At 42.5% G+C, this 115,343-nt stretch carries 83 protein-coding genes and 1 tRNA gene (2 of these 84 running past the window's edge); 39 read left to right on the forward strand and 45 right to left on the reverse strand.

Features of this window, described 5'->3' with window-relative positions:
* A protein-coding gene (locus R8P61_05225; protein ID MDW3646436.1) for an FG-GAP-like repeat-containing protein crosses the window boundary here: on the reverse strand, positions 1-2,204 show its beginning. Its footprint begins 10,039 nt before the window's first position; the window shows 2,204 of its 12,243 coding nt (coding positions 1-2,204); its start codon is at positions 2,202-2,204; its stop codon lies off the left edge, out of view.
* Between the two features lie 64 nt (positions 2,205-2,268).
* Positions 2,269-2,994 (reverse strand): hypothetical protein, encoded by a 726-nt coding sequence (locus R8P61_05230; GenBank protein ID MDW3646437.1) that lies wholly within the window; start codon positions 2,992-2,994, stop codon positions 2,269-2,271.
* Positions 2,995-3,531: 537 nt separating this feature from the next.
* Between R8P61_05230 and priA the strand changes: the two genes are divergently transcribed.
* On the forward strand, positions 3,532-5,988 hold the full coding sequence (priA, locus tag R8P61_05235) for a primosomal protein N' (GenBank protein MDW3646438.1): 2,457 nt from the start codon (positions 3,532-3,534) through the stop codon (positions 5,986-5,988).
* 2 nt (positions 5,989-5,990) lie between these two features.
* On the opposite strand, the gene R8P61_05240 is transcribed toward priA, so the two are convergent.
* On the reverse strand, positions 5,991-6,848 hold the full coding sequence (locus R8P61_05240) for an alpha/beta hydrolase (GenBank protein MDW3646439.1): 858 nt from the start codon (positions 6,846-6,848) through the stop codon (positions 5,991-5,993).
* 526 nt (positions 6,849-7,374) lie between these two features.
* On the opposite strand from R8P61_05240, the gene R8P61_05245 reads away from it, so the two are divergent.
* Both R8P61_05245 and R8P61_05250 read left to right on the forward strand, forming a co-directional pair.
* Positions 7,375-7,812 (forward strand): hypothetical protein, encoded by a 438-nt coding sequence (locus tag R8P61_05245; GenBank protein ID MDW3646440.1) that lies wholly within the window; start codon positions 7,375-7,377, stop codon positions 7,810-7,812.
* A gap of 196 nt (positions 7,813-8,008) precedes the next feature.
* Positions 8,009-11,056 carry a M4 family metallopeptidase gene (locus R8P61_05250; GenBank protein MDW3646441.1) on the forward strand — a complete coding sequence of 1,016 codons (3,048 nt, stop codon included), beginning with the start codon at positions 8,009-8,011 and terminating at the stop codon, positions 11,054-11,056.
* Between the two features lie 135 nt (positions 11,057-11,191).
* Here R8P61_05250 and R8P61_05255 read toward each other — a convergent pair whose 3' ends face one another.
* Entirely contained in the window at positions 11,192-11,947 is a 756-nt protein-coding gene (locus R8P61_05255; GenBank protein ID MDW3646442.1) for a hypothetical protein, read from the reverse strand.
* 11 nt (positions 11,948-11,958) lie between these two features.
* Complete coding sequence (locus R8P61_05260; GenBank protein MDW3646443.1) at positions 11,959-13,545, reverse strand: sodium:solute symporter family protein; 1,587 nt, start codon at positions 13,543-13,545, stop codon at positions 11,959-11,961.
* A gap of 48 nt (positions 13,546-13,593) precedes the next feature.
* On the opposite strand from R8P61_05260, the gene R8P61_05265 reads away from it, so the two are divergent.
* Positions 13,594-14,292 (forward strand): CDP-alcohol phosphatidyltransferase family protein, encoded by a 699-nt coding sequence (locus R8P61_05265; protein MDW3646444.1) that lies wholly within the window; start codon positions 13,594-13,596, stop codon positions 14,290-14,292.
* Here the strand turns inward: R8P61_05265 and R8P61_05270 are convergent.
* Complete coding sequence (locus R8P61_05270; GenBank protein MDW3646445.1) at positions 14,289-16,820, reverse strand: PBP1A family penicillin-binding protein; 2,532 nt, start codon at positions 16,818-16,820, stop codon at positions 14,289-14,291. The genes R8P61_05265 and R8P61_05270 overlap by 4 nt on opposite strands.
* A 501-nt stretch (positions 16,821-17,321) precedes the next feature.
* Between R8P61_05270 and R8P61_05275 the strand changes: the two genes are divergently transcribed.
* Positions 17,322-18,149, forward strand: coding sequence for a nuclear transport factor 2 family protein (locus tag R8P61_05275; protein ID MDW3646446.1), 828 nt, complete (start codon positions 17,322-17,324; stop codon positions 18,147-18,149).
* Between the two features lie 327 nt (positions 18,150-18,476).
* On the opposite strand, the gene R8P61_05280 is transcribed toward R8P61_05275, so the two are convergent.
* Entirely contained in the window at positions 18,477-19,397 is a 921-nt protein-coding gene (locus R8P61_05280) for an SDR family oxidoreductase (protein MDW3646447.1), read from the reverse strand.
* 27 nt (positions 19,398-19,424) lie between these two features.
* Positions 19,425-20,660, reverse strand: coding sequence for a hypothetical protein (locus R8P61_05285; GenBank protein MDW3646448.1), 1,236 nt, complete (start codon positions 20,658-20,660; stop codon positions 19,425-19,427).
* A gap of 445 nt (positions 20,661-21,105) precedes the next feature.
* Here R8P61_05285 and R8P61_05290 point away from each other — a divergent pair, with 445 nt between their 5' ends.
* Together R8P61_05290 and R8P61_05295 are read left to right on the forward strand one after the other, a co-directional pair.
* Positions 21,106-23,085 carry a carboxy terminal-processing peptidase gene (locus R8P61_05290; GenBank protein ID MDW3646449.1) on the forward strand — a complete coding sequence of 660 codons (1,980 nt, stop codon included), beginning with the start codon at positions 21,106-21,108 and terminating at the stop codon, positions 23,083-23,085.
* A 90-nt stretch (positions 23,086-23,175) separates the two neighbouring features.
* Positions 23,176-25,479: a hypothetical protein gene (locus tag R8P61_05295; protein MDW3646450.1), complete on the forward strand. Its 2,304-nt coding sequence runs from the start codon at positions 23,176-23,178 to the stop codon at positions 25,477-25,479.
* Positions 25,480-25,554: 75 nt separating this feature from the next.
* On the opposite strand, the gene R8P61_05300 is transcribed toward R8P61_05295, so the two are convergent.
* The gene (locus R8P61_05300) at positions 25,555-25,878 is read right to left on the reverse strand and encodes a MazG nucleotide pyrophosphohydrolase domain-containing protein (protein ID MDW3646451.1); all 324 of its coding nucleotides are present in this window, start codon (positions 25,876-25,878) and stop codon (positions 25,555-25,557) included.
* A gap of 70 nt (positions 25,879-25,948) precedes the next feature.
* On the opposite strand from R8P61_05300, the gene R8P61_05305 reads away from it, so the two are divergent.
* On the forward strand, positions 25,949-26,734 hold the full coding sequence (locus tag R8P61_05305; GenBank protein ID MDW3646452.1) for a TerC family protein: 786 nt from the start codon (positions 25,949-25,951) through the stop codon (positions 26,732-26,734).
* Between the two features lie 108 nt (positions 26,735-26,842).
* Here the strand turns inward: R8P61_05305 and R8P61_05310 are convergent, their stop codons facing one another.
* Positions 26,843-27,721 (reverse strand): LysR family transcriptional regulator, encoded by an 879-nt coding sequence (locus tag R8P61_05310; GenBank protein MDW3646453.1) that lies wholly within the window; start codon positions 27,719-27,721, stop codon positions 26,843-26,845.
* A gap of 91 nt (positions 27,722-27,812) precedes the next feature.
* Here R8P61_05310 and hutH point away from each other — a divergent pair, with 91 nt between their 5' ends.
* From hutH to hutF, 5 genes are read left to right on the forward strand one after another with little or no spacing between them, the layout of a single operon-like run.
* A complete protein-coding gene (hutH, locus tag R8P61_05315) occupies positions 27,813-29,369 on the forward strand; it encodes a histidine ammonia-lyase (GenBank protein ID MDW3646454.1) in 1,557 nt (518 codons plus the stop codon).
* On the forward strand, positions 29,347-31,017 hold the full coding sequence (gene hutU / locus R8P61_05320; protein ID MDW3646455.1) for a urocanate hydratase: 1,671 nt from the start codon (positions 29,347-29,349) through the stop codon (positions 31,015-31,017). The genes hutH and hutU overlap by 23 nt, the downstream gene beginning before the upstream one ends.
* Before the next feature lie 2 nt (positions 31,018-31,019).
* Positions 31,020-32,252, forward strand: coding sequence for an imidazolonepropionase (hutI, locus tag R8P61_05325; protein ID MDW3646456.1), 1,233 nt, complete (start codon positions 31,020-31,022; stop codon positions 32,250-32,252).
* A gap of 27 nt (positions 32,253-32,279) precedes the next feature.
* A complete protein-coding gene (locus R8P61_05330) occupies positions 32,280-33,089 on the forward strand; it encodes an N-formylglutamate amidohydrolase (GenBank protein ID MDW3646457.1) in 810 nt (269 codons plus the stop codon).
* A 6-nt stretch (positions 33,090-33,095) separates the two neighbouring features.
* Positions 33,096-34,469 carry a formimidoylglutamate deiminase gene (hutF, locus tag R8P61_05335; protein ID MDW3646458.1) on the forward strand — a complete coding sequence of 458 codons (1,374 nt, stop codon included), beginning with the start codon at positions 33,096-33,098 and terminating at the stop codon, positions 34,467-34,469.
* Here the strand turns inward: hutF and R8P61_05340 are convergent, their stop codons facing one another.
* The 12 genes from R8P61_05340 to R8P61_05395 form a co-directional block, all read right to left on the reverse strand.
* On the reverse strand, positions 34,470-35,561 hold the full coding sequence (locus R8P61_05340; GenBank protein MDW3646459.1) for a glycosyltransferase family 4 protein: 1,092 nt from the start codon (positions 35,559-35,561) through the stop codon (positions 34,470-34,472). It abuts the gene before it with no gap.
* A gap of 11 nt (positions 35,562-35,572) precedes the next feature.
* Positions 35,573-36,829: a glycosyltransferase family 4 protein gene (locus tag R8P61_05345; protein ID MDW3646460.1), complete on the reverse strand. Its 1,257-nt coding sequence runs from the start codon at positions 36,827-36,829 to the stop codon at positions 35,573-35,575.
* Positions 36,830-36,837: 8 nt separating this feature from the next.
* Positions 36,838-37,566, reverse strand: coding sequence for an acyltransferase (locus tag R8P61_05350; GenBank protein ID MDW3646461.1), 729 nt, complete (start codon positions 37,564-37,566; stop codon positions 36,838-36,840).
* Complete coding sequence (locus tag R8P61_05355; GenBank protein MDW3646462.1) at positions 37,559-38,881, reverse strand: hypothetical protein; 1,323 nt, start codon at positions 38,879-38,881, stop codon at positions 37,559-37,561. The genes R8P61_05350 and R8P61_05355 overlap by 8 nt, the downstream gene beginning before the upstream one ends.
* Before the next feature lie 16 nt (positions 38,882-38,897).
* The gene (locus tag R8P61_05360; protein ID MDW3646463.1) at positions 38,898-40,148 is read right to left on the reverse strand and encodes a hypothetical protein; all 1,251 of its coding nucleotides are present in this window, start codon (positions 40,146-40,148) and stop codon (positions 38,898-38,900) included.
* On the reverse strand, positions 40,123-41,394 hold the full coding sequence (locus R8P61_05365) for an O-antigen ligase family protein (protein ID MDW3646464.1): 1,272 nt from the start codon (positions 41,392-41,394) through the stop codon (positions 40,123-40,125). Before R8P61_05365 ends, R8P61_05360 begins: the two co-directional genes overlap by 26 nt.
* The gene (locus tag R8P61_05370) at positions 41,391-42,512 is read right to left on the reverse strand and encodes a glycosyltransferase (GenBank protein MDW3646465.1); all 1,122 of its coding nucleotides are present in this window, start codon (positions 42,510-42,512) and stop codon (positions 41,391-41,393) included. The genes R8P61_05365 and R8P61_05370 overlap by 4 nt, the downstream gene beginning before the upstream one ends.
* Before the next feature lie 174 nt (positions 42,513-42,686).
* On the reverse strand, positions 42,687-43,439 hold the full coding sequence (locus tag R8P61_05375) for an FkbM family methyltransferase (GenBank protein ID MDW3646466.1): 753 nt from the start codon (positions 43,437-43,439) through the stop codon (positions 42,687-42,689).
* Positions 43,440-43,754: 315 nt separating this feature from the next.
* Positions 43,755-45,035, reverse strand: coding sequence for a hypothetical protein (locus R8P61_05380; GenBank protein ID MDW3646467.1), 1,281 nt, complete (start codon positions 45,033-45,035; stop codon positions 43,755-43,757).
* A complete protein-coding gene (locus R8P61_05385; GenBank protein ID MDW3646468.1) occupies positions 45,022-47,232 on the reverse strand; it encodes a hypothetical protein in 2,211 nt (736 codons plus the stop codon). Before R8P61_05385 ends, R8P61_05380 begins: the two co-directional genes overlap by 14 nt.
* Before the next feature lie 19 nt (positions 47,233-47,251).
* Positions 47,252-48,019 (reverse strand): polysaccharide biosynthesis/export family protein, encoded by a 768-nt coding sequence (locus R8P61_05390; protein MDW3646469.1) that lies wholly within the window; start codon positions 48,017-48,019, stop codon positions 47,252-47,254.
* The gene (locus R8P61_05395; protein MDW3646470.1) at positions 48,016-50,424 is read right to left on the reverse strand and encodes a GNVR domain-containing protein; all 2,409 of its coding nucleotides are present in this window, start codon (positions 50,422-50,424) and stop codon (positions 48,016-48,018) included. Before R8P61_05395 ends, R8P61_05390 begins: the two co-directional genes overlap by 4 nt.
* 258 nt (positions 50,425-50,682) lie before the next feature.
* On the opposite strand from R8P61_05395, the gene R8P61_05400 reads away from it, so the two are divergent.
* From R8P61_05400 to R8P61_05410, 3 genes are all read left to right on the forward strand, one after another.
* Positions 50,683-51,234 (forward strand): RNA polymerase sigma factor, encoded by a 552-nt coding sequence (locus tag R8P61_05400; GenBank protein ID MDW3646471.1) that lies wholly within the window; start codon positions 50,683-50,685, stop codon positions 51,232-51,234.
* A 71-nt stretch (positions 51,235-51,305) separates the two neighbouring features.
* Positions 51,306-51,944: a hypothetical protein gene (locus R8P61_05405; protein MDW3646472.1), complete on the forward strand. Its 639-nt coding sequence runs from the start codon at positions 51,306-51,308 to the stop codon at positions 51,942-51,944.
* A gap of 112 nt (positions 51,945-52,056) precedes the next feature.
* Complete coding sequence (locus tag R8P61_05410; protein ID MDW3646473.1) at positions 52,057-52,536, forward strand: hypothetical protein; 480 nt, start codon at positions 52,057-52,059, stop codon at positions 52,534-52,536.
* A gap of 84 nt (positions 52,537-52,620) precedes the next feature.
* On the opposite strand, the gene R8P61_05415 is transcribed toward R8P61_05410, so the two are convergent.
* The 4 genes from R8P61_05415 to R8P61_05430 form a co-directional block, all read right to left on the reverse strand.
* Positions 52,621-55,155 carry a DUF349 domain-containing protein gene (locus R8P61_05415; GenBank protein ID MDW3646474.1) on the reverse strand — a complete coding sequence of 845 codons (2,535 nt, stop codon included), beginning with the start codon at positions 55,153-55,155 and terminating at the stop codon, positions 52,621-52,623.
* 165 nt (positions 55,156-55,320) lie between these two features.
* Complete coding sequence (lysS, locus tag R8P61_05420; GenBank protein ID MDW3646475.1) at positions 55,321-57,042, reverse strand: lysine--tRNA ligase; 1,722 nt, start codon at positions 57,040-57,042, stop codon at positions 55,321-55,323.
* Positions 57,043-57,301: 259 nt separating this feature from the next.
* Entirely contained in the window at positions 57,302-59,296 is a 1,995-nt protein-coding gene (locus R8P61_05425) for a DUF1501 domain-containing protein (GenBank protein MDW3646476.1), read from the reverse strand.
* Between the two features lie 17 nt (positions 59,297-59,313).
* Positions 59,314-61,020, reverse strand: a complete 1,707-nt coding sequence (locus tag R8P61_05430; GenBank protein MDW3646477.1) for a DUF1800 family protein — start codon at positions 61,018-61,020, stop codon at positions 59,314-59,316.
* Positions 61,021-62,088: 1,068 nt separating this feature from the next.
* Here R8P61_05430 and R8P61_05435 point away from each other — a divergent pair.
* From R8P61_05435 to R8P61_05450, 4 genes are all read left to right on the forward strand, one after another.
* Complete coding sequence (locus tag R8P61_05435; protein ID MDW3646478.1) at positions 62,089-62,520, forward strand: response regulator; 432 nt, start codon at positions 62,089-62,091, stop codon at positions 62,518-62,520.
* 32 nt (positions 62,521-62,552) lie between these two features.
* Entirely contained in the window at positions 62,553-63,488 is a 936-nt protein-coding gene (locus R8P61_05440; GenBank protein ID MDW3646479.1) for a nucleotidyltransferase domain-containing protein, read from the forward strand.
* Between the two features lie 129 nt (positions 63,489-63,617).
* Positions 63,618-66,500, forward strand: a complete 2,883-nt coding sequence (gene uvrA / locus R8P61_05445) for an excinuclease ABC subunit UvrA (protein ID MDW3646480.1) — start codon at positions 63,618-63,620, stop codon at positions 66,498-66,500.
* Positions 66,501-66,645: 145 nt separating this feature from the next.
* Positions 66,646-69,702 carry a DUF2339 domain-containing protein gene (locus R8P61_05450; protein MDW3646481.1) on the forward strand — a complete coding sequence of 1,019 codons (3,057 nt, stop codon included), beginning with the start codon at positions 66,646-66,648 and terminating at the stop codon, positions 69,700-69,702.
* 190 nt (positions 69,703-69,892) lie between these two features.
* On the opposite strand, the gene R8P61_05455 is transcribed toward R8P61_05450, so the two are convergent.
* Positions 69,893-70,636, reverse strand: coding sequence for a T9SS type A sorting domain-containing protein (locus R8P61_05455; GenBank protein ID MDW3646482.1), 744 nt, complete (start codon positions 70,634-70,636; stop codon positions 69,893-69,895).
* Between the two features lie 201 nt (positions 70,637-70,837).
* Here R8P61_05455 and R8P61_05460 point away from each other — a divergent pair, with 201 nt between their 5' ends.
* Positions 70,838-72,802, forward strand: coding sequence for an FG-GAP-like repeat-containing protein (locus R8P61_05460; protein ID MDW3646483.1), 1,965 nt, complete (start codon positions 70,838-70,840; stop codon positions 72,800-72,802).
* A 2-nt stretch (positions 72,803-72,804) separates the two neighbouring features.
* On the opposite strand, the gene R8P61_05465 is transcribed toward R8P61_05460, so the two are convergent.
* The 5 genes from R8P61_05465 to R8P61_05485 all read right to left on the reverse strand — a co-directional run bounded on the left by R8P61_05465 (position 72,805) and on the right by R8P61_05485 (position 80,299).
* Positions 72,805-73,212 carry a MaoC family dehydratase gene (locus tag R8P61_05465; protein MDW3646484.1) on the reverse strand — a complete coding sequence of 136 codons (408 nt, stop codon included), beginning with the start codon at positions 73,210-73,212 and terminating at the stop codon, positions 72,805-72,807.
* A 12-nt stretch (positions 73,213-73,224) separates the two neighbouring features.
* Positions 73,225-76,062, reverse strand: coding sequence for a hypothetical protein (locus R8P61_05470; protein ID MDW3646485.1), 2,838 nt, complete (start codon positions 76,060-76,062; stop codon positions 73,225-73,227).
* A gap of 52 nt (positions 76,063-76,114) precedes the next feature.
* Positions 76,115-78,004, reverse strand: coding sequence for a hypothetical protein (locus R8P61_05475; protein ID MDW3646486.1), 1,890 nt, complete (start codon positions 78,002-78,004; stop codon positions 76,115-76,117).
* 406 nt (positions 78,005-78,410) lie between these two features.
* A complete protein-coding gene (locus tag R8P61_05480; protein ID MDW3646487.1) occupies positions 78,411-79,493 on the reverse strand; it encodes a cytochrome c peroxidase in 1,083 nt (360 codons plus the stop codon).
* Between the two features lie 5 nt (positions 79,494-79,498).
* Positions 79,499-80,299, reverse strand: coding sequence for an MbnP family protein (locus R8P61_05485; protein ID MDW3646488.1), 801 nt, complete (start codon positions 80,297-80,299; stop codon positions 79,499-79,501).
* 159 nt (positions 80,300-80,458) lie between these two features.
* Between R8P61_05485 and mazG the strand changes: the two genes are divergently transcribed.
* Positions 80,459-81,244, forward strand: coding sequence for a nucleoside triphosphate pyrophosphohydrolase (gene mazG / locus R8P61_05490; protein MDW3646489.1), 786 nt, complete (start codon positions 80,459-80,461; stop codon positions 81,242-81,244).
* Here the strand turns inward: mazG and R8P61_05495 are convergent.
* The 4 genes from R8P61_05495 to R8P61_05510 all read right to left on the reverse strand — a co-directional run bounded on the left by R8P61_05495 (position 81,241) and on the right by R8P61_05510 (position 84,426).
* A complete protein-coding gene (locus R8P61_05495; protein MDW3646490.1) occupies positions 81,241-81,723 on the reverse strand; it encodes a hypothetical protein in 483 nt (160 codons plus the stop codon). The genes mazG and R8P61_05495 overlap by 4 nt on opposite strands.
* Positions 81,724-81,792: 69 nt before the next feature.
* Entirely contained in the window at positions 81,793-82,329 is a 537-nt protein-coding gene (locus tag R8P61_05500; GenBank protein ID MDW3646491.1) for a hypothetical protein, read from the reverse strand.
* 63 nt (positions 82,330-82,392) lie between these two features.
* Positions 82,393-82,704, reverse strand: coding sequence for a hypothetical protein (locus R8P61_05505; protein MDW3646492.1), 312 nt, complete (start codon positions 82,702-82,704; stop codon positions 82,393-82,395).
* Between the two features lie 210 nt (positions 82,705-82,914).
* A complete protein-coding gene (locus tag R8P61_05510; GenBank protein ID MDW3646493.1) occupies positions 82,915-84,426 on the reverse strand; it encodes a peptidase S10 in 1,512 nt (503 codons plus the stop codon).
* A gap of 394 nt (positions 84,427-84,820) precedes the next feature.
* On the opposite strand from R8P61_05510, the gene R8P61_05515 reads away from it, so the two are divergent.
* The 5 genes from R8P61_05515 (at position 84,821) to R8P61_05535 (ending at position 87,121) form a co-directional block, all read left to right on the forward strand.
* Positions 84,821-84,892, forward strand: a tRNA-Arg gene (locus R8P61_05515).
* A 257-nt stretch (positions 84,893-85,149) separates the two neighbouring features.
* Positions 85,150-85,728 carry a DUF1214 domain-containing protein gene (locus R8P61_05520; protein ID MDW3646494.1) on the forward strand — a complete coding sequence of 193 codons (579 nt, stop codon included), beginning with the start codon at positions 85,150-85,152 and terminating at the stop codon, positions 85,726-85,728.
* Positions 85,725-86,255 (forward strand): DUF1254 domain-containing protein, encoded by a 531-nt coding sequence (locus R8P61_05525; protein ID MDW3646495.1) that lies wholly within the window; start codon positions 85,725-85,727, stop codon positions 86,253-86,255. Before R8P61_05520 ends, R8P61_05525 begins: the two co-directional genes overlap by 4 nt.
* Positions 86,256-86,290: 35 nt before the next feature.
* Entirely contained in the window at positions 86,291-86,872 is a 582-nt protein-coding gene (locus R8P61_05530; GenBank protein ID MDW3646496.1) for a hypothetical protein, read from the forward strand.
* A 78-nt stretch (positions 86,873-86,950) separates the two neighbouring features.
* Positions 86,951-87,121 (forward strand): hypothetical protein, encoded by a 171-nt coding sequence (locus tag R8P61_05535; GenBank protein MDW3646497.1) that lies wholly within the window; start codon positions 86,951-86,953, stop codon positions 87,119-87,121.
* Between the two features lie 79 nt (positions 87,122-87,200).
* Here R8P61_05535 and R8P61_05540 read toward each other — a convergent pair whose 3' ends face one another.
* The gene (locus R8P61_05540; protein MDW3646498.1) at positions 87,201-88,388 is read right to left on the reverse strand and encodes a DUF3825 domain-containing protein; all 1,188 of its coding nucleotides are present in this window, start codon (positions 88,386-88,388) and stop codon (positions 87,201-87,203) included.
* Positions 88,389-89,103: 715 nt separating this feature from the next.
* Between R8P61_05540 and R8P61_05545 the strand changes: the two genes are divergently transcribed.
* Positions 89,104-90,027 carry a GNAT family N-acetyltransferase gene (locus tag R8P61_05545; GenBank protein MDW3646499.1) on the forward strand — a complete coding sequence of 308 codons (924 nt, stop codon included), beginning with the start codon at positions 89,104-89,106 and terminating at the stop codon, positions 90,025-90,027.
* 10 nt (positions 90,028-90,037) lie between these two features.
* On the opposite strand, the gene R8P61_05550 is transcribed toward R8P61_05545, so the two are convergent.
* The gene (locus R8P61_05550; protein MDW3646500.1) at positions 90,038-91,072 is read right to left on the reverse strand and encodes an XdhC family protein; all 1,035 of its coding nucleotides are present in this window, start codon (positions 91,070-91,072) and stop codon (positions 90,038-90,040) included.
* Positions 91,073-91,160: 88 nt separating this feature from the next.
* On the opposite strand from R8P61_05550, the gene R8P61_05555 reads away from it, so the two are divergent.
* Both R8P61_05555 and R8P61_05560 read left to right on the forward strand, forming a co-directional pair.
* A complete protein-coding gene (locus tag R8P61_05555; GenBank protein MDW3646501.1) occupies positions 91,161-91,433 on the forward strand; it encodes a MoaD/ThiS family protein in 273 nt (90 codons plus the stop codon).
* Between the two features lie 22 nt (positions 91,434-91,455).
* On the forward strand, positions 91,456-92,538 hold the full coding sequence (locus tag R8P61_05560; protein MDW3646502.1) for a YCF48-related protein: 1,083 nt from the start codon (positions 91,456-91,458) through the stop codon (positions 92,536-92,538).
* A gap of 52 nt (positions 92,539-92,590) precedes the next feature.
* Here the strand turns inward: R8P61_05560 and R8P61_05565 are convergent, their stop codons facing one another.
* From R8P61_05565 to R8P61_05595, 7 genes are all read right to left on the reverse strand, one after another.
* On the reverse strand, positions 92,591-94,696 hold the full coding sequence (locus tag R8P61_05565) for a PQQ-dependent dehydrogenase, methanol/ethanol family (GenBank protein MDW3646503.1): 2,106 nt from the start codon (positions 94,694-94,696) through the stop codon (positions 92,591-92,593).
* Between the two features lie 281 nt (positions 94,697-94,977).
* Positions 94,978-98,337, reverse strand: coding sequence for a VCBS repeat-containing protein (locus R8P61_05570; protein MDW3646504.1), 3,360 nt, complete (start codon positions 98,335-98,337; stop codon positions 94,978-94,980).
* Between the two features lie 196 nt (positions 98,338-98,533).
* Positions 98,534-100,072: a sulfatase gene (locus tag R8P61_05575; GenBank protein ID MDW3646505.1), complete on the reverse strand. Its 1,539-nt coding sequence runs from the start codon at positions 100,070-100,072 to the stop codon at positions 98,534-98,536.
* Positions 100,073-100,162: 90 nt separating this feature from the next.
* The gene (locus R8P61_05580) at positions 100,163-102,148 is read right to left on the reverse strand and encodes a caspase family protein (GenBank protein MDW3646506.1); all 1,986 of its coding nucleotides are present in this window, start codon (positions 102,146-102,148) and stop codon (positions 100,163-100,165) included.
* A 443-nt stretch (positions 102,149-102,591) separates the two neighbouring features.
* Positions 102,592-103,278 (reverse strand): response regulator transcription factor, encoded by a 687-nt coding sequence (locus R8P61_05585; protein MDW3646507.1) that lies wholly within the window; start codon positions 103,276-103,278, stop codon positions 102,592-102,594.
* Between the two features lie 15 nt (positions 103,279-103,293).
* Positions 103,294-105,294: a tetratricopeptide repeat protein gene (locus R8P61_05590; GenBank protein ID MDW3646508.1), complete on the reverse strand. Its 2,001-nt coding sequence runs from the start codon at positions 105,292-105,294 to the stop codon at positions 103,294-103,296.
* 3 nt (positions 105,295-105,297) lie between these two features.
* On the reverse strand, positions 105,298-105,726 hold the full coding sequence (locus tag R8P61_05595) for a hypothetical protein (GenBank protein MDW3646509.1): 429 nt from the start codon (positions 105,724-105,726) through the stop codon (positions 105,298-105,300).
* 356 nt (positions 105,727-106,082) lie between these two features.
* Here R8P61_05595 and R8P61_05600 point away from each other — a divergent pair, with 356 nt between their 5' ends.
* From R8P61_05600 to R8P61_05640, 9 genes are all read left to right on the forward strand, one after another.
* On the forward strand, positions 106,083-107,000 hold the full coding sequence (locus tag R8P61_05600; protein ID MDW3646510.1) for an SMP-30/gluconolactonase/LRE family protein: 918 nt from the start codon (positions 106,083-106,085) through the stop codon (positions 106,998-107,000).
* A gap of 56 nt (positions 107,001-107,056) precedes the next feature.
* Positions 107,057-108,298, forward strand: coding sequence for an amidohydrolase/deacetylase family metallohydrolase (locus R8P61_05605; protein MDW3646511.1), 1,242 nt, complete (start codon positions 107,057-107,059; stop codon positions 108,296-108,298).
* A 12-nt stretch (positions 108,299-108,310) separates the two neighbouring features.
* Positions 108,311-109,420, forward strand: a complete 1,110-nt coding sequence (locus R8P61_05610; GenBank protein MDW3646512.1) for a bile acid:sodium symporter family protein — start codon at positions 108,311-108,313, stop codon at positions 109,418-109,420.
* Positions 109,421-109,438: 18 nt separating this feature from the next.
* Positions 109,439-110,365 carry an RraA family protein gene (locus tag R8P61_05615; protein ID MDW3646513.1) on the forward strand — a complete coding sequence of 309 codons (927 nt, stop codon included), beginning with the start codon at positions 109,439-109,441 and terminating at the stop codon, positions 110,363-110,365.
* 27 nt (positions 110,366-110,392) lie between these two features.
* Entirely contained in the window at positions 110,393-110,869 is a 477-nt protein-coding gene (locus R8P61_05620) for a RidA family protein (protein MDW3646514.1), read from the forward strand.
* An 11-nt stretch (positions 110,870-110,880) separates the two neighbouring features.
* The gene (locus R8P61_05625; protein ID MDW3646515.1) at positions 110,881-112,086 is read left to right on the forward strand and encodes an aminotransferase class V-fold PLP-dependent enzyme; all 1,206 of its coding nucleotides are present in this window, start codon (positions 110,881-110,883) and stop codon (positions 112,084-112,086) included.
* A complete protein-coding gene (locus tag R8P61_05630; GenBank protein ID MDW3646516.1) occupies positions 112,083-113,294 on the forward strand; it encodes a DUF1080 domain-containing protein in 1,212 nt (403 codons plus the stop codon). The genes R8P61_05625 and R8P61_05630 overlap by 4 nt, the downstream gene beginning before the upstream one ends.
* 157 nt (positions 113,295-113,451) lie before the next feature.
* Positions 113,452-114,018 carry a RidA family protein gene (locus R8P61_05635; protein MDW3646517.1) on the forward strand — a complete coding sequence of 189 codons (567 nt, stop codon included), beginning with the start codon at positions 113,452-113,454 and terminating at the stop codon, positions 114,016-114,018.
* 50 nt (positions 114,019-114,068) lie between these two features.
* Positions 114,069-115,343 carry the 5' portion of a carboxypeptidase gene (locus R8P61_05640; protein MDW3646518.1) on the forward strand. 234 nt of this gene lie beyond the right edge of the window, so only the first 1,275 of its 1,509 coding nucleotides appear in the window; its start codon is at positions 114,069-114,071; its stop codon lies beyond the right edge, outside the window.

Genomic DNA, 115,343 nt, shown 5'->3' on the forward strand with positions numbered 1-115,343 from the left:
CCCACAAAGTTGCCGGAAGGAAGAATATCGGATGAGGCATTGGAGTCGTAAGTGAAGCTACGGATTCCACTTCCTACATTATAATCATTTCTGTATAGGCGGGTAATAGGTCCCAAAAAGGTTGCACCATTAAAGCCTCTGCCACTTAATAGAATGTCAATATCACCGTCATTATCATAATCTCCCCAGTCAACACTCCCTGAATATACTCCCGCAATTTGTCCGGAGAGCGTAACATTCTCTACCAGGGTTCCGCCGATATTTTCAAACAAGCGGCTAATTCCAAAAGAAGAAATTTGCCCACTGACGAGCAAGTCAAGGTCTCCATCATTATCATAATCTCCCCAGGCTGCATCCGAAAGATCCATATTGGCATTTAAACCAAGCTGAGACTGTGTGAAATTATTTCCACCTATATTCTGCCAAACCTGAACCACACCATTATTTTGCCCCGGTGCATTTCCTCCTACAATGAGCAGGTCAAGATCGCCATCCCCATCATAATCTCCCCATTCCAAATCACCATCTCTTACTCCTTCCTGGGTACTTGCTGGAAAGACAATGGCAGAACGGTCTTCAAAAACGGTAGGAGGGGAGCTTGGAGGAGTGTAATTAATGCTATTCGTGGCTGAGAATTGTCCTCCTTCAAAATCCTGATCAACTGCCTGGACACTCACAAAGTAAGTTCCTGCAGGTAGCCCACTTATCGTCCAGCTAGTTCCCTGAATGTTTCCCTGATGGAAATATCTCCTGATTCCTGTGCTTGGATCTGCATGAGCAGCCTCTATGTCATCATCATTGGCATTGGTGCCAATAAATATATTGTAACTGTATCCATCTATTTCATTCGCTGGTGCTCCGGGAGGAGCATTCCAACTAATATTGATGGAAGAGCCCGCGGGCGTCAAAACAGGTGGAGAACTAATCTGAAGAGGAGTAGTATTATTGGTAGGATTAATATTGTCGTAGAGTTTGTGGCTAAATACTGCCGGGAATGTTTTTCTTCCCAATACGGCCAAATCAGGCTTTTTATCAGTATCTATATAGCCCATTGCTATCGCTGCACCATCATCTACTCCTTCAAAATCGGGAACACTTATCTGGTTAAAGCTTCCTGTTTGGGTGTTAAAATAGAGTTCCAGGGTTCTGTCAGCATTGGTACTGCCACTTTTTCCTGCCAGCACTATATCCAACCATCCGTCTGTATTATAATCCATCCAAATCGCTTCCCCATCTCTAATTCCCGTAAAACTGGTAGAGATCGCCTCAAAAACACTATTGCCTTTATTTTGCAGAACCTGTGTCACAAGATTACTCCCGTCATCACCTGCGAGGAGAATATCCAAATCTCCATCATTGTCATAATCTCCCCAGGATACACTACCTGCACCGAGGTTTTGAAGATTGGCTACTGGAGTGAAAATCAGATTTCCGTTTCCTACATTCTGGAAGATCCGTGTAGAAGGAGTATTATTAGAAGGACCATTCATACCGGTCATGATGAGGTCCAAATCTCCATCAGCATCATAATCTCCCCAATCCAGTTCGCCATCTTTCATGGCTGTCAGGTTGACGCTAAGGTCCTGGATAAAAGAATTATTGTCGTTTTCATATACTCTGGCGATCAGACCTGAAGATTGGGTCTCTCCCATGATGGCGAGGTCCAAATCTCCATCATTGTCATAATCTCCCCATTTTATGCTGCCGCCATCAACCCCTGCTCCGCTCAGACTAATAGGGGCGGTACCTCCATATGTTCCGGTCGCTAGTCCATTTCCTCTATAAATAAGGGTATGACGGACATTACTTCCATCTACTCCACATATGGCCAAATCCAAATCACCATCTCTGTCATAATCCCCAAAGTCAGCACTCACATCGCGCAATTGAAGAATATTACTCCCATTGCTGATATAAGAGTTTCCGACTTTTCTAAAAATATCCGTGAAAGGAAGAGAGGTATTGGTTTTTCCGGCGGTCAGTATTTCCGGAATATTGCTGGCGTCATTATCTACATTGGCAAAAATAACTTCGGCTTCCGAAAGGTCTGGCGCTCCCCAGGTGCTTGTGGAGTTTTCAAAACCTTGAGCCCCTGCTTCTAAAGATGAAAAGCAGAGGATCGCTATAAAACCAAAACTAATAAGCTTTCCGGCAGATAGGCCGTTGCAGCAAGTATATGAGCGAAATGCATTTTTTATTTGCATAAGTAGTATAGCAGTGAATTAATTACTAACTATTAAAAAATCGTGTCTCGGTTGTGGCTTCTATTTATTCCTCTAGTCCTCCGTCATCCGGTGGAGGTAAAGGATTTCTACCCCAGATCAAATAGGAGACCGTTCCGACAACTACGGCGCCTATCGGAGCCAAAATGGCCCAAAGAGGTGTATTATTCTTTATAACAAAGTTATTACTGAATGCTTCTATTTCTGTAATGGGAGTACCGATGAATTTCATGCGATATCCCTCTCCCGGCTTGATTGATTTGTCCTTGGGGACTTGCCAGGTATATTGTGAGCTTTCTGATACCAGAGTTATGGTATCTATGGGGGTGTCATATTGATAAAGTTCCAGGGTAAGGGTATCCAGATAGCTGTTTCCTCCAAACCATTGAAAGGTAATAGGTCCCCCTAATTTTACTCTTTCTCCTTCTATGGGTGAGTCTACAAAAAAGCTGGGAACAGCAGTTATATAAAAACTGACGTCCGCCTGCAATCTTTGAAACTCGTTGAGGGCATCCCATTTAATCTCATAGGATCCGGGAGCGATCTGGTCTCCGAAACCTGTGCCACTTAGCTGCTTGAGTGCGATAGTATCTGATTCTAGTAGTAAAAAGAGTCTAACCGTGTAAGTTCTTTCGGCAGTTTCATCTAATAGATCATAACGCACAACAACACTATCCCCTCGGGGTTCCAGATCGGTAATTTTGATGTTTTGTGCAAGGCATGGGAATATGATTCCCATAAAGAGAAGACAATGAAGTATCCGTTTAGCCATAGATATGCATTCTGTCAAATAATACACCAAACTTAGCCATTGAAACATAATTTTTTACAATTTATACACGAAAGCGCATACTAAAGCTTCAATGGCTATTAAATAACCTCTATTTCACAGCTCTCTTACATGAACTGAAAAAATCTAACATTCCTTTTCAAACGAATAATGCAGGTTGATATTATGACGGACCTTTACCCCAAAGGTCTTGACATGTGTTCAGATCTGTGGACAATCTTTATCCACAAATTTATTTCCCCTGTAAAATTAATCAAACTATTTTAGAAGAGAGCGGTAATTCAAAGTATCTATTTGCAAGATAAGTTGAGTAGGCAAAAAGCCTTATTTTCTTAAAATGAATGGTAAAATACCCTGTTTAAACCGCTTGGATGTCTGTATGTTCCGTTCTGACGTAATTCCTTGGCTTTTGGCTATTTATCCTGCAAAAAAATGAAAAGCTTGGAATATTATCTGTAACTTGGATTCTCTTTGGTAGGAGCTGCCATTTCCCTGGAAATAACAAATGCGGGCCTAAAAGTGAACACGATCGTAGAAGTCATACTCCCCCTTCCGGTAAAATCCAATTTTCATTACAAAGTTCCTGAAATCTTACGCGATCAGGCGAGCCCTGGAAAGCGGGTTTTGGTCAGTTTTGGTAAAAGGAAAATCTATACCGGACTCATCAGAAAAGTAGAAGAACTCTCGGCAGAAGAAGAAGGGACAAAGCTCAAATATCTGGAAGAAATACTTGATCCGGAGCCTTCATTCAAAGAAGCTCAATTAGCGCTTTTTGACTGGATTGCCTATTACTATTCCTGCACAGCAGGCGAAGTTTTTAAAGCTGCCCTTCCCCTTGGACTCAAGCCTGAAAGTGCACTTAAAGTTGAAATGGCGCCCGGACTGAACTGGACGGATTTTCAGTTAAATGATAAGGAGTTTCTCCTGATGGAAGCCCTTGACATACAGCCTGTACTCAATTTTAAGGAAGTATCCGAAATCTGGTCTGTTGCCAATCCCAATCCTCGTTTGAAAACCATGGAAGCCCGTGGCCTGATCAAGGTTTTTCAGGAGGTAGAAGATACCTATAAACCCAAATACAAAAGCTATTTGCGTTTGGCGGATGCCTACACAGAAGAACATAAAATGCATGAAGCCCTGGATTCTATAACTCGATCAGAATCTCAGGAAAATCTGCTGATGCGCATTATTGCTGCTTATCACAAAGGAAATCTGGTTCCCAAAACGGATATCCAGAAAGAATTGGAGATCGGTTCTCATGTTGCCACTGCTTTGATAAAGAAAGGCTTTGTGTTGGAAGAAAAGGTGCTGGTCGATAGGCTGGAACTTTATGGATATTCTCCCAAACCTTCTGATATCGTCCTGAATCCGGATCAGAATCGTGCCCTGGGAGAAATCAAAGGCTATCTCGAGGAAACGCCCTTGAAACCCGTACTGCTGCATGGAGTTACCGGAAGTGGGAAAACGCATATTTATATTGAGTTGATCAAAGAAGCCCTGGAAGAGGGGAAACAGGTGCTTTACCTCTTGCCAGAGATTACCCTGACCAAGCAGATTATTGACCGATTGAAAAGTGAGTTTGGAGAAAATGTAGGGGTGTACCATAGCCGCTTCAATGATCATGAACGCGTAGAGATCTGGCAGAAAGTAAGGAAACGGGAATACCAATTGGTGATTGGGGTGAGATCTGCGATTTTTCTGCCTTTTCAGGATTTAGGACTGATAGTAGTGGATGAAGAACATGATACTTCTTTCAAACAATATGAACCGGCCCCCCGATATAATGCCCGGGATGTTTCTGTTTATTATGCCTTTGCGAATAAATGCCCGGTTATTCTGGGCTCGGCAACTCCTGCATTTGAAAGTTATCACAATGCGCTAGAGGGGAAATATCATTTGGTAGAATTGAAAAAACGCGCAGTCGCCCGTTTTATGCCCGAAATCGAAATTGTGGATATGCGGGTGCAAAGAAAAAAGAAACTTACCAATGGAATCTTTTCCTCTGTTTTAGAAAGAATGATTGGGGAAACCCTGGCCAGAGATGAGCAAGTGATCCTCTTTCAGAATCGTCGTGGGTATTCTCCTTATCTGGTCTGTGAAACCTGTGGGCATGTGCCCCAGTGCATCAATTGCGATATCAGCATGACCTTTCATAAGGAACGCAAGCATCTGCGTTGCCACTATTGTGGGCATACTGACCTCAATACCCAAAAATGTGAGAACTGCGGGAACTACACCCTCAAAAGAGCGGGGATCGGTACCGAAAAAATCAAGGAATCCGTGGAGGAGGTGTTTCCCAATCATGTAGTGGAACGCATGGACCTGGATACAACACGGACGAAGACGGGCTATCGCAACCTGATCAATAAATTTGAAAATCGGCAAATCGATATTCTGGTTGGAACACAGATGGTGTCGAAGGGGCTCGATTTTGACAATGTGACCCTGGTGGGAGTGATCCTTGCAGACAATCTATTGACCTTTCCGGACTTTCGGGCATATGAGCATGCCTACCAATTGTTGACACAAGTGAGTGGGCGAGCTGGAAGGAGTACTAAAAAAGGGCATGTGATCGTACAGAGTTTTATGCCAGATAATCTGGTCTTGGGAGCGATAGAAAATGAGTATGAGAAATTTTACAATCAGGAAATCATTGGTCGCCAACAAATGGGCTATCCGCCTTTCTCTCGCATTATACGGATAGAGATTCGCCACAAGGATATGCGATTTGTAGAAAGGGAAAGTTTGAGATTGCACGGATTGCTTAAACCCTTTTTTGGCGTGAATCTTCTTGGTCCTGACTTTGCCCTGGTACCCAGAGTCAGAAATACCTACCGTATGCAGTTCATGATCAAGGTGTCTAAAAAACTGGGGACTAAACAATTGAGAGATATCTTATTCAAGACCATAGATACCTATTACCAAATGGCGCCAGCCAAGAGTCTACGAATCATTGTGGATGTTGATCCAGCTTAACCTTATATACTTTTGAGAAATCCGATAAGCGCCTGGTTGAAGGCTGCAGGATCATCCAGACTGGGAATATGGCCTGTATTGGGAATTAGTTGGTGAGCGTTGGGATAATTATCTCCCATGAGTTCAAGCATATCTTGTATAGCTTTTTTCCCATTTCTGCCTTCTGTCATGAAATCAAATTCTCCCTCAATCAGGAGAATGGGAAGAGTTGATTCCCGAATGGCTTCCGTATAATCGACAGAATCTACCAGAGATTTAAAGTTCTTGAGCATTTTAAAATCACTACCGTAAAAGATTTCGTCCCTGACAAAAGAAATCGTTTGCTCATTAGCAGAAACAAATTTGGCAGCTATATTAGCCAACTGCTTTTGTTTCATCATCCGGGAAGTCAATCCATTTACTTTGGAGTTGATTTTGTTCAGTTCTTTAAGAGAACCATTGCTTACGGGCGCACTAATGCTGGTAAGACTCAGCAGGGTATCAGGATCTTGCTTGAGAATTTCATATCCCAGGATAGCACCTAGTCCATGCCCCACTAAATGAAAACGCTGAACTTCCAGGTTCCAGGTGATCTCAATTACATCCTGAACCAGGGAAGATAAGCTATATGCATCGGCATTGCCTGATTTGGGCTTGTCCGACAAACCATGACCGCGTAAAGAAATAGCTACAACCAGATAATCTTCTGCCAGTGCATCAATGTTGGGTAGGAATACCCGACAATCCATGCCCAAATTGTGAAGCATGACAATAGCATCTCCATCCTGATTACCTTTTATCCGGTATTCATAGTTTACTCCTTGTGATCCCAGGAAGTAATGACTTTTGGCATTGCTCAGTTGTCGTATCAGTGGCTTCATCTATAGCTTTATTTTTCCCACGCTAATATGTCAAAAACTTTTCAGTGGACAAATCCATTTCCTTGAGAAACATATACACCTCTTGCTCAGAAACAGTATATAAGTTTCTGCAAGCCTCTATTTCCATTCCATTTTTAGCCTGATTCTAAGGCTTGCAAATAATAATATGAAAAAATATCAAGGTAACTTTTAGAGTAGGTTTGGCCGCTATGGTAACGAAAAAAGCTAAAAAGAACATATAATAGTAGGAAAGGTGCTTTATCTGCTGCTTTTGCTACTTAAATGATCTTTTTGTTCACTTTTGAGGAATTTTTTAGGTGAAAAAAGCTGATTCTATAGGAATTGCTACAGTGTTTTGATCCCTTTGACCATAGAAAAGGAGTTTTTATAAAAAATAGGAAAATGACCGATGGAGTGTATATACGTCCCTATTATATGGCTGAAAGGCAAATAGTCCAAGGGAGCTTAGGGACACCTTTCTTCATATTTTGAACTATATTGCTGTACCTATCAAAATTAATAATCTATGAAACCCATTGTTCTACTTTTAGTCTGTATGTCCTTTTTTTCTTTCTTTTCCTGTAAATCTTCCTACCAACCTGATGTTTATAAAAAAGAGCAAATTCGCTTTGGCAGCGGGGGAGGTTTTACTGGTGCTGTAACAGAATACTGTCTGTTATCTTCCGGCCATCTTTTTTTGAAAGAACATGGAGATACAACTTTCACCCAAATCAATAAGATCTCGAAAGGCGATGCAAAAGCGCTCTTTACGGAAGCCATTGAAAAGGACATCCCTACTTATAAGATGAAGGAGCCTTACAATATGTACAAATTCATCCACTACATGAATGAAGAAGGAAGCAATGAATTGGTTTGGGGAGTGGACGATACGAGCAAAAACGGCGGTGGAGAAATCGCGGGTTTTCATATGAAGCTGATGCAGCTAATTAATCCTGCAGAATAAACAAGGAAATTTCCTTGTCTAATGATAGTCTGCACTGATTTCAGTCAGACGATTCCCTCCATGTTTATATAACAAACCTACATTTTACCAAACAAGCTCAAGACCTATGAGAAAATTCTATGTCTTATTTCTGTTGAGTGGATTTCTGTTTTTGAATCATCTGCTCACTGCACAAACACATCCTTTTTCAAAAAAAATGAAAAGCCAGCAGGCAGAGGCTCCGATTGTACGTAGCCCTCAACGTCTGAATGGACCCGCTATTCCGGTAAATATCGGTCGGTTTCCTCAACAATCTTATACCTATAAAAGTATTCCAGGTTCTCCGGGATTGAAAGTTGATAGAAGCTGGTTGAACAATCAAAGCAAAACTCAGGTTTTATCCTGGGGGGATCATGGATTGCCGATTCATATATATAGCAAGGTACAGGGAAGCCATGCCAAAGCGATTGCAGCTTCGGATCAGCTCTTGTTTCAACAAAGTATCGCTCACCTAAATAGTATTCAGGCGATTTTAGGTTTGAAGGATCCTTCCCGAGAACTACAATTAAAAGATATAGAAAGAGACAATCTGGGATTTGCTCATATAAAACTATCTCAGGTTTATCAGGGAATACCACTCTATGCCTCAGAAATGAGTCTGCATTATAGCCCCGATAATGAAATCATCATGACCGGGCGTTATCAACCTACTCCAAGCCTAACGGACATACATCCGAACCTGGATGTAGATGCTGCTATTCAGGTAGCGATGAATGAACTTGCCAATGAAGTTCATGTGAGAGAATTGACAGAAGCTGAGCAGGAACTCCTGAACTATGTGGCTCCTCAAACTCAATTGGTGATTTATGAAACTTCAGGATTTCTACGCCAACAAAAGCTTGCCTGGCATTTGGTGATCCGTCCCAATCTCCTACATCGCTGGGAATACATAATAGATGCCAAAACGGGGGAAATCCTCAATGAGTTCGATCATACCTGTACCATTGGCCCGGTTAGCGGATCAGGTCAGGATTTGAATGGTCAGAATCAGACGCTCAGGTTGTATGAATTTGGTACGAATCAATATACCATGATCAACAGCCAAACCTCTATGTATAAATTTCCCAATGATCCCAATCGTCAACCCAATGGAGGAGATGGAGTTATTGTTACACTTGACTGGCAAAACAATCGGGTCAATAACAATAATTTTGTGGAGGTTACTTCTAATAATATAAATAACTGGAGCAACGTAAGTGTATCTGCCCATAATAATGCCGCTGTCGTTTACGAATACTTTGAAAATACTTTTGGCCGTCAGTCTTATGATGGACAGGGAGGAGATTTGATTTCATTTATTAATGTAGCAGATGATGATGGAGGGGGTTTTGACAATGCTTTCTGGAATGGTGCTGCTATGTTTTATGGGAATGGACGTCAGGCCTTTTCTCCTTTGGCGGGCGCACTGGATGTTGCTGCACATGAGATTGCACATGGGGTAGTCCAGGAAACGGCCAACCTGGTTTATCAGGATGAACCCGGAGCTTTGAATGAATCTTTTGCAGATGTATTTGGGGTTTTGGTGGACAGGGATGATTTTGGATTGGGAGAAGATATTATTCCCAATACAAACATCTTCCCAACTGGTCTCCTGAGAGATGTAAGTAATCCTAATAATGGATTCCCCGCGGGCTCAAATCCTTTACAAACTAATGGCTATCAACCCGCCAATGTAAGTGAGCAATTCAGAGGTACGCAGGACAATGGAGGGGTACATATCAATAGTGGTATCCCTAATAAGGCCTTCCACAACTTTGCTACCTCAACCTCCAAAGCAATTGCGGAGCAGGTTTATTACCGGGCTTTGACTCAATACATGACACGTTCGTCCAAATTCATTGACTGTCGTATCGCTGTGATTCAGGCTGCTTCTGATTTACATGGAGCCAATTCTTCTCAGGTAACTGCCGCCAGAGCTGCCTTCGACGCAGTAGGTATAACAGATGGATCAGGGACCAATACCAATCCAACCGTTCCGGTCAATCCCGGTAATGAATCAATCGTCAGTTCTGATGTGAATGCGGGAGACCCCAATACTTTGTACGTATCAACTAGTACGGGTACCGATTTTATGCCTTTAAGCCAATCTACCCACAGAAAGAAAATCTCTGTAACGGATGATGGAAGCACAGGTTATTTTGCAGACAGTACGGGGAGCATCCACCAGATCAGCATGAATCCGAATAGTCCCAGCGACCAGATTTTATTTGCGAATCAGGGATGGCCGGCATTTGATAATGTGGCAGTATCTAAAGATGGGTCGAAATTGGCCATGTTGACAACCTTGGTAGATACGAGTATGTACATCGTTTCTTTTACCCGAAATGAATTCCTGATTTATAAACTCTTCAATCCTACCACTGCACAGGGAGTAAGTACGGGAGATGTTCTTTTTGCTGATGTGATTTCCTGGGATTTAAGTGGAGAAAATGTTCTATATGATGGATTCAATATCATTCGAAGCCCTAATAGCGCCGATATCGAATACTGGGATTTAGGCTTGATCAGGGTTTGGGACAACTCCACTGGAAATTTTGGAGACGGACAGGTATTTAAGCTCTTCTCAGGTTTACAGCCTGGAGAAAGTGTGGGGAATGCAGTTTTCTCTAAAAACTCTCCCAATGTGATAGCCTTCGATTTCTTTAATAATACTACAAATGAAAACCTGGTTATGGCCGCCAACATTGAGACAGGAGCTTTAGGGACTATTTTCCAAAATTCACAACTGGGCTATCCAACCTATTCTGTAAATGATGGACAATTGCTATTTGATACACCTGTTACTTCTCAAGGCCAAACTGTACCCGGTATAGCAGTGATTGACCTGGCAGCTGATAAAATCAATCCTGCAGGTAATGCCGCATCGGCTCTGATAGCTCAGGGACGTTGGGCTGAGTGGTATGCAGACGGACAACGTGATACCAATACAGGATTAGAAGAATATGTGGAGGAATCCAGCTTATCTTTATTCCCCAATCCGACTACAAACTTCCTGAGAGTGGAATATGAGCTGAAGGAAACTGCCGAAGTACAAATTGAGGTATTGGATATGCTTGGGAATAGAGTATCAAGTCAGAATGCAAATACCCGAGGAATAGGTATCAATACGGAAGAGATTTCTGTGGCTGATTTGCCTGCAGGAATTTATCTGCTTCAACTGCAGGTAGAGGACGGGAGCCAAACGCTGAAATTTGTGAAGCAGTAATGAAATGAAGAGCAAGGAAGAAGAAATTTCAAAGCCTAAGCTCTCATTATGGGAAACAGCAGTCTGAGTTAAATGGACTATTTCCTTCTTCCTTGTTTTTACTTCATAAAAAAGGCCCTGATTCCAGGGCCTTTTTTAATGATGGCTTTCTTTGCCGTATTTCTTTAAAGCAGTTTCTACCTCCAAAATGGGTACACGCATCTTTCCATTGCCCAGTTCTTCCTTTTCATACATATCCAGGTTGTAGATATCATATTGCTTCCCATTCAGATCCAGCATGATTACATCAAAGGTAAATGCCTGATCAGTATTTGCTACAAACCAGTGGACATTGTCCCGTTCATCTGATATAGTAGAGCAATCGCCTCTTTTAATGTGTTGATCTGAACTGGGAGAAATGATCATATGATTTTCCTCTTGTCCATGATTGTTATAATTCCTCAGTTGCATTTCTCCCTTTAGAATCAAATGAGCAGAACTCATATTGGCATGTCCGTGAGGAATGATGGCTCTCCCTTTTTTCATCCCAAAGATTTTTTTGGTAAAGGCCGTCCGGCTGGGAAGCCCTTCTAATTTGGGAAACTTGACATAGCGTGTCGCGACTCCAAGGTCGGGATATTCAAAACCCTTGATGAGTTCCTCAAATTTGATAAAACGCAATAATTCCTCCAGTTCAATCTTTTGGTAGAGGGCCTCTATCTTGTTCTGCCATTCTGAGGGACTAATTCCTGCTTTTCTCAGGTCCTTACAATAGCTTTCGAGGTCCAATGCCCAATGCTCGATAATGGGCTTTACCTGATAGCTAAAAGCCTCTGTAAGAAAGAGAGAATCGAATAGTGCATAGCTTGTTACACTTTTTATCAGATGTTGACTGAAGTCTCTCCGTTTCATGATCTATAAATTTAGAGTTTGACGAATTCGAGTTTTTTCGGAGGAAATCGATTTTGGGTAAATCTTGAAACAAGGAGGATCGATACCAGTCCACTCAACATGGCAAGGCTTCGGAAAGGAAATAGGACGGTCCCTTCTTCTACCATAGGATAGGGGATAAGAACGGGAATGCCGAGTATAGGCTCCCCTCCGCCAAAACGTAGAATAGCAGCTACAAAAAAGCCAGCTATAGCACCTGCTTTATTAGCTTTTGGGTCAAAGAGTGCGCAAACAAGAGCTGGGAAAAGCAAGCAGTACACAAAGTCGCTACAGAGGTACCAAAGGGCATATACACTTTCGACTTTTAAAGAAAGGAAAGTAGCAGTTATGCCAATGATGTAAACAAAGCGTTTGATCATTTTGCTCAATTCCTCATCTTTCAAATCGGGTTTGATAAGGGGACGATAAACGTTCCAGGCAGATAAGGAGGAGGCCGAAAGGATAGAAGAATCTATAGAGGACATCACTGCTGCTGCCAGACTTGCGAGGCCAAGTAAAGCGACCCAGGGATGGGTGAGATGTTTAAAAACATAAGGAAGGATATGAGCAGCTGTTTCTGGACCTTCCAATCCCATAGTTCCCCACTCTGTAACCCCGCCAACCATACCAATCATGGCGGCAGGAGTCGCAACGAGTATGCATATTACCCCTGCAGCTATAGATAACCACATGGCAGTCTTTTCATTTTTGGCGGCAAGTACTCGCTGGAAATACACCTGCCAGGGAATTCCGCCCAGCATGAGTAAAAGGGCAAAATCCCACCAGTTCCAAAAATAATCGCCCATGCTTTCATAGTCGGGTAGGAGGGAAGCGGCACTTCCATGCTTTTCTACATAAAGGGGCCATACTTCATTCATGCCTCCAACAGCACTCAGAACAATAGGCAATACCAGAAAAAGTCCCAGGATCAGCAATCCCAATTGTACGATATCTGTATAGGCTACAGATTTTAGTCCACCAATCCCTGTATAAACAATAGCTACCAAAGCGGATATAATAATGGCGCTATCTGTATTGATCCCCAGGATAATCGAAAAGGTCGTTCCCAAAGCAGTAAGGATGGCTGCAATCCAGAATATTTCGCCCATCACAGCTGGAATGAAAAAGAGACCTGTACTCTTGTCTCCAAATCTTTGTTCGAGGGGATCCAGCATAGTTCGGAACTGGTAGCGTCTCATTTTTCTTGCGAAAAACAGACCCCCTATGATAAGGCTTACTGCATATCCCCAGGGAGCCTGAACCCAGAGTAGACCACTGGATGCAGCAACTTCTGCAGTCCCGTTTATGAAACCACCACCAATCCAGGTAGCGGCCATCGTAAAGACCGAAATCCAAAGGGGAAGCTTTCGTCCAGCTAGCAGGAAGTTGTCGGTTTTGTTTTCCTCTGACTTATCTCCTGCCCAAATTCCTATAGCAAAAATGAGGTAATAAAAGAGTACGACTACGATCAATCCAGCCAGGTCCAGTTCAAAAACCCACCTTCCTATGACGATCAATATGGCAGCAATAAGCAAGCTTAAGGCTGCAAAAATTCGGGGCTTTTTGTCTGGCTTAATCAATTTGGATTCCTTTTAGTATTTTGCGCAAATTAATTGTGAAACAGGAGTTTGCCTAAACTATCAGATAAAATCGCCGCCTGGGGCGTCCACATCTTCACCTCGCTTGGACTTTTTACAGGTTTCCTTGCCATCATTGCTATTACTGAAAAGTCATGGCCTCTAGCTTTCTTTTGGCTATTTATCAGCTTTATCATAGATGGAGTTGATGGAAGCCTTGCACGGAAATTTAAGGTAAAAGAGGTACTTCCTTATATGGATGGCAAAAACATCGATTATGTGATTGATTTTGCCAATTATGCCATCATACCTGTCTTTTTCTTCTATGAGGCGCAGATGGTCCCGGAAATATGGATGTACCCTTGTTTGGCTGTTATGCTACTTTCCTCTGCCCTTTATTATGGAAAAGAAGGCATGGTAGCAGATAATGAATACTTCGTAGGATTTCCGGTTTTATGGAATTTGGTTGTTTTCTTCGGCTTCTTTGTTTTTCATAATATCCCTGAACTCAATATTTTCCTGACCTTCTTTTTCGGCATACTTCATTTCATTCCGATCAAATATGCCTACCCCAGCCATTCCAAGAAATACTTCTGGCTACATCTGGTAGCTACTATAGCCTTTTTCTTTCTGGCAGCTGCACTTCTCTACTATTATCCTCAGGAAATATTAGCCCTGGAAATCGCTTTGGTCCTTATTGTAGTTTACTTTGGTGCCGTAGCTGTTTTAGACACCTGGTTCAATAATTAATCGAAGGCATCCAGGTCATCTGAAGTAGGCGTATCATTTTTATTCTCTTCGAAGATGACGGCCTTACAATTGAAATTCAGATCACCCATGTTTTCAGGTCGCGCAAAATTGTCCGTTGGCAAGCCAATTCGGGCATCTGCATAAACCTGTTTCATATAGAGGGCAAAGATGGGAAGAGACATATTGGCTCCCTGGCCATATTTGATGGATCGGAAATGGATTCTTCGGTCAGAAGCGCCTACCCAAACACCTGTTACCAGATTAGGAGTTACACCCATGAACCAACCGTCAGACTGATTCTGAGTAGTACCGGTTTTCCCTCCGATCTCATTGGTAAATTTGTATTTGAAACGAAGTCTTTGACCCGTACCGCTATTGACAACCCCTTTCAGGAGTTCGAGAATCTTATAGGCATCTTCTGCATTCATGGTTTCAACCGGCTTCTGCGAAAATTCGGCCAGAACTTTGCCAGATTTATCTTCGATGCGGGTAATCAGAATGGGCTCATTTCTCACTCCGTAATTGGCGAAAGTAGAATAGGCTGAAGTCAGCTCCATTACGCTGAGGTCTGTAGTACCCAAAGCCAGAGAGTGAACCTCATCCAGTTTTGATTTGATTCCCATTCTGCGGGCGAAATCAGCTACAGCTGCAGGAGAAACTTCTGAAATCAGGCGAGCAGTTACTACATTGAGAGAGTTTGCCAAGGCATGTTTCAGGGTAACTTTCCCGCCAACTTCTCCTCCAGAGTTTTTTGGCTCCCAATAGCCCCCTTCAGGTAGGGGGATGGCCACGGGTTGGTTGAGGACTCTATCACAAGGACTAAATCCTGACTCAATGGCTTTTCCATATACAAAAGGTTTGAAGGTAGAACCCACCTGCCTTTTGCCTTCGGCTACGTGATCGTATTTGAAATGCTTGTAATCTATTCCTCCTACCCAGGCTTTCACATGGCCATTGCTGGGATCAATAGATACCATGCCTGTTTCCAGATAGCGAGCGTAATGACGAAGTGAATCCAGGGGACTCATCGTTGTGTCAATTTCTCCATCCCAGCTAAAAATTGTCATGGGCACTTTCACCCGAAATTCTTTATCTATTTCTGCATCTGATTTTTTAGCTCGTTTGGCAGCGATATATCGGTAAGACTGGCGTTTCAGGGCAATCAGAATTGAGGGATCCTCACTGAGTATCTTTTTCCCTTTTCTCTCCACCCGGTCAAAGTCCTTCTGAAGGCTTTTCATATGCGCCCTGACTGCTTCTTCTGCATGCGCCTGCATACGGCTGTCAAGGGTGGTATGAACCCTTAAACCATCCGTGTAGAGGTTGTATCCATTTTCTTTACACCAGGCATTAAGTTGCTTTCTTACTCTTTCACGGAAATAAGGAGCCAGTCCTTTCACATGGCTATATTCCTGAGATGTCAGAGAAGCATTGAGCGGAATCGCTTTGATGCTATCAACATTGACCTTCTCTGCATTGAGGACTCCATAGCGCACCATCTGTTCGATGATGGTATTTCGGCGATCCTTGGTTCTCTCCGGATGTCGAAAAGGATTGTAAACCCCCTGACCTTTTAGCATACCTACAATGAGGGCCGCTTCTTCTACAGTCAAGTCTTTTGCGCTTTTATCAAAAAGGCGATTAGCTGTTGTTTCTATACCGAAAGAAGTACCATAGATATTGACCGTATTGAGGTAGGCCTCCATGATCTCCTGTTTGGTGAATTTTCGTTCTATATATGCAGAAACCAGGTATTCTTTTACCTTACGGATGATAGTAGGTTCTTTTCCGACTTCATCATATAGGTTACGGGAAAGCTGCATGGTGATGGTACTTCCCCCACGTATTTCATCCCCTGTAATCAAACTCCAGAGTATAGAGAAAAAGGATTTGGGGTCTATACCTGAGTGTCCGTAAAAGCGAACATCTTCTGTAGATACCAGGGCATTGATAACATGCTCTGACATTTGGTTCAGTTTTACATTTACCCGATTTTCCCTCGAATAATATTTCATCAAAACTTCCCCATCTGCTGAAATCAACTGAGTCGAAAGATCCGAATCAGGATTTTCGATCAGGGTCATCGGAGGAAGATCTGTACTGATGTATAAAGTAAAGGCAAGACCACAGAGAACCAGCAGGCCAATAAATCCAAAAAACAGTTTCCGGGGAAGCTTAAAAGCCGGATCCAGTATTTTGAAACTTTTGGAAGTAGGAGCTTGACTCTCTTCTTTGGTAAATGGCATAAATTTTTCTTTTGCAGGGACCTCTTCTATTCTGTTATTATCCTCAAGTATCGGTCCACTCATTTGTTTCGCCGGGACTTCTCTTTCACGAGTATTATCCTCAATAATAGGGCCTTTCATCTCAGCGACTTCTTCCACTTTCGGAGTGGCTTCCTCACTTAAGGTGACTTCTTCAACAACTGGTGGAGTCTCTTCTGTCTTGGATTTTTCCTCAGCAAATTTCTGGAGCTCCTGGTCAATTATGTCCTCGAGATCAAAGGAGTCTTTATTTGGGTCTTGCATAATTCTTCTTTAAAACAGCTTCCAGCCGTTAAATTACATTATTTTGGCTCAAAATGCATTCCATTTTGACGTATGCAAAAAAAGAAAAAGGGGATGGGTTTTTAGCTCATCCTATTATTCGCAGGATTTGCTTGAGAGTTTGGCTTTATACAGCTTTTATTTGCCTTTTCGTCCCAAATTTTCCTTTTCGCTATTTTTTGAGCTTAAAATGAGCCCATAGCTCCCGGTTTTCTCAAATCTGAAATCAAAAATGGGGCATTTTTCTTCCCTCCTCTTAATTATTTACGAAACTATATTTCTTAATATTTTATCTATCCCCTTCATTATCAGTGATTTCTTGTTACCATTTGCCGAAATATCTGTATCGCCAACTTTTACAGAATATTTTTCAGAATGAGAGAAAAGATTAAATTAGCGACTGCGTGAAATACGAAGGGTCCCGGATGTTTCGTTTTTTCATACATTAGCGTCAATTAAATTTTTGCTCCAACCAATATGATTATGAAATTGATAAACAAAATTGCTCTGCAGGTATTGACCTTCGCTTTGCTTTTGAGTTCTGGCCAACTTATCGCACAGGACAATGCGGATGATCGCAAAGTGCTGGAAGATATGTTGTACGAATTTGCAGAAGCATATGGTAGCCTTCCCCAAACAAAAAATGTAGAAAGTGTATTACAGTTTTTCAGCAAAGACGCCACTTCCAACATATTTGTATTTAATATCTCCGGTAAGTCTCGAGTTCAAAACTATAAGACTACGGTAGGATTTGAAGCTTATATGAATAAGATCATCGCCTCTGAAGGCATCACATTCAAATATGATGTTACAGATGTTGTTGATGTGACTGTAGGAAATGGGATTGCAAGTGTAGTTTACAAAGTAGACTATGAAATCAAAGAAACTGACGGACTTTGGGTGAAAGGGAAAGAGACAGTTACTCTTGCACTTGAGAAGAAAAAAGGAGACTGGCTCATCGAACACTATACTTTCGTCCAAATGGAGGACGAGAAACTAAAAGGAACCTGTCTGGTTGAGATGTATGTAGGCGATACAAATGCCGAATCCATTGTTACCCGCACCGTTGTTCCTAATGGTCGTTCTTACGAATCCAAATTTGACAACTTTGAATTCCGCTCTATAGAAGGAGATTGGGTAATCAAAGTTCAGGACAATCTTTACAAGCGTCTGAAAACCGGACCTCTCTATCAGATTTCTGAGGACGGTGAAGAAGAAATTGGAGCACCTACAAGTAAAAAGGCTACGATCATGATGATCATCGAAGACTCGCTTTATGAGGACAGCTGCGCCAGACTAAAAGTAAAATAGAGATTCTATCTAAAGAAATTTAAAAGAGCCGCATAAGAATATGCGGCTCTTTTTTTTTATGATATTTTACCAAAACTAGTGTCATTGTGAGCCTGTAATACAGGTGAAACAATCTCCTTGACTTCGATAAATTATTTGGAAAGAAGGGGATTGCTTCGGTCCCCTCGCAATGACAGGATTGTTGAAAACGCTAAGAAAAAACGTGTTGGCGTATTGGTGTATTTGAGTTGCAGATAAGCTTGTTCCCCCCAACAAGAACACAGGCGCTCAAGAACACCAGAACACTCCCTTTCTCCCTTCTCCAATCCTTGTTCCTTGTTCTTACTTCTAAATACTCCCCGCCATTTCCTTCATCTGTCTGTCCACATGAGCCAGACCCTGAGCCAAACTATGGGGCTTGTAATCCAAATCCAGTTGGGCTTTGGTAATAATGAAACCTGTTACAGGAGGACGCTTGGCGGCCTGATTTAGAGAGAGACTATCCGTTTCCGCAATCAGGGATTTATCCAGTTTCCAAAAGTCAGCTACTTTGTAAGCAATGTCAATAATAGACATCATCTCTGCTCCTGAAATATGGTATATGCCACTAGCTTCTTTCATTACAGCAGCTACGGAAGCTACAGCCAGGTCTTCAACCAGGGTAGGGCAGCGAAACTGATCCGAAACGACCTTGATGTTTTTTCCTTTCTCCAATGAATCTTTGACCCATAACACAATATTGCTGCGAGACATGGCAGGCGTTATTCCATAAAGCAGCTGGGTTCTCAATATCGCATGATCACATCCGCTGGCTTCGACCACCTGCTCCGCCCTTAGCTTTGAATTCCCATAATAACTCAAAGGAGCTGGACTATCTGATTCTTTATAAGGACCTGAACTTCCGTCAAACACAAAATCTGTTGAGATATGGATCAGGCGAGCTCCCAGCTCTTTGCAAAGCTTGGCCAGATTGTCTACCGCATCTACATTGATATTGTCGCACATTTCATGTTCTGTTTCACATAGGTCCACCTGTGTGACAGCGGCTGTATGTATGACATGTGTGGGTTTGAATTCCTCAAAGGCTTTGGCTACTCTTGCATGATCACAGATATCAAGTTCTTTGTACTGATATCCTTCTCGGACAGGATGTCGGTTTACGCCTCGGGAAGTAGCAAGTAAGGAAGTGTTGACACGATCCTGGAGGATATGAATAATCTTTTGACCAAGAAGGCCATTACTTCCTGTGAGCAGAATTCTTTTTTGCATGGGTAGTTCCGTGTGTAAAAGAGAGAATCAAATTCCCAATTGGTAGAGATCACCATTTCGCACACTGCAATAGATCAAGCGTGCATCGGGAAATTCTTTTATAGCTTCAACAAAAGCCGAATTGGCTTTTTCTTCATCTTCATAGAATCGGTAAGTAACCGCATATTTATCCGTGCCATCTCCTCTGCGAATCTTCAAATGGTGAGGCACATCTTCACCAGCTCCCAAATGACTGCGAACCCTCATTTGAGCCATTTGTTTGTTCTCTGCCCATTCAATGACAACCACATAGATGTTTTCTGGTTTTTCTGTAATCTCAGAGGGACTTTCGAGAATACGAGCCAAAGCTTTTTTGTATTTGGAATCCTGATCACTGGCTACAAATTCCTTCGCTGTTTCCAACTCTGCCAGATAGGGATAAGGGTCAGTACTGGTACCATGCACCATCGCTACGCCCACTTGTCGAGTTCCGGGATTTGAGACAAAATGTACATCCGTAAAGGATTCTAAGGCAGACTGGAAATCTTCATCTATGCGCTTTTTATAAGCTTCATTATTCCCCTCCATGATGATTTCTCCATACAAAACCATGTCGCGAAAGGGTTTCATATTCTGGAAAGGATATTCACCATTTCTGGATTCGGTCCGGGCATTCATGAATTTCACATAAGCCTGAAATTCCTTTGAGCCCAGTTCTGCAATTTTATCTTCAAGGAAAGGTGCAGAACCTATGGAGGTAAACATGCCCTCTGCCGCTGTCATTGTCATGCCCAAGCGGTTCAATTCTTCCTGGAATTCTCCCCAATTTTTATCCAGACTCTCTGGATCCATATTTTCAAATAAGGGAGTGATAAAAGTGATCAGAGAAGAATCTCTTTGCTCCATCAAAGCTAAAATCTCTGCTTCAGAGCTTATGTTTTTCGATAAAACTTTTTCAGCATAAGCCTTCAATTCAGGCAATAGCTGATCAGGATCGTCTTTTACCAATCCATAAAGAAGAGGAAATTCTTCCTCAAATGATCCGTTGGCAACACGCGCATTTGCCATGTCAAGGCCTCGGCTTTGTTGAGCAGAGTTTTCTCCTGCATCACTTAAGCTTCCGGCTATGCCTTCCTGCTCTGTGCCGGCAAATCCTGAGTCACTTCTTTCTGTAGAAGCGTTTTTTCCGGATTCTGTGCCTTCACAGGAAAAAAACATAAATCCTGCAAGGATAAGTACAAGAAATTGTGGGGGAAACTTGGAGGACTTGGTGAAAAAAATCATGGGATTGTGTTAAACCTCTAAACAAATATACGCCTTTGGGAGTGATAAAGTATGATTATCCTGTAAAAGAATATGTCTGGTGATGATATTGACCCCTCTGGCATACATTTGGCTGCGTTAGATTAAACGGAAAAGAAAAGGAATGTTTCAAATAACATTCGTAAATTTTCATTCAGGGTATTAATTCTAAATCTGTTTGGGCTAAACGAATCTAATTATGTATTTTTCACGTTAGAGTGAGTAAGTCTCCCAAATTAGCACATCACAAATCTAAACCGGAGCCCGCAAGGGCTAAATATTGACTCAGATTTATAACAATCTTATGAAGTTTAAATTTCTTGGTTTTAGTTCCATCTTAGCGGCACTATTAGTTTTTAGTTCTTACACTATTTATGAAGGTGGCGAGGAAAAATCGAAAGCTCTCTTAAAAACTATCAAGCGAAGCATGAGTCGCTTCCATTATCAACCTCAGGATATCAATGATGAGTTCTCCGAAAAGGTATTTAATCACTACCTGGAGTCGCTTGATCCTTCCAAAAGATTCCTGATGGCTTCCGATGTAGAACAGTTGAGACAGTTTACATATAAAGTCGATGACGAACTGGAATCAGAAACTTTCCAGTTGTTTGATCTTTCTGTTTCTCTATTTGAAAAGAGAAGAGAAGAGACCAAAGCATTCTATCAAGAAATACTGGAAGAACCTTTCGACTTTAATATAGAAGAAAGTCTGGAAGGAGATCCGGAAAAGATGCCTTATGCTTCTTCGGGTGAAGAACTGAAAGAGCGCTGGCGCAAATCCCTTAAACTCCAAACCCTTTCCCGCCTGGTTACCGATATGAATAAGCAGGAAAAAAAGAAGCAAAAGGATAGTGGAGAAGAAGCCATGGAGATTAAACCCATGGAACTTTTGGAAGAAAATGCTCGTGCAAGAGTTTTGAAATCTCACAATGAGTGGTTCAAACGCATGGAGCAGGAAACCCTCAAAGATAAAAGAGCTGATTATATCAATGCGATCACGACTACCTATGATCCGCATACAGAATACCTTCCTCCCAAAGACAAGCAAGCCTTTGATATCCGTATTTCAGGTAAACTGGAAGGAATCGGAGCCCAGCTGAATGAAGAGGATGGGATGATAAAAGTTGTACGCATTGTACATGGTAGTCCTTCTTTCCTTCAGGGAGATTTGGAAGTAAATGACAAAATCCTAAAAGTTGGACAGGGAGAAGAAGAACCGATTGATGTAGTAAGCATGAATCTGGATGATGCCATCCAATTGATTCGTGGGAAAAAAGGAACAGAAGTTCGCCTGACCGTACAAAAGCTGGACGGAAATGTGATTACTATTCCTTTGATCAGAGACGTGATCATCATCGATGAGACCTACGCAAAATCAGCCATCCTTAAAGCAGATAACAATAAAAAGAGTGTAGGATACATTCATCTTCCCAAATTCTATTTCGATCTGAATGACCGCTATGGTCGTCGCGCTGCTACGGATGTTTCAGCCGAGATCGCAAAACTAAAAGAGCAAAAGGTAGATGGAATCATCCTCGATCTGAGAAATAATGGAGGTGGTTCTTTGGCTGATGTAGTCGAAATGGCTGGACTCTTTATCGAAGAAGGGCCTATCGTTCAGGTAAAATCTCGTGAAGGTAAGCCTTACATCCTGAGAGACCGCGACCCACAGGTACAATACGAAGGTAAATTGGTGGTTTTGGTAAATGAATTCAGTGCTTCAGCATCTGAAATCATGGCCGCTGCCATCCAGGACTATAAAAGAGGAATCGTTGTTGGAACCACCACTTATGGTAAAGGTACCGTTCAAAGATTTGTTGATTTGGATGACCTGATCAGAGGTTCGTATGAAATCAAACCTTTAGGTGATCTGAAAATGACAACTCAGAAATTTTACCGCATCAATGGTGGTGCTACCCAATTGAGAGGAGTTGTACCAGATATTCAGCTTCCGGATGAGTATAGCTTGCTGGATATTGGTGAAAGAGAAAATGAGCACTCTATGGCCTGGGATGAAATAGAAGCAGTTCCTTTTGCAATAGAAAGAAATGCTTTCGGCAATCTATCTCAGATCAAAAGCAAAAGCGAAGGAAGGATAGCTTCAAATCCTACTTTCCAATTGATTCAACAAAATGCAGAGCGCCTCAAGCGTCGCCAGGAATCTGAAGACTATCCCTTGAGCCTTGAAGCTTATCGTGCACAGCGCAAAAGACTCAATGAAGAATCAGAGAAATACAAAGATATTTCCAAAGATATCGATGGTTTCGATGTATCTCTTCTCCAGATTGATCTGGATGCTGCCTCAGAAGACGAAGGCCGTCTTGCCCGTATGGAAAAATGGCAAAAAGACCTGGGCAAAGATCCTTATGTATATGAAGCTGTTCAGATCATCAAAAGCATGAAATGATCAGTTAATTAGATAAAAGAAAAGAGCTGGCTTTAATGAGCCAGCTCTTTTTGCTATATTTTGGTATCAATCAATACAGCTGTTAACCCAATGCAACGCCTGCTACTTATATTCATACTAGCTTTTCTGTCTCAATCCTGTATGCTTCAGGGGACACCAAAAACCGGGGACCAAAAGCCGGGCAAGGCAGATATGTACGAAAGCTTCAACAAGCATCGAAGTTTACTGATCGTATATGGAAGCGGAGCAGAAAAGGAAACGGAAAAGTATCGTCAATTAGCCAACTCTCTAAAAGAAAGGATGGGAGGTGGTAGGAGGCCCCTTGAGATAATGATCCAATCCGATCAGGAATATGCCATGGAACAATGGAAAGAAATTCCTGGTTTTCTCATAGGAACTCCTGCATCAAATAGTCTCCTGGCAAGACTAAATCCCTTCTTGCCTTTTCAGCAAAGTGATAGCAGTTTCTATATTAACGGGCAAAACTTTGAAGAAAAGGAGCAAGCCTACCAACTTAGTTTTTTCCCAAATCCAGATAGTCAATGGACACCTATAACGGTTGTTTCCGGGAATTCTGAGCAAGCTGTATTGAATTTGCTGGATCGATTGACTTCAGGCCGAAGATTTAGAATTTGGGGCTCTTTACCTTATCAGGTTTATGAGGACGGAAAGCGAATTGCGATGGGGGATTTTGATGAAGATTGGAAAGTGGATACAGAACTGAGTTGGTATTTTGACCCTCAGCCTCACCCACGATTTGAATCCGCAGGTATCGAGATTTATGAACATTCAACAGGTCTTGAGCAAGAAGAGTTAGAGAGGATAGGAAAGAAGGTTCTGGACGAAATAGAAATAGTTAAGAGCTTTTGGGATACAGAGAAGGAGTTAGATAAAATCTCCCTCAATCTGTATGGAAGCCCTGAAATCATGGGAATGATGAAGGGAGAAATGAAAGCCTGTTATCAGGATTTGGATAAAAATGATGTTCACATTCTCGCCCATGAATATTTTCCCGGCTTAAGCAAAGAGTCTCAGTATCTTTGGATTCTGAGGGAAATTACTGGAGGGGAAGCCAATCCCGTTCTGCAAAGGGGCCTGGCTGTATATTTCTCTGAAGACTGGCAACGGAAAGGACATCGTTATTGGACTGCCAAACTCTTCCGTTCCGGCGACTGGCAGAATATCGATGAGCTTTTGGCGAACCATAGCAATGAATATGCATCCCTCATTACGCAGGGAGCACTTTCTGCCACCTTGGTTGAATTTCTTCTGGAAGAATGGGGCAAAGAGATTTTTCTGGAAAATTACACCAGTTGGAGCCCGGCAAAAAAGGAATTAAAAAACCTGAATAAAAAATGGATCAACTACCTCAGCGATCTTTCCAATAGCATCACCGATGAGCAAAGGGAAATAGAACTTCCGCCTTATCTGAAAGGGATGACTTTTGCCCATGAAGGCTATGCTGTTTACAACGGCTATGGATCAACTTTGGCAAGAAAATCTCTGGAAGAAATCAAAGCCCATAATGTGAATACCATTTCCATTGTACCATATTCAGGATTAAGAGAAACCAATAAACCCAATCCTGTTCGATTCAGCAGGGGATCAGGAGGAGAAAATGATATCTCAGTCGTTTATGCCAGTCGGGCCGCACAGAATTTGGGCATCAAGACCATGATGAAGCCTCAAATCTGGTTTGGGAGATCTTGGCCGGGGGATCTGGAAATGCAAAATCAGGAGGACTGGGATCAGTTCTTTAGTTACTATCGGACCTGGATTCTGCATTATGCACTTCTGGCAGAGATACATGAATTCGATCTGCTTTGTATTGGGGTCGAATTTGTCAAAGCTAGCACACAGCAACCCAAAGCCTGGGCACAATTGGCTAGAGATTTGAAAAAGATTTTCTCCGGAAAAATCACCTATGCCGCAAACTGGGGGGAAGAGATTGAAAAACTATCTCCAGAGCTATCAGCTGAACTCGATTTCCTGGGAGTCGATTGTTACTATCCCCTAAGCGATAAGACCTGGGCCAGTGATGAAGACCTGAAAGAAGGGTTTAAGAAAACCATGAAAAAGCTGTCAAAAATCAGCAAGAAACATGGCAAACCCCTCGTATTTACAGAAGTCGGTTTCCGAAGTATTCCCGAGGCATGGAAAGAACCTCATGCTGAAGCCAAAGATGATAAGGCCCTGGAAGAAGACCAGGCCCGATGTTATCAGGTAGTTCTTGAAGCCATGCGGGACGAGGATTGGCAGAGAGGCATGATCTGGTGGAAATGGCCCTCCTATATGAATTATGGCAATCGCTCGCCACAAAGCTTCTCTCCGGCCGGCAAAATGGCGGCTCAGGTGCTGAAAGAGTATTATGGGAAGAATGAGATTTGGGAGTAGGGAAGTGCGCAGGTGCTTTGTTGTTCATGTGTTTTCGTTTTTTTCCCCAGAACACCAGAACACCAGAACACATGTTCAGCCCCACTCCCTCCCTGCATTTAGCTCTTCTTTATCCCGATAGGCCTGCTCCAGGTCTATCTCAAAGCGATTGGCTAGTTCCAGCAGATAGCTCAGTACATCCGCCATTTCCCCTTCTATTCCATCCTTCTTATGGGATTTTCCCTCTTCCAAAAAGAGTTTTTTTCGTTTTCGGATGGCTTTCGCTAATTCTCCGATCTCTTCTGTGAAGAGAAGAAAGGTTTCCAGATCATTGCTGCTGTCCCATCCGCGTTCTTTACAAATTTCTGCCTGATACGCTTGCAATTGTGGGAGACTGGGAGATGTCGGAATTTGTGCCATAGGATTTCCTTTGGGAGTCTTGAAGGGAAATCGAAAATATTTACTTTTTTTGTGGAAATAAAAGAAACAAATGGAAACATCTATTTTTGGAGACCTGATGACCCTGGCAATGCTACTGCTGCTGCAAATGGTTTTGGGTTTCGACAATCTACTCTACATTTCACTCGAGTCTAAAAATGCACCACCTGAAAAACAGGCTTATGTTCGCAAAGTGGGAATCGGACTGGCAATTGTTCTGCGAATTGTTCTCCTGTTTATCCTGCTATCTGTTATTCAGTATTTCCAGGATCCCATCCTCGAATTTCATGATGGCTGGTTTGAAGGGAGCTTCAATATTCACAGCCTGATTGTTTTGCTGGGAGGAGGTTTCATCATTTATACAGCGATGAAAGAAATCTGGCATATGATCTCATTGGAGGATCATGCCGAACATGCGGCAAAGAAAAGCAAATCTGTGGGCCAGGTGATCTTTATGATCATTGTTATGAACCTGGTTTTTTCCTTTGATTCTATCCTGAGTGCCATGGCGCTTACTGATGTATTTTGGGTAATGGCCACAGCAATTGTTTTGGGTGGACTTATGATGATCTGGTTAGCGGATAGAATCTCTTCCTTTCTCCAAAAGAACAAAATGTACGAGGTATTGGGCCTCTTTATTCTCTTCCTCGTAGGCATTATGCTTACCTCTGAAGGCGGTCACCTGGCTCATATCAAAATCTTTGGAAACGAGATTACAGCTATGAGTAAGACAACTTTCTATTTCGTTCTGGTCATTCTGGTTATTACAGATGTGGTGCAGGGCCGATATCAAAGAAAACTTACCGCCCAACAGGCAGCAAAAAAGCCTTTGAGCTAAAATAGAGTGTTCAAGTGTTCTCGTGTTCTTGTATTCATGTTTCGGGCTAAATCATCCGGAACCCCAGAATACGAGAACAACAGAACACACTAAGACCTGCCCAACTATTTACAACATCCCCAAAAAACTCCTCAATACGGGATTGGGATTGTCCTTTTTCCAAATCACAGACAACTCAGCTTTCTGAGGGATATCGGGTATGCGCAAAAACTTCACCTTGAAGTCAAAACCGTGTTGAAGAGAAGTCGGGACAATGGCTATTCCCATTTTGCTTTCGACCAATTTGAAGATGGTATTGGCGTGGATGGATTTATGTGTGCTTTTAGGTGTAAAGCCCTGGTCTTCACAGATACTCAGGATTTTCTTGTAGTAATAATTGCTGTAATCGGTAGAAAAGAAAATGAAATTCTCGGATTGCAGCTGTTTCATATTGTGGAAGCCAGTCTCTTCCAGAGGATGAGTCTCCGGTAATACGACTGAAAAACTATCGACAAAGATCAACTTCTTTTCCAACTCTTCCGGGACCTTATCAATGCGGACAAATCCAATGTCCAGTTTTTCCCGCAGCACTTGCTCCAATTGAATATGTACAGACAATTCCTCCAGGACGCTACCTATTTTAGGGAAGGTATTATTTAGTTTTAGCAATAAGTCAGGGATTACATTCTGCATAGCCGAACCTACAAAGCCGATGCGCAATTCCCCTTCTTCTCCTATTTCGATACGCTTTAGCTGGGCCTCTATGCTCTCAAGTCTGTCAAAGATCAAATTAGCTTCCTGCTGGAAATACCGCCCCGCCGCAGTCAACTTAACCTTGCGTTGATTTCGTTCAAAAAGTTGTACCCCCAGGACTTCCTCCAATTGCCGTACCTGGCGACTTAATCCCGGCTGAGAAATGAAGAGACGCTCTGCTGCCTTTCTAAAATGTAATTCTTCTGCTACCGTCAAAAAGTACCTGAGATGTCTCAATTCATATTGATAACCCATGGTTATTAGTTGTTGACTTAAATGGTCTTGGTAAGTATCAATGATACGAATAATTTTATAAAATCGATCACCCGTTTATCTCAGATTCTAAATGGAAAAGAATGCTTTTCATTATGGTGAAGACCATTTAACTGTTGAACTTGGCCTGAGCCTCTTGAATGGACGTATCCGGGGACAGCTTTCTGAGCCTGTCCGGACCTCTATTCAGAATTGTAGTAAAATCGTGCATGATATCGCTGAAGGGGAAGACGCTGTCTATGGCATCAATACCGGTTTCGGCCCGCTTTGTACGGTTGCGGTTTCCTCAGAAGAAACCAGAGCGCTACAGGAAAAATTACTCAAAAGCCATGCAGTTGGGGTAGGAACGCCCATTTCTCCCGATATCTCCCGACTCATGCTGATTCTTAAAGTTCATGCATTGGCTAAAGGGCATTCAGGAATTCGGATGGAAACCATGAAGCGAATTCTGTGGATGATTGATGAAGAAATTTCTCCCTGGGTTCCAAGTCAGGGTTCAGTGGGAGCCTCAGGTGATTTGGCACCTTTGGCCCATCTGTTTTTGCCTTTGATTGGTTTGGGAAAGCTTTGGTGGAAAGGAGAGCTCTATAAGAGTTCGGACCTCTTGCAAAAATTTAAGCTAGAGAAAATCGAACTGGGTCCAAAGGAAGGCCTGGCCTTGATAAATGGAACTCAATTTATAGCTGCGCATGCAGTCATGGTGCATGAGAAATTCAGGAGCTGTTTGGAACATGCTGATCTCATTGGTGCCATGATGCTGGAAGGATTGCAGGGCTCTGGGAAACCTTTTTCTCCGGAGCTTCACGAACTTAGGCCCTATAAGGGAAGCCTCCATGTCGCTCAGAGAATTTCATTTTATCTCCAGGGCTCTGAAATTCTGGATTCGCATGCTGATTGTGATAGGGTCCAGGACCCTTATTCTCTTCGTTGCATGCCACAGGTTCACGGAGCCTCTCGCAATGCTTATATACACCTCAATGAGATGCTGGAGGTCGAAATGAATTCTGTAACAGACAATCCCCTCATCTTTGAGGATGGGCACAGCATCAGTGGAGGGAATTTCCACGGACAACCTTTGGCTTTGCCCTTGGACTATGCATGCCTCGCAGCAGCTGAACTAGGCAATATTTCCGACAGAAGAAGCTATCTTTCTTTGACAGGTGTATATCCTCCTGTTCCCAAACTATTGATGAAGAATACCGGCTCCAATTCCGGTTTTATGATTCACCAATATACTTCTGCTGCTTTGGTGAGCGAAAATAAATCTCTTTGCTTTCCAGCCAGTGCAGATAGTGTACCCACCTCTTTGGGACAGGAAGATCATGTCAGTATGGGATCGATCAGTGGACGTAAGACTTTGCAAGTCCTCGAAAATGTAGAGAAAATACTAGCTATAGAATTGCTCCTGGCAGCACAAGCAGTCGATTACCAGAGACCCAGAAAGTCCAGTCCGGTGCTAGAAGAGGTTCATTCTTTTGTGCGAGGCAAAATTGACCATAGCGAAGAAGATAAAGTCTATACAGGTGATATCGAAGCAGCTATACAACTCATCAAAGATCAATCTTTAATCAAAATATCCCATGAATATATCCACAGATCAGAAACGGATGACTTATTCCGAATTCATTGATACCTACGCCAATCACCCCAATTATAAATCACCACAAGGCCCTCAACTTCATGCCAAATCCTGGCAGACAGAAGCAGCCTTACGCATGTTCCTGAATAACCTGGACCATGAAGTAGCCGAGGACCCGAGTAAGTTGGTGGTTTATGGAGGAACCGGGCAAGCAGCCAGGAATCCTGAGGCCGCTCTTCAGATTATCAAATGCTTGCTAGAGCTGGACAATGATCACAGTTTGCTGGTACAATCTGGTAAGCCCGTGGGTATCGTAAGGACACATCCGGAAGCTCCCCGAGTATTGATTGCTAATAGTAATCTGGTTCCGGCCTGGGCAAACTGGGAGCATTTCGAAGACCTCAAGGAAAAGGGCCTGATGATGTACGGACAGATGACTGCGGGAAGCTGGATTTATATCGGTACGCAGGGGATCCTTCAGGGAACCTATGAAACCTTCGTTGCCTGTGGACAAAAGCATTTCAATGGAGACCTCAGGCATCGTTTGTTAGTGACGGGAGGACTAGGAGGAATGGGGGGCGCTCAACCTTTGGCTGCAACCCTGGCTGGTGCGACATTCCTGGGAGTAGATGTCGATCCAGAACGCATCCAGAAACGCATAGATACGCGCTATATCGATAAAATGACCCATGACTATGAAGAAGCTGTAAAATGGGTGCTGGAAGCGAAAGAAAAAGGAGAAAACCTGTCTGTAGGTTTGGTAGGAGATATTGGAGATGTCTTGGAAAAATTGATCGCTGACGGGATTACTCCCGATATTCTCACGGATCAAACCTCCGCCCATGATCCCTTGCATGGATATGTGCCTCATGGAATGAGCCTGAAAGAGGCAGAACGCCTGAGATCAGATGATCCGGAAACCTATCAGGAAAAAAGCCTCAAGAGCATGGCGCGTCATGTGAGTTTCATGTTGGAGATGAAGAAAAGAGGCAGCATTGTTTTCGATTATGGTAACAATCTACGCGAATTTGCTGTTCAGGGTGGAGAGAAAAATGCATTTGATTTCAAGGGCTTTGTCCCGGAGTATATTCGACCCTTATTTTGCGAAGGAAAAGGCCCTTTCCGATGGGCAGCCTTATCGGGGGATCCCGAAGATATTCGTGTTACGGATGATGCCTTGATCGCCGCTTTTCCCGAAAACCACCACATGATTAACTGGCTCAAGGAAGCTCGCGAAAAAGTAGCTTTTCAGGGTTTGCCTTGTCGGATTTGCTGGTTAGGGATGGGAGAAAGAGAAAAAGCTGGTTTGATCTTCAATGAACTTGTAAGAACGGGCAAAGTGAAAGCTCCGATTGTGATTGGTCGAGATCATTTGGATTGTGGTTCTGTTGCTTCTCCTAATCGGGAGACAGAAGCCATGAAAGATGGAAGTGATGCCGTATCAGACTGGCCTTTACTCAACCTCATGTCCAATGCATCGGGAGGAGCCACCTGGATTTCCTTTCACCATGGAGGAGGAGTTGGAATGGGATTCTCCCAGCATGCAGGTATGGTGATATTGGCTGATGGAACGGAAAGGGCTGAAAAATGTATCAAACGTGTCCTCCACAATGACCCAGCTCTGGGAATCTTTCGACATGCCGACGCTGGCTACGAAATCGCTCAGAATACCTCCGATCAATTTGATTTAGGCATTTAATTATGGAAATACTTATAGGTCCCTTCGCTGAATTGCTGAGCTTTGAAGGTCTCGGTCTCAAAGGTGCCATCAGCGATGAGGAACTCTTGATCCAAAAGGAGGCAGGGGTATGGGTTAAAGATGGAAGGGTTCTGAAGACAGGACCTTTCCATGACTTAAGAATAGAAGCCAATACCCAAAATGTAAGGATAAGTCATTTGGATAGCCCAATGGTAGCCTTGCCTGGCTTTGTGGATGCTCATACCCACATTTGTTTTGGGGGAAGTAGAGCCAGGGACTACGCTATGAGAAATGCGGGTAAATCCTATCTGGAAATCGCCAGAAGTGGAGGCGGAATCTGGGACAGTGTACAACAAACCCGTAATGCTTCAAAAGCAGACTTGATTAGCGGAATAAAAAACCGAGCTGCCCGACATCTGAAAGACGGAATCACCACGATAGAGGTGAAAAGTGGATACGGATTGAATCTGGAACAAGAACTTAAGATGCTGGAAGCCATTCGGGAGGCGAATTTGGAAACAGAAGCCGAGCTGATCCCCACTTGTCTGGCTGCTCATATCTGTCCCAAAGATTTTGATGGGGAAAAAGAAGCCTATCTTGCTTATATCCTATCGGATATTTTACCTGAATTGAAAAATCGCAAGCTCACAAATCGAGTAGATATATTTATTGAGGATACAGCCTTTGAGGTGGGGATGTCTAAAGATTTTTTGCTGAATGCAAAAGCTCAGGGTTTCGATTTAACAGTACACGCAGACCAATTTCATTCAGGAGGAAGCAAAATTGCTGTAGAGGTGGAAGCCAGGAGTGCAGATCACCTGGAAGCAAGCGGAGAAAAGGAGGTAGAAATACTGGCGAAAAGCAATACCGTTGCTGTAGTCCTGCCCGGAGCCTCGATGGGATTGGGAGAACCCTTTGGGCCAGCCAGAAAACTCCTGGATGGTGGAGCTTCTCTGGCAATTGCATCTGACTGGAATCCTGGTTCGGCGCCTATGGGAAACCTATTGACCCAGGCGGCTGTTTTAGGTACCTATGAGAAACTCAGTACAGCAGAAACCCTTTCTGCATTGACTTTCAGGGCAGCGGCAGCTTTGGGTCTGGAAGATAGAGGAAGATTGTTAGGGGGGATGCGGGCAGATATAGTCGCCTTCCCCGTGTCAGATCATCGGGAAATCCTCTACCATCAAGGCTCCCTAAAACCAAATATGGTTTGGAAAGCCGGTAAATTGTGCTGATCCTGTTCCCTTAAATGATTCATATCTATGTCAGAGGTTTTTCAGATTATTGAGCCGAAGTCTTCTTTTGTTCCCGTTTTGTTGAGCATCCCTCATCTGGGAACAGAATTTCCGGAGGAAGTCCGAAATCACTATGTGGAGGAACTGGCTGCAATTCCGGATGATACTGATTTCTACCTGGATCAACTGTATGATTTTGCCTCAGAAATAGGTATTACCATCATTCAGGCTCGCTACTCTCGTTGGTTGATTGACCTCAATCGTGATCCCCAAAATGTCTCATTATACAAAGACGGTCGAATGATCACAGGTCTTTGTCCAAGGGTAGATTTTAAGGGAAATGCGATATACAAAAGCACGGAGCTGGAGCCAGATGAGGAAGAGTTAAATAGACGAAAGGATGCCTATTATTTCCCCTATCACAAAAAAATCAGCGAAATTCTCCAAGGCTGGCGCAAAGAACATACTCATGTTTTACTCTGGGATGCACACTCTATCCGAGCCTATGTGAAGTCCATCCAGCAGGAAAAATTCCCCCAACTCATCCTGGGAAATAATGACAGGAAAAGTGCGGATGGAAAACTCATCGATCTGGCCTTACGGGAGTTGGGATCTCTTGGGCATGAATTGACGCATAATCATCCGTTCAAAGGAGGCTATATTACCCGGAGCAAAGGCGATCCTGAAAATGGGATTCATGCCTTACAACTGGAAATGATCAAAACCCTCTACATGGATGATGCAGAAATTTTGTATCATGAAGAAAGGGCAGGAAAACTAAAACCCCTGCTTAAAAACACCCTATTATCACTTTCTCAGTTACTCAAAAGCCTTTAATTCGAAATGAAGACTTATAAGTTTAAGGGATTACTGACGAAAAATGGCTGGTTGGAATCTGCCTATGTTCAGGTGGATGATCAGGGAATCATACAAGAGATTGGCCAGAAAAGAGTTTCTGATTTTGAATCGGTAGATGCCTATGCATTGCCGGGCTTCCAGAATGCCCATTCGCATGCCTTTCAGTATGCAATGGCAGGTTTGGCGGAAAGGCATAAAGCTTCAGCTATGGCAGATGATTTCTGGTCATGGAGGGAAGCCATGTATCAGCTGGCCCTGAGTATGAACCCGGATCAAATGGAAGCAATCGCTTCTATGTTATATGCTGAGATGTTGCGGCAGGGCTATACAGAAGTTGCAGAATTTCATTACCTCCATCATGACAAAGATGGGAAGCCCTATGGAAATCTGGCTGAAATGGGCGAAAGGCTACTGGCCGCAGCTCAAAAAACAGGAATAAAAATTAGCTTGATTCCCGTTTTCTACCGCTATGGAGGTTTTGGGAAAGCTGCCAATGAACGGCAAAGGCGATTTCTGAGTCAGGACCTTGAAGCTTATCTCAAATTATTTGATGAAAGCCGGTCTGCAAGCAGGAATTATCAACATGCCAGGGTTGGATACGCGGCGCATTCTATGAGGGCGGTTGCTACTTCAGACCTGAAAATGCTCTGTCAGGTACGCCAGCCTGAATTTCCCCTGCATATGCACATAGCAGAGCAGAAGCAAGAGATCAAGGAATGTATACAGACCCTAAAAGCTCGCCCGGTAGAATGGATACTCGATAACCTGAATCTTGGTCCCAATTTTCATTTGGTGCATTCGACGCATATGAGTCGTGATGAGTCTCGAGCCCTGGGAGAAAGTGGTGCCCATGTGGTTCTTTGTCCGAGTACCGAAGGCAATCTGGGAGATGGACTTTTTCCTTTACATAGCTTTCAGGAACATGGGGGGAAATGGAGTATTGGCACGGATAGTCATATTGGGCTAAATCCATTTGAAGAACTTCGCATCCTGGATTACGGACAAAGAATACATAGCCATAATCGCAATAGTTTTATTGGTACAGAAGCAGGGGACAATGGAGAAAAAGCCCTTGAGATGGCTTTCTTTGCCGGGAAAAAAGCTATGGGAAAGGAAGTGGAAGATTTCTTTGAAGTAGGGGAGGCCCTGGATGCATTGCTCATTGATCCTGATGCTCCCCTCATTGCTAGTAGTAGCCTCGAAAACCTGACCTCAAGCATTGTTTATACCTCTGATGCCTCTATGCATAAAGGTACGCTACTGAATGGCGAATGGAAGGTACGTGATGGGAAGCATATTGATCATTCCTCAATTACCAAAGATTTTGCTAAGGCGATAAAGGCACTGGGAAATCGCTGATCAGGCGATCGCTCTCAGAATTTGTTCCTGGAATACTTCGATGCTGAAATCTTTGGCTCTCTGACTGGCCATTTGAGATAGGCTTTGCATAATCTCCGGGCTATGTTTTAACTCCTGAATCTTGGCTTCTATCTTTTCTAATTCTCGCATATCGAGGTGAAATCCATCTTGTCCTTCCCGGATGATTTCTAAAGGCGCACCTACAGGAGGAACGATAGAAGGAATCCCATAACTCATGCCTTCCAGCAAGGTCATACCGAAAGTTTCCGGCCATTCAATTGGATGAGATAGGCTTAAGAGGAGATCGGTTTTAGCATAATACGGATGAACGTTTTCTTTAACCTCCTCCAGACTTAGATTTTGAGGGATAGAGGTTTCTCCCAAAAACTGCAGGATTTGTTGCTTTTTCTGGCTGATAATGAGCGTGAAATGAATTTCAGGGAGCTTTTTGGCTAATTCGATATACTCAAAAATTCCTTTTGCCTTTTTCAAGGAACACATCATCAATACCTCAAATGTATCTGTTGATCCTTGCTGCTTTTCCTGGGGCGCATATTCTTTAATCATTTCCATAAATTCCCTGGGTAAAGCATTATAAACTACCTCTTGGGGAATGTGTGGGAAATCATGGTATTCCTGTAAATATTTTGATACAAAGATCAGTTTGTTGGCACTCAATCGTATTACAGTCAGGAGTAGTTTCGTAAATAAAGGAGGCTGAAATTCAGTCTCATGCACATGATAAATCACTTTTTTCCCCATAAGCCATCCCGCCAAGCCTGCTCCAAAAGGCAAAATTGTATTGGCATAAATGCATACATCCTTTCGCCAGTATCTCAATAAACTGAAAAATAAAAATACTTGACTGAGGCTGAAATGGATGAGGCGAATGTATTTATTGGGATGCCATTTATACCAGGCATGAAAGCGATTGATACCTCTGAGGCCATCTAAAAATCCAGGGCCTTTGTTGGTAAAAAGATCCACTTCTATTCCTGCGGAACTCAGCGCGTTTACCACATCTGCCAGAACCTTCGGACTCCCGGTGAAATTATTGTACAAATGAGCAATAACGATCCGCTTCCTGTTCATGTGTTTCCTGATTAATGGGTATAATCAATAATCTTTTCCTGTTTGAGAATTTTTCTGTAAATCTCATTCACCATTTTCCCTTTAGCTTCCCAGGCAAACCAGCTCTCAAATCTGTTTCTTGCTCCTTTTGAGAGAACCTTTCGGTAAGCTGGATCCGCTGCCAGACGATGTATGGCATGTGCCAGTAAATCCAGGCTTTCTTCATAGTCGATAAAAGGAACCTTGATTCCTGAATTTTCATCTATGGATTCGCCGGGACCCGAATTGTCCAGACATATGACAGGGATGCTATGCACAAAGGCTTCTGGTACGACCATACCGGCACCTTCATGGGAAGGAAAAAGAAAAATATCGCTCTTCTTGTATATCTCCTCCAGTTTATGCTTCTCTATCCAATCAATGAATCGGATTTGTTCTGATACCTTCAATTCTTTCGCCAGGCGAATCAGGTAATTTTTATAGGGACCTTTGCCGACGATTGTAAGGCGGACCCCATCTTTGCGGAGAGGATTAAGTTCATGGTAAAATTTTGCAAAAGATCTGATTGTGAGATCAAAAGCCTTTAAAGGAACAAAGCGACCGATTGATAATAGTTCCAATACAGGATGTTCTTCTTTCTCATCTGCCTCTTGCCAGGGAGCACCTATTGCCGGCATATGGATGATGCGTTTGCTATTCCCTGGTATGCGGTTTTTTACATCATGGTTTACAGCCAAAATAACTTCTGATGCTTCGATTCCCTTCTTAAGATTAGGACTCAGCACCCAGAAGGCTAATTTGATCCACCATCTGATGCGATCTTTCAGGTATTCTACAACTCCATAGTGGGGAAGAATGTAGTCTTTGCGAATCTTGGTATGATGACCAATTGGCCCCCAAACCGTTGGCATGCCCAGTTTCCAAAGAAAGTTGGGAATCCAGTCATTATGGAAATTTAGGTTGTGGGCGATATCGAAATCAAGGTCCATTTCCCGGACGAAATTGGGAACTGTCCTTTGCCACAGGTAGAAATAGGGGAGGGCCCCAAATGAACCTCGTTTCCAAAACCTTTGATACTTGGGAAGGTCGTATCCAAAGAATCTCATATTGGATTCCTGACTCAATTCCTGCTCTTCCAGGTAACGCTCAATATGCGGCAGGTTATTCTCGCGGGTAATAACAATGACCTGGTTGTATTTGGCCAGTTCTTTTACCCAATTCCAGCCAGTTCCATCTTCGGAGCCTTTGTAGGGATTTATTGCATATGCTGTAATGAGGATCGTTCGCATAAATGCTATTAAGCAGGTTGAAGGTCCTTTAGTTCAACTTTGGGGAGATGAATCTGCTTGATAACTTTCGCAGGTACTCCCCCAATGATTGTATTGGCGGGGAATGATTTGGTAACTACTGCTCCGGCGGCTACAATACAATTATCTCCGATACTCACGCCATCTAGGACGGTAACTTTCGCCCCAATCCAGCAATTTCTTCCAATCTTTATCCCCTTTCTACTGACTCCCTGAAGTCGGATAGGTAACTCAGGGATATCATATTTATGGTTTTCGGGATGGCAACTCAGGTAAGCTCCTATGATACAATCCTGGCCAATCTCCAATCCGCCAGCTCCTCCTAAATGCGCAAAATCGCCCAGACCCACATTATCACCTATTCTTATAAAGGCTCCAAGCTCATGAAATGTTTGGGAAATAACCAGTCGGCTATATGCTCCAATGTTTACATTATTCCCCAGTTCCAGGGCTTCCTTGCCTAATGCACTTAGGTATGCTCCTTCATGTATCTGGACAAATTTACCGAATTTCATATTTCGGAGATTGAAAAACCGAACCCCTCTGCCTAAAAAAAGCAAAGAAGGAATTTTCCCCCTGAAAAGGAGTTTAAATGAGCGTATAAAACAGATGAGTCTTTGGAAAGCGAGGGAAAGAATGATATGATCTCTTACCCCATCATCCAGGACAAAATCCGGATTTTTCCTTCGAGCAAAGCTTATCAGTATTTTCTTAATCATGCTTTTCTGATTCTTCCCCAGCAATTTCCAGGTATGCATTTTCTATGCTTTCCAGGCTTTCTTCCAGCACTACATTATTGAGTAAGAGGTAGGTGGATGCTTTGTGTTTCCTATCAAATTCGCCAAATAAGGCTTTAAAATCAGTAGTTAATTTGCGGATATCTTCCGCACTCAATTCCTGCTTTCTGGCCAAAATAAGCTCAGGATCCGCATAAAGTAACACATTGAGATCTGGCTTGAAGACAAAGCGATAAAGGGCTTTGATAAAGGCCGGTGGCAGGACTATGTTTGCTCTTTTGCTATCTACGATATAATCGAAATAGTAGCGATCATAGAGAATGATATGCCCTTTGAGACTATGCTTGAGGTAAACATAAAATTGACCCAGCACATAATCGCAGTAATAGTACATGAAACGAACAAAAGAAGAAATCTTGCTCTTATTGGTCCCTGTTCTGGGTAAAGTATTGGCAGCCTTTTGCTCTGCCTCCTGTTTCCCATATTTATAGGAACTGAGAATTGGCAAAATAGAGGGCCTTTGCCTTAGCAACACAATTTCCTTGCGATATTTTTCTGCGAGGATTTTGCGGGTTTCTTCCAGAATGGTTGATTTACCGGCTCCATCAACTCCACTAAAGGTGATCACCATGCCGGGATCTTTTAGTCTATCTCTGAAACTGGAGGCCTTCAACAATAAACCGGTCCATCCCTGGTTGTCGGAAAAATTTTGAATTCTGGCAATGAGCTTTTTGCGATGGGGCAGCAAATCAAAGATATTATCTCCCAACTCCTCCAATTGGTATTTGGTCTGAATGTACTGCCTGACTTCTGCTTTTTTCTGTCCGTCCAATTGATGATAAAAGTCGATATACTTCTGCGGAATCTCAGAGGAATTGAGCGTATAAAAGAGGCTTAGATAGGCGAAAGAATGCTGCAAACTGGCAATTTTGATTCCTTCCAGGTTCAAATTGCTGAATTCCAGAATTTCCTCTGTTTGAAGAAAGACATTGAATTTCCATTTACAGGCATGAATCAAATCCATTTCCAGAAAACTCCCATCCTCAAAGAATATCTCTGCGTAGAGCGCAAATGATTTCTCCCGAAACCGCACCCGTTTCACATAATTTGAGTCCTGGATCAATCTTTTCCATTCCCGGATCTCCTTTTTGTCGATGATCAGGTCAATATCACTTTTTTCGGGTATGTGATACTGAGTAGGATAAAAATATTTGAGGTAAGCATATCTCAGCTTCCTGCTTCCTTTAAAAAGTTCCTGTATAAATTCCTGACGCTTTCCTAACTTGATTGTCTGCATAATTCTTTTGTTTTCCTCAATGGGTGTGTTGCAAGGCCTGATCCCAAATATCCATTAGCCAGTGTACCTGCATGTGAACAGATTCTTCATCCATATAAATGCGGAGGTAATAGCTAATGATGTATAAGAGGTAAAGCTTGTGGTAGTACTGGAGATCCAGGCCATATTGCTTGCAGAGTCGTTTGCTGTGGGGCAAGCGAAAGCTGCGACTGATTTCCCTTAAAATCTGATCATAATTCTGGCGAAGTAAGAGGACGCCTGACTGATACATATAGTGGTAGAGGTCGAAAAACAAAGGCAAGCCCTTCCGCGACAATTCCCAATCATAGAGGTGTACATAGTTGTCAGAGAGGTACATATTCCAGGGAGTGAAGTCGCCATGCGCGAGAGAGGTCTGGAAAAACTTCGCAGGACTCAGGCTTTTGGTGAGCTTGATCAAATTATCAATGATCCGATTCAGGACCGGATTGTTGATGGCAGGATCAAGCACTTCCCGGGTACAAATCCTGCTTAAGTTCTCATGTATCTCTCTGTAAAAGGTGGAAGAAGCCATAATCTCTTCCTTGGCGGTAAATTTGTAAATCTCACTGAGAACTTCGATGTGCATGTCTTCCAGTCGCGCTACTTCGCGTGCAGGAGTCGGTTTTATATTGCTGAGGATAAGGCAGCCCTCTTTGGAGTCCGGATGAACCCGGGGATGATCCAGCCTAAAGAAAGGAAGATCACTCAGGTATTTGAGCATTTTCTCCTCATTTGATAGAATTTCTTTCGCTTTATCAGAATGGGATAGCTTGACAAAATGGGAAACAGACTTATTTCGGTAAATGGCCGCTACACTCTTTCGGTTTTCTCCGACGGTGCCGGTAAAAACAGCATAGGTTTCTGCGTCCAGGGTTTTTAGCAAATCCTGAAAAGGAAGCTTGCTGGTTTTAATACTAAAACTCCCGCTAAACAACTTCTTTTGAAGATTCAGGGAAAAAGCGGCATGGGTACACAATTTATACACCCGAGCTTTCAGGTGTGCAGAATTGTAGAGAGAAAGATATGCGGGATATTGGGTATCTGATGGGAAAAACCATCGGATTGTTCCCGTAGGATTCAGAATATAACTGAAATTGTAGGCTTGCTGATCCCCTTCACTGCTTTTCCAGGAGTGTTCCCAATCTTCGACCAGTACAGAATGATTGGAGTCTAAAGGAGTATTAGAGCCATAACCCAGGATCTTGCGAACCAAAGCTGCTTCAGTTTCTAAGTGCTTGTTTTCCATAAATGGGGGTATATCTTTCTGGTTTGGGCGCTTCTGCCGAGATCACATAGACCATGATGATGAATAACCACCACATGATCCCATAATTCGCATCTCCAAAGATCCCGAACTCTGTGAGCGAATTGATGAAAATCCCGATAAAAATGCCTACACCTGTATGTTTTATAATGCTTTTCTTTTCTCTGAACCAGGCCTTGAATACAAAGACCATATTGAAAAAGGTTGCCAGAGCTCCTGCAATACCCAGATTGAGTAATACCTGCAAAAAGGTATTATGTGTCATGGAGCCTGGATAAGAATGGATGCTGGGGAAATTGTGGAAATGGTGAATCCGCATAAATCCAAAGCCGAATAGAGGCTTTTCCGTAAATCCATAGGTCAGCAAATCTCCCCAAAAAGGAATCCTGCCCGTCATACTCATTACTTCTCCTACATCACCTTCTTTTACAAATATTTTAAAGAATACAATGGGTGCTACCAATGCCCCGGTTACCAGGGTGGGTATGATCAATTTTGCCTTGCCCGAAGACATGACGAAGTACATCGTCGTCAGGAAGAAACTAATCATAGATGATCGTGATTGGGTCAGGACCAGAGCCAACACAATCATAAGCCATCCCAGAACTTTCCAAATGCTGATATTCGTGCGGACGATATTGGTATATAGCATGCCTGCCCCTACGGTCATCAACATGCCCATTTCATTGGGATTGATGATCCAACCCCCCAATCTTTGAACTTCCCCTCCATGCGTACCCCGAAAAAAGAGATCGGGATTGACGATGGCGCCAATCAAAAAACTGATGGCTACCCACACAATTGAAACCCACAGGATATAATCCAGGGTAATGGTATGTGTCCATCTAGGTTGTTCATTGAAAATCAGAAAGGCTTTCCAATACCATATCACAAATACTATGCACTCAATATCCATGGCGATCTGCAAAGCTGACCATGCCTGATCCGACGACCAGAGAATGGATGCAAATCCAATAAAAAGATACATGAGATAGAAAAAGAGGGCAAGGATATTTTTATAAACAAAGCGGGTCGGTCTTTTAGGGTCGTTCCAAAGCATGACCAGGAGGATAGATGTACCTGTCAGAAGGCATCTCAATCCTGTCTTAAAAACCCGTGTGATAGTTGCGTTTTCTGAGATCATGAAGTAGCTGTTGATCCGGAGGATCATCAGAACGATTAGCAATACTGCTATCGCTTGTCCCGTTTTAGCTACTTTTTGACTCATATTTTATAGGCCTTTTTCAAGACCTGGTTGGCTATATTTTCCCAGTTAAATTCATCTTCGATTATGGTTCTTGCAGTCTTTCCCATTTGCTTTAGGCGGGAAAGGCTCTTCAAATCCTCAGCTTCCTTGAGTGCAGCTGCAACAGCGTCTGCATCATTGACCTCTATATGGATCCCGGCTTTTCGATCTGCGAAAAATGCTCCCAGATTTGTAGGTGTACTCAGGATGACTGGCAATCCGATTCCAGCTGCTTCCAGCACGCTGGTTGGAAGACCTTCATAGCGGGAAGTATGGATAAATGCATCACTTTGATAAAGGAGTCTCAATTTTTCTTCTCCAAACCAGGGTCCCCAGAATTTGATGAGTTTTCTTACCCCCAACATCTGAGCCTGAGCCTTGAGTGAGTTCATATCTTTTCCATCACCTATCAGCCAAAGCTTACCTTTGCCTCCTCCCTCCCGGTAACGGGTAAATCCTTCAATCAGAATATCCAGACCCTTATGTCTTCGATCCAAACGTCCGCAGTAGCTGAAAATCGGATAAGCAAACTGTTTTCTTGCTTCCGCTTGAAAATCCAGTTCCTCTAGATTCTGTCCATTGGGGATTAGTACTTTATTGTCTAGCTTAATTAGTTTGTCGATATAGTCATACTGGGTTTGTCCCAGAAACTGCACGGCTTGAGCATTTTTGATAATGCGAGATTCAAAAAAGCGGAAATAGATGCGCTTTCTCCAGGCACTTTTCTGTAAAGCACCCGGACTGAGTGATCCATGAGGACAATAGGTATAGGGAATAGACTTCTTCAACAGAAGTCTTGAGAGCCAGTAAAACTCCGTGATAAAACTCCCATGAATGTGGAAGTGAGAGGAAGATGCCTCCATGGCTTCGAGATAGCGAACCAATTCCTCATCCAGCCTGAATTTATTTTTATTGGCTTGAAAGAGTCGGAGGATGTAAGGCCTGTCCGGAGGTCTCTCTCCCGGACTGGGGGTGATACCCCATATTTCTACATCATGTCCGCTTTTCAATTGCTGCAAGGCCAGATTATGAGCCACTTTATTGATCCCATTCATGCGATCAATACGGGCTTTCCCCAATATGACATGGATAATTTTCACATGGGAAATTTCTTAATATCAGCAGGTTTTTAAAAATCCATAAATATTAAATTCCAACATATAAAATATTGTAAAATTCCCTGTATTTCAGTTGTAAGTAAGCTCCCTTTAGCGGCATAAAAACAAAAAAGCCCTGACAATTTGCCAGAGCTTTTTTGCTATATTTTAAAGCTTCTATAGATAAGAAGCACGATTTCTCCCTTTCGGATGGGCAATGAAATAATAGTTGAGGTGATTGTTGAACTGATCGAGGAAATCAGATTCAGAAAAAGGAGCTTCAGCTGCCAACCAGCCTTTCATCGTATTTAATTCCAATCCACAACTTGTCAGGAAATCAAAAATCATCTCGGGAGTAGTCCCGTAGTGATTTGTTCCTCCAATTCCTGATTCAAATACAACGATTGGACTTGATCTCCGGATGAGGTTTTGCCCCCCATTAAAAACACCCATTTCCCCACCTTCTACATCGATCTTGAGGAAATCGACCGTATAATCTGGCCCGACGAGGGTATCCAGACGATAGGTAGGAACACGAATGGTTTCATCCTTTTCATTAGGTCTGTCGTAGCTTCGTTTCACTAGCCCACTATAGGCAGGATTGCTGATTACATAATTAAATTCAGCTTCTCCATCCTCTGCAGCCAGGGCACAGTGATGCACGGTTACATTTGAAATGTGGTTGAATTTTCTGTCTAGAGCATTGAATTTTGGAGGAATGGGTTCAAAGGCGTGGTGTTTTCCTCTTGGACAAAACTTGATCATCTGCTCAAGCATTTCTCCTTCAAAACACCCAACATCCAGACAATTTGAATCAGGACGTAAAACGGTCCTCATAATTCGGCTTGTTTGAATGTCGTACTTTTGATTTTGTGTTATACCCAGCCCAAACTTTTTCATTTGACGACTGATCAATTGTGTAGCTTTCATAAATAAAGATGTTAATGCAACAGCTTGTCGTGGAGACTTCTGGGCTCCCCTTCTGAGAAGTTAAATCAAAAAACCCCAATAATATTGCGCGAGTTACTTAGATAGATTTATAAAGATCGACTGCTTTAATTAAATTAGTGAAAATCAGCGCAATAGGTCTTTTCCCTTGTTTCAATGGTTAAAATTCGTGTTTGAATGAGTAAAAATTTACGTCTTCTCCTGAAATGTACGAACTAGCCTCCTAAATGCCCTTTAACTATTTGTTAATTTGCGTATTATCAGGGACTTGTAGCTTGAATAGCTATGAAAATCAGACTAGGCCTGCAATGTTCTTTTTTGAAATTTTCTCAAACTCAGAAGATATACACTTTGCATGAGGATTTGGGTGAGGATAAGTCCTGCCACGACGCCTGTCAATTCCCAACGTTTTACCATTGGAAAGGCAAGTAATAAACTGAAAGCAGTACTGAGGACATATGAGATAAAAATAGGGCGAGTGTGTTCTATACTTCTGAGTGCATACCTCAATGGATAGCCGGGAAACAGACTCAGGTAAAAAAGGCAATATCCCATAAGTAGGTAAGCATAGCTTTCATATTCTGCTCCATAAACCAGACCTAATACCATTTTTGCACTTAGGGCAAGAAGTAGTAAAATTCCCAAAACGACCATTCCAGATCGTAAGCTCAGTTTCATGAGGTATTTTTTCATGGCCGTAAATCCTTCTTTCGCATAGCTTTCTGCAGCCTTTACCGGTACTACATTTTCCATCGCCTGAAACAAAACATGGGTCAAACCCAAGAGATTCTGAGCAATACGGAGTGCTCCTAATGCCAGAGGGCCTAAAAGAGCAGCAGCAGCAAGCAGGAAGTAATTGCTAGAGAAAAATTGAAGGAGTGCGGTCCCTAATAGCCAGGAAGCATAATCCCAGTGTTCCTTGAGTATCGAGGAGAAGCCTGCGATCCCTTCTTTCAAAGAGAGCTTTGCCAGGAAAAATCCCAGAATCGCTGCAGTTCCAAAGCTGACTAAAATGACCAGATATATATGGATACTATTGAGTTGATCCTGAAAATATAAAATCAATATTCCCGCAAGCATCCCCAGATAAGAGATTCCATCTATGATAAGGGCATAAAGCGCTTGAGAGTTAATAAAGAAATAGCGTCTGTAATATTCCTGCATGAGATAAGCCAGGATCGCCAAAGGAAGAATAGGATATAGCTCACTAACTTTCCATTTGGGCAAAAGAAGATCAGCCTTGGCTATCAGGGGACTTATCAGAAGGAAAATTGCCGTGGAAAAACAGATTTGAAGAAATTGGCTATGCTGAAAATAGCTCTTCCGATCTTCAGGAGATTTCTTGGGACCCAGACTCATCATCGGTGCCTGAATAAAAGCTTGCTGCAAGCTACTCATCAATAAAAGCCCCATCCAGGCAAGTGCAAAGAAACCGTATTCCTCCAGGCCTGCCAATCGTGTGATGAGGATAGCTGTCAGGAAATTTGATCCACTCACCACGGCCTGATCCAAAAGGGTCAGCTGTGTAGCAGGATTCATTCGAGCTACCTTTTGTATAAGCTGACTAATCTTCTGCATGACGCGCAAATAGTTTTGAATTATCCATTACATCCTTCAAGCGGATCTTTATTTTTTGTCGAGTACTGATGTTTCCTTTTTCCAGGATGATAATTTCTGTTTTGCCGATCTCATTCTCATCCAGGTATTTCTGAACTTTTTTCAAATGACTAAGCTTACTCTTATATAGACTGGCAACATAGAGATTTAGGTCACTTTTTAGCATAAAGGGCAGGGTATCCCGCGAGTCTTTGAGGCTATTCACCAAAAATATTACAAAATCATATTGTTCCGTAAAACGCTGCAAGGTGTGCTCCCAATTTTTATGATGAATGATCTGGGCAGGAAAACTATTTTCTCCTTTTCCCACTTGCAAAACATCTAGCTTGGGATGCTTGATTTGGACCTGCTTATCCCAGATCGAATCTATCTCTGTTTGTAAAATCAGGGTTCGTTTATCCAGCTCTGCCAGTATAAATCCCAATTGCCAGGCACACTGAAGTTTGTCTGGATTATGTTTGTAATCCAAAAAGGTAAGTATGCTAACCTTATTATCCAGCACCAAATCTGTAGCCAGATTGATTATCCCTTGTGAAACCGGGCTATGGGGGAAATTGTGCAAAACAGCCTCAGCACGAATTGGTAAGTGGATATCATCTTCCAATTCTTCTGCATGGGTAATCAAGCCTTTGAGAGATTTAAATAGGAAAATGAGAAAGACGGCATAAAGGCTATACATAAGGCTGTTTACTCCCATTTTGATTCGTAGAAGAGGTTTTATGGGCTTTTCTGGAGGCAATTCATGCTCGAGTATGCGATGAAAGGTGAAATCGGACATCGAACTGATATAGGCATCTATCCGCTTGATATTGAGTGAATCCAGGCTACGTTGGCGAAATCCAACTTTTCTTTCCAGTAAACCCAGGTTTTGCTCAACAGCGGGAAGACGGAGAATCTGTCCTTTGGATTCTTCCAATTGGGCTTGAAGATTTTCATGGACCTGGCGATAGGTTAGGAGGGTTCTACTTACACGAGTTACCAGATCCTGAATAATGCTATTGAGTTCTCTTTTTCGGGTTTGTATCAAGGGATGTTCCGGAGTAAGATTCAGGCTTCTTTTTTCTATCTCTTTCTGTAAGGAAACAATTTGCTCCAGGGCATCCAAATACCCCTGGTCCCGGATACTTTCGTAATTGACTTCAGCATGCTGGTTTTTTTGCAATTGATCCAGGATCTGAACCAGATTTTCCAGATCCTTTATTTTGAGGCTGGCATTGAGTTTTCGGGTTTCTGCTTCGGTAAGTATATCCAAATGCAGCTTTCGGAAGCTACCGACTTCCCAGATTTTGACTTTGTCCCGATAATCAAAAAGTTGCGCTTCCGCTTCCTGTAATTTCAATTCAGCCATCGATATTTGGAGCTCCAGAGTACCTAAAGCTCTGCCTGCCAGTTCTTTTTTCCGTTCGATAAAGTCTTCAATGTAGGTGCTTGCCAAAGCATTTACAAAGTCTGTGGCTATCCCGGGGTGTTGATGCCAGTAATAGATGTTGATCAAAGCGACATGTTCATCCTGCAGCCTGACCAAAAGATTACTCAGGTCATAGAAAATCGCCATCAGACTTTCCTCACTTCTAATGACCACCTTATACCGATCTGGCTGGATATCTTTCTTTTTTTCGAAAGGGAGGAGTTCCAGTTTCAGGTCTTTATAGGTAAATATTTCTCCTTTTTTTAGTTGAATGGAGGCTTTCTCTCCCGATAAATCCTCAAAGCTTAGCTGCCAGTTTTCCTCTGCATCTACTTCAATCAAAAACTCCCGATCCAGCCAACTGCTATCTGTAAAACTATGTTTGAGTTCAAATGGGAGGACTTTATATAGTTGTTTCCAACCTTTAGGATGACTTTGAAAATAAGCGGTTTTTATGGATAACTTCTTTAAGGCTTTGCGAATGAGAAAACTGGAGCGAATCATCTCCATTTCCAGTAAGAACTCCCCAACTACAGAAAAGGCTTCGAAATTCTCTAGAAATTCAGATCCCGAACTATGTTTATCATTTACCTGTATGGTAGCCCTTGCCTCAAAAGAAGGATTTTCTGAACGAAAGCCCTGATAACCCAGATATGCTCCTAATCCTGCCATGAAGAGGATAAACCACCAGGCCCTTATCAAGGGTCTGAATGTTCGCCTGATTTCACCGGAATCATTGAGGAGTCGCATGGATAGCTAAAGGGGGCAATTAGTTATTATTGTTGTTTTTGGTAAGGGAATAAACGAGTGCAAGACTACCCAGAATTCCTACGATTGGAACTACTTTACCTGTTACTACTGATTCGATTTCCTTGGACCTTCTTTCTGGAACATAGATGATATCGCGACTTCTTAAAGCAAGATCCTGTCTATACAGGGTCTCTATTTCCGTAAGGTCGACTTTGATCTCTTCGAGCCTTCCTTCAGGATCTTTTCTCAGAATTTTTATGCGCTGTTTGTTGGCGTATTTAGAGAAACCTCCAGCATCCCCGATAAGCTCAAGCAGGGATTTTTGCTGTTTATCTATCAGATAATTTCCGGGGGCATTTACCTCTCCCAGGACTGTTACACTATGACTGAGCACCCGGAGATAAACAATGGGATTCTTTACATATTTAGAATAAAGTTGTCGGATGTATAGATCGGCTTCACGGGCGGTTAGTCCCTCCAACTTTACTTTACCAATAAGTGGCAGGGTTATTTCTCCGCTTTTATCTATGCTGATGAATTTTCCCTGCTCAAGGGTTGAGCTATACACACTAAAGGATGAACCTACTCCCAACTCATCATGTCCCCATACGCTGATGGTGATTTTGTCATCCATTTGAATGATGTGCTCATGATCTTCTGAAGCCATTATCTGCTTTTGGAGATCCACGCCGGTTTTCTGTTGGAATAACCATTGCGGGGTACAGGCATTTTGACTAAGAGCAAGGAAAAGCCCTGCGAAAAGTATGCTTATCCTTCTTTTCATCATCGTTTGAATATTTTTTTCAGTGCAGAGAAGAGGAATTCTCTTCTGACTCCTCTCCCGGCTTTAGGTATAGGGAGCAAAACTCCATTGGGGGACTGTTTGAATAAAACGACCCGTAAAATATCTCGAAGCAATTTTCTCCGGCCACCTTTACCCATAGGAGGTAAAGGGGTATCGATCAAGGTATAAACAGACTTGACTCCCTGTGTTTCTCCTTTTACCAGTATGGCATATAGGTCTTCTATCTGGAACCTTCTTAGGAGGGATTCCATTTTTTTGAGATGAAGGGTCCTCGTTTTATCAGCCATTGTGACAAGCAAAGAGAGATCACAATACCTCAAAATCGGAATACTATCTCTGACCTCATTGAGAAAAGGAGTTCTCAGAACAATGCGGTCGTATTTATTCTGAAGCTCTTCTAAGACTTCCTTTAGCCTTGGATTGAGTACAACAGATGTCGGTATAGATGCAATTTGTTCTCCGGCAGGCAATAAGTCCAGATTGGGAATAGGACTTTTCTGAATGCATGATTTCAGGCTGAGTTTATTCGAGACCAATTGATTTAGTCCTTTTTTGTGATTGATTTCAAATAGACCTTCGAGGACGGGATGGTACAGATCGATGTCAATAAAAAGGGTTTTGTACCCTATAGCGGCCAATGCTTGCGCCAGATAAAGGCTTACCCTGTTTTTCCCTTCCTTTGGACCATAAGCACTCAATCCAATCACAGAAGCATCCTTGATTAAATGCAGCTGAGTAGCCAGGTTGATAAAATCCTGGTTAGTGTCCTGCATACTTCTTGGGATATTGTGGATCATTCCAACTAAAGGAATGCTGGTTCCCATCTCAATATCTCCCGGATAGTAAACCGTAGCACGCATATAGGTATATAAGAATACCAGCAAAACCGCTATAATCAATCCCACAAAACCGGAAAGTCCCAGTACCAGACTCTTCTGAGGAGTGATGGATTGTTTGGGTATAGGCGCTCGTTCCAGGATTTTGTGGAAAGAGATCGTGGATGCTGCACCTATGGCTGCCTCGGCTCGTTTTTCCAATAAAAAGGCGTAAACCTGTTCCTGGGTCATAAATCTCCTTTTGAGCATCATCATGTCTTTCTCTATACCCGGAAGTTTTGAGAAATTACCATTAACCCGGTCGATGCTTCCATTGAGAGAAGCGATCTTGGCCTGATTGGTGGCCAGGGTATTTTGGACACTATTTACCAGAAAAGAACGAGTCCTTTCCAGCTCATCATTGACCTTTAAAATGTCTGGATGCTCAGAAGTATATAATTGGAGTAATTCTTTCTTACTGCTTTTGAAAGTATTGAGTTTTAAGATGGCATCAGTGAAAGCCGGATCCTCAATAGACTCATAATTGGGATTGAGGTCATAACTCAGAGAATCGGTATTGAGATAAGTGAGGAGGTCCTGGAGTTCTGTTTGTTCTAGTTCCAGCGTAAGTTTTCGGATCTCCAATTCTCCGATCCTCTTCAACTTGGCATCCGTTTCCATAGCCAAATCAACTACCCGCGTTTTAACTTTGTATTTGGCAAGGGTATCTTCCGCAAATCGCAATTTTGTTTCAACCACTTCTATTTGCTCATCGATAAAATTGAGGGCTTTCGAAGCGGTACCACTCTTGTTTTCTACAAAGTCTTCTATATAGGTTTCTGCCAGGGTATTGACGAAATCCGCCGCTAATTCAGGCACTTCACTCGTAAAATACAGCTTGACAATAGAAACATTTTCGTCGGGCAGAGATACTACCAGATCTTTATTGCTGTACATATCTACCAGACTTCTTTTGCTATGCACAGTAAAGCCATAATGATCTGGTCGAAATGCATCCTTATGGATTTTTAGAAATTCTTCATCTGGGAGGATCTTTATCTTAAAACCTTCACCTTCAATCCTTTCTCCAATCTTCCCTGCATGTTTGATTTCATTTTCCTGTACGTCATGATAGGAAAGTATGAAGTGATCATCCTTTTGTACATGAAATTCAAATTGCCGATTGTATAAAAGGCTGTCGCTAAAACTATATTCAACTTTGAAGGGAGATTTCTTATATAGATTCCTTTTCTTGGACCTCACATATCGATAATGCGAAGTCTGTATATCCATCTTCTCCAGGGTTTTGTGGATCAGATATTTGGATCGTAAAACCTCAACCTCAGTCAGCAGTTGCCCGATGACAGAAAAGGTCTCAAATTTCTTGAGGAAAGTAGAAGCGCCACTTTCTTTATCATTGATCTGGAGAATGGAAAAGGTTTGATAGGTAGGGACCGCATAATAGATGTGGACAAAACCCAGACTGATACCCCCGATCATAAATAAAATAATCAAAGGCCATGCCTTGAGGAAGGGCCGTATAATCCGCATGATATTACCTGAGTCGTTCATGATTCAATTTGGGTTCTCGCTATGTGTGCAGGATCAGGTTGTTTTGTTTTTGTGAATAATCAAAAGCATAAATACTCCAATAAATGTTTTATTCCTAAGCATAGTCGTCTCAAACCTATCAGGCTATTTTTGGGCAGGAGGGAATTGATTGCAGGAAAAAGGGCTGGGAATTGGGATAAAAAATGCTGAATTTTTCTATTGAATTTTTTTTTTACTTCCGATTAAACCTTTTTCTTTTTCTATAGTCCAATACTCACCATGCTAGCAGTAGACGAAAGGGAACTCCTGGTACAATTGAAAGATGTCGAAGGCAAAGAAATTGCTTTTGCAAAACTCATACGTCTGTACCAAAAGAGTCTGTACTTTCATATCCGGCGGATTGTGATTAGCCATGATGATGCGGATGATGTTTTGCAGAATACCTTGATGAAGGCCTGGAGGAATTTGGCGAAGTTCCGGGCGGAAGCCAGTATAAAAACCTGGCTATACCGGATAGCGACCAATGAGTCTCTGACTTTTCTCAAGCAAAAGCAGAAACGGGCATTCCAGGATATCGAGGACTTGCAAAATGATTTAAGGCATAGTTTGAGTAGTGGGCCTTATATCGATGGAGATGAAATACAGATGAAATTACAGGAAGCCATATTGACCTTGCCGGAAAGACAACGTTTGGTGTTTAATATGCGCTATTTTGAAGAATTGAAGTATGATGAGATTTCCCAGATACTGGAAGTCTCTGTAGGTTCTTTAAAAGCGAGTTATCACCATGCAGTAAAGAAGATTGAACAGAAACTAAAAGGAAATGCATAAAAGCTGATAAAGGAAAACAAACACGGAACACACATTAAACCTTTATCAACTTTCGTAGTCAAAAGATAAAGATGAAAGACCGTCGAGAACATAAAGAGGAATTGAACGATGCGCCGGAACTGCGCAAACTGAAAGGGGAAAATCCTTTTCAGGTACCTGATTCCTATTTTGAAAATATGGAATCCCGTTTTCAGGAAAAAGTGGAGGAAGAGGAAGAATCGGGCCCTTTACTCAGGACACTGGAGAAGAAAAATATTTTCCAGGTACCGGAAAATTATTTCAAGGGGGTCTTAGACAAATTCGAGACAGCCCGAGATGAGGCTAGGGATAAAAAAACTGTTTCTACTCCTATCATTTCCCTACGGGCCAGCTATGTCATGTTGGCTGTGGCGGCAGTTTTTGCGCTGCTTTTTCTCATTTTCCGACCACAAGAGGATAGCATTCAATTGCAGGATGAACTAGCCTTAAGTGAATTTCCCCTGGAAGACCTTTTGGCAGAGGTTGATCCTGCATCTCTAAGCGAGGAGATGTTGCTTTCGACTTTTGAGGGAGAAGAATTTACAGCATGGGTGGAAGAGGCAGAAATTGATGAGGCGGAAGAGGAAATTATGTTGATAGAAGATGAAAGCATAGATGAGCTTATTGAAGAAATGGATGTTTATTCATTAGAGGAAGAGTTGGATGCTTTGGATCTGGAAGGATTAGAATAAATATCTGATTCGACCCAGTCAGAAGCTATTTGTTCTTTAACATAGCTTAGAAAAGAGATCACACACATCAAGTATTGATTTATAGAAAGAAATGATTACCAAGAATTTGTATATGTATCAGCATATTATCATACAGGGCTTGCTATGCTTTGCCCTGCTTTTTGGCTCCTCCGATCTATTTGCACAAAACCCAGACAATCCGGAAATACAAGCTTTCCGAGTGGGTTTTTATACCAAAAGATTACAGTTGACGCCGGATGAGGCCAAAGGATTCTGGCCACTTCATGATGCTTATTCGTCAGAATTAAGAGCTGCCCAGAAGGCTTCCCGGCAGAAGTTAAATGAAATCACCCAAGGGGTTCAGGCTTTATCTGATGAGCAACTTTCAAAGAAAGGAGATGAATTTCTCGTTCTCAAACAGAAAGAACTGGATATCGTGAAAAAATACCATGAGGAGTTTAAAAAGGTCCTTCCGATACGGAAAGTAACTCTTCTATATGTAGTCGAGAGTAATTACAAAAAGAAATTACTGGAGGAGATCAGGAAGCGAAGGCAGGAACGTGTCCAAAACAGAAGGAACAATCGGAATTAGTAAATGAAATGACTTAGCATAGATAAAGCAAAAGCCACACATAAATCATGTGTGGCTTTTTTATAAACTCTGGTTTTTTTGCTTTTATTCTTTGTCTTCCGCCGGAGCATCTTCTGCTTTGGCTTCTTCAGCCGGAGCTTCTTCTTCTGCTTTTGGTGTCTCTTCTGAAGCTGCTTCTTCAGCGGGCGTTTCTTCCGCTTTAACTTCTTCAGTTGGAGCTTCCTCTTCAGCTTTCGGAGCCTCTTCTGAGCTTGCTTCTTCAGCAGGGGTTTCTTCTGCCTTAGCTTCTTCAGCGGGAGCTTCCGGACTTGCTTCTGCTTCCGTTGCACTTTCCGCAGGAACATCTGCCTGTTCAGCAGCTTCGGCCTCAGGAGCCTGGCTCTCTTCAGCAGCAGGAGTACTTTCCTCTACTTTTGCTTCAGCTGCTGGTGCTTCAGCTACAGGTTTAGGTTTCTTCATCGCCTCATTCAAAACCTTGATTTGGTTTTTCCATTCTGCGATCATCTTCTTCTCTTTTTCAATATCATCCTCGATACGCTTTCTGAGGGTATCTCCGGACTTGCCTTTGGCGATATATTGAACATTGATCGAATACTGATCTACCTTTTCCTGCGACTGTGCAATCTTTCTTCTTAATCGTGCAATCTTTCCTCTGCCACTTCTATTTCTGTCATCATCATTAGAGATGTTTTCGATAGAAGTTTTCAATTTCAGTTCACGCAGTTCTCCTCTTTTCAGAGACAGTCCATCAAAGAATGCATCGATGGCTCCTCTAAATTCTTCCCAGATCTTATCTTTTTCCTTATAAGGAACCTTTCCAATGGTTTTCCACTTGGCTTGAAGGGCTTTGATCTGATCGATAGAAGCATTGATGTTGTTTTCGTCAACTTCCAATTTGTTTACTTCTTCAACTAGGGCCTTCTTAGCCTCCAGGTTTCCTTTCTCATCGCTGCTTTGGCTCTGGTATTTTTCTCTTCTTTTCGCAAAGAATTCATCACAGGCCGAGCGAAAGCGATTCCAGATTTTATTAGAATGGCGCTCAGGTACCGGACCTATGCTCTTCCATTCACGCTGGAGTTTCTTTATTTCATTTGCGGTTTTCTCGATCTCGGTAGAATCTTTAATCGCTTCTACCTTTTCTACTAATTCCCGCTTTTTAGCCAGATTTTCTGCACGGATGCCATCCAGCTTTTTGAAGAATTCAGATTTCTTGGAGAAAAAGGAATTACAGATGTCCCGGTATTTGCTCCAAAGCTCACCATTGATACTTTGTGGAGCTTGTCCCAGACCATTCCAGGCTTCCTGATGTTCTCTCAGGGTACGAGTGGCATCATTCCAATCGCGAGGCTTTTCTGAATGGAAGGTTTTGAAGGCTTCCATTTGAGTCAGGATAGCCTGCTTCTTTTCTCCAAACTCAGATCTCAATTGATCCTGAATTTCCATAAAGCCTTGTCTCACCTCAAAGAATCGATCAACAACAGCTCTATACTCATTGTTGATGCGTTCCATGTCTTCGCGGGGTACATGACCAATCGCTTTCCACTGCTGCCTCAATTCGGCAAGCATATCCATTTTCTCTTTCCAGACGTCAAGTTTTTCTCTATCCTCTTCCGCTGGAATGAGGTTTTCTGCTTCTTTTATCAGCTTCTCTTTTTCCTGCAAATTGATTTTTCGATCATAATCGAGTAATTCAAAGTGCATTTCCCTCAACTTGTAAAATTTATCAAGTTGGTGGCGATAAGCTTTGTATAAAGGTTCGATATCCTCTCTCAGCACATGACCGATTCCTTTCCATTCTTCCTGGATATCACGAACTTCTTGTATGCGATTTGGATCCTCAGCGCTTACAACCTCCTGAAGTTTTTGGAGCAGTTCCTTTTTGCGTTTCGAGTTCCCTCTCTTTTCCCCTTCTGCTGATGCCTGATGAGCATTTCGCTTTTTATTGAATTGAGCCAGGGCGTAGTGGAAGCGATCCTGTATCTCTTTGGGAGGATTTTCCTGATATTTGCGTGCATCGTAGCTGCGCTTTATCAGACCTACCCGAGAAATAAAATTGGATACTTTTTCTTCCTTCGCATAGCCTTCCATGAGTTGGAGCAGGTCGCTGATGGTTGCGTCGACAAGGATTTGGCCTCTCTTCTCCCGATCTTTAACCAATTCTTCAATTTTGGGAAGAAGTTCCTGGTTTAAAGGGGGAAGTTCAATAGTAGCTATTGGGGCATTATCATCTTCATCAGATGCTTCTTCCTCTGTTTCCTCAGCAGGAGTTTCCTCAGTTCCTTCAGCAGGAGTTTCCGCAGCATTTTCTTCAGCTGAAGATACTTCAGGTTCAGGTACAGGGGTTTCTTCCTCTTTTGATTCGGGAGCTTCGCTTTCAGGAGTTGGAGTTTCAGCTACAGTTTCCTGTGCTTCTTGCTCTTCTGGCGCTGCTTCTTCAGAAGGGGTGGCAGATTCAGGAGTATTCTCTTCTTCTGCAGGGTTTTGCTCTTCTGTAACAGGGGTTTCAGTTTGTTCAGGTGTACTTTCCTGGTTTTCCGGTGTTGGGTTTTCCGTTTCTACCTGAGTTACTTCTTCTTCCTGCTTTTCCGGCAAATCCGGGTTCGCATTTTCTGGTAACATGTTGTTCCTTATCTAAAATTGCTAATCAGCTAAGTCTGATCAACGGGATCCATATCCATTGCAATTAAAACAAATATTTGCAAAAAACAGCAAATACGCGTGTATCCAAATCCTTAATTCAATTTAAGGATTTTGTTCATAAGTTCCTATTGGGGAAAATCGGCCCTAGTTGAGCCAGGAAGCTACTTCTTCTCTACTTGGATTTTTGAGGCCTAGCTTCATTTTTTTATTCAATCCACAAAGATCCTGATGGAGTTTGTTAGGATTGATTTCTTTTAAAGCTTCAATCGTCAAAATCCCTTTTTTGTAAAGCAGAGGTACGAAATCCACGGGTACTCCCAATTCCTGAAATTCTGCCTCAGATGCTACTTCCTGCTTTTTTTCAGGCTTCATTTGTGGGAAGAAGAGAACATCCTGGATGGAATCTGAATTGGTCATGATCATAGAAAGCCTGTCAATCCCAATTCCCAGTCCGGCTGTAGGAGGCATGCCGTATTCCAGGGCGCGAAGGTAATCTTCGTCCAGTACCATGGCTTCATCATCTCCTCTTTTACCCAGTTCTACCTGAGCTTCAAAACGCTCTCTTTGATCCAGGGGATCATTCAACTCAGAGAAAGCATTACAAATTTCTTTGCAATTACAGATGGCTTCAAATCTTTCTACTAGACCGGCTTTGCTTCTGTGCTTTTTGGCAAGAGGACTCATTTCGATAGGGTAGTCCGTGATGAAGGTCGGCTGAATAAGCAAGTGCTCCACTTTTTCACCGAAAATTTCATCAATAAGTTTCCCTTTACCCATAGTTTCATCTATAGGCACATTGAGTTCCGTGGCAGTTTTTCTCAAAGAATCCTCATCCATTTCTGAAATATCAACTCCAGTGTATTCCTGGATGGCTTCATACATGGAAAACCTTTTCCAGGGTCTTTTGAAGTCTATGAGGTTTTCGCCTACCTGAACTTTTGTATCTCCGTGCAGCGCAATGGCAATTGATTCTACCATTTCTTCTACCAGATTCATCATCCACTCATAATCTTTATAAGCTACATAGAGCTCCATTTGAGTGAATTCCGGATTGTGGTAGCGAGACATGCCTTCATTACGGAAGTCTTTGCTAAACTCATACACACCATCAAAGCCACCTACGATCAATCTTTTCAGATACAACTCATTAGCGATCCTCAAATAGAGGGTCATATCCAGGGTGTTGTGATGGGTTTTGAAGGGGCGGGCAGCCGCACCTCCATATATGGGTTGCAGAATAGGGGTTTCTACTTCCAGGTATCCTTTTTCATTGAGGAAATCCCGCATGGTTTGAACCAATAGGGTTCTTTTGCGGAAGGTTTCCCGAACTTCAGGATGTAGAATCATGTCGAGATAACGCATGCGGTAGCGTTGCTCGGTATCGGTCAGGGTGTCATAAAGTTTCTCATCCGTTTCTTTGGCGAAAGGAATGGGACGCAAAACCTTTGAAAGAATCTTGAATTCTGTGACTTTGACGGTTTTTTCTCCCGTTTGGGTAAGGAATGCTTCTCCTTTGATGCCAATGATATCTCCTAAGGAAGTCAATTTTTTGAAGACATCATTGTACATGCTTTTATCTTCACCCGGACAAATTTCATCCCGGTTGAAGTATAGCTGGATACTTCCACTTTCATCTTTCAATTCTGCGAAAGATGCTTTTCCCATGATCCGTTTATTGGACAGACGGCCGGCCATAGAAAGTTTGTCAAAACCTTCCTTGCCTTCTTCAAAATCATTTGTAATCTGAGCAGCGGTATGGCTGATCTCATAAAGATCCGCCGGATAAGGGTTGATACCCATATCGAGCAAGCGCTTCAATTCATCTCTTCTTTGAAGTTCCTGATCTGAAAGAAAAAGTCTGTCCATTGTTGGATTAAGCTAAAAATATGTGAAGACTTCTGTACGAATTTCCCCACATAGGGTTCTTGTGAATTTGAGGCTGCAAAATTAGGGAAAATAGGGTAGGGAAGCAATGTTTATGCATTAGAGGGGAAATCCTTCAATAAGAAAGGACTTCCGACCTGGATTTTAGCTTGTCAGAAATAAAAGAAAGCGCCGGAATCCAACCGGCGCTCAGACGAAGCTCGAAGCTTCATGTTCATAATGCAGACCTCACTAAGTTTCTTTATCTATTGACCAGGAGCTTGGTCCTGCCAAGCTTCACACCTTCCCCGAGAGTATTGGCTGAGCCGCTAACTTCGACTACATACACCCCGGGATGTAGATGGGTCAGAGAAATTTCTTTTTGATTTACGCCCGGACGAATCGGGAAGGAGGTCTCGATCACTTTTTGTCCATTCAAAGAATAAACGGTGATCAATCCACTGATTCGTTCAGATGCACTGAGCGTAACCGATACTTTATCTGTTGCAGGATTTGGATAGGCTTCCATACGGGTCTTGAAAGGATCGCTTTCTTCCAAATTTATCTGGATGATCCCATGATAGGTATAGGTGCCATCAAAATCGGTTTGTTTCAAACGGTAATAGGAAATTCCGGGCAAGGGCTGTTCGTCTAGTACATCGTATCGTAGTTCCTGCTCACTATTTCCCGCTCCTTCTACTCTTGCTATAGGTTGAAAAACAAAAGCATCCACAGAGCGCTCTATTTCAAAATGGGAATTGTTGATCTCATTTCCAGTAGCCCAATCCAGCAAGACGGTATTATCGTCCTGGGCATTGGCATGGAAATATAAAAGCCCAACCGGGAAGGTACTTGCCGCATCATAACAAGTGGGATCAACGACAAAGTCCAGGGTATTGCCCTGTCCATCATCATAATTGCTATTGACGAGATCCAGCTTTTGTCCAATGAAATCCTGGAACTCAACCGATTGCAAACCGGCATCACTCAGGCCTAACCAGTCCTGTAGGAGTGTGGTAAATACTTGCCTGTAGTCGTATTGAAAACTGGTGAAATTGTTCCGGTCTATATCGCTGAAATTAGGGCTGGTTCCGGTAATGCCGGGATTTACTCCTCTTCCAATGACAAACATAGGAGCCAGCGTTCCATGGTCTGTACCATGGTTCCCATTTTCGCCTACCTGCCTCCCAAATTCAGAAAAAGTAACTGTCATAACCCGCTCAGCGATCCCAAGAGCCGTCAGATCATCCTGAAAGGCTTTCATTGCGGAAGAGAGATTGTAGAGAAGTTCCGCATGATTACCTATGGTAGGATCAGAACTGTCCACTTGATCTGTATGGGTATCAAAGCCAGTAATTCTTACCAGGAATATTTTGGTACGACATCCCCCACTCAGGAGGCGAGCTACCGTACGCAACTGTCCAGCAAGCGTATTCCACTTTCCATCTGTGCCGTATCGCTCAGGATAGGTGACCATATTGGTGCCCAAATTGTAAACATCATTCAGGCGCTGGCCATATTTATCACTGCTTCTTTGTCTGTCGATCAGGTATTGCATTTCTGCCCCATATCGGGTGATCGGAATTTGGGCTGGATATGCCCCTCCGATGCCACTGATCATTTCATAAAAGGAAGTAGGATCATTGCTCAAGGCCAGACCCGCTGGAACTCCACTTTCCCGATGAAAACCCAGAGAAATAGTACGGCTTCCGAATTCAAGCCCAATGGGATCTTGCATGCGGGAATTGGGATATCCGATAGGGAAATTTGGATAGGTATGATCCAGATATCTTCCAAACCAACCGGAACTTTTGTCCTGGCCTTCAGTAGTTGAATCTCCCCCTGTGAGCCAGATGTTGCGGCCTTTGAAATGAGATTTATTGCTATTGTCATAATTTACTCCCTGCACAACATTGACCATGCCACTATCATATAGATCCCGCATGAGGTTCATTTGGGGATGCAGTGCCAATTGATCCGCAACATTTATGCTTTGGTCCAGGGAAGTAATATTGGGTATGCCTATGTTAGGCCTGAGGTTCATATATTCTGCATGCTGTTCAACCGGAATGGTCATATTGATTCCATCGTTTCCTCCATGCATCTGTATCAGTACAAGCGCCCGATCTGTAATCTCCTCACAGGAAAACATGGGAGAAAACATTGTATCAGCCATGGCTCGGACCGGCATTCCATTTACCATCAGAGGCGTCATGCCCATAGGGGCAAGGGTTTTGATAAAGTTTCTTCTTTTCATCTTCAGTGTTTCTTTGCTTAGGCGAGTTGAAATTCTGGTGATTGTAGAATGCCCTGAATAAATAGTTCCAGTTGTGGGCGAATATTGCTGTCATCTCCGGTGGCTTCGAATTCCATCCATTCGTTTCTCCAATTGATGAGCGAAAGGTTGCCCAACAAAAGATCGTTGAGGAAATAGTCGAATCTTTCCTGTGCCGGAGGATCAGGGAAGGCATAATCTGTGATGCATCTCACAATATGATCCGCAAATCTTCCTCCTGTATAAGTGCCCACAATTCCATCCAAGGGATCGGGACCTGTAAAGTCTGGGATGATACTTTGATCGGTTACCATTTGGATTACATCAATATTCATATGCAAATCGCCTCCCCGTGTCACCTTTTTTCCCTTGGTAAACATTTCCGCCATAGTGTATCGGAATGGCAGGGTGTTGGAACTGATCCAGAGTCTCGCATATTCAGGTTCCTCATGATAGGGCTGATAGCCTGCCACTGTAGGAGGTTGGAAGAGGAGCATGCCGGATTCGTTGAACATGAAGTTCATGACCGTATCTCTCATCCAAACCCGGTAGTAATCGTCTAAATCTCCATTTGGATCTGGTAATTGTGCCTTGAAAAAGCGGATGACTCCTAAAACAAGTTCTACAGGAGTTTTTATGATTGCCCCAATGTGATGCTCTTCGGGAATCGTGCCATCTTCATCAAAGAAATGTTCACTTTTCAGCAGCGTCTCTATGGTCATCCCTAGATTATAATCATTGCTTTTGAGGGTATTGGCCAGGGGGACAATGATGTCTGTTTCTACTTCTTCAGTAATATCGTAGTGAACAAAGAAACGGTACATTTTGCGGCAGATGTTGAGTGCTGTTGCATCCTGTTCAAAAATCATATGGATCAGGGTATCTAGTTCACGCAGCATATCAGCTTCCGTTTCTCCCCCCACTATAGTTACCGGAGAAGGAAAATCAGGACTAACAAAAGCATCTGAAAATACCTTGTCATCGGTGTCATGGGAATCAGGTTTTAATATGCCGGTAGGTAAGCCTGTATCCGGATCATGCAGATTCGTATCCCACCAATCGCTATTTTGACGAAAACCCGTGAGGACTCTTGCAGCAGCCCTAATATCATCTTCTGTATAGGTGGTATAGTTTTCAAATCCGATTTGAGGTCCTTTTCCTATGGTAAAAAGTTCGAGGAGCTCTCGGGGATAATTTTCATTGGGATTAAATTTATTGCTGGAACGGAGGTCCAGGTATTCCATCATTCCTCCATCAAGGCTTACTTTTCTTGCGAAGGTTTTATAACTCCCATAGGCATAATGCCTGAAAAGCCTAAGGAGATAATAATTATCTTCTGAATCCAGGTTATCGAAATTGGTTGAGAAACAGGTATGCAGGAAGAAAATCATTTTGGGGAGAAGGACCGTCTGATTGGGGTCCATCGCTTCTACCATCCACCAGCCTGCTACATAATCACTAAGGCGTGAATCTCCAGAATTTACTCCATCTTCTCTACCATTGATAACCCAGGTAGCACCCGTTTCCGGATCGATGGGAGGAGCTGGCAAGGGAGGAACTTGCATCAGGTTTGTGAGTGCCTGATCCACAGTCAAGTCAGAGAAAGTGTCTATTTCAGCTTTGGTTGGACCAAAGCCGGTTCTTCGGAGGAGATGGGCAGCGTTTCTTCTACCCAAAACCCCAGATTTAGGAGTTAAAGATGCCATCGGAAAAACGTTTGATTACGAATTATCCGGGCGATAGATCGAATGAGAAAGACTGGATGCAAAGGTCAAGTAAAGAATAAATTCTAATCTCGGGTAAACGGAGATTCAGGCAAAATAGATTAAGGTCCTATCTCATAGGCAATAGATACTTATTCCGAAAAAATTTAGAGGTGTTTGATTGAGAAAGCTCCTTGAAACCCCAAAATGCGGCTTTCTTCAAAGGGAGATGTGAATAATATAAAGCATTATGCTTTTTCCTTTCACATAACAAAGTAGGGCATTTTTTTTGGGATGAGCATTGATTTAATACGAATGATCGATGCAAAAAGCCTGCTTTCCTTACATTTCGCCAAAAATCTTACAGCTTAAACCCAAAATGTAAATCCAATAATTGTTTAGCTAATTCAGGCATTTTTATATCAGCCCCTTAGCTGAATATTGGCCAGACAAATTATTTCCAAAGCCCAATCGGGAAAATCGCAGTTTAAACAGTGATTTCGTGATGCATCAAAAACTTGTCAACTTGTAGATTAAAAATAGCACTTCTGCGTATTTCCTTACATTGCTGGAGCCGCATTAAGGAAAAGAAAGGAGGTTTCTAACAGGAGAACACCCCCAGGACCAGAGGTGAAAGTAATGTATCTGTCTTTTGAAAAAAGCACCGGAAAATTTTCCGAATTATGCGAATACTTGGATACCCATATATTATATCAAGTATGTTTAATATGATAGGAAATCGCATTTTATCTCCCCTTAGGTATTGGTAAATTTGATTAACAAAAAATGCAAACACAATCTACCTAAGTAATAACCTAATTGTATCTAAGTGAATGCTGTAATCAAATTTCCCTTGTAAATTTTAAGCAATCCAGTGATTAAGCCAATAGGCGAATAGCCGCATTCTTTTTTTAATCTGTTTTGAGGATCCGATATACTTCATAGCTTTTCCAAAACTGTTCCAGGTGTATCGGATAGGTGTAGAGGTGAATTTATGTAAGGTTTGACAATAAATCTGCATAAAAATAGCCTCAGAGGGTACTAAGTAAAATCACCATTAACCTAATGAAAATGGAAACTGGAAAAGTCGTCTTTATAGAAGATAACATTCATGATGCTGAACTGATCCGACTCTCATTTAAACAAACAAACTTCAAAGGGGAACTAATCAGGTTTGAGTCAGGACCAGAATTCTTTGCTTATTTAGAAAATGAAGAAAAAGAGGATATCCTGTTTTTAATGTTGGATATGGAAATGCCCAGAATGACGGGTATCCAGATATTAGAAAGACTAGTGCAAAAAGGGCTACAGGACTTTCCTGTCGTTTTCTTCAGTGCTTCCCGCAATGAACGTAATATTCAATACACCCAGGAATTAGGCGCCAATGCTTATATATATAAGCCTCTGGATTTTGATGCCTTTCAAAAAGCGGTTATGGATATTTGGAGATTCTTTGGGGAACTGAATGTCTATAGCAACCGAAAGGCTCGGATTTCAGCCTGATTTTTTAGCCTGAGCTTTCCTATCTTGTATATATGAAGAGCTCAGATAGTTTTGCCAGGACTCAAGAAAGATTTGAGGAGGCCCTAGGAATCCTGCTGGAAAAACTTCAGGAAGACAGGAATGTGCTTGCCGTGATAGTCGCCGGGAGTTTGTCCTATGATGTAGTTTGGGAAAAATCTGATATAGACTTAATGATCATCATTCGTGATGGTAAACTAAAAGGACAGGACAAAGATATTGCCCTGACGGAATATGATGTGAATATCCATGCCTGGGCGATGGAAAGAAGTCGTTTCCGAAAAATCATGGAAGGAAGTCTCAGAAACTCCTTTATCCATTCCTATTTCAGTAAATCCAGCCTTTTATTTACCCGGGATGAAAGCATTCGGGATATGTATGAAGGGGTAGAAAAATTGGGAAGTCGTGATAAACAGTCCCAACTCCTTTCTATTGCCAGCTCGTTTATGCCCCTGATCTCCAAGGTGGAGAAATTCCTTTATAGTAAAAATGATCCCCAATATGCCTTTATCTGGATCACCTATATGTATTCAGGTTTAGCGAGGATAGAATTGAATTTGGCAGGGGAAATTGCCAGCCGGGAAGTAGTACATCAGGCGATCAAACTCAATCCCGATTTTTTCAAAGCTATTTATACAGAGCTTATCGATGCTCCCAAAGATAAAGCAGCTATAGAAAACGCCCTCCAGCTTATCGATACTTTTCTGGTGGAAAGGTGTAAAGATATCTTCCAGCCCCTCCTGGATTTTCTTTCAGAAGAAGGCCGTATTAAAAGTGCGACCGAGATTGATACCTGGGCGCAACAATACATGAATATTCAAGGGCTAGTGGGAGCTTGTGAATGGCTGGCAGATAAAGAGATTATTCATCGCACTTCCCTCCCGCATAGATTGACTCAGACCAGCCTGGAAGAGGTGGAGGAGTTGGCATTTTATTATGGAGTATTGTAGTGTTATAGATTTGCAGGAGAAGGCGCTTAGCTACGTTTTATGAATGAATAACAATGAGTATCTTTAAGTACCAAATGCTCCAATTCTGAACGGCCGCACTACAACACAACAAAACCTCAATACTTCCTAATGAAAAGAAGCCACATTGAAGTGCAGGGAGCACGTGTACACAATTTGAAAAATGTATCTATCAAGATTCCACGAGAAAAATTGATCGTGGTTACCGGCCTTTCGGGTTCGGGGAAATCTTCTCTCGCCTTTGATACCATTTATGCTGAAGGCCAGAGGCGTTATATGGAATCTCTATCTACCTATGCCAAACGATTTATTTCGCAGATCAATAAACCGGATGTAGATTTTGTCTATGGCCTTTCTCCCGTTATTTCGATCGAACAGAAAACCATTCAGAGAAATCCTCGCTCTACGGTTGGGACCATGACGGATATCGCCAGCTATTTGAATCTGCTGTATGCGACTATATCCGAGGGCATGGATCCCTGGAAAGAAGAATTATTAGCGATTAAGTCTGCTCCTGTCATACTGGATGCATTGATGTCGCTGAAAGAAGGAACTCAAGTCGAATTACGTGCTCCGATCTATCCGGTTTATGGAGAGGATTTTGCTTTTTTATTCACGGAAATTCGTAAGAAAGGCTATCGAAAGCTATATATCGATGGAAAGCTTTATGACTTGCAGGAAGATTTTGATATAGATGAAAGCCGGGACTATCAGATGGAAGTACTCATCGATAGCTTTCCACTACGAAAAGAGGCAGATAAGGAAATTCTGACCAGTATCAATAATGCCATCCTCATAGGCGATCCTTACCTTCGAATTCGATTACCTAAAGATAAATCAGGGGAAGAGCGACTTTACAAAAAGCTACAAACATCCGAAAGTGGCATCCTGAGTGCTGCCTTGAATCCCAATTTTTTTATGTTCAATGAGCCAGGTTCTGCCTGTCGAACCTGTCTGGGTTTGGGAACTTATATGCGGGTTCATGTCGATTTATTGGTGCCGGATTCTTCAAGGAGTATAGCTGAGGGTTGTTTTATTGAGGAAGCTGCCAAATTTAATCCGGACAATTGGCATGGACGACATATGCATAGTATGTCTCAGCATTATGGATTCAGTTTGGACACTCCCTATAAAGAGCTTCCTGCCAATATCCAGGAGATGCTGTTGTATGGGACAAAAGGAGAAAAATATACCTTGATCTTGCCTCCGGGAGCCAAAGCCGAGAAAGACCCGAGAGCGCGAGGTGCCTGGTATCGGATGATAGGTGATCAGATTGGATATGGAGGAGTCGCGGGAAATATCGAAAGAAATTATAAATGGTACCGGCAACGGCAGGTAGCAAATTCGGGCATGGAGGAATGGCTAAAAAAAGTGATGGTCGAACATAAATGCCCGGATTGTGAGGGAGCCAGATTAAAAAATTCCCGGCAGCGATTTCGAATTGAGGGCAAAAATATCTTTGAATTAGGAGAACTGAGCTTTCAGGAAATGAAGTCTTTTCTGCTAAAGGTGAAGCCAGTCAGAGATAAGGAGGCAGGCCATCAAATCCTAAAAGAAATTGTGGGTCGATTGGATCTCTTATTGGGGATTGGTCTGGACTATCTCAATCTCAATCGAAGGTCTGGGACCCTTTCTGGAGGTGAGGCTCAAAGAATTCGCCTGTCAACCCAAATCGGTTCCGGTTTGATGGGTATGCTATATGTGCTTGACGAACCCAGTATTGGCTTACATCCCAAGGACAATGTCCGCATGATTGCTACCCTCAATCGCTTGCGAGATCTGGGAAATACAGTCATAGTTGTTGAGCATGATGAAGAAACGATTCGAGCGGCAGATTATATCGTGGAAATGGGCCCCGGTCCCGGAATTCATGGAGGAAAGGTTGTGGTAGAAGGGGAAATCGGAAAAGTCATCAAAAGCAAAGACTCTCCAACCGGGCAGTTTTTATCCGGAAAAAGGAAGATCGCCATACCTGAAGTGAGGAGAAATGGCAATGGGCATCATTTACTCATCAAAGGAGCTAAGGAGAATAATCTGAAGAATATTGATGTGGATATCCCGCTGGGGAAATTTGTCTGTGTCACGGGTGCATCTGGTTCTGGGAAAAGTAGTTTAATCCATGAGATTCTGTATAAAGCCCTTTCTAAAAAGATTTATGATAGCCGGATTATCACAGGCGATCACGACTCAATCGAAGGGATGGAGCATGTTCAAAAACTCACCCATATAGATCAATCTCCCATTGGAAGATCCTCGCGCTCCAATCCCGCTACTTATACAGGCTTTTACGATGATATCCGGAAGATTTTTGCATCCACTGAATTATCAAAGGAAAGAGACTACAAAGCCGGGAGATTTAGTTTTAATGTAAAAACAGGCCGCTGTCCTGAATGCATGGGAGAGGGTACGATCAAAACCCAATTGTATTTCATGCCAGACGTGGAGCGTATGTGTGAAACCTGTAAAGGGGCTCGTTTCAATCCGGAGACTCTGCAGGTTAGCTACAAAGGCAAAACCATTGCGGATGTGCTAAATATGTCCCTGGAAGAAGGAGAGGAATTTTTCAAAGAACATAAAAAGATTCACCTTCGAATCAAGCTACTCAATGAATTGGGCTTAGGTTATCTGACCCTGGGACAGTCGAGTACGACTCTTTCCGGAGGAGAAGCTCAAAGGGTGAAACTGGCTTCTGAATTGAGTAAGCTTAGGAGAGGAGCTCATGTTTTATATATTCTAGACGAACCCACTACCGGCTTACATTTAGCGGACATTTCCCGCCTGCTGGAAAGCTTGAATCGCTTAGTTGAAGCGGGACATAGCGTTATCGTTATTGAGCATCACCTGGACGTCATAAAAACAGCTGACTGGATCATTGATTTAGGGCCTGAAGGGGGGCAAGGAGGAGGAGAAGTTTTGGTTGCCGGAACTCCTGAAGAAGTCTCCCAGTTTGAGCGTAGCCATACAGGTCGCTTTCTGAAAGAAAGCCTCTCGTAAAGTCCTTTTTTAGTGATTGTATTGTAATATTTGCAGTCTTTTTGAGACTTTTCATGATCTCTTAAAGTCCTTTTTTGCTTTTCTGGACAGCTAATTCGTGCAACTGTGAGAGGGGAGGGGCGTAGGTGGAAACAAATTCCACATTATGAAAACGAATACTAGCTGCCCCAATTGCGGAAATGAAAATAGCCTACAGGCCTGCTCGCATTGTGGTACTCCTTTGCTCGCAGCCCTGGCAAAGCTTCAACCTCTTCGAGATGAAATTCTTCATGTAAAGTTTTCTACGAACCATAAAAGTCGGGAACTCCTTTCCCGTATCGAACGTTTGGAAAACGAACTTTTAGCCTATCAAAAACCCGAACTAGAAGAAGAATCCAGGCAAGAAGAAATTAGCCCTGAAATCAAAGCCCCTGAACCCAAAGCCCCCGAAGTCAAAGAATCACCCATTGAAAAAGAGAAAGTAATTCCTGCAGCATTAACTGCAGCCGTTTCCTACAGCACAAACCCAAAGAAAAGCAGTCCTAAAACTCAAGCTCCTCCCGTACGAAAACAAATTAAAAAAGAGCCAGTCGAACTTCCGATATGGCTACAGGTGATTCTGGCTCCCCTCTTACAAATGATCGCTTATGTAAAAGGAGTTCATAAGCATTACAAAGAAGAAGGTCGATTGCCTGTCTTCTTTTTGTCTTTGGGAGGCATCGTTGCCATTCTCTTTGGGGTAGCTTATCTCATGCAGCTTGGTCTGAGTTATTTTATGGATATCCTTTCGCCTAAATTGCTGGAAGGAATAAAGATAAGCTTCGCACTTTCCGGGGCAGCAAGTCTTTTGCTCCTTGGATATCGATTCAATAAAAAAGACAAGAAGTACAAAGACTTTGCTTCTGCCTTGTTAGGACTTGGCATCGCAACTTTTTACCTGATCTTCTACTTCTTACCCCAAAACGAATTCTTCCCGGTATTTCAAAATCCGTATTTGAGTCTTATCCTGGTGGCAGCTACTGCTGCTTTGGGGATCTATTCCTCTTTTCGATTCGAAGCCCGGGTTTTGAGTGTTGTCAGTTATCTCGGAGCTTCCCTTATCCCATTGGTGCTGGATGCTCAGGTTCTTGGAGAGCTTTATTTGGGCTTTCTCTTTGTTCTGACAGTTGCTCAAATATATTTGGGGCGAAAGATTGATTGGCAACCCTTAAAACTGATCAGTTTGATTATGGTGGTAGGCGTCATTGAATGGATGATGTTCCTGGGCCCGGATCAGTTGTCTCTATTTAGCCAATTGTTCTTTTTGCATGCTTTCTCCTACCTTTTTATCCTGAGTACGATATGGAAAAAGGAAGGCTGGGTAAAGAATTTTCACAGTGGAAATATCCTCTACCTTTCTTCCTCTCTGAGTATCCTCATTATCAATTCTCTTGGGCTTGCTGCTCAGTTTGAAAAAGCGACTTTGATAGGCTGGATATTTTTGGCCAATGCAGTTCTCTGGGGAGCCATAGTTGCGATCTCTTTTCAAAAAATCAGTGATTCCTTTAAATGGGTGTGTAGCCTCGTTTTGGGAGCCTTCCTGACTTTGTCCATCGTTCTTTTGCTCGATAAAAATTTACTGGCTATAGGATTAGGGGTTGAGGCCTTACTGTTGATGAGTTTTGGATTCCGATTTGCGCTGCCGAGGGTACGGATGGAAGCCTGGTTACTCTTGGGCATTGTAGCTATACGCTCCTTAGTCGGAATGGAGAATTTATTGTTGGAATGGGAAGCAGGAAGCTGGGGAATTGCATTCATGCACCTGATGGTTCTAGGCCTGGCATTCGGAGGAGTATTCGTATTATACAAATGGGCGGATGAGAATATTTCCAATTGGGAAAAATCGATAGGCTATGGCTTGCGTGAATTCCTGACAATCTGGTCGATGGGGAGTTTGATCTTTGTCCTTTCCAGTTACCTGGGAATTTATACCTACAATTTAGCCCTTCTTCCTATGCTTTTCATGATCTATTGGGGCATCAAGCAGCAGCTGCAGATTACGGAAATAGTAGGTTGGGGATTGAGTCTGTCATTCCTACTCGGATATTTCGCTTCGGTCAATGTAGTTGGAAGCATGCATTTTCATGAACAAACCCTGGCCGGAAAAGCCTCAATCCTGGAACTGGGAGCTTTGCTCTGGGGATTGAAATATTTCTACGAAAAGTGGGATCCGGATTCCATGTTTTTCCCCCTTACCGATAGCCTCCGGAAGTTATTCTTCATGATCCTACCCGTGGCCTTTTTGCCGGGGGTAGCACGAAGGTTTCCCGATTTTCTCCCACATGCTGTCTGGCTTTCTGTAGCCATTTCCTACGGCCTGGCCAAATTTAGAAATAGATGGGAGCTCAAGATTGAAACCCATGTACTCGTTCTCCTTGCTAGCATCATGATGTTTTTGCCATTGCAGGAAAGTGGGGTTGCTATGGGAGTAGGAATTTTGAGTCTGATCTTCTTTGGAGAAAAAGCGCATGAGCTCAAATCTTTTAAACTAAGTCCTTTCAAACTTATCCACCAGTATTCTTTTTGGTTCCTTTCTTTAGTCATGTTGCTGGCCATATTAAGGATTGAATGGGATTTAGTTCCGCTGGTGCCCGCCATTTTAAGTATCTATTTCCTATTCCTTTATGATAAAAGGAAGCTATTTGCTCCACTCAGAAATAAAGGCAGACTCCTCTACATTTCATATGCCATAGGCTTGCTTTTCTGTCTGATAAATTTGATCAATATCCTCAGTTATGAGATGTGGGATTCTTTTCACGCACTATCCTTGCTCTTAACAGTATTTCTGCTGGTAATTGATCTGGGAACCTGGCACAAGAAACATGAGCTACTGGGAGCCTGGAAGAAATATGCAAGCGAATTGCGCATCCATTTTTTCTTCATGCAACTCATGATTGTGTTTAGCTATTTGAGCATTTGGACCCTGGCTGCGAGCAATGCTTTCGGAATGGGATTGACCATAAGTCTCTTCATCCATGCGATCCTGCTTCTTTTTTATGCAAGCAAAAAAGAGAGAAGTTGGCTGCAAAGACTGGCATTTGCCATGTTAGCACTTGGGTTCGCAAAATTGATCCTCTTTGATTTCCGAAACTTTGACCTGATATATAAAGTGGGAGTAAGTATCCTCTCGGGTATTTTGATGTTGACGGGAGCAAGGATGTATCTGAAAAGGGGAAAGGTTTAGGAGATAAATAAAGGGAATAAGAATGAGGAAAGTCAGATATAGAAAGCCCGATACATGAAGCTGATGGAATCATCGTATTTAGCAATATCAAACATCCCCCTATACCAGAAGGCTATAGGGGGATGTACATATTTTGCTGTGTTTTATAGGTGATTTATATCCTATTGAACAGTTTTGCGATATCAATCTGCTAGCGCAATACGACTTTCTGTGTCACGCGCAATCCATTTTCGTTTTCCAAACTCAGGAAATAGATTCCAGCACTTAGATTTCCTCTTTCAATTTTCAATTCATTGGCTGTAGTGAAATTTTGATTCAATACTTTTTGGCCATTGATATGAATTAAGCTCAAATTGAGATTTTCCAGTCGAGGGTTTTCAAAACTGATTTGGAAGGAAGCAGAAGATGGATTTGGAAAGACTTTTAACTGTAGTGCATTACGGAAATTTTCATCAATACTTGTAATCATAGCTTCTGACATATCGCAGCTATTAAAAACAAATGCAATGACCGTGTCTATGTCCGATGGAGCGTTCGTGAGATCCAGAGAACGGTTGAAATTTCCGAAGCCGTCGTCTACCCCACAATCAGCACTAAGGCCTGAACCTTCATCATTGCCATTATCAAAACTGTTGTCATTGATAAATTTGTACTGATACATGTCTTTGGGAAGGCGAAGCCTGATTGACCAAATACCTGATTGATTCACGGTATCCGTTGATTCCGTTAAGGCTGTACATCCGGCATCCCATTCCGAACATGTAGTTCCTGCAAAATTATCCTGGAAATTTCCAGCAACGTGGACACCAGGAGCATTTATAGTTACAGCAGACATGTCTACTGCCAGAATTACATTGACACTATCCTGTGCATGCAGTTGTGGCAATAGGACAAGAAAAAAAAGACTAATAATGTAAAAGTTCTTCACATTCATAAAGCTGGTTTTATAGGTTAAGGTTATTGTTAGAATATTTTAATTTATCGGAAATTATATTTTTGTGTCGTAATAATTTCTTCCGAAATATTGTTGTGAGCCGAATTATGCTAATTTTGATGAGCAGTTCAAATCCTCAGAAAAACGTAAACGATTACGAAGTAAACGTAAACGTTTTCGTAAGAAAAGATAATTTGGCAGATGAGCTATTTTCTCAAATTTTCCAGCAAAATCTGTATTTGGAGTCTGGTATTTCTCCTATTCAAGCCGGCTGATATTTTCCCACAGCAATTAAAATTTCAGGAGCAAAGTTTAGCGGCTGGAATCGATCATCTCTACCAGGGGCTGGGATATATGGGATCGGGAGCTGTTTTCTTTGATGCAAATGGAGACAATTTTGAGGACCTGTTTTTGACAGGAGGATTTGCCCCCGACAGATTATTCATAAACAAGGGGGATGGAACATTTAGAGATGCCAATGCAGGATCAGGCATCGGCAAAAATCGAAGTGCGAATACCATTGGAGTAGTTGCAGGTGATCTGGATAATGATGGCTTTCGAGACTTAATCATAAGCACGCGAAATGAAGGCTGTTTGATCTTTCAAAACCTGGGCAATGAGACTTTTCGCGATATCACCCAAAGTTCTGGGATCAGAATATTGGCTGATGGATCACAAGAGAATAAGCAGGGCTTTTCTATTTCTTTGGGAGATGTAAATCTGGATGGCTATCTGGATATCTATGTAGTCAATTGGGTGGATAGTTTGGGCTATCTCTATGATTCTTCCGGGAAATTATCCGGTTTTGAGCATAGCGGGGGAAGAAATCGACTGTTTCTGAATCAGCAAGACCTGAGTTTTCGGGAAGTCGCTCAATCTTATGGCGTGGATGATGCAGGAAGTGGATTGGCATCTGTATTTAGCGATTTTGACCAGGACGGGGATTTAGATCTTTTGATCGCCAATGATTTCGGAGAATGGCTGATCCCTAATGCGCTCTACCGCAATCTTTATCCAGAACCTTCATTTGAAAACATCAGTCAGTCTTCCGCTTTTGATATACCCATGTATGGGATGGGACTTGCGGTAGGGGATTATGATCAGGACATGGATTTGGATTATTATATCACCAATATTGGCAGGAATTCCCTCCTGCAAAATCGAGGCAATGAGCGTTTTGAAGAGGTGAGTGAGACAGCAGAAGTAACAGATACCTATATCTATGATATAGCCCCTTATTTATCTATTGGCTGGGGAGCAGGATTTGTGGATCTCGATCTGGATACAGACCTGGATTTGCTTGTGGCTAATGGCAGGATTGGCTCCACTGAATTTTTCCCTTCTCTGGACTCCATGCCAGACAAAGTCTATCTAAATGAGGGGAATGGCAAGTTCAAAGATTTTAGCATAGAAAGCGATTTCATTCAGTACGGTTTGTCGAGAGGTTTGTCCTATGGGGATTATGACAATGATGGAGATATTGATGTCCTTCTGAGCTGTGTGCCGCATATATATCTGGGTTTGCAGGGAAAAGCAGTCTTATTTAAAAATGAGCAAACATCCGACAATCATTGGCTAAAAGTAAAATTGGAAGGAGTGCTGAATAATCGGGATGCCCTCGGAGCTCAATTGCTCATTTATTCAGGAGAAAAGAGCTGGATACATGAAATCAATAGTGGAGGACAGGGACATAATTCCATGCATTCTACGGTAGCTCATATTGGGTTAGGGGAAAGGAACTCTCTCGACTCCTTGATTGTACGCTGGCCTGGGAGATTGAGCCCCGATCAACATTTCTATAACATCCCGGCAGATCAATTTTTGCTGATTCGGGAAGGCGAAAACAAACTTCAGGAAATAGAAGCTCACATAAACAGCGGAAATGGTGAGCTTTTTCAACTCCATAAACTGCCCAATCCGGTAGAAAAAGAACTGGTGTTGAGCTATTCTTTAGGCTCCCCTATGCATATTCGAATAAGCCTTCTTGACCTTCTGGGGAAAGAAGTTTTAGTATTGCTAGATGAGATCCAGGAAGCCAATCGATTTACTATGGTAAAAAGACTCAACCCTCAATGGACCGAAGGTCTCTATCTAATGAGGATTGAATATGAAGAGCCTGAACAAGGGAAAGTCTTCGAAACGAAAAAACTCTGGCTAAGGCCTTAGGTCTATATCTTCTCAGCATTCATCACCTGAGCCTCTCCTGTCAGATAGGCTTTTCCATCTTCTACACCGACGATCCTGGTTTCAATCTGTGCAATATGCCGATTAGCGTTGGCCATGGTAACGGTGAGAATAGCTTTGTAGGAAACCTCTACATACATAGGCCTCCGGAAAGCCATACTTTGTTTGAGGTAAACCGTTCCTTCTCCGGGAAATTTGGTTCCAATCAATCGACTGAATACACTGCCTGCCAAAAATCCATGCATTATGGGCTTGTTAAAAGAAGTTGCGGCTGCATAGTCCTCATCAAGGTGGATGGGATTATCATCCCCACTTACTTTGGCAAATTGATTTACTTCTTCCTGACTGAAGGAAAATTCTTCTTCGTATACCTGACCTTCCTGTATTTTCATCTTAAATGAGCGTTATCTTCTGAATAAACTGAAAATGGGAATATCTACTGCCAGATTCAGCCCTATCCGAAAAGCATCAATTTCTCTGATGTCTGTTCCTGTACTTGTGATAGAGCGAAGCTTGGGTACATATTGTCCACCCAAAGAAAGGGAAATCGGTTTATTTTTCATACCCCATACAGCATAAAGACCAGGCGAGAGAATTTGTTGCCAACTGATTTCATCGGGAAATCCGACATCATTTCCATTGGTCCAACGATAACTAAAAGGAGCAGCTATGTCGATTACCGAAAAAAATAAAGAAAATGAATGTCCACTATAAGTCGAGCCGGTCAGTTTTGAGTTCTTAAAATTGCGATCGCTGGCAGCCGGATCAAAGGGATCTATGCTTTTCCTGATGGGCCAACTTACACTGATCCCGACAGGAGCTGATACTCCTGCAACCCAACCATCGCCCTGCTCTCCATTATCCTGAATCACCAGTTCCCGACCTACATACAGATTGGGATAGGCTCCCAGTTCCAGGCTGATTTTACTCTTCCGCTTGATTCTGTAAGAGCCGGCGGGTAAGGCATATTTGTACAGTAGGCCTTTGATCTCCGGAGCAGATTTAGCATAAAAAACGTCCAGCATAAATCCGCCATAGAAAGCCAAATACTTGCTGCTATTCTCTAATTGAGATTGGCGCTTGAGGCTTTGCTGAATTTGCTTTGTCAGGCTGGTTATTTCCGTGGTATCCAGCTTTTGGGTTCGCAAGCGATGATTCCAGGATTTGATTTGCTTATTTTCCCGATTGGCTGCGAGTTGAAAAAGTGGTTGCAAGGCTTGTAAACTATGAACAAATATCTTGCTGGGACTTCTGGATTCAACGGCAGGAAGGAGCTGACTGGCAGCATAAACCAACTGACTTTTTCCTTGGTATGATTTATCCATCAATATAGCTTCCGGATTGTCTGGATATTTCAGCTTATAAGCAATTCGCTGGATATTGTTGATCCCATCTGCTGCCAATCTGAGGCTGCTTTCTTTTTGATAAAGGTAGTCTGAGAAAGTGAGGAGTTGGGCTTCCCGATTCAGGCTATCCCCTTTAGGATTTTGAGGAATGTCAAGATCGCTTAGGGACTCATCCATTTGCCTGATCTCGGCAATGATCTCCTGTTCCATCTGGAAAATGCTATTTGGCATTTCTTTCATCTGATGTGCATAGCTTTTTCCATTCCCTACATAAAAAGCCTCATAATAAGCAGGCGATTTCTGGTACTGGAGAGCAATAAAGAGTTCTTCTCCCCGATTATTTAGTTCGTAGCCAAAATCTGGATTATACCAGCTTCTTGAATTGTTTATTGAGGTGCGAAAATCATGAAGATTATTCTTTACTACTGCCAGTGCCGAATCCATATAGGCGCCTTTGTTCAATTCTTCCATTTTCAGGAATTGGGAAAGAATGTAATTGCTAGGCCTTTCACTCTTTTCAAACCAATCCGTAAAATGCAGGGCCATAAGAAAGACCCGGTAATCACTCCGCTGTTTTAGAAACAGGAATTTTGGACTCTCATTGATCATACGTTCCATGCTCAGTGGCAAGTCTCGAATGTCTCTTACAAAAGCTGTTTTCCAGGATTTCCCCAAAGTCGGAATATGGAAAAATTCACGGTTTTGTAGCAAGGAATAGGTATTGGTGAATAGATAGCGCAGTTCGGGTACACTGTCGATTCTGCGTTGAAATTGATCAAAGAAACTTAAGATCAGCTCCTCCCGAGTTCTTTCTACTAAAAATTGAGCAGTCGCATCTATCAATTGGGTGCTTGGGAAGATTCCCGTTCCCTGACTTAGAGGCCCAAAGCCTTTAGCCGGAGGAATGACTGGAGGGGGAGGGGGCATTGAAGTAGCAGGGGCATTTGTTTCCGCTACTTCTTCCTCAATACTGTCATCTCCGAGTCCTCGGTCTTTATCATCTGAGGTTGCTTTCTTCCAGGCTGCTCCTACTTTTCTTCTTTCTTGAGAGGGAATCCGTCGAAGAAAACAATTGGCAGTCTCCTGATCTATAACAATACTATCTTCTGCCAGGAAAGCGCTGAAATCATTAGGATAGTCATTTCGACATCTCCGTAATTCCCTATAATACCTTTCAGATACATGAGACTTTAATTCCTGATTGATCGCAATTTCGTCTTTCAATTCCTGGAAACTATTCATAATGTTTTCATCAGGAATCTGCAGGCTATCTCTATCCCCTTGAAATGCCTGATGCAATTCTTGAAGTCGATCGAAGAGTTCCTGTGTAAATATTTTATTCTCTATAAAAATCTGGGGAATCCGTCTCTCAAATATTTCATTGACAGAATCCCGCAAAGATTCAAACCTCATACAAAGGAGCATTTCATCATTGAGCAGGATCAATTCATTGTCCAGAAAAAGCTCATAATCTTCGGGGAAGTCAGGCTCACAAATCAATAAAAAGGGATACTGGGAAGAAGGAACCTTCTGCTGCTTATCCATTCGATTTAGCTGAAACTGATACTGTAAGTCTGCAACAGCCTGAAGGTTTGGGATGAAATTGGTATCGAAAGGGGCTTGATAAAATCGATAGGTATTGAGGATCGATAGGGTATCCACTTCATATCCGGCTTGCAGGTAATCTTGAAAAAGTCCGCTTTCTACATAATCCTTAACCACAGCTTCATTCTTTTGTAAAGAATAAGCCCGGTCAAACAGGACCGTATCTTGAACAGGCTGAGCTTTGAGGTTTTTAAATTTTCTGGCTGCCTCGTTTTCTGAATGTTGAGCGAAAAGTGAATGAGAAAGTATAAACAGGTTAAGCAGGAGTAGGTTCTTTAAACTGCCTTTCATTGTGTGTATCTAATCTGAGACCAATATATGGGAATTTTTTCTTTCCCCCTCTCTACAACGTAATATTCATCTCCAATTGCATAAAGGGTCGAAAAAAAAGACTGGTCTTTCTGAGGTCTTCTTCTCTAAAATTCCTGCCCAGCGTAGAAAATTGTTCCAGTTCGAAAAACTTGAAATTCTGTACCTGGAACTGCCACCAGACATTGAGGTCAAGGCTGGCGGGTTTTCGATGAATAAATCTGATTCCCGTTTGGGGGCCTGTTTGGTGGTAGCGTATGTGAAGGTTTATGGGAGTAAGGATATTGCTGAAATTAGTCATCGAGGTATTCTGAAACCGGAATTGCGAGAAGTGTTTATAGCCTACGTTAAGGAAGAGTCGAGAATTTTCCCATTTGGTAGGTACAAGCAAGCGATTATTGTGATCTAAGAGATAGGTGGTAGTTGTATCCAGGGTAGTTTCAGTAAATGCCTCCCAATTCAGGTAGGAAACATGAATCTCTTTGCGATACAGTTTAGTCTGACTTTCCCATTTATTGTTTGGGCGATATCGAAAGTCGAGTCGGGACTCCAGATTTCGTGTAGATCTATCAGTCAAATTCCTGTCATTGAAGTCTTTTACATTATAGGTGACATAAACATATTGCTCTCCACTCAGGCTGAGTTTGTCGGTCATTTGCCAGCGATAATCAAACTCCATCCGGAGGGTTCTTTGGGTATAATTGTCCTGGCTTCTTTCGGCAAATAGGAAGGCATATTTCCTGACCAGTCCCAGAATCTTGTAGCGGGTTGAGAATTTCCGAGACCAGGTTCCTCGCCATTCAGCGGTAAGGGCATAATTGAGTTCGTCGTGGTCATCGAAGTTCTCCTCTGCCGGGGTATCATATTGAAGGTACCGATTAGAGCCAGTGAGGGAAAGGGTGTGTTTGGTATTTACCGGATATTTGAGGTAGAGTTCTATATTGGTGAGGCGGCGAAAATAATCTTTCTGGCGTTCCCGCAATACCAGTCGATCAAATTCTCTATCCACCAATTGTTGAGAATTCTCCAATTCATAGCTACGGGTGAGGTAGAGGTATTCGTATTTGAAGAAGCCGCTCAATTTTTGAGCAGCCAGGGAGATTTTTTGCTGGGAAAAGATATTGACTTGATTGAATCGAAGGTCATTAAATTCTGCTTCAGGAGCTGTGAATTTTTCATAATCAAACTCCCGGCGGGTAAGCGTCAAGGTATTATTAGATTCCCAGTAAACCCCATCCAATAACTTATAGCTCAGCCCTAATTGCCCACTAACAGTATCAGATTTGATCTTTTCGATGGATTGTAATTTGTAATCATCCAGTTCATTTCCTCCTACCCTCAATCCAAAAGAAAGGGCCGAAAATTCGTTGAAGTTGCGTGAGTAAAAACTGGAGAGCATGATATTTCTCTGGTGTCGGGGACGGATGTACTTGGCTCTTGCCATGCCCCTGATCTGGAGGAAGCTCCCATCTTCAAATCGTTTTTCTGATTCGATGAAAATTGCCGGACTGAGGCCTTTATCCAAAATACCCGAACGCTGATCCCAACTATAGCCGATCAAAGGTTTGATTTCCAGAAAGGGATAGGGTTTAAACTGGACTCCACCATATGCACTATATCTGAAGCTATTGCTATTGAAAAATTGATCACTTTCTATCCAGGAAGTCAACTCCCATTTGGGTTTTAGTTGATAGTATTGCCAGATGTGATTTCGGATGTACAGTTGGACTACGGGATCATCTAGTCTGCTATTGAGAAGATTGTCCAAATACAGTCGCCATTCCAGTCTGTATTTGCCCTTTTTGTAGCGGTGGAAAGACTCCAGGCGGGTGGAAAAAGTGAAATTATTTACTCTACTAAAATTCAGGCGCAAAGATGGCTCGCTCTCCAGAATCTGGGATTGAGAAAAGAGCTGATCTGTCATGCAGAAACAGATCAAGAAACAGTAGATATAAGCTATTCGCAGTGTCAATATGCTCAGGTTTCCTTTGCACCTGACAAAATACCAAGAAAGCCAGAATTTCTAAGGGTTATTTTTGGGTAGGGGAGTTGAATGTCAGCGCAAAGCAATTATTTACATAAACCGCCTGTCCTTGCGAAGGAAGTGAAGCAATCTCCTTCACTTCAAATAGGCTTTTTTGTAGTTAAGGGGATTGCTTTGCCCATTGTACAGGCTCGTAATGACAGGAATGTTTGAGTTAATTAAATTGTCATTCCGAACGAAGTGGAGGAAACTGATGTTTGTTTCTGACTTAAATGGTGGAAAGGCAGAGGGTAAGGTTTAGGCCCCTCAACGGGGCTCGGGGTGACATAGTTGGTTAGGGTTTATTTTACTCCGGACGGAAATCGGGATTGCTGAGGAAATTGGGATCGCTGAAGGTTTTGAGGAAGGCTATCAAATCCTTTTTTCCTTCTTCATCAATCAAAATATTGAGCATGAGGGGATCGCGATTTACATGCGGCTGTCCACCACTTGCGTAGTGGTCAACTACTTCTTCCAGTGTTTGGAATCTGCCGTCATGCATATAGGGAGCTGTATGTTCTATGTTCCGCAAAGTAGGAACTTTAAATTTGCCTACATCTCTGGGGTTCCGGGTGATTTCTCCCAGGCCACGGTCTTCGTAAAACTCATCCAGGGCATTATTTCTGAAGGAACCATTTGCCCTGTCGTCCAGATTAAAGCCTCCATGACAATGGAAGCATTCAGCATGACGAGCATTTGATCTTTCAGCAAAAAACAACTCAAAACCTCTCCGTTCCTGAGCGCTAAAGATCGAGGTATCCTGAGTTGCCAAAAACTGATCATATTTGCTCTCAGAGCTGATAAGGGTTCTTTCAAAAGAAGCCAGGGCTCTTCCTATATGAATAATCGTTGCTGTATCGCCAAAGGCTCTCTTAAAGAGCTTTTGGTACTTATCGCTGGCATTTAATCTCCTCAGGACTTCTTCCTCTGTATTATCCATTTCCAGGGCATCAAATATAGGCCGCGTAGCCTGATCTTCGAGGCTTGGGCTCCGACCATCCCAGAAAAAGCTATTGGCATAGTAGAGATTGACTAAGGCCATAGAATGCCTAAGCGTTTGATTCCCATCAATGCCGGTACTCAGAATCTTGGGATCGGCGAAACTAAGCTCTGGTGGATGACAAGTCGCACAGGAAACGCTTTGATCTCTTGAGAGCAAGGGATCGAAAAAGAGGGCTTTCCCCAAATCAATTTTTGCCTGCGTAAGCGGGTTAGTCGAAGGAATTTCAGGGCTCCGAAAATGATCCGGCACCTCAAGAATGACAGGAGTGGTGTCTACCTCATCCTCCGGAGGTGGTGGAGGCGGAGGATCGGGTTCGCAGGCAATAAGGGAAAAGGCCAATAATATGGCCCCCAGTTTAAAGAGGATATGTAGTTGGCCTTTTCTCAAGTAGTTTATTCTTTTTTACTGAGGGCATTGTTAATGAAATTCTCGGTAATCGCTTTGGCCACGGAGAAAAAATCACCGGTATGGGTGATATTGTCATTGATCATGTCGACAGACTCATTGGCATTGTAAAACATTTTGGTGGGATCAAGATCGAAACCATAGGTATATGTTGCACCATTCTTTACCTCAAATCCATCTGTTGCTCCTTTAAACTCCAGACTACTATAAAGCGTGTCCATTCCGCAGTGATACAAAAATCCCAGATCCATAGGGCCATCCTTGGTATCAGAATCGTCAATAAATCCATCAGCCATGATAAATCTGTATCCGGCATTCCAGGTCCAGTGTTTTCCTCTAAACTCACTTAAAGGATGCTCGGCAGGATAATTAGTGGGGTCAGAGTGGTTAGCAACTTCAGGAACACCAATTCCAAATGAAATCCCCGTATATGTTCCAGCAGGTACATTGAAATTTTGAAAGAGCCTATCACCTTCATTATCGGTTCTCACATCTACCCAGTCATAAAGAATAAACTCAGAGCTATCTGATTCCCGGATGAGTTTCATACTTTCTCCATTTTCCTTAAAAAGGGTTATTTCTGAAACGTAGAAGCTGAAATTTTCAAAATAAAACTTCCTTCCTTCATTATTTTCGAAAACCGGAAAGCCATCTACAGCTTCTCCTGTATCTCCATTTCTGGAAAATGAAAGGGAGAAAATACCGTCTTCTTCGGGTGGATTTTCTTCACAAGCAATAAATGAAAAGGAGAGGGCTAAAATGAGTATGACTATATGTTTTACTTTCATTGTGTTAGTTGAAGGTTAAAAGAATAACTATGTTTTCCCTGTATATGTTAGTGTATTGATTTTATTTTTTACCTAAGCCTTTCTAGCTTCGCGGAGGAGAATATGTAGGGTAAAAAAATATCCCCATCAAAACATCTACAATTTATCAAAATTACCACAATGACTGAAGAACAAAAGTCATTTCAAAGACTAAATGAAATCGTTTTTGAATTGCGGGAGAAATGTCCCTGGGACCGTAAACAGACCAAGGAAAGTCTACGACATTTAACTATAGAGGAGACCTATGAATTAGCTGATGCAATCATTCAGGGAGATTATGAGGAGATCAAAGTAGAATTGGGGGATTTGATGCTCCATTTGTTGTTCTATGCGAGTTTGGCTCAGGATAAAGGGAAGTTCAATATTCATGAAGTTCTGGAAAGTCAGATTGAAAAACTGATCCGACGCCATCCGCATGTCTATGGCGATATGGTAGGGGCATCGGAGGAGCAGATCAAGAAAAACTGGGAAGCGATAAAAGCACAGGAACGAGCCGAATCTGGAAAAGAACGTTTTCAATCGGTTCTGGATGGTGTTCCGGATAGCATGCCATCTTTAATCAAAGCCCATCGTATGCAAGAGAAAGCTGCACAAATGGGATTTGACTGGCCGGATATCGATCAGGTGATGGACAAAGTGCGGGAGGAATTGGAGGAGTTTGCCAGGGCCGAAAGTCCTGCAGAGCGTGCAGACGAGATGGGAGATATCCTCTTTTCCCTTGTGAATTATTGTCGTCATGCAGGAATCAATGCCGAAGATGCCCTGGCCGGTACCAATCAGAAATTTAAAGATCGCTTTCAATTCATGGAAAAGAAAGTGAAAGCGAGTGATCTGAAGTTGCCAGAATTGAGTTTAGAGGAAATGGACAAATATTGGGAAGAGGCAAAGAAAGCTTTAAAAGCCTAGACTATTTTAGCCTCTTCCAATTCAAGGGTCAATCTATTTCGAGTCTCCTCATAGGCTGTTTTTGCTTCTATATAGTCAGCAGCTTTTGAGTTATGTTCAGCAGCATGGGCCAAAAAGGCCAACGTGATGATAAAACCTCCAATAAAGACGATCATTTCTGACAAGTGGCTTGCCCACCCAATTGATGCACACAGGCTTATCAGACCTAAGATACTGTAGAGCTCAGCACTTCTCGAACTAGGTTCCTTGACCTTAGCATTGTTTTTAAGAATGACCAAGGGTTCTTTTGTGATCTCCCACTCTTTCTCCAATTTATATAGCTCATTTTGAAGTTTGTGGATAAGACTTTCCTGATCCAAAGGCTTGGGAGGAGCAACTTTTATAGAGGACGCACAATATGCGCAAGTTAGAAATTGCTTATGGCCTTCAAGTTTAACTGAAGCACCACAATTGTTGCAGGAAACGATAATGGTTTTCATGTGTTGAAACTTTTCTTAAAGACTCATTTTTAGAGAAAAGGTCCAAATTTCGCGCATGAGAGCCTTTACTTATTCTATAGATGCTCTCGCCTTTTCAAGTGCTTCGGTCAATTCCTTTTTTGCTCCCTCATAGTTCGATTTTGCATCTTCATATTTTTCTGCCTTGGAAGTATGATTGCTAGCAAGTGCAAAAAGGATCAGAGAGAAAAACAAGCCGAAGACAAAGAGCATTGCCATCTCAGCCTTGTATGCCCAGATTCCAAAACCCAATAAGACGACCAAACCCAAAAATCCTGTGATCTGTCCTGTTAGGGTAGAAGGTACTTCCAGGCGATTTTCACCGTCCTTGATCATTAGTTCTGCTTCTTGCTTCTCCCATTCTCTTTCCAGGATTTCCAGGTCATTTTGAATTCGAATAATCCGGGTGTCCTGAGCAATCTGGCTAGTTTTTTCATCTATCCCTTCCAAAACCTCCGTAAAGGTGCTTCCGCTGCTTCGAATCACCTTGAGCGAAGAGCCGCAATAATTACAATTCAGGAAGTTGGTTTGAGTTGCCAGATGTATAGAAGCTCCACAATTGTTACAGGGAACACTGATTGTTTTCATGTATTTATACTTGAACTAATGATCTTTTATAGGGTTCAGGGTCGAAAAATCCGATTTAATTTCTCAATCATTTAAATTAAACATAGGTGCCAGAATAAATATAATCATCAAGATGAAAGGGATGGCAAGTTCCCCTCCTGTAGCTCCTTGAGAAGCAAATAGGACAAGGCCAGCGAAGGAGATAGCTGCTAAAATGGAGAAGGGAGAAGAAAAAGAGCCGGATGAATGCTTGTTTTTATATAAATCATTCCTCATTCGCTCAAATTCAATCTCTTCATGATGAAGCCTATCCATCTCACGGTGATGATTGAAATGTTCTTCTATTTCTCTTTGATGATCGAAGTGCTGATCATCATGATCATGAAAATCGTGCATAAGGCTGTGCGTTTTTTAGTAAAGACCTATAGGTCGAGGAGAAGTTTAAATAGTAGCGTTTTTTAGCTGATATTTTCCTAATGCTGTATTTGCTGAAAATTATTGTAAGCATCAATCTTTTATGAGTTTGTATTTGACACTTGCACCTGAACTTTTCTAAGCCTCAATCAACTTGATGCAAAAGGAAAATTTGTATTATATGGCCCCTGGCTACTTTTTCAAAAACTCCCGTATATCTTTTGCTAATTGTTCAAAGTCTGGTTGATGGTTATACATCATGTGCCCCCCTTCATAATAGGTGAGTTTGACCTGATCTGTGGGGATGCCATTTCTTGAGAAAGTATATTCTGCATCAAAAAAAGGGGTGATCAAATCATAATATCCACAAGCCACCAAGACCTTCATCGCCGGATTTCTGCGCATCGCTTTTGAAAGGCTACGGCTGGTTTTTACATAAGAAGGTTCCCAATAGGCTCCATCCGGAACAGTTCTCCATCGCCATTTACTGCCCAATTTGCCATTGCTTGTTAAATAAGGCCGGTCCATTTCGACTTTGAGGTCCTTTGCGAAATAGTGATTGAGGGCGGCTGTGTAAGCTGAAGAGATTTGATAGGAGGAAGCATCCCCCAAGGTGGGCCTTTCGGCTACATCATCATCCTCATCTCCAAAATAACGACCATCGAGACGTCCTATCGCCATACCGTCCTCTCGCAGGAGCTCTTTTTGAAATCTACCCATGAGGATGCGTAGTTTCGAACGTATGATATAGGATTTATCTAAACCTGTGAAGTAGGCGAGCTTATCCGCAATTTCATCTTTCTCCTGCTCCGAAAGTAATGCTCCCTTGTATAAAGCGGGTGTATAATGATTGTAAGTGAACTGACGACTTTCCTCTACAAATTCTTCCAGACTTTTTCCCTGACCTGCTTTTTTATGGTACCAGGCAGTAGCGGCCATGCTGGGAAGGTAAGTTACATAAGAAGTTATGTTATCATGTGTGGAGGTTGAGCCGGCATAGTCCAGGGCCTGTGAAATGAGAATCAGGCCATTGAGTGCCATGTTTTGTCCGCCTCCTTCCAAAACTTCTGAAACAGCTGCTGCACGCGTGGTGCCAAAACTCTCTCCTGCAATGTATTTGGGAGATTGCCAGCGCTTATGCTTGGTGATCCATTTTCGCATAAACTCGGCTACCGAAGTAGCATCTTCCTTTAATCCCCAATAATCCTTTTCCTTTCCTTTACCTATCACCCTGCTATATCCCGTCCCAATCGGATCGACAAAGACCATATCTGTCAGGTCCAGTAAAGAATGTGCATTGTCAACAACCTTGAAGGGAGCTGCGCCATCATCCATTTTTGCATCGCTGTCTGTCTGAACCACTTTGGGGCCAAAGAATCCCATATGTAACCAAACCGAAGCTGAGCCTGGACCCCCATTAAAAATGAACATGACAGGCCTTTGACTGTAATCATTAACGTCAGTTTTGAGATAGCTTACAGACCAAAAGGAAGCCAGGGCTTCTTCTTTCGCATTGTATAAATAGGTCTCATTTGCTAAGACTTTATATTCAATCGATTGCCCCTGTATGTTGATCTTGTGTTTACTTTCAAATTTTTTGGCAGGGCCAATAGGCAAAGGTTTTTCTTCCTTCTTTTCCTGACTAAAGATCTGACTGGAAACCAGGAGGAGAAAACAGAGAAGTAGGGAGTAGCTCTTTTTCATAGATTTGGGAATTTAGAGCAATATAATTCTTGTTTTACTCAATTCCCCAAAGCAGCTAAGTTGGCAAAGCTGATAAATTTGAAAAGAAAAGGAGGGCTCTGCGAACTGCAAAGCTCTCCATTGGAAATAAGGGCATTTAATTTCTAATATCGAGTGATCTCGGCTTTTGGTTTAAGGTTTTTGATTGCTTTCCCTTATTAAAACGGAGGTGCTGATTGGCAGTTATCACAAGAGGATAAAGCTTTTCTAACAATTTGTTAAAGAGACTGATGATAGGATAGGAGAGAGCACTTTATGGACTAAAGTGCTATGGGCCTGTGGATTTTCCTGCCAAAATACTTGCCACTAAGGGATCGAATTAGCTATTTTTGCCCACCTAAAGGTGTTTTAGTATGCCCCTGTAGTTCAATGGATAGAATAGGAGTTTCCTAAACTCTAGATCCAAGTTCGATTCTTGGCGGGGGTACGAAAAAAGAGACAGATAAGTATCTGTCTCTTTTGTTTTAGGAATCGATCTTTCCCTTCAAAGCGTCTATCCTTCAATCTGTATTTTGCCACTCTTAAGCTCAGAAAAGTCTGCAGAGTAAATCAAATACCTGGGTGACCGAGTGCTATAACAGTAGGTATAGGATTGATTGCGATTGGCTGAGTCGCTGAAAATGCCCATGATTTTTTCAGCCTAGGCAGTTTTCTTCATGCCTCTATTTCTGTATTTTGAGCCTTATGAAACTACTACTCAAAGTCCTGGGCATTGCCTTATTGGGACTTGTCGCGGGTTTTCTGTTTAGCTTTTTTCGCATTCAATCCGGCAGTGGAATTGATGAGGTTTTTCAGAAAAATGGACCCTGGCGCTTCGCTCCCAAAATGGATCTGGCAGAAAATCAATACCAAAGAGCCCTGATCGCAAGAGTCGGTCTTTTTGCCCTTCTTGAATCAGAAGTCCTTTACTATGCCCTAACCGAAGATGAAAATGGCGATCCTTTATCATCGGATCATATTTATGAATTGACAGGTGAATCATTTGATGCTCGATACTGGAGCTTTACCCTTTATGGAGAAGATGATTTTCTCATTCCCAATGAAGAAAAACGCTTCACCCTCAATGAGGTAAATATGGTCTTTGAAGATAGCCTGAAGAATAGCTATCAATTCTATTTGTCCCAGGAAGCCTATGGCAAAAACTGGATTCCTTCGGGGGATGCAGTGGAGATGAGCCTTTTGCTTCGGCTATACAATCCTTCTCCAGATATTTATGAACGGGCAGGAGAGATTTCTTTACCCCAAATCAAAAAAATCCGATGAAAAAGAATCTATTATACCTGGGGCTTTTCCTGTTGTGTTTTTACCTCGGTTCTCAATTGACGCTCAGCTACTATTCTTATATACTCTACCAGGGAGCCAAAAAGAAACTGGAGGGAACAGAAAATGTGCTTAGGTATGGACAATTGCCGGATGAATATTCTCGACAGGTAGTAAAGCCTAATCCGGATTTTCTTTATGTGATTGGCTTTTATGATCTCTCAGAAGGACCCATTCGTATTTCAGGAAATATGCCGGATTCTACTTATTGGTCCATATCATTTTTTGAACCCAGCACCGTTAACTATTTTGTGAAGAATGATCTGGAGTTTGGGACTTCAAAACTGGATATTACCCTAAGTAGGCAAAAACTTAATACCAAAGCTGATAAGGAACAGATAATATCTCCCAGAGAAAAAGGACTGATGTTGTTCAGAATTTTGGTACCTGATCCCAGTCCGGAAAAATTGGCGGTATACAAAACTCTTCAGGAGAGTATAAAGATGCAGTTAATGAAGATTGAAAGCTGAAAAGCGATATTCGACCACACAAAAACACTTATACAATGCGAAGTACTTCCTATTTTATTGAGTTAATGATCGCAGGAGCGGGAGCTACAATCTGGCTGGCCATTATTGTTGTCAGTTTCTATGGCTATGACTGGATTCCCTGGGAGTATTTGAAAGAAGCCGGAATTATCATTGTCTTATCTCCTTTTGTATATGTACTGGGAGTGATCTTTGATCGTTTCGTAGATAATTTCTTTGATTTCTACTTCAAGGAAAACTATAAGAACCCTCAATTTTTGCCGAAAGAAGAATACTATCGAGCCAGGACCAAGGTATATATGGCTTCGGATCATTTGAGAGATTTGATGGAGTATGGGAAAATGCGAATTCGCATTTGTAGAGCCTGGTCATTCAATAGTTTTATGATTGCCTTTTTTGGATCACTCTATGTGATCGCCAGCCCTTATACTCCATTTGATAGTTTGGGCGAGCAACTCAAGTCAGGGGGGATGATTTTGCTGGTATTTGGGCTCCTGGGCTTTCTCTCATTTCGAGCCTGGAGAATCCTGAGTTTAAAGGAAGCCGGCTTTTTAAGAGACCAAAGTCGTATCCTAAAGGAAATGAAGGAAAATAAATAGGAGAAATGTGAATCAGGGGTTGCAAAGCCATCTTAGATTCCCTACTTTTGTATCCGTTTTCAGAAAAAGCTAGAAATCATGGCAAAGAAATTCACAAGAAAGAAACTGAGATTGCGTGCAAGAGCACAAGCTCGTCGCCACAACCTCAAAGTAGCTCCAACTGCTAAAGGTGTAAAAGAAACACTTGAGCAGAAAAACATGCCTGTGATTGCTTCTCTTGAAGCTAAAGTGAAAGCAGCACAAAGCTAAGAAACTCAGAGGCCATTGGCCCAGAAAATAAAATAGCGATAAGTCCTTTGGGGTTTATCGCTTTTTCTGTTTGCATTGATCAATGACTTTTGAGCCAGCCCCGATCAGGTGGTGCGATCAGGCGTGCATTCTGATACGCCCAGTCCAAAGGTAAGACCGTATTGGCTCGATAGATTTCATGTTCTTTTGCAACCACCAGAGCCAAATCCACTTTGCTTGGTATCTCTAAAGATAAAGGCAGTAACAACTGTATCTTTCCTTCATAGTATTGAGGTACAGCCGTTTTATAGTTTCTGTGAACCATACGCTCTGCCAGGTGGATCGCATTCCTCAAACGGGAAATCAGCTCTTCCTTACTGAGTTTTGAAAAGTGCTTGGGAAAACGCTCAGAGCGATCTTCAACTATATGCTCATAATCCGGAATCAACCTTCTACTGGTATCGTAGATCAGGTCTTCGGGTGAGGCATAATAGTTAGCCAATTTGGGACTCCGTTTGAAATAGCTCATCAATCGATGACTTTCGCGTCCAAATTCTTTGAACTGCCATTCCGGTTGGCGTATATAACTATTGGGTTGAGCCCTGCGGTGGTTCTCGCTGAAGTAAGCAAAAAGCTCCTCCTGTTTATCTGTAACCAGTCCTGTATTAAAGGCTGCGTAGGTATTATTCTCCTGATCTCGGGTATAGGAAATCTTGTCTTCTTGCTGAAGGCGTCTGAAAGTCTGTAAAAGATAATTGGAGAGGACCGTCAGGCGACCATTTTTCTTGCCATAGTCCCAATCTTCTTTTTGAGCCATTTGCGCCAATTTCAGGAGATGGCGTTCAAAATTCTGAAGGTTGGCAAATTTCTCAAGGGGATATCGGGTGTCACTGATGATCACCTCTTTGGCCTGCAATCCCCGCTCTGTTTCAAAAGGACTGAACTCTACCTCAAAGTCAACTTCTATCTTTTTAAATCCTTGCCCTTTTACATCTGTATGGTGGAGGAAAAACCGCTTTCCACTCTTGCTTTCTTCAACATATCCATAGCCATTATGAAACTCCATAATCTTGCCCGTCAGCCGCTCTGTAATGCGACTAACCAGCTCCGCTTTCGGGCCTTTACGCGTTTCTTTGATCTTGAATTGAACCAGTTCGTTTTCAACAAGGATTCTTGCCTCTCCCTGAACATCTGTAAAGTGTACGAATACCCCTTCTGGTTTTTCTGGTGTCTTGATCCTACCGAAACCGCGCTCGATATTGAAAAAACTCACAATTCCTATCTCCATTCTGCGGTAATTTGTTCGAAGATATAAATCGGCTATTAGCTCGCCAACGAAGCTTCGCTGAACGGACAGATACGGCCCCTATTCGGTTAGAAAATTTGGGGTAAATATTCCTGGGAAGATTGTGAAGTAAAGCTGAAAATTTTAGCATACATGAATTCAGAATATAAGAATTACTTGTTTCGAGCATTAATTGACAGAATGGGAATTCTAGCTAAATCGGGCTTTCTTTGCGTGAACGGCTGATTTTGAGCTGTATGTTTTTTTATATGAAAGATTTTCGAGTGAAATTATTTTTTATGGCAAAATTATCCTTCTGGAAGAGCTCATAGAGACTTAGTGCGGGCTTAAAGTCTTTCTTGTCCAATTGCGAATCCCTCCCATTGTCCAATTTCTTTCGTGTTATTTTTTGTATTGGATTATTTAAAAAATCAGACAAAATGCGAAAGACCTGCTTGATTTGTATGTATGAAAGGACAAAGATTCTGTACGAAGTGCTGAGAATAGCCCGAATAGAGAAACTATAGGTATAGGCGGGTTGAAAATATAGCATGTCAGATTCCCTTCGAATCCTTCAAATTAATCCAGAATTTTCGCGGGATTATCCTACATACTTTTTTTTATCGCTTCAAAGAAAGGATTCGTAATTAATCAAGCTGTTATATTTCCGGACTTGCGATACCTTTATCCTACCAAATGCACCAATTGTAATCTGCCCATGAGTTCTTTAAATAGGTTTAAGAACCCTAGTACGGAACCCTTTCTCAGTCTTCAGAAAAATTCGATCATAAGGAACCTGTCAACTGCTTATGGTCGAGAAACAGAGGTAAAACCTCATCTATACAAGAAACCTTCTGCCATCTGTCAAACAACTGCTGAAAGTCTTCCCTTGATCTGGAAAGATCCGATTCAGTTTGCAGAAGACTGGATGGCTCAAATTCAAACCCGAGTAGAAGCTTTGGGATTGAAGTTGAAACATATGGAGGATGCCGATACGCCCTACATACGCGAATTTCTCCTGAGAAGGTATAATGAGCGTATGGCAAATGAAATCTGTGCCTTTGATCTTTTTCGCTTCCGGAATTTCGGTCATGGAATCCTTTTAACAGATGAAAGCGGAAAGGTACAGGGGACGATCTTCGAAATTGCCTATGATACGGAAGAAAAGACTTCCTATACCATTCGCCTGGCCATAGCCGAAGAATGGAAAGGAAAGAATCTGGGCGCCCACCTGATGAGGTATTCATCTCTGAAGGCTTTGGAACAGGGATCAAGGGTAAAAAGAGGCGTCATTCAAGTCGATAATTTGGCCAGCCTTCATATCAACCTGAATAAGGTTGGATGGATCTGTGATAAATTTGAAGGCGAAATCAATGGCCTCGGATCTTTCTTTCATATAGCATTGCCTCTGGACCTTCAGGGCTTGACAGGCAATATCATCGATTTTGACGCTTGCCAATCATTTGTAGAAGAACATGTGGAAGGCCTTCATTACCGACTGGTCGATTGCGAGAAACAGGAAGAGATTGCAGAGATGTACCAGAAAACTTCCTTCAAGATTTGCGCATTGATGAAAGCCGGACTGCTTTCACCCAAAGCTCAATTTCTCGCTATACCCGCAGAAGATTTAGGAATGAGCTAAAAAATACATTCTATAAAAATTCGTTTTTTGCCCTGATGATCTCACCCATGATACTCAGGGCAATTTCTTTGGGGGTCTTGGCTTTGATGTCCATTCCTATAGGTGCGTGGATACGAGCAATTTCCTCCGCTGAAAAACCAGCCTCTGACAGACGTGCAGTTCTCTTTGCATGCGTCTTTCTACTTCCTAAGGCACCAATATAAGCGGCATCGGATCTCAGGAGAATGTGTAAGGCATTATCGTCTATTTTTGGATCGTGAGATAGGACAACCGCAAACGTATAAGGATCGAGCTCATAATCGGGCAGAACTTCCGCCGGATATTTTTCATATATCTTGTCCGGAGCAATAGGAAATTGAGTCTTATTGGAAAAAGCTCCTCGGGGATCAATCACAATGGTTTCGAAATCAAAATTTTGTGCCATACCTACCAGATCAACCGTAATATGAGCTGCTCCTATGATGAGCATTTGGCTCCTTCTGGGATATACCTGGGCGAAATAGGTCTCTTCTCCTTCTTCTAGCAATTTGTGTTTGCGTTCCTGAAAAGCACTTTTTGCCTCATTGAGCAGATGTTCGGAAGCCTGATGTCCCAGTAGGCTGCCATCAGGTAGGACGAGACTGTGATGAGGGATTCCATCAGCAATCTTGCTGATCAGGATGGCCGATTGATCATTATTGAGCCTTTTCCCCAACTCTGACCATATCTCTTTTTCTTCTTTTCTCTCATCAAATGCTAGGAAAGGTTCCACAAAGACCTGAATGCTGCCCCCACAGCTTAAACCTACTGCCCATGCATCTTCATCCGTAACTCCATAAGCTATGCGCTTGCTTTCGCCAGACTCCATCAAAGCCATAGCCTCACGGACAACCGCCCCTTCTACACAGCCCCCACTCACAGAACCTGCCATTTCCATCTCTTCAGAAATTAGCATCGTGGAGCCGACAGGACGGGGAGAAGAACCCCAGGTTTTGATAACAGTTGCGACTGCAAATCGTTTATTAGTGGAAACCCATGATGATAGGGTAGGTAAAAGCTCTTTCATTATGCTAATTTGTAGATGATTTCTAATTTTCGGAAATTTTGGAAGAGGAATTAACTTAAGCGTCTTTTCCTCTATTTGAGACGATCTTATGCCAAAAATAAATTTCACTTCTGCCCTCAAACGCTTCTTTCCCGATCTGGAAGCAGAACAGATAGAAGGGGCAAATGTTTCGGAAGTTCTGCAAAATCTGGAGAAAATACATCCCGGTATTTGCGATTATATTGTTGACGAACAAGGAGAGTTGAGAAAACACGTCAATATCTTTGTGGACGGGGAGTTGATTCAGGACAGAGAAAAGCTCCAGGATGCAGTAGGGGAAAAAGATGAGCTCTTCATCTTTCAGGCCCTTTCGGGAGGATGAGCAGGAATAAGAAAAGGACTTCATGAAATTACTTGTTGGGACTACCAAAGGCTTAGTGGTATTTGAAGAAATGAATGGGAAATGGTCTGTTAAGGATCACCATTTCCTGGGCATGCCGGTAAGTACGATTTATGTGGACGAAAGGAATAATACCTGCTGGGCCAGTTTGGCGCATCGTCATTGGGGACAGAAACTTCACTATTCGGAAGATGAGGGAAAAACCTGGCCTCCAGTAGCTCCCCCTAGCTATCCGGCAGGAAGCTTATTAGCTTCAGGAAAAGCAGCAAAACTTAAAAAAATATGGTCCATTCAGGCTGATGGGAAAGCGGGCGGAAAAGGGATCTTTGTAGGAACAGAGCCGGGAGGGCTATTTTATAAGCCGGATCTTTTGACTCCTTTTAGCTTGGTCGAAAGTTTGTGGAACCATCCTAGCCGATCAGATCACAATCAGTGGTTTGGAGCAGGAAGGGACCATCCTTTTTTGCATTCCATAGAGATACATCCAGACAATCCCGATCATATCTATATCGCGGTCAGTTGTGCAGGAGTATTTGAAAGTAAGGATGGAGGTAAAAGTTGGGAACCTAAAAACCGGGGACTTATCGCTGCATATCTACCGAATCCTGATGTCGAGGTTGGCCATGATCCTCACATGATGCACATTTGCCGATCCCAGCCCGAGGTGATCTGGCAACAAAATCACTGTGGCATTTTTCGCACGACAGATGGAGGAGATAATTGGAAGTTGCTAAGTGATCCCAAAGGCATCCCGCATTATGGATTTGCTTTGGCAATAGATCATGAGAATCCTGATAGGGCTTTTGTTATCCCTGCTTTGAGCGATGAGATGCGTATCGCACCGGATTTGGCTCTCAGGGTATATCGTACAGAGGATGGAGGCGAAAGTTGGCAAAGCTTGAGTGAAGGACTTCCTCAGGAAAATTGCTTCGACATTATTTTTAGACATTCGTTCGATATAAAGGGCCAAAGGCTGGCTTTTGGAAGTAGTACCGGCAATCTATATTTATCCTCCAATGGAGGGGAAAGTTGGGAATGTCTTTCATCCTCTCTGGCTCGCATCGATTCCCTTTGCTTCATTCCATAAAAAAAGGGACCAAATGCAAAGCTTCGGTCCCCTTCATCTCCATCTTATTAATCTAATTTGTGCCTGCTTCGGCTGTGGCAGCTTCCATGGCAGCTCTTACCTGATCAGCAGTCCCTTGAATAAAGGCCTTGATCTTCGGTATGTCTTCTTCTGTTAACTTTCCAGTGAAATTAGGCATTCCCTTTTCTGCAAGGGCATTTGTGAGTACAAATTCAGCCAGATTATCTATAACGGCTTTATCAGAATACCCCAGATTCGGAATAGATCCTCCTGTAGCGACAGCTGGAACGCCATGGCAGAATACACAACCATTTATGTAAAGTTTGGCGCCCATAGCAATATCATTGGGATCATATTCAACCCCGGATACCAGGGGTTTTTGTGGGACAGCTGCAAATTCAGGCATTTGTCCAGTACCACCAATTTTGAAGGTGTAGACTTTGCCCGAAGTCTGGGTCTCGGAATGAGCCGCTGCAAGGCCATATACTCCTCCCCAGCCCACTGCAATACTTAGGTATTGTTCTCCATCCACTTCATAAGTAGAAGGGGCTGCAATAACACCCGTTCCGGTAGGTGTTTCCCATAGTTTATCACCAGTCTCGGCATTGTAAGCAACAAAGCGGCCATCAGCCGTTCCCTGAAATACCAGATTCCCGGCTGTAGTCAATACTCCTCCATTCCAGGGGGATATATGATCGACTTTCCATTTGGCTTCTTGCTTTACAGGATCCCAGGCTACCAGATGTCCGAAAGCCGGGCCTTTTGGGGGGACAGCCGAAGCCAAAACACCCAAATTCCACCCAAGGAGGTTGTGAGGCCCTCCGCCAGCAGTTCCATTGGCTACCCAGTCATCATTGGTTTCAATGACAATAGGTACACCCTGAGCCGGAATATAGGTAAGTCCTGTCTGGGGATTAAAGGCCATTGGGTGCCAGTTATGTGCTCCATAGGGACCAGGGATCGCTTCATAAGCCCCATCTTTGTATTCCGCCTCTGTAATCTCTATAGGTCTGCCATCCTCATCATATCCTTCAGCCCAGTTTACCGCGACAAAATTTTTGGCAGAAATAAATGCTCCATCTGTACGGTCGATAACAAAGTAGAATCCATTTTTAGGAGCTTGCATAATGACCTTGCGATCCGTTCCATCTATATTCAAATCTGCAAGAATCAAGTGCTGAGTTGCAGTATAGTCCCAATGATCGCCGGGTGTGGTCTGATAGTGCCAGACATATTCTCCATTGTCTGCATTGAGGGCTACGATAGACGAAAGAAAGAGATTATCTCCTCCTCCGGGACTACGAAGCCTTCTATTCCAGGGAGAACCATTGCCTACCCCTACATACATGAGGTTTAGGTCTGGATCATAAGCCATCGCATCCCACATAGTACCTCCGCCTCCAACTTCCCAGTATTTACCTGCCGGATCCCAGGTATCTGCGGCCATCTTCATGGCCTCATTTTCAAAGGGCTCTTCGGGATTTCCAGGTACAGAATAGAACCTCCATGCCTCTTCTCCGGTTTCGGCCTCATAAGCCGTGATATACCCTCTTACTCCATACTCTGCTCCTCCATTTCCTATGACAACCCGACCTTTGATAATACGGGGTGCACCTGTGATGGTATAATTTTTAGTCTGATCGAGTGTTACGACTTCCCATTTCATGTCTCCACTTGCAGCATCCAGGGCAATCAATCTACCATCCAGAGCAGCAACAAATACTTTGCCTTTATATACCGCTACTCCCCGGTTTACTACATCACAACAGGCCTTTTGTGCCGTGTGTTTAGGGACTTTTGGATCGAAGGTCCAAATCTGCTTTCCTGTACGTACATTGACAGCATGTACGATGCTCCAGGGGCCTGTTACGTACATAATTCCATCTACTACAACAGGCGTAGATTCAACTCCTCGGATGGAGCCCAATTCATAGGACCAGACCAATCCAAGGTCTTTTACATTTTCTGTATTGATGGCTTTGAGTGAACTGAAACGATTTTCCTCATTGTTAAGGCCATAGTTTAACCAGTTTTTGGAATCTCCACTGTTGAGTCTTGCATCATCAATTGCATTTGTAACAGCTTTGATATGACCAGGACTCCCCTTAGGTGGGCTAGGAGGCTTACATGCTGAAAAAAAATAGCATATAGCCAGCATCAGAAATCCTGTGCGCAGGAATTTGAATAGTAGCATAGCAGAATTGTAGTTTTTAGTATGAAAGAGTAAAGATCCTTGTAAACGGGAGAATGCTTCGGCTTCGTAGACATTATAATGTATGAAAATTTTTGAGAATTTGCAAGGTGTCAGAGACCTCATGAGAAAGGGATAGCCCCTTCATTTACAAGGATCTGCCGGATGCCAAGGAGTATATAAACTAAAAATCCCTGCTCATCCTTAGGATAAGCAGGGAAAAATATGTGTTAATAAGAACTTCTTTTCTATTTCAACTTAAAGCCCTGAAGAGAACTATTATTTCTACTTACGATGAAATGAGTCTCTCCATTAAGCATTTGTACTTTAATCAGATCCTTTGCATTCCCATCGATATGCAGGCCACTTTTTTCAGGGCTAACGGAGGTATAATTGCCAGATTGGTCAGAGAGCAAAATGAGTCCGCTTCCTGCATCAAGGCGAGGCGTTTCTACTTCTGTATTGTATATGTTTCCTGTCAGCATCAAGTCCTCATATCCATCCTTATTATAGTCCAGTTTTTCGCTGGAGAAAATGGGGAACAATTGGGCTTCTTTGGGCAATTGCTGAATCTTGAACTTTCCCCCTCCCTGATTGACCAAGATAATGGATGCAAAGGTCGTGACCTCATATTCGAAGGCATCTTTAAGTTCATCTCCATAGATGTCATCCAGAGTAGCTTTGGCGAAAGCATTGTAGGTAGGGAATTTCTCCGCTACGAAGGGCATTTGCTGACTGGAACACTCTCGTCCACGAACTGGTAGATAATCTCCCTCAGCTTCATTTTTATAACTCAAAACGATATCCAGGGTACCATTGGAATCGAAATCATTGGCAAAGACTTTGAATGGCTTTTCATGGCTGGTTTTGAACTTTGAGTTTAGGCCTACATTTCCTATGAGGTAATCAGGCTTGCCGTCTTTATTTACATCCGTTTCAGTTATGCTAAACCACCAACCTTTTTGGGCGGCTAGTTCGGTGTTTTCGGATATATTAACAAAAGAACCTTTGTTGTTTTTCAGCAAGTGGATAGCTGTCCATTCCCCTGCCAAAATAAGATCTTCCCATCCATCTCCATCAAAGTCCGTAGCAAGCACCTGATTGATAATGCCCAAATCACTGAGCATTGGCGCAATTTCCAGACTCGCATCTACAAATTTTCCTCCTTCATTTTTATACAGCTTTGAAGGGGCTGCCTGTGGGTACCTTTGGGGATTTATGCGATTGCCAACAACTATATCCATATCACCATCTTTGTCAAAATCGATGGCGGCGAGTGCTTTTCCACTATACTTTTCCTCGTCAAAATCATGTCCCAAACTCCTCTTGAAATTTCCCTTCCCATCATTGAGGTACAATCTGTCCGCATAGGCCTCACTGGAAGCTTCTTCAGCATTTCCCCCACTTACAACAAACAGATCCAGATCTCCATCTCCGTCAAAATCCTCGAAAAGGGATTCCATATCTTCAAAATGAGCATCCTGGGCAAAACTCCCCTGATCACTCATTTCAAAGCCTTCAGCTCCCTGTAAATAAAGAGCAGCACTTTGTCCCATAGCACCTCCGATATATAAATCATCCAGTTTATCTCCATTTACATCGGCTTTGGACATATAGGGTCCCAGGGTAGATTGACCATAGGGAAGAAGAATCTCTTTCGCAAAGTCATCATAGGCATTTTCCCTGTGCTTGAAATTCAGCCCTATTTCTGAAAGCTTGGTTTTTTCCATCCGGCCAGATGCGGCATAATCAGCCCGACCTTCTGGCTGCCGCGCTTCAGCTTCTGAAAATGTAATTTTACTATTAGCCTTTACCCGATATCTTTCCTCAAATTTACCAGAGGGCCATTCGATTCGCAGGGTATCGATAAGCCTGGCATTTCCCAGCCCAAAATGAGCGATGGGAGGCACTGCAGAGAGATAGCCTCTTACTCGATTGGTTTCGACTACCAGAGTTTGTCCTTTTACTTTTGCATAGACCCTGGCAAATGGCTCAGAGTTTTTAGCTTCGGCATGGGTTTCAACAGAAAGAAAATTGCCGTGTTTTTTCTCGCGACTGATATTTTTATAGAGGAAAGCCTGCCCGTCAATATTATTCACCACCAATTCCAAATCTCCATCATTATCCAAATCGGCATAGGCCGCTCCATTTGAATAAGCGGGATCTGAAACTCCCCAGTCTTTGGCTACATCTTCGAAATGAAGTTTGTGGTCATTTCGATACAGGAAATTGCTAAGTTTCTCTGTAGGCATTTGCTGGTAGAGTTCCTTCTTGATCGATAGTGGAACATCTCCATTGTAGTTTACCTTAGCTTGATAAACTTTGCTCTGAAAATCATTGTCCAGGGCATACCGTCTATAGCCATTGGTTACATAAATATCCTTATAGCCATCATTGTCATAGTCAGCCATCAAACCTGCCCAGCTCCAGTCTGTTTTGGCGGTACCTGCAAAATGATTGATGTTTTGGTATTTGCCATTGCCGAGGTTCAACTGTAGGCTGTTGAACATATACTGATAGGGGAGGTCAAGTTCATCGACCAGTAAACGAAAATTATCTACGCTCATCGAACGCATCAGGGTCTTGGAACGAAAATGATCACTGGAAGCCATATCCAGTACAAAAATTTCCTGATGCCCATCATTGTTGAGGTCGGCAATGTCAACACCCATCCCATAGAATGAGCTATGATTCAAGCGGTCTTTATTCTCATCTTTGAAGGTGCCATCTTGCTGGTTGATAAAGACAAAATCCGGCACATAGTAGTCATTGCTGATATACAGATCTATCCAACCATCCTGATTGAGATCAGAAGCTATGACTCCCAGGGCATAACTCCCGCGTAAGAGTCCCGCTTCTTTTGTGATATCCGTGAATTTCCCCCCATCATTTCTGTAGAGGTGAGAAGAACTTTTGCGGAGAAGTTCAGGTCTTTGTTCGAGCAGGCGTTTGAATGAAACCGGATCGGTTCCAAATAGCCAGTTCTCATTTCCTACAAAGCAGTCAAGGTCTCCATCTTTATCAAAATCAAAGAAAACACTTTGGGTGCTGATTCCTTCATCTGCCAGACCATACTCCAGGGCTTGCTCGACAAAAGTCATGTCTCCCTGGTTGATGTAGAGGAGGTTCCTTCTTTCTATTCCATTATTAACATCCCCTTTTGGTCCTCCCTGACACACATAAATGTCCAGAAAGCCGTCCTGATTCACATCGGCAAAACTGACCCCATTTGACCAGGATTTATTGTCATTGATGCCGGCAGAGGTACTGATGTCTTCAAATTTGAGTTTGCCTCTATTGAGGTAAAGGGCATTATCCTTTTGGTTGGCGGCAAAGAAGATATCCTGCAGGCCATCATTGTTGAGGTCTGCAATTCCTAATCCTGCACCATTGTAAAAGAAATCGAAATCAAATAGATTTTCCTTCGTAGCTACATCAGCTATAACCCGATTATTGAATGTGATGCCGCTCTCGCTGGCAGGGATTTTTTCAAAAACAGGCCCTTTCGTCAGATTGGGAAAGGAGAACTGAGGAGTGGTAAAGATGAATCCAAGGCTCAGGCTTCCGAGAAGAAGTGCCCAAATTGTAACCTGAATGCTGCGCTTCATATGATAGAGCTTGGAGTTTTTCGATTAGATCTGTTTAGGGCAGTAAAATTACAAAAAAATGAGGCTTCCGGGAAAAAGGAAGCTTTTTTGGCTGCTTTCTACCCAAAATAACGCTGATTTTGTCTGCAAGTTGTCAGAGGGGGAGAAGTTTTCTCGTGTTATGGTGTTCTGGAAATGAAAGTCAACACCAGAACACTCACCAATGCTTATCAATCAGTGCTTGTAGCTCAGGATACTTCTCATCTGTATCTCCCCATTCTTCTCTTAGCGTTAAAAGTCTCTGCTTCAATTCGGCTATTTTCTCCTGATAAGCGGGGTCGTCGAAAGCGTTTCGGTTTTCTCCAGGATCAGCTATGAGGTCATAAAATTCCCAGGCTGGGGGAGTGGGTTTTTGGATAGCGCCTGTCATATCAAGTGCTTGTCCATAGAAAAAGGCCAGTTTATAATTTTCTGTGCGTAGACCGAAATGTGCAGGGCGTTCTTCCCGATGCAGCCAATAGCGATAGTACATATCCTTTCTCCAGTCATCCACTTGTTTTCCCTGGAGATTTTTTCTAAAGCTTCTTCCTTTTATACTTTCAGCTTTTGGGATACCTGCATAATCCGCAAAAAGAGCTGGAAAATCTATATTCAGAATGATATCATCGACAGTAGTTCCGGCAGGGATTTCTTTAGGATAACGGATGACGAAGGGCATTTGCAGAGCTTCTTCGTAAATCATTCGTTTGTCAAAAAAGCCATGTTCCCCCATAAAATATCCCTGATCAGCCGTATAGATCACAACGGTATTTTCTGCCAAACCACTTTCTGCTAAATAATCCAGCAGTTTACCTATATTATCATCAATAGCCGCTCCCGATTTGAGGAAATCCCCCACAAACTTTTGATAAATCTTTTTTCTTGCGGCCAATGAATCCAGGCCTTCCAGGCTGAAGGGCATACCCGGATATCGTTGTTTATCCGCAGCTTTCCTCGAATCATTTTCCCATCTTTCGCCTAAAATCCAGAGTTTTTGTCCGATAAAAGATCTTCCATTAGTTGTAGGACTAAAATCATAGAGAGAGGGAGGTTCAGGAAATTCTACGTCATTATATAAGTCTTTGTATCGTTCCGGATAGTCAAAGGGTTCGTGGGTAGCTTTGAAATGGGTCATCAACATGAACGGCTTTTCGGATTTTCTATTTTTCAACCATTCAATAGAAAGGTCTCCGATTACATCCGAAGAGAAACCCTCATAGACTTTGCCTCCTTCTTCCCAATCTGTTTCTTCTTTTAAAATAGGATTGTGGTACCTTCCCTGGCCGGGTAAGACACTAAAGTGATCAAAACCTGAGGGTTTCTTTTTCAAATGCCATTTTCCTATGATAGCTGTTTCATAACCTGAGGATTTGAGGTTTTTGGCAATATTATCCTGTGCTGGATCGAGGGCATCAGAGAGGGTATAAATTCCATTTTGATGACTGTATTGTCCGCTTAGTATACTTCCTCTACTGGGTACACAAATGGAATTGGTACAATAGACCCGATTGAGTAATGCACCCTCTTTGACCAATCTTTTGATATGATCATTTTTTACATATTCATCCAGAATTCCTCCATAAACTCCCCATGCCTGAGAAGTATGGTCATCGGACATGATAAAGAGGATATTGGGCCTGAAATCCTTTTGCGCATCTTCTTTCTGAGTACAGGCAAAAAGGAAGACTAAGGTGAATAGTAGCCAGTTCTTTTTCATAAAGGAAAGGTAGGTAAAAAGAAGGCTAGAGGAAAATGTTACGGACGCCCACGAGCCAGGCTCGCGGACATCCATCGCTAAACATAATTCTTAGGTTATTTCTTTTTTGTGGTCTGGATTGACGATGAAAATGTTTGTTGTGTAGGCAATCCAGGAAGCATTGGGTTGGGCATCTGGAGCTTTTTTAAATTTAAACTTTCTGTGCCCGGACTCATACGGAGTAGGAAGTGCGTTCTGCTCTACATCATTCAAGTCAAAAGGATCCAGGGATGCCACCAGGAGGATATGCTCCTGGCTACCGGCCCATTTATCCAGATAAACAAACTTCTGCAATGACATGCCAATTATGGCCCCTTCTCCAACATGGTAGTTTCCTCCAGATGGGATTAATATACTTTGTGCACCAAGCATATTTGAGATCCCGAATGATCTGGTCAAATAGGTAAGACTTACGTATAAGTCTTTAGAGCTTCTATTATAGAGTGTCATTTGCACATCAAGAAATCGGTCATAGCCTTCTCCCTGATTTAAATTAAATATATACTCTTCTCCCTCCTCTTCTAACTTCTGGCTATTTCCTAAAGAGTCATAGCTGGTAATAAGCAATTCTATAGGTTTACCTTGCCATTTAGGATCAAGACCTTGCTGTAAATTTGTCTTTGGATTGTTGATTTGTTTTACAAATTCCCAGTTTGCTATTCTACTTAATAAGAAGAGCAAATAATTGGCTGATACGGATTGTCTAATAGTGGTGGGAAGTACAAGATCTTTTTGGTCGAAGGGTAAACAGATTTTGTATTCTTTCTCCGAAAATCTGACGCTGTATTTTGCCGCCGATTCTTCGCTAACAAATTCTATATAATCCGAACCAAGGATATCTTTCATTTCTTCCTTGACCTCCATTATTATCTTTTCAGCTTGCTCTTTATGGGTGTCAAGAAAGACCGGTAGGGGATTGATCTCAATTTTCACCTCACATGGATAGGATTGGTCTTGATTAAGTTCCCATTCATTTTTTACCTTAATCACAGAATGTGCGGGGAAAACTTTGCTCAAATGGGTGCTAAGTTTTTCTTTCTTTTCTTCTCCGACGTAAATATTGCAGGGCACAGCTCTTGCTAAAGTGTCGATCCCGTGAATAGATCCCATACCAATCACCCAGCCTTCACTTGGATTATAGGTAATTTGACTTTGATAAGGTTCTGGCTCTATCTCTGCCCCTAAAAAGCCTCTGTGTTTTTTGCCAGAATCTTCACTATTAATGAAAAACTGAGGGGTTTGCTTTTTATTTTCCCATGACCGCAAGTAATTTCTGATCTGTGATTGCAGAGACTTGATACTAATGTTTGGGCCGGATTCTTTTAGAATTCTTAGAAGAGATATACTAAATAGGCCACCGCTTTCTCCTTCTTTGTCTTTGGCTTCCCAGGCAACTTCAACATTCCTGCATGCTGACATATGAACAATTCTGGGGAGAGGAATTACCTCTGGTAAAGCTTTGCTCTGAAGGTCCTCAATATTTAGCTTGTCGTGAAAAATAAAACCTTTCCAATCTCTTGCTTTTATGGCATCACTTCCGAACTTCCTGACACGATCAACTCCTGAAAATCTTGTGCTTTCTCCGGAATGACAACAATCCGTAATAAAGTAAATGTCTGAACCTTTTTGATTAAGCTCCTGGATCAGGTATCGCACCTCTTTATCTGCCAAACAAGTATATGAAGCTTCCTGACTCCTTTCCGGATCAGAATTATAGCAAAGGAAAGTTTGTAAATTTTTAGTGTTGCTTGCTTGTTGAAAAGCTTTAATCTCTGTAGCCTCCTCAACTCCATGCCCGGCAAAATAAAAGAGACTTATATCCTCTGGGCCTGCCTTTCCTAAATGTGTCTGGATACCGTTGACAATATTGTCTTTGCTTGCCTCTTCATTTCTCAGACAAAGGATCTCGGAATTGAGATCTTCCCGTCCTTTTAGATAAGCCTCCATATTGCTAATGTCATTAACACATCCTTTCAGATCAGAGGCATAGGGATATTCATCAATCCCAACTAAAAGAGCAAAGAGTTTACGGGCCATGGATTTTTGTGTTAAGCGGGCATTTAAATAAGAGTGAAAATAATATGCACGGATAAAAAATCCGTGCATATAACTCCTAACAATAAGCTTTTCCCAAATGGGATTTTTAATAAAGAACGCTGAGCGTAGACTCAAAGAATAAACTTTGTCTTTGTCTTAACTCAGGTACAAATTGTGAATTAATCCCAGGAGATGCCCTACACGTATTCCGTTTAAGATTCTAAGGGTTTTCCGTAGGTTTTTAAACTATGCGTGTACGTTTTGTGGCAATTTTACCTAGAGAGTAACCATTCAGCTTTAATATAACATAATTTCCGTAAATTAAAATAGTAGGGGATTGTGAAATAAGTCAAATTTTTCCAGGAAAAATCTGAGCCATTTAAAATGGAAATTCCCCGACTGTATTGGATGTACAGACGGGGAAGCATTGAAGTGTGGTGTATCTATATCATGTTGTACTGGTAAGCTAAGGCAATCATATGAGGTGCATTACGAGCATTGAGTTTGCGCATGATGTTTCTACGATGGGCTTCAACACCATCTTCACCCTTACCTCTTTTATCCGCAATTTCTTTGGTAGTTAGTCCTTCTGAAATCAATTGAAGTATCTCTTTTTCGGTAGGAGTAAGCTTGGGGATTTCAATAATACCTGTATGCTCATAGGAAAACTGATCCCATGCTTCGGCTATTTCCCCCCGGAAATATCTGCGTTTTCCAATACAGATACCTTCAATCGCTTCAAAAAGGATATGAGAATCCGCATCTTTAGCCAAATACCCATGAACCCCCATTTTATGAGCCAGGTCGATCAGATATCCATCTACCAATTGGGTCATGATCAGAATTTTTATTTCGTTCACCCCTTTCATATATATTTCTTTCAGAATCCTCCGGGCCGTAGTAAGGCCGGCTGGTTCTTCCGTATCCGCCTCCTCCATGCGAAGGTCCATGATAACAAGGTCTATATCCTGACTGCTTTCTCTCAGGTATTTCAAGGCATCTCTTCCGCTGGTTGAGATCGCTTTGACATCCATATTTTCGCGTTCATTTATTAGTCTACTCAGAGACTCTGCCAGGATCTTATGATCATCTACAATCATGATCCCTAAGTTTTGTACTGTGTTGGTCATCGATTCTTTATTGTATTAGCCTGGGATTGAAATTTCCATAAATAAGGTGCTACCTCTTCCCGGTGCAGTATCCAGGGTAAAGGTTCCATTGAGTTCTTCTGTCCTTGAGCGCATTGAGTCGAGGCCAACTCCGTGCTGTATCTTTTTGGGATCGAAACCTTTACCATTGTCCTCGACGGTTATGCTGAGGATACGATCAGCCCAGTCCAATTGCAATTGGATGTCCGTCGCCTGCGCATGCTTGATGATATTGGTGATAGCTTCCTGGATAATGCGGAAAATATGAAGTTCATGTTTTGCTGGAAGTTTGACACCTTCAAGCCGATAGGTATTGAGTTCTATGTTGGGTGAGTTTTCGATGCGATTGATGTTTTTGCAGAGTTCTCGCAAAGAAGGGATGAGTTGTTCTTCGAGGGAAAGTTTATCTGGAGATTTAGAGATCTTTCGCAGGTCGCGTATGGCTTTGTCGATCATCCCATACGAATGCTCAAATTGACTCTCTGCCTTATTGGGAATTTCTACTAGGTTATTTCTGAGGTTTTCCAATTCTCGTTTGGCTGCAGACAACATAGAACCAATGCTGTCATGCAGTTCCTTACCGATGGAAGTCAGGAGCATCTGTTGTTTGGCACTTTGATCTGCGAGGATTTGTTGTTCTGCCTCTTCCAATTGAGAAAGGAGGTGTTGCATGTGATTGGCTTCCTGGTTTTCAATGATGATCGCCTGATATTTTTGTTTTTGATAGGAATTGTAGAGAATCATTGAAAGCAGAGCACTAATCAGGACTCCTCCAATAAGGATTCCGAGGGAGAGTCTTTTTTGGTATTTGTTTTCAAGTAGTTTCTCTTGAACGGTAGATTCCAATTTGTACATCTCATTATCATCTTCCAATTGGGCTTTATTGGTTTCCAGATAAATTACCGTATTGAGTTGGGTCCTTTCTTTCAGGTAGAAATTGGCTTCCGAATTTTTACCCAATGCCTCATAAGCTAAGATCAGGTTGTCATAGAGGTTGAGAAGTTGGCGTTTATCTGAATTGGCTGCGGATTTTAATTTTTCTGCTTTTTTGAAATTTGCCAATGCTGCCTGAAAGTCTTCTCGGTCAATTGCATTATCTCCCATATTGATAAAGGCGATAAAGGAGTTTAATGAATCAAAAGCTATTTGATTTAACTCAATAGCTTTTAGGTGATAATCAGTGGCTTCATGAACTTTCCCTGACTCTGAATATATCAAGCCTTTTCGGGTATAAATATCTGCCAGCTCCCGTAAATATTTTGTCGAATCGCTGGCACTAGAATTTTCAAGCTGGGCCAAATTAATTTTTTCAGCTTCATTAATGGCGGAAATTGCTTGATCGTATTCTCCCAGGGCCCTATAGACTGAGGAGATCATCATGGACGCATCGGCATATCGCTTGGGATTTTCTAATTTGCTCCGGTCCATGGATTCTTGATAGTGGAAAATAGATTCTTGGAAATCACGTTTCGCCGAATCAAGATTGAAAACACTTTGTTTCCTCAAGGCAAGGTTTTTATAGGCAATTCCCAAATCGATATGAGCTTCATAAATCCATTGATTTACCTCTATTTCTTTGCGGATTTTTAGTGCATCAGTTAAATGAATGATCGCACGGGCATACAAATTCTTGTCTTTATAGGTGTTTCCAATACGCGTGTAAATTCCGGCAATGCCACTTTTTGACAGTCCTGAAGCTTTTCGAATTTCAAGGCTTTTTTCAAAAAAATGGATGGCTGAATCGAGTCTTCCCTGATTTCTGGATACTATGGCCAAACGAGTGAGGGCAAGGGCTTTACCTTTCGGGTATGAAATAAGGTCTGACTCTGCCAGTACTTCCTTTGCAAGAAGTACGGCAGAGTCAGGTTTTTCTTCCACCATATCGAATGCCTTTCTATTGAGCGCATCTATTCTTTCTGTTTGCGCTGTAGTTTGTGTCCAAGCACTTTGCAAAAAGAAACTCAGAAAAAAGCCTAATATGAAGAAATGTTTTTTCATGAATTATTCATCATCTGGTGGATTGCTTTCCTTGTCTTTATCAGTTCCATCCCGATCGTCATCTCCTTCTTCTACTCCCTGTGTACATAAAACAGTTTTACCAAGTAAAAGAGGACTTGTAGTCAGGTCTGAAATCAATTCCTGGAAATCTGGCGGTAATTCATGTGAAGGAATATTCGTTTGGACAACAATTTCAATCACATGTCCAGCAGGAACATCATCTACATAGATAAGATAATCTTTTGCAGCAGCATGTACTTTACCTCCTAAAGATATTAAATTGAACGTAAGCCGGGTGATGTTTTCGGCGGAAATGTCTTGTCTGTTTCCTTGAACCAGTTCGTATTCATCAGGTATAAGTACACTTAGGCTGAGTCGGAAATCATCTGTTCCGATTTTTGTGAGGTGCCCGTAGGGCTTAAATAAAATCATGATCTAGAGCTTTGGGTTTTTTGATTCTGTAAGTGCAAATTAGCTTAAAAGTCTTAGGCCTAGTCTACGGTTTTTAGGCCCATAAACTAAGGGTTTTCCGTAGGCTTTCTGAATATACCACAATTTTGAATATTGTGGATTGTCATACTTTTAGAGATTTCTTTTTTCCTGATGGAAAAGAAGCCCTCTATAATTCTTGACAAAGTGAATTATAGAAGGAATCCAGCTAAAACTTGCTAATAAAGATATGAATTGAGTATCGGAACTAAATAATAAGCTAAGCCAGGAAGAGCAAATGTTCAGTTTGCAAAGCATTTCCACACTTCTTAGCTTACCGTTCCTCAAGCTTATATACTATGCGATACTACTTTTACTTTTTCTGCCTTCTCCCACTATTTTCTTGTCAGAAAGCGACTACAGAGAGTCCAAAAGAAATCGAGAAAGAGCTTTTTCAGGCTAGCGATCTTACCGCAGATAGCTTGTTTACCTCAGGAATAGAAGGGCCTGCAACGGACAAAGCCGGCAATATTTATATAGTAAATTTTAATGAACAAGGGACGATAGGAAAAGTCTCTCCAAAAGGAGAGGCAGAATTGTTTGTTCGCTTGCCAGAGGGAAGTACGGGAAACGGGATTAGAATAAATCCAGAGGGAAATCTTTGGGTCGCTGATTATACGGGACATAATGTTCTGGAAGTAGATGTCTCTACGAAAGCCATCAGCATCCATGCCCATAACGATGAGATGAATCAACCCAATGATCTCGCCATCATGAAAAAAGGAATCCTTTTTTGCAGCGATCCCAAATGGGGGGATTCGACGGGTCAATTGTGGCGAGTAGATACAGATGGGACGCTAAGCTTGCTGGAAGAAAATATGGGTACCACCAATGGAGTTGAAGTGAGTCCTGATGAAAAAACACTATATGTGAATGAAAGCATCCAGCTAAATGTCTGGGCCTATGATCTTTCTGTAGAGGGGGAGATAAGCAATAAAAGACTCTTCCATAAATTTGAAGATCATGGTATGGACGGTATGCGCTGTGATGAACAGGGCAATCTATACGTGACGCGTTATGGCAAGGGAACGATTGCTATTCTAAATCCCCAGGGGGAATTGCTTCGGGAAGTACAGATGAAAGGAAAGAAAACCTCAAATATAGCTTTCGGAGGTCCGGAAGGGAAGACCGCCTATGTAACCCTGCAGGATAGAGGAAGTGTAGAAAGCTTTGAAACAGAGCTTGCGGGGCGTGAATGGTCTTGGAGGCAAAAATAAAATGGCTATTAAATGGGTAATCCTGTAAATTATACCTAATAAGATATTGCTACCACATGAGAAAACTACTACTAACTACCCTTTGGGTCCTGGCAGGTATGGCCTACCTAAATGCCCAGGATTATGACCTTTTACTAAAAGGAGGCCACATCATCGATCCAAAAAACCAAATCAGTCAGAAAATGGACCTGGCAATTTTGGATGGGAAAGTGGCTAAACTTGCGGAGAATATTCCCGTTTCCTCAGCCAAAAAAGTGATTGATGCCTCAGATTTATATGTTGTTCCAGGCGTCCTTGATATTCATTCCCACAATTTTTGGGGGACCAAAGATGATGCCTATTTGGCGGACAGCTATACGGCATTGCCTCCTGATGGATTTTCTTTCCGAGCAGGAGTCACCACCCTGGTAGATGTAGGGGGAGCAGGTTGGCGAAACTTTAAAACCTTTAAAAAACAAACGATAGATAAATCCAAAACCCGGGTATTGAGTTTCCTCAATATCGTTGGCTCGGGTATGGCTGGTGGAGCGACAGAGCAAAACCTCGTCGATATGAGTGCCAAATTGACGGCTATGGAAGCCAAAGCTTTTCCAGACCATATAGTAGGGGTGAAGGTAGCCCACTATTATGGACCGGAGTGGACTCCAGTAGAAAGAGCCGTGGAGGCCGGAAGGCAAGCGGGCATTCCTGTGATGGTAGATTTTGGGGGTACCGATCCTCCTCATTCTATTGAAACCTTATTTATGGAAAAACTCCGACCTGGAGATATTTTCACACATGCCTTTGCTCATGTAAAAGGGCGTGAACCTATTGTCGATGAAAATGGAAAGTTAAAACCCTTTGTTGTCGAGGCCCAAAAGAATGGGATCATATTTGATGTAGGCCATGGGGGTGGAAGTTTCCTTTGGGCGCAGGCAATTCCTGCTTCAAAACAAGGCTTCAAACCTAACTCCATCAGTACTGACCTTCATACAGGTTCTATGAATACCGGTATGAAAGACATGTCAAATGTGATGTCTAAATTTCTCAACCTGGGAATGAGTCTGGAAGAGGTAATCGAAAGAAGTACCTGGAATCCTGCTCAAATCATTCAAAAAGAAGAACTGGGACATTTGAGTGAAGGAGTTGGAGCTGATATTGCGGTTTTTCGATTGGTAAAAGGAGATTTTGGATTTATTGATACACAGGGCTATAAAATGAAAGGAGATCAGAAACTGATCTGCGAACTCACCCTTAGAGATGGGCAAATTGTCTGGGACCTAAATGGGATCGCCGCTCCTGAAACTACCGCAAAATGATTCTTAAATAGGATGCAAGCACTTCATAAATATTTACTGGGAGCTGCTGGTATTGGCTTTTTGACCTCTTTACTCATGTTCTTTATGGGGATGGGGAATGAGATCGGCTTCATATTGGTCATCAGTCTTCTATTACTGGCAATATCCCTGAGAGGACACCCCTTTTTCAAAGGCTTTTCATTTACGGTCTTGATTTTTTCATCCGTAACGGCTGCCCTGTTTTATCCTGCTCTATTTACTAATTGGGGAGGATTTGATTTGAAGCTTCTCATAGTTCCTTTATTACAAGTCATCATGTTTGGTATGGGAACGGCCATGAGTTTCAAGGATTTTGTCGGGGTGGTGAAAATGCCAAAAGCAGTAGGAATTGGCCTGATCTGTCAGTTTACAATTATGCCGATTGTAGGATTTAGCCTGGCTAATATATTCGGTTTCGAACCAGAAATTGCTGCAGGTATTATTCTCATTGGATCAACGCCATCTGGCCTGGCTTCCAATGTGATGTCCTATCTGGCAAAAGCTAATTTGGCTTTATCCGTAACGCTAACAGCATGTGCAACTTTACTCGCTCCGCTCATGACACCCTTCCTCATGAAAACCTTTGCCGGGCAATTGGTACCCATAGAGTTTTGGGCTATGATGTGGAGCATTATCAAAATCGTCATCCTGCCTATAGCAGGCGGTTTGCTCTTCAATCATTTCTTTCAAGGCAAATTTTCCTGGTTGGATAAAGCCATGCCTCTCCTGTCCATGGGAGGAATTGCTTTCATTATTACCATTATCACAGCTGCAGGTAGAGATAGCTTATTGAGCATAGGTCTACTCCTCATTCTCGCTTCCATTATACACAACTTAATGGGTTATGGATTGGGATATTGGGCATGCAAACTATTTCGTATGCCGGAAAATGACTGTCGAACCATCGCCCTGGAAGTAGGTATGCAAAATGGAGGCTTGGCATCAGGCCTGGCATTGGAAATGGGGAAGGTAGCTACAGTCGGATTAGCTCCTGCAGTTTTCGGGCCCTGGATGAATATATCCGGTTCTTCGCTTGCCACCTGGTGGAGAGAAAATCCTCCCGGAAAGGAAAAAGAACTCAAAGAAGAAGAAGCCTTTTTTTAACCCAAGAATCTCAAATTCATGAAACTCAAAACAAGCCTTATTCTCATATTTTCTCTTGCGTGTTTGCTGCCCGCAGGCTTTACTCAAACCATCAGTAAAGAGTATCTCATTTTCCTCACCTCCAAATGGGAAGGAGAGAGGTTTCCTGATGGTAGACCCAAAGTCAGCGATGATATCCTCGAGCGGATGAAATCTGTAACGATAGAAGAAGCCTGGGGAGTTTTGAGGGGAGAAGGTTATCACAATCAGTTTGAAGGAAACTGGGAACCCTTGCATGAAGATGTAGCCGTTGTAGGAAGAGCTCTGACTGCCTTGTATATGCCCAATAGACCGGATGTTTCTGATCAAATCAAAGACAAAGGAGAAAAAGACGGTCGCATTGGAAGTCCCAACTCCTGGCCCATTGATATGCTGAGTCAGGGAGACGTATATGTGGCAGATGCCTTTGGGAAAATTAAGGATGGTACCTTGATCGGAGATAATCTTGGCAATGCCATCTATGCAAAATCCGGCAATGGGGTTGTTTTCAATGCTTCTAGCAGAGATATGGAAGGCTTGTCAGAAATAGAAGGTTTCAATGCCTTTGTACGGGGATGGGATCCTTCCTTCTTAACTGAGGTAATGCTAACGGGTTTGAATGTTCCCATTCGGATGGGGCAAGCTACCGTCATGCCAGGTGATATTGTCCTGGCAAAGAGGGAAGGAATCATGTTCATTCCTGCTCATTTGGCTGAGAAAGTCGTGCTAACCTCAGAGATTGTTCGACTTCGCGATTTATTTGGAATTACCCGATTGAAAGAAGGAAAATATTCCCCCGGCCAGATTGATAGCAGATGGACAGATGTGATTGAAAAAGATTTCTCTCAATGGCTGAGAGACCATATAGATGAGCTTCCTGTATCCAAAGAACAAATACAGGAACTCCTGAAAAACAGAACCTGGTAATTCTATACTGCTTTAATACTATCTACTATGCGAAACTCAAACAACCGAAGATCAGTCCTCAAGAAATTTTCAGCCTTTCTGGCTGCAGGACTGGGCATCACAGCCGTACAGGCAAAGAGTCCTGAAAAGGGAGATGACCCAAGTCAAAAAACTGCCTATGATGTAGTCAAAGATGAACAGGAAGTTCCACTTTTCTCCGGTGCTGTAAAGCATGGAGGCCTGCTGTATATAGCGGGCAAAGGGGCGCACTTTGATGGAGATATAAAAGCACATACCGATCATGTCCTCAAAGAATTGGAAAAGGCGCTGAAGAAACATGGCTCTTCAATGGAAAAAGTGCTGAAAGTGAATGTGTATTTGGCCGACCTGGCTGATTACCATAAAATGAATGAAGTTTTTCGCGGACGATTTGGGGATAGCCCTCCGGTTCGGACAACGGTTGCCACCTACGGAGGCGTACCTGGAAATTCACTAGTTGAAATGGATTGTATAGCTGCTGTTTAACCCCAATTATCATGGCACTTAAAAGACGAGAACTCCTCAAACGACTTTCCGCCCTTCCTGTAATGGGAGGCTTATTTGGTACTGCATGGCTCCATGCTGAGACAAATGAAAAGCAGCCTGTACGCGATTATTATAAAGAACTGGGCTTGCGAACCTTCATAAATGCTGCAGGAACCTATACAGCTCTTACGGGTTGTTTACTGCGGGAAGAAGCCGTAGGTGCATATAATTATGCGAGCAAGCAATACGTGGCTCTGGACGAACTACAGGATGCTGTAGGCCAAAGATTGGCCGAATTGATCGGTTGTGAGGCTGCTACGGTAACTGCCGGAGCTGCTTCTGCCATCACCCTGGGTACAGCAGGGGTATTGGCCATGGGCGATTCCAAGAAAGCCAGTCGCATTCCAACAGATTTAAGTGGAATGAAAACCGAAGTGATTATGCAGAAATCCCATGTGATCGGTTATGCACATGCGATCAAGAATTGCGGAGTAAAAATCATTGAAGTTGAAAGTCTGCAGGAACTGGAAGCAGCTATTAATGAAAATACGGCTATGCTTTGGTTCCTCAATACCGCTAATTTTAACGGAAAAATCCAATACAAAGAATTCATAGCCACTGGAAAGAAACATGGGATTCCTACCATGAATGACTGTGCAGCTGATGTACCTCCGGTTGAGAACTTGTGGAAGTATACCGATATGGGCTTCGATCTTGTTTGTTTTTCAGGAGGTAAAGGCCTGAGAGGTCCACAAAGTTGCGGTTTGCTCCTGGGTAGAAAGGATTTGATTGCTTCGGCTCGATTGAGTGCCCCTCCCAGAGGAGATACAGTCGGTCGGGGAATGAAGGTGAATAAAGAAGAAATTCTGGCTATGCTTATTGCAGTTGAAAACTATATCAACAGAGATCATAAGGCAGATTGGGCCTTATGGGAAAAGCAGATTCAGTTGATCCATGATGCGGCAGCTTCTGTAGAGGGAGTAAAACCGGAAATCCATGTTCCAAAAATTGCCAATCATGTGCCCTCACTCAGAATACGCTGGGATGAAAAGAAGCTGGGGAAGAGCCCTAATGAGGTGAGAGAAGCCTTGAGAAACGGACATCCTTCCATAGAGACAGTTGGCGGAAAGGAATCTGTGGACATCACAACCTGGATGATGAATCCGGGCGAGGAGCGCATCGTCGCTCGACGTATTAAAGAAATTCTTTTAGCATGAGAATAATTAGCATCCTTAGTATTGTTTTATTGTTAAGCGCCTGCGGCCTGGGGGGAGCATTTGAAGAAAAAGTGGTAGAAGGCCGACAGGTAATATTTAATGGAAAGGACACAAGAGGCTGGGAGGAAGTCGGGGAGCTAGAAGTAGAAATTGAAAATGATGCCATGTTCCTGACCAACGAGAGCGATGAACTCGCTTTCCTCTATAGTGACAAATCCTATGGAGATTTTATCATCTATGCAGAATTCCTGGCTCCTTTTATCAATAGTGGGATTGCCATTCGCCTGGAAAATGAAGAAACAGAAGATCTTGCTTCATCGGCTTACCTGATAAACATTGATTGGGAAGAAGAGCAACAACATCCCCTCGGCTCTATAGTTGGAGTGGCCAGGGCTAAAGTGTCAGATAGCTTAAAGGCAGGTGAATGGCATAAGATTCAGATAGAAGCTATTGGAGATCATCTCCGGGTTTTGGTGGATGATCAGTTGCTGAGTGAAAGTCATGATCGGAAAAGGAAAGTTGGTAAAATTGCCTTAATGGCCCCAACAGAAAGTGGGCAAACCATTGGTTTTAGAGAACTTTTGTTGGAAGAAGTTGAGGCCCCCAATGTGCCAGATGTCATGATGGAACATGCATTCCGAAGAAATACGGAAGTTCCCCTGGAGCCGATGTTCCCGGACGATAGTTTCGAAGGCTGGAATCCCATAGGAGATGGGAGCTGGAGGATTAGCAATGGGGTAGTTCATGGATACTCAGGGAGAGAAGGGGGCTATTTGGTCAGTGAGGAAGTCTACAAAAATTTCTATCTCAAATTCTCCTTCAAAATTAAAAAGGAGGACAACAGTGGAGTCTTTATTAGAAAAAGTCCGGATCGCGAAGATGTTAGTCTGGAAGATGCCCTGGAGTGCAACATCTATGATCATAATGGTTTTAGTCATCCCTATTCTACGGGATCTATTGTAAATCATGTCCGGGCCTGGTACGGTATGATCGACTATGAGAACTGGAACCAAATGGAAATTTTTGCAAAGGAAGATCATATTGTCATGTATGTCAATGGAGAAAAATCTTCTGACACCCATGTACCAGATATGTTCAATAAGAGAGGGAATATCTGTCTACAAGCAGGAATTCAGGTATTTTCAGAAAGTAAAGGTCCTTCTGATATTTATTTTAAGGATGTAATGATTAAAAATATGGATCAATGAGAAAGGGATAGAATAAGAATAGGGAACAAAAATTGGGAAATTCAGGAGGTCATAAACTTCTCAGGTCTCCATTTCTTATTCCTGTTTTTTTGGATGTCTTCTTTCCACCAAAAAGGTACATACTCACACCAATCAACTATTTCAAAACTACATACGCATGAAACAAGTACTAGCATTTTTCCTCATAGTCTCCCTTTTCGCTTGCCAAAGTCCCAAGAAAAGCGAAAAAGTATCAGAAGCCGGAATTACACAAAGTTCAGATTATGATCCGGAAGCCAATCTGGCTGCAGCGGGAATAGAATTGAGGACGCCCTCCAAACCTGTAGCCAATTATGTAAATGCCGTAAGAACAGGAAATCTCATATTTCTAGCGGGCAAAGGTCCCATGCAGGCCAATGGAGAAAATATTACCGGAAAAGTTGGAGCAGACCTGAGCATCGAGGAAGGCTATAATGCTGCCAGAGAGACAGGGATCAACCAATTGTCGGTTCTAAAAGCTGAATTGGGGAACCTGAACAAGGTGAAAAGGATCGTCAAGGTGCTCGGTATGGTGAATTGTAGTTCTGATTTTACCGATCAGCCCAAAGTAGTCAATGGCTATTCGGACTTGATGGTTGAGATCTTTGGGGATAGAGGAAAGCATGCACGTGCAGCTGTGGGAATGAATGCTTTGCCGGGAAATATCGCCGTAGAGATAGAAATGATCGTCGAAGTAGAAGATTAAAAAAGAATCCTCTGATAATTTTACTACTAAATTGAATCTAATCTATTTTTATGAAACGAATCCTTCTTCTCAGTTTACTATTGCTTTCTGCCTCAGTCCTTCTCTTTGCCCAGGAAAAAGAAACTAAGCCCGGGCCTATTCCGGCTGCTGAAGTTTCTGAAACCCCTCAAAGAGTGGTTATAAATGGTAGCAGTATTAGCCTTACTGCTCAAGCAGGTACATTTAAGCTAAGAGATGAAAACAATGAGCCAATTGCACTTTTTGGTTTTACTTTCTACAAAAAGAATAATGCCTCAAGCAAGCGGCCCATCGTCTTTGCCTACAATGGAGGACCAGGTTCCTCTTCCTTTTGGTTACATATGGGAGTACTGGGGCCGAAAAGGATCGTTGTGAATGATCCGGATTTCACAAAAGCAGCTCCTTATGAATTGGCCAATAATGATTTCTCTATTCTGGATGTAGCAGATTTGGTCATGATGGATCCCATTGGTACAGGATTGAGTGTGCCCATTGGTAAAGCCAAATTTGAGGACTTTTGGGGAGTAGACCAGGATATCAGAAGTATCAGTCTTTTCATCACTCAATTTCTGATAGAACATGGCCGCTTGAATTCTCCTAAATATCTTTTGGGCGAAAGCTATGGAACTTTCAGAAATGCAGGGGTGATGAATCGTCTGTTGAGTCAGGGAATTGCGATGAACGGAGTCATTATGGTTTCAGCTGTTTTTGACTTGAGAACCCTCATGTTCCCGCCTGATGATGATATGCCTTATATCGTTCATTTACCTACCTACGCAGCAACTGCCTGGTACCATGATAAAATTGCCAATAAGGGGGACAATCTCGAAGCCTTTATTGCGGGAGTTCGGGCATTTACCGAAAATGAATATGTACCGGCTCTTTTTAAAGGGGATCGTTTGAGCAATGAGGATAAACAGGCCATGGCAAAGAAACTGGTGTCAATTGCTGGTTTAACGGAAGACTATTGGATGAAAGCCAATCTTAGGGTAAAGGCCAATGAATTCTTTGCGGAGCTCTTGAGAGAGGAAGGACAGACAGTAGGTCGATTGGACTCTCGTTTTAGCGGGATCAATCAGGACTTACTCGCTCAGGGAGCCAATTATGACCCTCAAAGTCTGGCCATTTCACCTGCTTACATCACTCGTTTTCTCGATTATTTCCACAATGATCTCAAAGTGAATAAATCCCAGATGTATAGCATCACTGCTGGTAGAAGAGCTGGCTTCAAATGGGATTGGAAGCACCAGGGCAACTTTGGTTGGGGAACTTCAACTGCCATCAATACCGGTCCGGATATGGCTCAG

This window comes from Bacteroidia bacterium (assembly GCA_033391075.1).
Classification (GTDB): Bacteria; Bacteroidota; Bacteroidia; order J057; family J057; genus JAWPMV01.

Bases quoted from the DNA above. Each gene is read 5' to 3' on its own strand.
- R8P61_05230 (MDW3646437.1), bottom strand. From the start codon at position 2,994: ATGGCTAAACGGATACTTCATTGTCTTCTCTTTATGGGAATCATATTC.
- R8P61_05240 (MDW3646439.1), bottom strand. From the start codon at position 6,848: ATGAAGCCACTGATACGACAACTGAGCAATGCCAAAAGTCATTACTTC.
- R8P61_05245 (MDW3646440.1), top strand. From the start codon at position 7,375: ATGAAACCCATTGTTCTACTTTTAGTCTGTATGTCCTTTTTTTCTTTC.
- R8P61_05250 (MDW3646441.1), top strand. From the start codon at position 8,009: ATGAAAAGCCAGCAGGCAGAGGCTCCGATTGTACGTAGCCCTCAACGT.
- R8P61_05255 (MDW3646442.1), bottom strand. From the start codon at position 11,947: ATGAAACGGAGAGACTTCAGTCAACATCTGATAAAAAGTGTAACAAGC.
- R8P61_05270 (MDW3646445.1), bottom strand. From the start codon at position 16,820: ATGCAAGACCCAAATAAAGACTCCTTTGATCTCGAGGACATAATTGAC.
- R8P61_05275 (MDW3646446.1), top strand. From the start codon at position 17,322: ATGAAATTGATAAACAAAATTGCTCTGCAGGTATTGACCTTCGCTTTG.
- R8P61_05280 (MDW3646447.1), bottom strand. From the start codon at position 19,397: ATGCAAAAAAGAATTCTGCTCACAGGAAGTAATGGCCTTCTTGGTCAA.
- R8P61_05285 (MDW3646448.1), bottom strand. From the start codon at position 20,660: ATGATTTTTTTCACCAAGTCCTCCAAGTTTCCCCCACAATTTCTTGTA.
- R8P61_05290 (MDW3646449.1), top strand. From the start codon at position 21,106: ATGAGTCGCTTCCATTATCAACCTCAGGATATCAATGATGAGTTCTCC.
- R8P61_05295 (MDW3646450.1), top strand. From the start codon at position 23,176: ATGCAACGCCTGCTACTTATATTCATACTAGCTTTTCTGTCTCAATCC.
- R8P61_05300 (MDW3646451.1), bottom strand. From the start codon at position 25,878: ATGGCACAAATTCCGACATCTCCCAGTCTCCCACAATTGCAAGCGTAT.
- R8P61_05305 (MDW3646452.1), top strand. From the start codon at position 25,949: ATGGAAACATCTATTTTTGGAGACCTGATGACCCTGGCAATGCTACTG.
- R8P61_05310 (MDW3646453.1), bottom strand. From the start codon at position 27,721: ATGGGTTATCAATATGAATTGAGACATCTCAGGTACTTTTTGACGGTA.
- hutH (MDW3646454.1), top strand. From the start codon at position 27,813: ATGGAAAAGAATGCTTTTCATTATGGTGAAGACCATTTAACTGTTGAA.
- hutU (MDW3646455.1), top strand. From the start codon at position 29,347: ATGACTTATTCCGAATTCATTGATACCTACGCCAATCACCCCAATTAT.
- hutI (MDW3646456.1), top strand. From the start codon at position 31,020: ATGGAAATACTTATAGGTCCCTTCGCTGAATTGCTGAGCTTTGAAGGT.
- R8P61_05330 (MDW3646457.1), top strand. From the start codon at position 32,280: ATGTCAGAGGTTTTTCAGATTATTGAGCCGAAGTCTTCTTTTGTTCCC.
- hutF (MDW3646458.1), top strand. From the start codon at position 33,096: ATGAAGACTTATAAGTTTAAGGGATTACTGACGAAAAATGGCTGGTTG.
- R8P61_05340 (MDW3646459.1), bottom strand. From the start codon at position 35,561: ATGAACAGGAAGCGGATCGTTATTGCTCATTTGTACAATAATTTCACC.
- R8P61_05345 (MDW3646460.1), bottom strand. From the start codon at position 36,829: ATGCGAACGATCCTCATTACAGCATATGCAATAAATCCCTACAAAGGC.
- R8P61_05350 (MDW3646461.1), bottom strand. From the start codon at position 37,566: ATGATTAAGAAAATACTGATAAGCTTTGCTCGAAGGAAAAATCCGGAT.
- R8P61_05355 (MDW3646462.1), bottom strand. From the start codon at position 38,881: ATGCAGACAATCAAGTTAGGAAAGCGTCAGGAATTTATACAGGAACTT.
- R8P61_05360 (MDW3646463.1), bottom strand. From the start codon at position 40,148: ATGGAAAACAAGCACTTAGAAACTGAAGCAGCTTTGGTTCGCAAGATC.
- R8P61_05365 (MDW3646464.1), bottom strand. From the start codon at position 41,394: ATGAGTCAAAAAGTAGCTAAAACGGGACAAGCGATAGCAGTATTGCTA.
- R8P61_05375 (MDW3646466.1), bottom strand. From the start codon at position 43,439: ATGAAAGCTACACAATTGATCAGTCGTCAAATGAAAAAGTTTGGGCTG.
- R8P61_05380 (MDW3646467.1), bottom strand. From the start codon at position 45,035: ATGCAGAAGATTAGTCAGCTTATACAAAAGGTAGCTCGAATGAATCCT.
- R8P61_05385 (MDW3646468.1), bottom strand. From the start codon at position 47,232: ATGCGACTCCTCAATGATTCCGGTGAAATCAGGCGAACATTCAGACCC.
- R8P61_05390 (MDW3646469.1), bottom strand. From the start codon at position 48,019: ATGATGAAAAGAAGGATAAGCATACTTTTCGCAGGGCTTTTCCTTGCT.
- R8P61_05395 (MDW3646470.1), bottom strand. From the start codon at position 50,424: ATGAACGACTCAGGTAATATCATGCGGATTATACGGCCCTTCCTCAAG.
- R8P61_05400 (MDW3646471.1), top strand. From the start codon at position 50,683: ATGCTAGCAGTAGACGAAAGGGAACTCCTGGTACAATTGAAAGATGTC.
- R8P61_05405 (MDW3646472.1), top strand. From the start codon at position 51,306: ATGAAAGACCGTCGAGAACATAAAGAGGAATTGAACGATGCGCCGGAA.
- R8P61_05410 (MDW3646473.1), top strand. From the start codon at position 52,057: ATGTATCAGCATATTATCATACAGGGCTTGCTATGCTTTGCCCTGCTT.
- R8P61_05415 (MDW3646474.1), bottom strand. From the start codon at position 55,155: ATGTTACCAGAAAATGCGAACCCGGATTTGCCGGAAAAGCAGGAAGAA.
- lysS (MDW3646475.1), bottom strand. From the start codon at position 57,042: ATGGACAGACTTTTTCTTTCAGATCAGGAACTTCAAAGAAGAGATGAA.
- R8P61_05425 (MDW3646476.1), bottom strand. From the start codon at position 59,296: ATGAAAAGAAGAAACTTTATCAAAACCCTTGCCCCTATGGGCATGACG.
- R8P61_05430 (MDW3646477.1), bottom strand. From the start codon at position 61,020: ATGGCATCTTTAACTCCTAAATCTGGGGTTTTGGGTAGAAGAAACGCT.
- R8P61_05435 (MDW3646478.1), top strand. From the start codon at position 62,089: ATGGAAACTGGAAAAGTCGTCTTTATAGAAGATAACATTCATGATGCT.
- R8P61_05440 (MDW3646479.1), top strand. From the start codon at position 62,553: ATGAAGAGCTCAGATAGTTTTGCCAGGACTCAAGAAAGATTTGAGGAG.
- uvrA (MDW3646480.1), top strand. From the start codon at position 63,618: ATGAAAAGAAGCCACATTGAAGTGCAGGGAGCACGTGTACACAATTTG.
- R8P61_05450 (MDW3646481.1), top strand. From the start codon at position 66,646: ATGAAAACGAATACTAGCTGCCCCAATTGCGGAAATGAAAATAGCCTA.
- R8P61_05455 (MDW3646482.1), bottom strand. From the start codon at position 70,636: ATGAATGTGAAGAACTTTTACATTATTAGTCTTTTTTTTCTTGTCCTA.
- R8P61_05460 (MDW3646483.1), top strand. From the start codon at position 70,838: ATGAGCTATTTTCTCAAATTTTCCAGCAAAATCTGTATTTGGAGTCTG.
- R8P61_05465 (MDW3646484.1), bottom strand. From the start codon at position 73,212: ATGAAAATACAGGAAGGTCAGGTATACGAAGAAGAATTTTCCTTCAGT.
- R8P61_05470 (MDW3646485.1), bottom strand. From the start codon at position 76,062: ATGAAAGGCAGTTTAAAGAACCTACTCCTGCTTAACCTGTTTATACTT.
- R8P61_05475 (MDW3646486.1), bottom strand. From the start codon at position 78,004: ATGACAGATCAGCTCTTTTCTCAATCCCAGATTCTGGAGAGCGAGCCA.
- R8P61_05485 (MDW3646488.1), bottom strand. From the start codon at position 80,299: ATGAAAGTAAAACATATAGTCATACTCATTTTAGCCCTCTCCTTTTCA.
- mazG (MDW3646489.1), top strand. From the start codon at position 80,459: ATGACTGAAGAACAAAAGTCATTTCAAAGACTAAATGAAATCGTTTTT.
- R8P61_05495 (MDW3646490.1), bottom strand. From the start codon at position 81,723: ATGAAAACCATTATCGTTTCCTGCAACAATTGTGGTGCTTCAGTTAAA.
- R8P61_05500 (MDW3646491.1), bottom strand. From the start codon at position 82,329: ATGAAAACAATCAGTGTTCCCTGTAACAATTGTGGAGCTTCTATACAT.
- R8P61_05505 (MDW3646492.1), bottom strand. From the start codon at position 82,704: ATGCACGATTTTCATGATCATGATGATCAGCACTTCGATCATCAAAGA.
- R8P61_05510 (MDW3646493.1), bottom strand. From the start codon at position 84,426: ATGAAAAAGAGCTACTCCCTACTTCTCTGTTTTCTCCTCCTGGTTTCC.
- R8P61_05520 (MDW3646494.1), top strand. From the start codon at position 85,150: ATGAAACTACTACTCAAAGTCCTGGGCATTGCCTTATTGGGACTTGTC.
- R8P61_05525 (MDW3646495.1), top strand. From the start codon at position 85,725: ATGAAAAAGAATCTATTATACCTGGGGCTTTTCCTGTTGTGTTTTTAC.
- R8P61_05530 (MDW3646496.1), top strand. From the start codon at position 86,291: ATGCGAAGTACTTCCTATTTTATTGAGTTAATGATCGCAGGAGCGGGA.
- R8P61_05535 (MDW3646497.1), top strand. From the start codon at position 86,951: ATGGCAAAGAAATTCACAAGAAAGAAACTGAGATTGCGTGCAAGAGCA.
- R8P61_05540 (MDW3646498.1), bottom strand. From the start codon at position 88,388: ATGGAGATAGGAATTGTGAGTTTTTTCAATATCGAGCGCGGTTTCGGT.
- R8P61_05545 (MDW3646499.1), top strand. From the start codon at position 89,104: ATGAGTTCTTTAAATAGGTTTAAGAACCCTAGTACGGAACCCTTTCTC.
- R8P61_05550 (MDW3646500.1), bottom strand. From the start codon at position 91,072: ATGAAAGAGCTTTTACCTACCCTATCATCATGGGTTTCCACTAATAAA.
- R8P61_05555 (MDW3646501.1), top strand. From the start codon at position 91,161: ATGCCAAAAATAAATTTCACTTCTGCCCTCAAACGCTTCTTTCCCGAT.
- R8P61_05560 (MDW3646502.1), top strand. From the start codon at position 91,456: ATGAAATTACTTGTTGGGACTACCAAAGGCTTAGTGGTATTTGAAGAA.
- R8P61_05565 (MDW3646503.1), bottom strand. From the start codon at position 94,696: ATGCTGGCTATATGCTATTTTTTTTCAGCATGTAAGCCTCCTAGCCCA.
- R8P61_05570 (MDW3646504.1), bottom strand. From the start codon at position 98,337: ATGAAGCGCAGCATTCAGGTTACAATTTGGGCACTTCTTCTCGGAAGC.
- R8P61_05575 (MDW3646505.1), bottom strand. From the start codon at position 100,072: ATGAAAAAGAACTGGCTACTATTCACCTTAGTCTTCCTTTTTGCCTGT.
- R8P61_05580 (MDW3646506.1), bottom strand. From the start codon at position 102,148: ATGGCCCGTAAACTCTTTGCTCTTTTAGTTGGGATTGATGAATATCCC.
- R8P61_05585 (MDW3646507.1), bottom strand. From the start codon at position 103,278: ATGACCAACACAGTACAAAACTTAGGGATCATGATTGTAGATGATCAT.
- R8P61_05590 (MDW3646508.1), bottom strand. From the start codon at position 105,294: ATGAAAAAACATTTCTTCATATTAGGCTTTTTTCTGAGTTTCTTTTTG.
- R8P61_05595 (MDW3646509.1), bottom strand. From the start codon at position 105,726: ATGATTTTATTTAAGCCCTACGGGCACCTCACAAAAATCGGAACAGAT.
- R8P61_05600 (MDW3646510.1), top strand. From the start codon at position 106,083: ATGCGATACTACTTTTACTTTTTCTGCCTTCTCCCACTATTTTCTTGT.
- R8P61_05605 (MDW3646511.1), top strand. From the start codon at position 107,057: ATGAGAAAACTACTACTAACTACCCTTTGGGTCCTGGCAGGTATGGCC.
- R8P61_05610 (MDW3646512.1), top strand. From the start codon at position 108,311: ATGCAAGCACTTCATAAATATTTACTGGGAGCTGCTGGTATTGGCTTT.
- R8P61_05615 (MDW3646513.1), top strand. From the start codon at position 109,439: ATGAAACTCAAAACAAGCCTTATTCTCATATTTTCTCTTGCGTGTTTG.
- R8P61_05620 (MDW3646514.1), top strand. From the start codon at position 110,393: ATGCGAAACTCAAACAACCGAAGATCAGTCCTCAAGAAATTTTCAGCC.
- R8P61_05625 (MDW3646515.1), top strand. From the start codon at position 110,881: ATGGCACTTAAAAGACGAGAACTCCTCAAACGACTTTCCGCCCTTCCT.
- R8P61_05630 (MDW3646516.1), top strand. From the start codon at position 112,083: ATGAGAATAATTAGCATCCTTAGTATTGTTTTATTGTTAAGCGCCTGC.
- R8P61_05635 (MDW3646517.1), top strand. From the start codon at position 113,452: ATGAAACAAGTACTAGCATTTTTCCTCATAGTCTCCCTTTTCGCTTGC.